The 102,682-nt window shown below is 40.7% G+C and carries 90 protein-coding genes, 5 tRNA genes, 1 pseudogene and 1 riboswitch; of the genes and pseudogenes, 32 read left to right on the forward strand and 64 right to left on the reverse strand.

Annotated elements, in window-relative coordinates:
• Positions 1-211: 211 nt before the first annotated feature.
• Together A7A69_RS09010 and A7A69_RS09015 are read left to right on the forward strand one after the other, a co-directional pair.
• Positions 212-1,414, forward strand: a complete 1,203-nt coding sequence (locus A7A69_RS09010; protein ID WP_151981203.1) for a hypothetical protein — start codon at positions 212-214, stop codon at positions 1,412-1,414.
• 133 nt (positions 1,415-1,547) lie between these two features.
• Positions 1,548-2,444, forward strand: coding sequence for a selenocysteine synthase (locus tag A7A69_RS09015; protein ID WP_152877137.1), 897 nt, complete (start codon positions 1,548-1,550; stop codon positions 2,442-2,444).
• Between the two features lie 109 nt (positions 2,445-2,553).
• Here A7A69_RS09015 and htpG read toward each other — a convergent pair whose 3' ends face one another.
• The 3 genes from htpG to A7A69_RS09030 form a co-directional block, all read right to left on the reverse strand.
• Positions 2,554-4,482 carry a molecular chaperone HtpG gene (gene htpG, locus A7A69_RS09020; protein ID WP_152877138.1) on the reverse strand — a complete coding sequence of 643 codons (1,929 nt, stop codon included), beginning with the start codon at positions 4,480-4,482 and terminating at the stop codon, positions 2,554-2,556.
• Positions 4,483-4,587: 105 nt separating this feature from the next.
• Positions 4,588-4,941, reverse strand: coding sequence for a lysozyme inhibitor LprI family protein (locus A7A69_RS09025; protein ID WP_152877140.1), 354 nt, complete (start codon positions 4,939-4,941; stop codon positions 4,588-4,590).
• A gap of 232 nt (positions 4,942-5,173) precedes the next feature.
• Positions 5,174-5,758: an OmpW/AlkL family protein gene (locus A7A69_RS09030; protein ID WP_151981199.1), complete on the reverse strand. Its 585-nt coding sequence runs from the start codon at positions 5,756-5,758 to the stop codon at positions 5,174-5,176.
• Between the two features lie 429 nt (positions 5,759-6,187).
• Here A7A69_RS09030 and A7A69_RS09035 point away from each other — a divergent pair, with 429 nt between their 5' ends.
• Positions 6,188-7,549 (forward strand): amino acid permease, encoded by a 1,362-nt coding sequence (locus A7A69_RS09035; protein WP_120371109.1) that lies wholly within the window; start codon positions 6,188-6,190, stop codon positions 7,547-7,549.
• 63 nt (positions 7,550-7,612) lie between these two features.
• On the opposite strand, the gene A7A69_RS09040 is transcribed toward A7A69_RS09035, so the two are convergent.
• Positions 7,613-8,491, reverse strand: a complete 879-nt coding sequence (locus A7A69_RS09040; RefSeq protein ID WP_152877142.1) for an alpha/beta fold hydrolase — start codon at positions 8,489-8,491, stop codon at positions 7,613-7,615.
• A gap of 121 nt (positions 8,492-8,612) precedes the next feature.
• On the opposite strand from A7A69_RS09040, the gene A7A69_RS09045 reads away from it, so the two are divergent.
• Entirely contained in the window at positions 8,613-9,092 is a 480-nt protein-coding gene (locus A7A69_RS09045) for a DUF4442 domain-containing protein (protein WP_120371111.1), read from the forward strand.
• A 138-nt stretch (positions 9,093-9,230) separates the two neighbouring features.
• Here A7A69_RS09045 and A7A69_RS09050 read toward each other — a convergent pair whose 3' ends face one another.
• From A7A69_RS09050 to A7A69_RS09190, 29 genes are all read right to left on the reverse strand, one after another.
• Positions 9,231-9,587 carry a DNA transfer protein p32 gene (locus tag A7A69_RS09050; protein WP_120371112.1) on the reverse strand — a complete coding sequence of 119 codons (357 nt, stop codon included), beginning with the start codon at positions 9,585-9,587 and terminating at the stop codon, positions 9,231-9,233.
• 177 nt (positions 9,588-9,764) lie between these two features.
• Complete coding sequence (gene rpoC / locus A7A69_RS09055; protein ID WP_120371113.1) at positions 9,765-13,958, reverse strand: DNA-directed RNA polymerase subunit beta'; 4,194 nt, start codon at positions 13,956-13,958, stop codon at positions 9,765-9,767.
• A 144-nt stretch (positions 13,959-14,102) separates the two neighbouring features.
• Positions 14,103-18,191 (reverse strand): DNA-directed RNA polymerase subunit beta, encoded by a 4,089-nt coding sequence (gene rpoB / locus A7A69_RS09060; protein ID WP_151981197.1) that lies wholly within the window; start codon positions 18,189-18,191, stop codon positions 14,103-14,105.
• A gap of 308 nt (positions 18,192-18,499) precedes the next feature.
• Complete coding sequence (rplL, locus tag A7A69_RS09065; RefSeq protein WP_004985065.1) at positions 18,500-18,871, reverse strand: 50S ribosomal protein L7/L12; 372 nt, start codon at positions 18,869-18,871, stop codon at positions 18,500-18,502.
• Positions 18,872-18,913: 42 nt separating this feature from the next.
• The gene (rplJ, locus tag A7A69_RS09070; RefSeq protein WP_120371115.1) at positions 18,914-19,420 is read right to left on the reverse strand and encodes a 50S ribosomal protein L10; all 507 of its coding nucleotides are present in this window, start codon (positions 19,418-19,420) and stop codon (positions 18,914-18,916) included.
• A 274-nt stretch (positions 19,421-19,694) separates the two neighbouring features.
• Positions 19,695-20,390: a 50S ribosomal protein L1 gene (gene rplA, locus A7A69_RS09075; RefSeq protein WP_120371116.1), complete on the reverse strand. Its 696-nt coding sequence runs from the start codon at positions 20,388-20,390 to the stop codon at positions 19,695-19,697.
• Positions 20,391-20,393: 3 nt separating this feature from the next.
• Positions 20,394-20,822: a 50S ribosomal protein L11 gene (gene rplK / locus A7A69_RS09080; RefSeq protein WP_004637639.1), complete on the reverse strand. Its 429-nt coding sequence runs from the start codon at positions 20,820-20,822 to the stop codon at positions 20,394-20,396.
• A 116-nt stretch (positions 20,823-20,938) separates the two neighbouring features.
• Complete coding sequence (nusG, locus tag A7A69_RS09085; protein WP_120371117.1) at positions 20,939-21,472, reverse strand: transcription termination/antitermination protein NusG; 534 nt, start codon at positions 21,470-21,472, stop codon at positions 20,939-20,941.
• A gap of 7 nt (positions 21,473-21,479) precedes the next feature.
• Positions 21,480-21,920 (reverse strand): preprotein translocase subunit SecE, encoded by a 441-nt coding sequence (secE, locus tag A7A69_RS09090; protein ID WP_120371118.1) that lies wholly within the window; start codon positions 21,918-21,920, stop codon positions 21,480-21,482.
• Positions 21,921-21,989: 69 nt separating this feature from the next.
• Positions 21,990-22,065: transfer RNA gene (locus A7A69_RS09095), tRNA-Trp, on the reverse strand.
• A gap of 57 nt (positions 22,066-22,122) precedes the next feature.
• The gene (tuf, locus tag A7A69_RS09100; RefSeq protein ID WP_152877144.1) at positions 22,123-23,313 is read right to left on the reverse strand and encodes an elongation factor Tu; all 1,191 of its coding nucleotides are present in this window, start codon (positions 23,311-23,313) and stop codon (positions 22,123-22,125) included.
• 171 nt (positions 23,314-23,484) lie between these two features.
• Positions 23,485-23,559, reverse strand: a tRNA-Thr gene (locus tag A7A69_RS09105).
• Between the two features lie 13 nt (positions 23,560-23,572).
• Positions 23,573-23,648, reverse strand: a tRNA-Gly gene (locus tag A7A69_RS09110).
• Between the two features lie 37 nt (positions 23,649-23,685).
• Positions 23,686-23,769: transfer RNA gene (locus A7A69_RS09115), tRNA-Tyr, on the reverse strand.
• A gap of 58 nt (positions 23,770-23,827) precedes the next feature.
• A tRNA-Thr gene (locus A7A69_RS09120) sits at positions 23,828-23,903 on the reverse strand.
• A 98-nt stretch (positions 23,904-24,001) separates the two neighbouring features.
• Positions 24,002-25,495: an anthranilate synthase component I gene (trpE, locus tag A7A69_RS09125; protein ID WP_152877146.1), complete on the reverse strand. Its 1,494-nt coding sequence runs from the start codon at positions 25,493-25,495 to the stop codon at positions 24,002-24,004.
• 125 nt (positions 25,496-25,620) lie between these two features.
• Positions 25,621-26,289: a phosphoglycolate phosphatase gene (locus A7A69_RS09130; RefSeq protein WP_151981848.1), complete on the reverse strand. Its 669-nt coding sequence runs from the start codon at positions 26,287-26,289 to the stop codon at positions 25,621-25,623.
• 76 nt (positions 26,290-26,365) lie between these two features.
• A complete protein-coding gene (locus tag A7A69_RS09135; protein ID WP_152877201.1) occupies positions 26,366-27,019 on the reverse strand; it encodes an FHA domain-containing protein in 654 nt (217 codons plus the stop codon).
• 70 nt (positions 27,020-27,089) lie between these two features.
• A complete protein-coding gene (gene gspD, locus A7A69_RS09140) occupies positions 27,090-29,351 on the reverse strand; it encodes a type II secretion system secretin GspD (protein WP_152877148.1) in 2,262 nt (753 codons plus the stop codon).
• Positions 29,352-29,393: 42 nt separating this feature from the next.
• Complete coding sequence (locus tag A7A69_RS09145; RefSeq protein ID WP_152877151.1) at positions 29,394-30,230, reverse strand: type II secretion system protein N; 837 nt, start codon at positions 30,228-30,230, stop codon at positions 29,394-29,396.
• Positions 30,230-30,973, reverse strand: a complete 744-nt coding sequence (gene gspN, locus A7A69_RS09150) for a type II secretion system protein N (protein ID WP_152877153.1) — start codon at positions 30,971-30,973, stop codon at positions 30,230-30,232. The genes A7A69_RS09145 and gspN overlap by 1 nt, the downstream gene beginning before the upstream one ends.
• Before the next feature lie 163 nt (positions 30,974-31,136).
• On the reverse strand, positions 31,137-31,463 hold the full coding sequence (locus tag A7A69_RS09155; RefSeq protein ID WP_120370647.1) for an H-NS histone family protein: 327 nt from the start codon (positions 31,461-31,463) through the stop codon (positions 31,137-31,139).
• A gap of 574 nt (positions 31,464-32,037) precedes the next feature.
• Positions 32,038-32,472: an acyl-CoA thioesterase gene (locus tag A7A69_RS09160; RefSeq protein WP_152877203.1), complete on the reverse strand. Its 435-nt coding sequence runs from the start codon at positions 32,470-32,472 to the stop codon at positions 32,038-32,040.
• Between the two features lie 8 nt (positions 32,473-32,480).
• Positions 32,481-33,668, reverse strand: coding sequence for a heme biosynthesis protein HemY (locus A7A69_RS09165; protein ID WP_152877155.1), 1,188 nt, complete (start codon positions 33,666-33,668; stop codon positions 32,481-32,483).
• Positions 33,669-33,677: 9 nt separating this feature from the next.
• Entirely contained in the window at positions 33,678-34,481 is an 804-nt protein-coding gene (locus A7A69_RS09170; RefSeq protein ID WP_241675242.1) for a hypothetical protein, read from the reverse strand.
• Between the two features lie 32 nt (positions 34,482-34,513).
• Positions 34,514-35,296, reverse strand: a complete 783-nt coding sequence (locus A7A69_RS09175) for a uroporphyrinogen-III synthase (protein WP_151981832.1) — start codon at positions 35,294-35,296, stop codon at positions 34,514-34,516.
• Between the two features lie 14 nt (positions 35,297-35,310).
• On the reverse strand, positions 35,311-36,228 hold the full coding sequence (hemC, locus tag A7A69_RS09180) for a hydroxymethylbilane synthase (RefSeq protein ID WP_152877159.1): 918 nt from the start codon (positions 36,226-36,228) through the stop codon (positions 35,311-35,313).
• Positions 36,229-36,335: 107 nt separating this feature from the next.
• Positions 36,336-37,076, reverse strand: a complete 741-nt coding sequence (locus tag A7A69_RS09185; protein WP_120370642.1) for a LytR/AlgR family response regulator transcription factor — start codon at positions 37,074-37,076, stop codon at positions 36,336-36,338.
• A 36-nt stretch (positions 37,077-37,112) separates the two neighbouring features.
• The gene (locus tag A7A69_RS09190; RefSeq protein ID WP_120370641.1) at positions 37,113-38,297 is read right to left on the reverse strand and encodes a sensor histidine kinase; all 1,185 of its coding nucleotides are present in this window, start codon (positions 38,295-38,297) and stop codon (positions 37,113-37,115) included.
• On the opposite strand from A7A69_RS09190, the gene argH reads away from it, so the two are divergent.
• A complete protein-coding gene (gene argH, locus A7A69_RS09195) occupies positions 38,288-39,721 on the forward strand; it encodes an argininosuccinate lyase (RefSeq protein ID WP_120370640.1) in 1,434 nt (477 codons plus the stop codon). The two genes, A7A69_RS09190 and argH, sit on opposite strands and share 10 nt — an antisense overlap.
• Positions 39,722-39,730: 9 nt before the next feature.
• Positions 39,731-40,006, forward strand: a complete 276-nt coding sequence (locus A7A69_RS09200; protein WP_120370639.1) for an oxidative damage protection protein — start codon at positions 39,731-39,733, stop codon at positions 40,004-40,006.
• Positions 40,007-40,693: 687 nt separating this feature from the next.
• Here the strand turns inward: A7A69_RS09200 and phoU are convergent.
• On the reverse strand, positions 40,694-41,416 hold the full coding sequence (phoU, locus tag A7A69_RS09205; protein WP_005001828.1) for a phosphate signaling complex protein PhoU: 723 nt from the start codon (positions 41,414-41,416) through the stop codon (positions 40,694-40,696).
• Between the two features lie 98 nt (positions 41,417-41,514).
• On the reverse strand, positions 41,515-42,885 hold the full coding sequence (abuO, locus tag A7A69_RS09210; protein ID WP_120370636.1) for a multidrug efflux outer membrane protein AbuO: 1,371 nt from the start codon (positions 42,883-42,885) through the stop codon (positions 41,515-41,517).
• A gap of 108 nt (positions 42,886-42,993) precedes the next feature.
• Positions 42,994-43,129, forward strand: a riboswitch (TPP riboswitch).
• 94 nt (positions 43,130-43,223) lie between these two features.
• On the opposite strand from abuO, the gene thiC reads away from it, so the two are divergent.
• The 5 genes from thiC to gluQRS all read left to right on the forward strand — a co-directional run bounded on the left by thiC (position 43,224) and on the right by gluQRS (position 48,339).
• A complete protein-coding gene (gene thiC / locus A7A69_RS09215; protein WP_151981818.1) occupies positions 43,224-45,140 on the forward strand; it encodes a phosphomethylpyrimidine synthase ThiC in 1,917 nt (638 codons plus the stop codon).
• Between the two features lie 76 nt (positions 45,141-45,216).
• Positions 45,217-45,843 carry an NUDIX domain-containing protein gene (locus A7A69_RS09220; RefSeq protein ID WP_151981816.1) on the forward strand — a complete coding sequence of 209 codons (627 nt, stop codon included), beginning with the start codon at positions 45,217-45,219 and terminating at the stop codon, positions 45,841-45,843.
• Positions 45,844-45,846: 3 nt separating this feature from the next.
• Complete coding sequence (gene cpdA, locus A7A69_RS09225; RefSeq protein WP_120370633.1) at positions 45,847-46,659, forward strand: 3',5'-cyclic-AMP phosphodiesterase; 813 nt, start codon at positions 45,847-45,849, stop codon at positions 46,657-46,659.
• Between the two features lie 211 nt (positions 46,660-46,870).
• Positions 46,871-47,404, forward strand: coding sequence for an RNA polymerase-binding protein DksA (gene dksA, locus A7A69_RS09230; protein ID WP_120370632.1), 534 nt, complete (start codon positions 46,871-46,873; stop codon positions 47,402-47,404).
• 2 nt (positions 47,405-47,406) lie between these two features.
• Positions 47,407-48,339 (forward strand): tRNA glutamyl-Q(34) synthetase GluQRS, encoded by a 933-nt coding sequence (gluQRS, locus tag A7A69_RS09235; RefSeq protein WP_152877161.1) that lies wholly within the window; start codon positions 47,407-47,409, stop codon positions 48,337-48,339.
• 54 nt (positions 48,340-48,393) lie between these two features.
• On the opposite strand, the gene ftsW is transcribed toward gluQRS, so the two are convergent.
• The 5 genes from ftsW to A7A69_RS09260 form a co-directional block, all read right to left on the reverse strand.
• Entirely contained in the window at positions 48,394-49,590 is a 1,197-nt protein-coding gene (gene ftsW, locus A7A69_RS09240; protein WP_120370630.1) for a putative lipid II flippase FtsW, read from the reverse strand.
• A 27-nt stretch (positions 49,591-49,617) separates the two neighbouring features.
• Complete coding sequence (gene murD / locus A7A69_RS09245) at positions 49,618-50,964, reverse strand: UDP-N-acetylmuramoyl-L-alanine--D-glutamate ligase (protein ID WP_152877163.1); 1,347 nt, start codon at positions 50,962-50,964, stop codon at positions 49,618-49,620.
• A gap of 176 nt (positions 50,965-51,140) precedes the next feature.
• Positions 51,141-51,392: a DUF6587 family protein gene (locus tag A7A69_RS09250; RefSeq protein ID WP_120370628.1), complete on the reverse strand. Its 252-nt coding sequence runs from the start codon at positions 51,390-51,392 to the stop codon at positions 51,141-51,143.
• A 32-nt stretch (positions 51,393-51,424) separates the two neighbouring features.
• Positions 51,425-53,281, reverse strand: coding sequence for a ferrous iron transporter B (gene feoB, locus A7A69_RS09255; RefSeq protein ID WP_152877165.1), 1,857 nt, complete (start codon positions 53,279-53,281; stop codon positions 51,425-51,427).
• Positions 53,278-53,544 carry a FeoA family protein gene (locus A7A69_RS09260; protein ID WP_120370626.1) on the reverse strand — a complete coding sequence of 89 codons (267 nt, stop codon included), beginning with the start codon at positions 53,542-53,544 and terminating at the stop codon, positions 53,278-53,280. Before A7A69_RS09260 ends, feoB begins: the two co-directional genes overlap by 4 nt.
• A gap of 148 nt (positions 53,545-53,692) precedes the next feature.
• Between A7A69_RS09260 and xerD the strand changes: the two genes are divergently transcribed.
• From xerD to thrC, 4 genes are all read left to right on the forward strand, one after another.
• Positions 53,693-54,613, forward strand: coding sequence for a site-specific tyrosine recombinase XerD (gene xerD / locus A7A69_RS09265; protein ID WP_120370625.1), 921 nt, complete (start codon positions 53,693-53,695; stop codon positions 54,611-54,613).
• A gap of 153 nt (positions 54,614-54,766) precedes the next feature.
• Entirely contained in the window at positions 54,767-55,582 is an 816-nt protein-coding gene (locus A7A69_RS09270; RefSeq protein WP_120370624.1) for a DsbC family protein, read from the forward strand.
• Positions 55,583-55,718: 136 nt separating this feature from the next.
• On the forward strand, positions 55,719-57,020 hold the full coding sequence (locus A7A69_RS09275; protein WP_187349207.1) for a homoserine dehydrogenase: 1,302 nt from the start codon (positions 55,719-55,721) through the stop codon (positions 57,018-57,020).
• Between the two features lie 109 nt (positions 57,021-57,129).
• Positions 57,130-58,269 (forward strand): threonine synthase, encoded by a 1,140-nt coding sequence (gene thrC, locus A7A69_RS09280; RefSeq protein WP_120370622.1) that lies wholly within the window; start codon positions 57,130-57,132, stop codon positions 58,267-58,269.
• Positions 58,270-58,362: 93 nt separating this feature from the next.
• Here thrC and pbpG read toward each other — a convergent pair whose 3' ends face one another.
• Positions 58,363-59,421, reverse strand: a complete 1,059-nt coding sequence (pbpG, locus tag A7A69_RS09285; RefSeq protein ID WP_187349208.1) for a D-alanyl-D-alanine endopeptidase PBP7/8 — start codon at positions 59,419-59,421, stop codon at positions 58,363-58,365.
• Positions 59,422-59,634: 213 nt separating this feature from the next.
• Here pbpG and gacA point away from each other — a divergent pair, with 213 nt between their 5' ends.
• Genes gacA through A7A69_RS09300 form a run of 3 tightly spaced genes read left to right on the forward strand, consistent with a single transcriptional unit; the run spans position 59,635 to position 63,316 of the window.
• Positions 59,635-60,270: a response regulator transcription factor GacA gene (gacA, locus tag A7A69_RS09290; RefSeq protein WP_004995355.1), complete on the forward strand. Its 636-nt coding sequence runs from the start codon at positions 59,635-59,637 to the stop codon at positions 60,268-60,270.
• A gap of 27 nt (positions 60,271-60,297) precedes the next feature.
• Positions 60,298-61,866 (forward strand): ATP-binding protein, encoded by a 1,569-nt coding sequence (locus tag A7A69_RS09295; protein WP_152877170.1) that lies wholly within the window; start codon positions 60,298-60,300, stop codon positions 61,864-61,866.
• A 19-nt stretch (positions 61,867-61,885) separates the two neighbouring features.
• The gene (locus tag A7A69_RS09300) at positions 61,886-63,316 is read left to right on the forward strand and encodes a sigma-54-dependent transcriptional regulator (protein WP_120370619.1); all 1,431 of its coding nucleotides are present in this window, start codon (positions 61,886-61,888) and stop codon (positions 63,314-63,316) included.
• A 19-nt stretch (positions 63,317-63,335) separates the two neighbouring features.
• Here A7A69_RS09300 and A7A69_RS09305 read toward each other — a convergent pair whose 3' ends face one another.
• The 4 genes from A7A69_RS09305 to lptF all read right to left on the reverse strand — a co-directional run bounded on the left by A7A69_RS09305 (position 63,336) and on the right by lptF (position 68,381).
• Entirely contained in the window at positions 63,336-64,514 is a 1,179-nt protein-coding gene (locus A7A69_RS09305) for a S41 family peptidase (RefSeq protein ID WP_152877172.1), read from the reverse strand.
• A gap of 11 nt (positions 64,515-64,525) precedes the next feature.
• Positions 64,526-66,076, reverse strand: coding sequence for a 2,3-bisphosphoglycerate-independent phosphoglycerate mutase (gene gpmI, locus A7A69_RS09310; RefSeq protein WP_152877174.1), 1,551 nt, complete (start codon positions 66,074-66,076; stop codon positions 64,526-64,528).
• 131 nt (positions 66,077-66,207) lie between these two features.
• Positions 66,208-67,278: an LPS export ABC transporter permease LptG gene (gene lptG / locus A7A69_RS09315; protein WP_152877176.1), complete on the reverse strand. Its 1,071-nt coding sequence runs from the start codon at positions 67,276-67,278 to the stop codon at positions 66,208-66,210.
• Complete coding sequence (gene lptF / locus A7A69_RS09320) at positions 67,278-68,381, reverse strand: LPS export ABC transporter permease LptF (RefSeq protein ID WP_151981852.1); 1,104 nt, start codon at positions 68,379-68,381, stop codon at positions 67,278-67,280. Before lptF ends, lptG begins: the two co-directional genes overlap by 1 nt.
• Before the next feature lie 159 nt (positions 68,382-68,540).
• Between lptF and A7A69_RS09325 the strand changes: the two genes are divergently transcribed.
• The 4 genes from A7A69_RS09325 to A7A69_RS09340 all read left to right on the forward strand — a co-directional run bounded on the left by A7A69_RS09325 (position 68,541) and on the right by A7A69_RS09340 (position 71,386).
• Positions 68,541-69,989, forward strand: a complete 1,449-nt coding sequence (locus tag A7A69_RS09325; RefSeq protein WP_120370615.1) for a leucyl aminopeptidase — start codon at positions 68,541-68,543, stop codon at positions 69,987-69,989.
• A complete protein-coding gene (locus A7A69_RS09330) occupies positions 69,982-70,389 on the forward strand; it encodes a DNA polymerase III subunit chi (protein WP_152877178.1) in 408 nt (135 codons plus the stop codon). Before A7A69_RS09325 ends, A7A69_RS09330 begins: the two co-directional genes overlap by 8 nt.
• A gap of 29 nt (positions 70,390-70,418) precedes the next feature.
• Positions 70,419-71,030, forward strand: coding sequence for a cell division protein BlhA (gene blhA / locus A7A69_RS09335; RefSeq protein WP_187349209.1), 612 nt, complete (start codon positions 70,419-70,421; stop codon positions 71,028-71,030).
• Between the two features lie 137 nt (positions 71,031-71,167).
• Positions 71,168-71,386, forward strand: coding sequence for a hypothetical protein (locus tag A7A69_RS09340; RefSeq protein WP_004995372.1), 219 nt, complete (start codon positions 71,168-71,170; stop codon positions 71,384-71,386).
• A 51-nt stretch (positions 71,387-71,437) separates the two neighbouring features.
• Here A7A69_RS09340 and A7A69_RS09345 read toward each other — a convergent pair whose 3' ends face one another.
• The 6 genes from A7A69_RS09345 to glnK all read right to left on the reverse strand — a co-directional run bounded on the left by A7A69_RS09345 (position 71,438) and on the right by glnK (position 76,907).
• A complete protein-coding gene (locus A7A69_RS09345) occupies positions 71,438-72,097 on the reverse strand; it encodes a riboflavin synthase (protein ID WP_120370612.1) in 660 nt (219 codons plus the stop codon).
• A 39-nt stretch (positions 72,098-72,136) separates the two neighbouring features.
• Entirely contained in the window at positions 72,137-73,429 is a 1,293-nt protein-coding gene (locus A7A69_RS09350) for a DNA adenine methylase (protein ID WP_120370611.1), read from the reverse strand.
• Positions 73,426-74,517 (reverse strand): bifunctional diaminohydroxyphosphoribosylaminopyrimidine deaminase/5-amino-6-(5-phosphoribosylamino)uracil reductase RibD, encoded by a 1,092-nt coding sequence (gene ribD / locus A7A69_RS09355; protein WP_187349211.1) that lies wholly within the window; start codon positions 74,515-74,517, stop codon positions 73,426-73,428. The genes A7A69_RS09350 and ribD overlap by 4 nt, the downstream gene beginning before the upstream one ends.
• A gap of 1 nt (position 74,518) precedes the next feature.
• Positions 74,519-74,986 (reverse strand): transcriptional regulator NrdR, encoded by a 468-nt coding sequence (gene nrdR, locus A7A69_RS09360; RefSeq protein ID WP_005001774.1) that lies wholly within the window; start codon positions 74,984-74,986, stop codon positions 74,519-74,521.
• Between the two features lie 117 nt (positions 74,987-75,103).
• The gene (locus tag A7A69_RS09365) at positions 75,104-76,507 is read right to left on the reverse strand and encodes an ammonium transporter (protein WP_152877182.1); all 1,404 of its coding nucleotides are present in this window, start codon (positions 76,505-76,507) and stop codon (positions 75,104-75,106) included.
• Between the two features lie 61 nt (positions 76,508-76,568).
• Positions 76,569-76,907: a P-II family nitrogen regulator gene (glnK, locus tag A7A69_RS09370; RefSeq protein WP_004656379.1), complete on the reverse strand. Its 339-nt coding sequence runs from the start codon at positions 76,905-76,907 to the stop codon at positions 76,569-76,571.
• Positions 76,908-77,183: 276 nt separating this feature from the next.
• On the opposite strand from glnK, the gene A7A69_RS09375 reads away from it, so the two are divergent.
• Both A7A69_RS09375 and A7A69_RS09380 read left to right on the forward strand, forming a co-directional pair.
• Positions 77,184-77,411: an accessory factor UbiK family protein gene (locus A7A69_RS09375; RefSeq protein WP_120370608.1), complete on the forward strand. Its 228-nt coding sequence runs from the start codon at positions 77,184-77,186 to the stop codon at positions 77,409-77,411.
• A gap of 68 nt (positions 77,412-77,479) precedes the next feature.
• Positions 77,480-78,964 (forward strand): annotated as a pseudogene (locus A7A69_RS09380) (YifB family Mg chelatase-like AAA ATPase).
• A gap of 48 nt (positions 78,965-79,012) precedes the next feature.
• Here the strand turns inward: A7A69_RS09380 and A7A69_RS09385 are convergent.
• Positions 79,013-79,825, reverse strand: coding sequence for a TorF family putative porin (locus tag A7A69_RS09385; RefSeq protein ID WP_187349210.1), 813 nt, complete (start codon positions 79,823-79,825; stop codon positions 79,013-79,015).
• Positions 79,826-80,475: 650 nt separating this feature from the next.
• Between A7A69_RS09385 and A7A69_RS09390 the strand changes: the two genes are divergently transcribed.
• A complete protein-coding gene (locus A7A69_RS09390) occupies positions 80,476-81,771 on the forward strand; it encodes an OprD family outer membrane porin (RefSeq protein WP_120370605.1) in 1,296 nt (431 codons plus the stop codon).
• Positions 81,772-81,848: 77 nt separating this feature from the next.
• Here A7A69_RS09390 and ppa read toward each other — a convergent pair whose 3' ends face one another.
• Both ppa and A7A69_RS09400 read right to left on the reverse strand, forming a co-directional pair.
• Complete coding sequence (gene ppa, locus A7A69_RS09395; protein ID WP_120370604.1) at positions 81,849-82,376, reverse strand: inorganic diphosphatase; 528 nt, start codon at positions 82,374-82,376, stop codon at positions 81,849-81,851.
• 156 nt (positions 82,377-82,532) lie between these two features.
• Positions 82,533-82,931: an MAPEG family protein gene (locus A7A69_RS09400; RefSeq protein WP_120370603.1), complete on the reverse strand. Its 399-nt coding sequence runs from the start codon at positions 82,929-82,931 to the stop codon at positions 82,533-82,535.
• 115 nt (positions 82,932-83,046) lie between these two features.
• Here A7A69_RS09400 and A7A69_RS09405 point away from each other — a divergent pair, with 115 nt between their 5' ends.
• The gene (locus A7A69_RS09405; RefSeq protein ID WP_152877184.1) at positions 83,047-83,433 is read left to right on the forward strand and encodes a hypothetical protein; all 387 of its coding nucleotides are present in this window, start codon (positions 83,047-83,049) and stop codon (positions 83,431-83,433) included.
• A 51-nt stretch (positions 83,434-83,484) separates the two neighbouring features.
• Here the strand turns inward: A7A69_RS09405 and A7A69_RS09410 are convergent, their stop codons facing one another.
• The 7 genes from A7A69_RS09410 to A7A69_RS09440 form a co-directional block, all read right to left on the reverse strand.
• Positions 83,485-85,164: a long-chain-fatty-acid--CoA ligase gene (locus A7A69_RS09410; RefSeq protein ID WP_120370601.1), complete on the reverse strand. Its 1,680-nt coding sequence runs from the start codon at positions 85,162-85,164 to the stop codon at positions 83,485-83,487.
• Between the two features lie 146 nt (positions 85,165-85,310).
• A complete protein-coding gene (gene parC / locus A7A69_RS09415; protein ID WP_152877186.1) occupies positions 85,311-87,530 on the reverse strand; it encodes a DNA topoisomerase IV subunit A in 2,220 nt (739 codons plus the stop codon).
• 154 nt (positions 87,531-87,684) lie between these two features.
• Complete coding sequence (gene niaP / locus A7A69_RS09420; protein WP_120370599.1) at positions 87,685-89,004, reverse strand: niacin transporter NiaP; 1,320 nt, start codon at positions 89,002-89,004, stop codon at positions 87,685-87,687.
• A gap of 171 nt (positions 89,005-89,175) precedes the next feature.
• Entirely contained in the window at positions 89,176-89,688 is a 513-nt protein-coding gene (locus tag A7A69_RS09425) for a GNAT family N-acetyltransferase (protein ID WP_151982240.1), read from the reverse strand.
• A 33-nt stretch (positions 89,689-89,721) separates the two neighbouring features.
• Positions 89,722-90,366, reverse strand: coding sequence for a trimeric intracellular cation channel family protein (locus A7A69_RS09430; protein WP_120370597.1), 645 nt, complete (start codon positions 90,364-90,366; stop codon positions 89,722-89,724).
• A gap of 49 nt (positions 90,367-90,415) precedes the next feature.
• Positions 90,416-90,886 (reverse strand): YchJ family protein, encoded by a 471-nt coding sequence (locus A7A69_RS09435; protein ID WP_152877188.1) that lies wholly within the window; start codon positions 90,884-90,886, stop codon positions 90,416-90,418.
• Between the two features lie 77 nt (positions 90,887-90,963).
• A complete protein-coding gene (locus A7A69_RS09440; RefSeq protein WP_120370595.1) occupies positions 90,964-92,559 on the reverse strand; it encodes a TerC family protein in 1,596 nt (531 codons plus the stop codon).
• A 324-nt stretch (positions 92,560-92,883) separates the two neighbouring features.
• On the opposite strand from A7A69_RS09440, the gene A7A69_RS09445 reads away from it, so the two are divergent.
• The 6 genes from A7A69_RS09445 to A7A69_RS09470 all read left to right on the forward strand — a co-directional run bounded on the left by A7A69_RS09445 (position 92,884) and on the right by A7A69_RS09470 (position 98,865).
• Positions 92,884-93,501 (forward strand): LOG family protein, encoded by a 618-nt coding sequence (locus tag A7A69_RS09445; protein WP_120370594.1) that lies wholly within the window; start codon positions 92,884-92,886, stop codon positions 93,499-93,501.
• Between the two features lie 176 nt (positions 93,502-93,677).
• On the forward strand, positions 93,678-95,069 hold the full coding sequence (mdtD, locus tag A7A69_RS09450; RefSeq protein WP_152877190.1) for a multidrug transporter subunit MdtD: 1,392 nt from the start codon (positions 93,678-93,680) through the stop codon (positions 95,067-95,069).
• 87 nt (positions 95,070-95,156) lie between these two features.
• Positions 95,157-95,903 carry a glycoside hydrolase family 25 protein gene (locus A7A69_RS09455; protein ID WP_421721585.1) on the forward strand — a complete coding sequence of 249 codons (747 nt, stop codon included), beginning with the start codon at positions 95,157-95,159 and terminating at the stop codon, positions 95,901-95,903.
• A 2-nt stretch (positions 95,904-95,905) separates the two neighbouring features.
• Positions 95,906-96,961, forward strand: coding sequence for a DNA polymerase IV (gene dinB, locus A7A69_RS09460; protein ID WP_187349212.1), 1,056 nt, complete (start codon positions 95,906-95,908; stop codon positions 96,959-96,961).
• A 221-nt stretch (positions 96,962-97,182) separates the two neighbouring features.
• Positions 97,183-98,511: a shikimate transporter gene (shiA, locus tag A7A69_RS09465; protein ID WP_152877195.1), complete on the forward strand. Its 1,329-nt coding sequence runs from the start codon at positions 97,183-97,185 to the stop codon at positions 98,509-98,511.
• Complete coding sequence (locus tag A7A69_RS09470; RefSeq protein WP_120370590.1) at positions 98,512-98,865, forward strand: RidA family protein; 354 nt, start codon at positions 98,512-98,514, stop codon at positions 98,863-98,865.
• Here A7A69_RS09470 and A7A69_RS09475 read toward each other — a convergent pair.
• The 3 genes from A7A69_RS09475 to A7A69_RS16950 form a co-directional block, all read right to left on the reverse strand.
• Positions 98,855-99,382, reverse strand: coding sequence for a DUF2726 domain-containing protein (locus tag A7A69_RS09475; RefSeq protein WP_152877197.1), 528 nt, complete (start codon positions 99,380-99,382; stop codon positions 98,855-98,857). The genes A7A69_RS09470 and A7A69_RS09475 overlap by 11 nt on opposite strands.
• Positions 99,383-99,770: 388 nt before the next feature.
• Positions 99,771-102,152, reverse strand: coding sequence for a YgiQ family radical SAM protein (locus A7A69_RS09480; protein WP_152877199.1), 2,382 nt, complete (start codon positions 102,150-102,152; stop codon positions 99,771-99,773).
• 216 nt (positions 102,153-102,368) lie between these two features.
• Positions 102,369-102,491, reverse strand: coding sequence for a hypothetical protein (locus A7A69_RS16950; protein ID WP_262382558.1), 123 nt, complete (start codon positions 102,489-102,491; stop codon positions 102,369-102,371).
• Between the last annotated feature and the right edge of the window lie 191 nt (positions 102,492-102,682).

A 102,682-nucleotide genomic window follows, 5' to 3' on the forward strand; every position in this document is an offset into this window, starting at 1 on the left:
GTTTTAATGGGGGCTAATACATACTGACCATTTATTTATTTTCTAAATCGCTTAGTCATAAAATATGAGCTTTATAAGTTTTCCACATCTATATACAAAATAATAACGTATATCCTTAAAATTACTTAATTTTGTTGCTAGGGCTTGATTTTATAACGTAAATCAACAAGAGTTATCACATAAATGAGATAATAATGAATGTATAGCCAATATGATGAAAATTAACCATTTTAATTTGGGTTCTCGCGTTTTATATTTCTTGCTGTGTCTAGGGGGAATAAGTTCGCTTTCAGCCAATACAGAAACCACCGATGACAGAGCAGAGAAACCTTCTGAAGACGCTGCACCTTTAGTGATACCTTCTGATCCCAATACACCGCGAACCTCTGTTGCTTACGCAGTCAAGTTACATCAATTGAATCACTCAGAAGATAAAAATTTACTGGACATCATTCCTTCATGGATTGATGCTACGCCCACAATTTTACCGCCAGAGTCAAATACACCAATTGTTCCACCCACGTCCGAGACTGCAAACAGAACTTGGTTTGATCGTAAACAACGAGATATCAGCAATTGGGCAGATCGAACATCAGGTAAAATTGATCATTGGTTTGGCGATGTAGATCCCAAAAAACCAGCAGATGCTACCTTAAGGATTATGTTGGATAATTATTGGGACAAATATAATGGCTATGAGATTAAACCACGTATCCGAGGAAAAATTAAACTTCCAACACTCGAAAGACGTTTTAGTGTGGTGTTTGGTGACGACTCATTAGATGATGAGTTTGATAACAATGTTGCCAATACCAATATAGATCCAAATGGTGAAAAAAAACGACTAGATTCGCGGCAAACTCGTGACAATAATGGTTCGTTGGCTTTACGCTGGTCAGATTTTTCTAAACGTTTACCCTTTGAAACTGATGCTGATCTGGGGATTCGTTCAGGGGACGATATTTATGTTCGCTTAAAAGCAAAACGCGCGTGGCCTTTACGCAATGATTTTTCATTTTACGCGGAACAAATTTATCGTTATGGGATTGATAGTAAAAATTATTTAAGAACAAATCTGGAACTGACCCACGCACGTCCAAATGAAGCTTTCCTTTCCAATCAATTCAGCCTGACTTATGCTGATGATCAAGACGATGATCTCTGGTGGGACAACCGTTTATTTAGGCAACATCAATTCTTTGCCAATAATCGTTTTAATTATGGCCTATATACAGGTGGATATTACAATAATAGCGACTTACGTTTAAATAGTTGGGGGCCGTTCATGTCATGGCGGCAGCAGCTTTGGCGTGAATGGTTTTATGTTCAAGGAGATCTAAATTATTTTAATGATCATCGTGAAGACCGCAGCCACTATGTGAGTACTTTTGTACGTTTAGAAGCTTTGTTTTAAAGATCAAGTGCTTTTCGCGCTTGTCATGTTTATAATGACAAGCGCTATACTAAGCCAAATCAAGACTTAAATAAAAATTAAGATTGATTTTATACTCTGCCCAGATTCATTATTTTTATTATTTTATTCTCCTATGAAGCGATGCCATATCGTTCATTTTCAACTTGCATTCATCTTAAGCATATGCAGTATTTATACTGTATCGGTATTAATTTACTCGACTTTAAAGCCACATTCCTCACCGTCTCATACAGTTGTTTATTCAAATCAACAAAAACGATCTCAATTAACATGTACAGAAGCACAGGAAAATCAGCAAGAAGAACCCATTTTGTCCAACGAGGCGCTAAGTCAGGAACTATTAAATGTTTTTGGCAATGATTCTTTATGGGCAAGGACTTTACAACAGCAACCCAAAACCATAAAAAAATTTGGGAAAACCCATAAAAGTAAAACCAAAAAAAATAAAGTAAGTAATCCTGATCCAATTAGTGCCAGTATTAGCACTATCACCAGTTTTCTTCCCTTTTCTAACGATATTAATCTGGGTTCAAATTCAGACAGTGATGTTTATGTACAGTTTTTAGCAAAGAAACAATGGGTGTTAAGACATGATATCAGCATTGATACTCAACAGTTGTTTCGCTATGGTTCCACCAGTAAAAATTATTCTGAAACAACTTTGAATCTGAATCAGAAATTACAGGACAATACCCTTTTTTCCAATCAATTCAGCCTGAACAAAAGTCAGGATGAAGAATACTATTGGGCAAATCGAACTTTTCAGCAATATCAATTTTTAAAAAATCATCGCTTAATTTATGGAATTTATAGCAGCGGTGTATATGATCAAGAAAAAAAAGACTGGGAATTACAGCTATGGGGACCTTATCTTTCATGGCGACGTCCATTATGGCGTAGCTGGATTTTTATCGATAATCAAATTTCTTATTATCATGACCTTACTACCACCAATAAAGAACTCCAGCATGTGTTCAGTACCACGCTACAGTTAGAAGCAAATTTTTAATGATCAATCTGTTTATAAAATAAGTAAATTTGTGGATAAGTCTGACTTTACCCACAATAATCCACAAACTATAAAAAACCCTGACCATGGTCAGGGTAATTCAGATGATTTATTTCAATAATAAATTATTTATACGTTTGACATACGCCGCTGGATCTTCAGGTAATCCACCTTCTGCAATTACAGCCTGATCAAAAATCACATTGGCCAGATCATCAAATTGTGCAGAACCTTCCAGCTTTTTCACCAGTGGATGTTCAGGGTTAATTTCAAGAATCGGTTTTATCTCAGGTACTTCCTGTCCTGCCTGTTTCAACATGCGAATCAGTTGAGGAGATAACTCGCCTTCTGATGTCACCAAACATGCAGGAGAGTCGACCAAACGCGTAGTCACACGAACTTCTTTGGTTTTATCTTTGAGTGATTCACCCAGTTTTTCGATCACAGGTTTGAATTGTTCCGCTGCTTGCTCAAGCGCTTTTTTCTCTTCTGCATCTTGTAAATCGCCTAGATCGACTGCACCTTTAGAAACATTCTGCAAAGGTGTACCATCAAACTCCTGTACGAAATTCATTGCCCATTCATCGACACGTTCAGACATGAGTAGAACCTCAATGCCTTTTTTCTTGAACAGTTCAAGTTGAGGTGAATTTTTTGCTGCATTCAGACTGTCTGCGGTCACGTAGTAAATCGCTTTTTGCCCGTCTTTCATGCGCGATTTGTAATCAGCCAATGACGTGCTGACATCATCACTATTCGATGTTGCATAACGTAAAAGTTTCAAAATACGTTCACGATTTCCAAAGTCCTCACCCAAACCTTCTTTGAGTACTGAACCAAACTCACTGTAGAAAGTTTTGAATTTTTCCTGATCTTTTTCATCTTCTGATTTTGATAAACCATCGAGAAGTGTTAATACACGACGTGCGTTACCTTCGCGAATCGTTTTAACATCACGGCTTTCCTGTAACAATTCACGGCTTACATTTAAGGGTAAATCCGCACTGTCCACTACACCTTGTACAAAACGTAAATAATTTGGAATCAGATTATCCGCATCATCCATAATAAAGACACGTTTCACATACAGTTTGATTCCTGCTTTTGATTCACGCGTGAAAAGATCATGCGGTGCTTTGGCAGGGATATAGAGAAGCTGCGTATATTCTGTACTACCTTCAACACGATTGTGTGCCCATGCCAGTGGCGCATCAAAATCATGACTCAGATTTTTATAGAACTCGATATATTGTTCTTCTGAAATCTCACTTTTATTACGTGTCCAAAGCGCGCTAGCGGAGTTAATCGTTTCCCATTCTTCAGTTTTTACCATTTTGCCATTGGGTGCTTTTTCTTCATCACCATCAGCAACTTGATCTTCTTGCCATACTTCTTTTTGCATTTGAATTGGCAAACTGATGTGATCTGAATATTTATTGATAATTTGCTTAACTTTATAGCTTTCTAAATATTCAAGTGCATCATCACGCAAATGTAAAATAATGTCTGTGCCACGAGAAGCTTTGTTGATTTGCTCAACTTCAAATTCACCTGTACCACCACTTACCCAACGCACGCCATCTTCTGATGATAATCCAGCACGACGCGATTCAACGGTAATTTTATCCGCAACAATAAATCCAGAATAAAAACCCACACCAAACTGACCAATTAACTGCGCATCTGATTTTTGATCGCCTGTTAACTTAGTCATAAAATCTTTAGTGCCTGATTTGGCGATTGTCCCCAAATTATCAATCGCTTCCTGCTGATTTAAACCAATACCATTATCTGAAATCGTAATCGTCTTGTTGTCTTTATCCAAACTCACACGCACATGCAAATCTGGATCATTTTCATAATATTCTGGATGATTAATACCTTCAAAACGCAGTTTGTCACAAGCATCGGAGGCATTTGAAATCAATTCTCGCAAAAAGATTTCTGGATTTGAATATAGTGAATGGGTCACTAAATGTAAAAGTTGGGCAACTTCTGCCTGAAAGCTATAATTCTGTGAAGTTTTTTGTTCGCTCATGACTCACTCCTAAAATACAATTCATCGTAGCGTATTCTTTGATGCTGTATGTATTGGAGTGAGTGATGGGTTTTTCAATAGCAAAACCTAAGATTTTTATCTCAATTAAAAAGGTCCTTGGGTTAAAATTCGATTTTGTACAATATCATCCAGATGTTTTTGGCGCTCACTATAACGTTGTGCAATACAATTCACATTGGCACGACAACTATCACGTTGTTTTAACCATTGATATTGGGCGCCTTTTTCAGCATCACGCCCCCCCATTGGTAAAGCATGAATGACAATATTATAAGTTGTGACCATTTTTACATCAGCATCATTTAAACTTCTATTCTGACAAATTGCTTTCTCAGTTGCTGTTTTCGCTTTTTCACAAGAAAAACTTGCAGCATGTGTGAGATTCAAACTACTAGCAATCAACAAACTTCCAAGTACAAAAAATTTTAAATCTTTCATAAAATTTTCCATTTTTTAATTTAAGTAATTATTTTTAACTTTAAAGCTTTTACTTACATGCAAAGTAATTTTTTGCCATTTTATGTACAGTATAGGTCACAAAAAAAAGCCTAACAGTTTTCTGTCAGGCTTATCATGCCGATGATCATATTATTATTGTTATCTCTATGATTATTATTAAGTGATGGATCATTTAAAATCTCTTTTACACAAAAGAGATTTTAAAGACTGCTTAGAATTTATAGCTATAACCTAGTGTATAAATAACAGGATCAATGTCTAAATCAAATGTACCCAAGTTATTAACTAAACGAACTTCTGGGCTTAATTCTGCATAACGAACATCGAAGTACACGCCCCAGTTTTTTGCATCAGCAGGTTGAAAAGTAAAACCGATCTGACCTGCAACACCATAATCACTCTTTACTTTTTCTGCTACGCCAGATTCATCCCATGGAATAAAAGCAGTTGCACCAATACCAATATAAGGGGTAAAACGAGTTGCATTTTTAAAATTATATTTTGCAGTGATCGTTGGTGGTAGATGCTTAACTCGTGCAACCTTATTACCATCTAATAAAACGTCATGATTGATCGGGGTTGCAAGTAACAATTCAGCAGAAAAAGGAGAATCACCGAAGAAATACTCGACAGATGGAGTAAATGCAAATTCATCATCTGCTTCTACTTTACCTAATGCAGTTTGAGTATCGCTTGTTGGGGCAATATAACTTGCTCCTACTTTAACTTGCCAATCACCTGCAAAAACAGAAGAAGACAAACCTAATAATGCAATTACCGCAGCTTGTTTCAACATTTTCATCACCTCTTAATATCTTATAAACATCATAATATTATATATATATTAAATGCAATACAGATTATAAACACAATCTTCATATTATTTTCAAGTGAATGATATTTATAATTATTTATTTTAAAACAAAGCATTTTAGTAGACTTTAAAATACTATTTTAAATCACAAATAAACCCGATTAAATTAATATGATTTAATACCCACTAAAATAATCTGATTTAAAAATAAATAATAAATTAAATTATAACTATAAAAATAATCTAGTTTAAAAATTATTTATTTTCCTTTTTTTCATTTAGTCCATTTGGATAAATTTTGAAGCATGTTCTTTGAGGATTTGGCTTCTTTCTCATCTCAGCTTTTTTATAAATAAAATGTGAAGATTGGGTGTAGCTCCGATACAATACGCACAAGAATTGGAGTAATCGATGTCACAGAATTCTTCTTTAAAGCGTGGACTGAATACACGCCATATCCGTTTTTTGGCTTTAGGTTCCGCAATTGGTACAGGGCTATTTTATGGTTCAGCCTCAGCGATTAAGCTGGCTGGGCCAGCCGTGCTAATGGCTTATGTGATTGCAGGTATTGCGATCTATATTGTGATGCGCGCTCTTGGTGAAATGGCCGTACATAATCCTGTTTCTGACTCATTTAGTCGTTATGCTTCAGATTATGTAAGCCCATTAGCGGGTTTCACAACGGGCTGGACTTATGTTTTTGAGATGGTGATTGTCGCCATTGCGGATGTCACTGCTTTTGGTATCTATATGGGTTTTTGGTTTCCAGATGTGCCACGTTGGACATGGATCCTATCCCTGATTTTCTTTTTGGGTGCGATCAACCTGATTCATGTAAAAATTTACGGTGAGCTTGAGTTCTGGTTATCGATTATTAAAGTCAGTGCTATTATTGCTATGATCTGTGGTGGCTTTGGTATCATGTTCTATGGCTTACACGTACCCAATACCAACTTTACCCCTGGTATTTCTAATTTATGGGAACATGGCGGTTTTATGCCGAATGGGATAATGGGCGTGATTGCCTGTTTCTCAGTCGTGGTCTTTGCATTTGGGGGAATTGAGATTATCGGGATTACTGCAGGTGAAACTGAGAATCCGAAAACTGCGATTCCACGCGCCATCAATGCTGTACCGATCCGAATTATCCTGTTTTACGTTTTGACTATTTTTGTCTTAATGTCAATTTTCCCATGGAATCAGATTGGTACTCAAGGTAGTCCTTTTGTTCAGATTTTTGAGAGTTTAGGCATTAAATCTGCGGCTGCTGTATTGAACGTCGTGGTGATTACCGCAGCCATTTCAGCAATTAACAGTGATGTATTTGGTGCAGGTCGTATGATGTACGGTATGGCACTCAAAGGACAAGCGCCAGAAGTTTTCCGTAAAACGTCTAAATATGGTGTGCCGTGGATGACTGTTGTGGTGATGGCAGGCGTATTGTTGATCGGCGTGGTTCTAAATTACCTGATTCCTGAAAATGTATTTGAAATTATTGCATCCATTGCGACTTTCGCAACTGTTTATGTCTGGTTGATGATTTTATTATCACATTTTGGTATGCGTAAAAAGTTATCTAGTGAAGAAATTAAGAAGCTTGATTTCCCAATGATTGGCTGGCCTGTTGCTCCAGCGCTTGCCACAGCATTTATGATCTTTGTTATCGCTGTGATTGGTTATTTTCCAGATACAAGACCCGCATTATATGTTGGCATCTTTTGGTTAATTCTATTAGCAGTGGCCTATAAAATCTGGGTCAAACCAAAAATCTGATCTATTTGATCTTTCCAAAAAAGCCACTTCCATTTCAATGTAAAGTGGCTTTTTTATGGTTGGTTAAGCAGCCTGCCGACTTAAAGCAAACTGACGTATATAATCAGCTACTTTTTGTGGCTCACTTAAAATTGCCCAATGATTCGCATCAACTTCGACATATTCAAACTCTTCAACCCATTTTGGCATTTCTTTTAAAATATAATCAGGGCTAACAAAGGCATCACGCATTAATACGACTGCCTGAACAGGGCATTGCGCATAACGCTGACGAGGTTTAGTCAGCGCTGCTATAAAATTTGCACGGTATAGATTAATACCATATTTACCATCACTTGAAATATGAGAATTCAGCGGTAAATTTTGTTTTCTTTCCAAACCATTTAAAATCTTTCCCCATTTTTGCGGGGTAAAAAAACTCCAGACAGTTGGTGCAATAAAGGGGATATGAAATGCAGCGATATACCACGATTTTGATAATTTTTTCAAAAAGTCAGCTGGATGGCTCTTAACTTCATCACGTAGCAACCAAGCAGCATGGTCCAAACAAGGACCTGAAATGGTGGTATAAGACAAAATCCGATCTTTAAACTTAGGCTCAGTGACAGATTCCCATGTCTGAATCGATCCCCAATCATGTGCAGCCAAATGAAATGGTCGCTCACCCAATATTTGATTCGCGACAGCTTCAAGATCCAAAGACAATTGTTGAAGGCGATAGTCCCGGACATGTTTAGGAATACTCGACTGTCCTGCTCCTCTTACATCATACGTCACAATATAAAAGTCATTGATTAATTCACTAATGATCGGTTCCCACACTTCTTGATTATCTGGATAACCATGAACCAAGACTAAAGCGGGATTGTTTTCATTGCCCCATGTTTTAGCACAAAGCGATTGCTGATCAGAGGTTTGGACAGTGTGAATTTGAGGGCGCATTGTCGTTTCCTTTTTGTTTTTGATTGACCATTTCTTTAGTCGGATTAGGCATTGCCATCAATGCCAGAATGATGTTAGTTATTTAGTATGAAGATAGCCTGTAGAAAAACAATTGACCCTTATGAATATTTTAAAGCAACTTCAGACCATACCAGCAGTATCAAAATTTATCATTAACCGCTACTCGCCCTATCGCGGTGCGGGCATTAGCATTGATAAAATTGATCTCAAAAATTATTACATTCGGGTCAAAATGCCACTTACCCGAAAGAATCAAAATATTGTTGGTACACATTTTGGCGGTAGTTTGTACTCGATGGTCGATCCATTTTATATGCTGATCCTGATGCATCATCTGGGCTCGAAATATATCGTGTGGGATAAATCTGCCAATATTAATTTTTTGTCACCTGGTCGCAGCACGGTGTACGCAGATATTCGCCTAGATGCTATGGAAGTTGAACATATTCGAGAACTCGCCGAAAATTATGCGCCTGTACATAGAAATTATACTGTTAATATTTTTGATGAATCAGGTCTAAGAATTGCCGAGATTCAAAAGACGCTCTATATTCGTCGTAAGAAACCAAAACCCTTTTAAAAACATGAAGAATGAACTATTTTTAACCGTATTGGCAGATCATTTATACCGATAAATGGTCTCCCTATTTTTACAGTTTGTCAGCTAAAAAAGACAGCGTAAAGCTGTCTTTTCATAATCATAACACGAGTAGAAAATCTATTTTTTCTCTTGGATCGCTGCACCAGCACCGCCACCAATTGCACCACCAATAGCAGCACCACCATCGCCACCAAAAATAGCTTTACCAACCACTGATCCAATACCAGCGCCAACTGCACTGCTGGTTGTAGAACTGCTATTACCGCCTTTGGCATTGGCACCAACACCACCACCCAACGCACCGCCCGCAGCAGCACCCACACCACCACCCACATGGTTACCCACTGCACCACCAACCGCACCACCTAAAGCAGCAGTACCAATTCGTTGATTAGATGGACTCATATCTTGACAACCCGCAAGTATCGCAGTCGACATCACCGCAATCGCCATTAAACTGATTGTTTTTTTCATGGTTAACTCCTCGTTTAATACTTATCAGAATAATCATTTTTTTGGGATTTTTTTATAAGATCATGTAACAAAAGCCCTCTCCCCTACAGTTATTTTGTAATCAGGACTTCGCTCATTCATTAAATTTTCGGTATAAAAAAAGACACCCGAAGGTGCCTCTTTCATGAATCAATCCACTTAAAACTGATCTGAATTCAAAGCCTGACTAAAGGCTTGATCCACTTCACTAAAATCATTGTGAAGTTCAAATTCAGCCGCTTCAGCTTCCTGACGACGACGTTCCAAATGATACGCTAAACCTGTACCTGCTGGAATCAGACGACCCACAACTACGTTTTCTTTCAAGCCACGTAAATCATCTTCTTTACCTGTCACAGCCGCTTCAGTTAACACACGTGTGGTTTCCTGGAACGATGCAGCAGAGATAAATGAGTCAGTAGAAAGCGACGCTTTGGTAATACCCATCAACTGACGCTCAAACTTCGCAGGGAACTTGTTCTGAGCCAAGACAGCTTGGTTCTCTTGAACAACACGAATGTAATCCACTTGCTCACCTTTGATGAAGCTTGTATCACCGCCATCAGTGATATCAACTTTACGTAACATTTGACGTACGATGACTTCAATGTGCTTATCGTTGATTTTTACACCTTGCAGACGATAGACGTCTTGAACTTCGTTCACGATGTAGTTGGTTAATGCAACTTCACCTTTCAAACGCAAGATATCATGTGGATTTTGTGGACCATCAGAAATGGTTTCACCACGGTTCACATGCTCGCCTTCAAATACGTTGATTTGACGCCATTTAGGAATCAATTCTTCATAGATCTCAGAACCATCATCTGGCGTAATCACCAAACGGTTTTTACCTTTGGTCTCTTTACCAAAGCTTACGATACCTGATACTTCTGCCAAGATCGCATGCTCTTTCGGTTTACGTGCTTCGAACAAGTCGGCTACACGCGGTAGACCACCGGTAATATCACGGGTACGTGAAGTTTCTTGTGGTACACGACCAATAACATCACCTACACCAATGGTTTCACCATCACGAACAGTCACGATCGTGTTTTGTGGCAAGAAGTAGAACTGTTCACCACCATCCGTTGTATCCAGCACAATTGCAGGACGCAAGTCTTTACCAGAAGCAGGACGAGCAGTTACAGGTAAGATTTCAACCGTCGTCATACCCGTTGCATCATCAGTTTTTGATGTTGCAGTTACGCCATCAGCAATTTGGCTGAAACGTGCTTTACCAGCGACTTCTGTTACAAGTGGATGCGTATGCGGATCCCATGTAGCTACAATACCACCAGCTTCAACAGATTCACCATCTTTCAATAAGATGCTTGCACCATAAGGCAGTTTATAACGTTCACGCTCACGACCAAGCTCATCGGCAATACCAATCTCACCAGAACGTGAAACAGAAACCAAGTGACCTTTCGCGTGTTGTACTGTTTTCACATTGTGGAAACGTACAGTACCTTTGTTACGAACTTGTACACTGTTCGCGGCAGAGGTTCGGCTTGCAGCACCACCGACGTGGAATGTACGCATGGTTAACTGTGTACCTGGCTCACCAATTGATTGAGCAGCCATAACACCCACAGATTCACCAGGATTTACCTGATGACCACGAGCCAAATCACGTCCATAACATTTCGCACAGACACCAAATGCTGATTCACATGCAATCACTGAACGTACTTTAACTTCATCGACACCTGCTTCTTCAAGTTGAGCAGCAATTTTCTCGTCAATTAAAGTACCACGAGGTAATACCACTTCATTATCTGATGCACGACGTACATCTTCAGCAGTTACACGACCCAATACGCGATCACGTAATGGCTCAATCACATCACCACCCTGAATGAATGGTGTCATGACCAAACCACCATTCGTACCACAGTCTGGCTCAGTAATGACCAAGTCTTGCGCAACGTCAACCAAACGACGAGTCAGATAACCTGAGTTCGCTGTTTTCAATGCAGTATCGGCCAAACCTTTACGCGCACCGTGTGTTGAAATAAAGTACTGGAGTACGGTCAGACCTTCACGGAAGTTCGCTTTAATTGGTGTTTCGATGATCGAACCATCTGGTTTTGCCATCAAACCACGCATACCTGCCAACTGACGAATCTGCGCTGCACTACCACGCGCACCAGAGTCAGACATCATATAGATGCTGTTAAACGATTTTTGTTTCTCGTCTTCACCCTGCTTGTTTTTCACATTTGTGAAAGACAAGTTATCCATCATCGCTTTCGCTACTTGGTCATTGGTACGCGCCCAAATATCGACCACTTTGTTATAACGTTCACCCGCTGTTACAAAGCCTTGTTCAAACTGTTGTTCGATTTCACGGACTTCAGTTTCTGCTTTATCAATAATCGTTTGCTTCTGTGGTGGAATAACCATGTCTTCCATACCAACAGATACACCTGAACGCGTCGCTTGACGGAAGCCCAGATACATTAATTGGTCAGCAAAAATAACGGTATCTTTTAGACCAAGCTTACGATAGCAAGTATTGATCAGTTTTGAGATGTTTTTCTTGGTCATCTCAAGGTTGATCATTTCAAAACTTAAACCTTCAGGTACGATTTCCCAAAGTAAGCAACGACCTGGTGTAGTATCGACAATGATGGTTTGCTTTTCACGTTGACCATCTTCATCAATCACAGTTTGGTGTACGCGTACTTTAACACGTGCATGGATTGCAACTTTACCCGTTGCTAAAGCACGGTTTACTTCATGCGTATCAGCAAAAGTCATGCCTTCGCCTTTGGCATTTACTGCATCACGCGTGATGTAATAAAGGCCCAAGACCACGTCCTGAGAAGGAACAATAATCGGTTCACCATTGGCTGGTGACAAGATATTGTTCGTCGACATCATTAGCGCACGTGCTTCAAGCTGTGCTTCTAAAGTCAATGGAACGTGTACCGCCATTTGGTCACCGTCAAAGTCGGCGTTAAATGCGGTACAAACCAATGGATGCAAACGAATCGCTTTACCTTCAATCAAAATCGGTTCAAAGGCTTGTAGACCCAAACGGTGAAGTGTCGGCGCACGGTTCAACATCACTGGATGTTGACGAATCACATTCGCAAGTACGTCCCATACTTCTGGAGTCTCACGCTCAACCATTTTCTTCGCAGCTTTAATGGTTGTTGCCTGACCAGATGCCTGTAATTTTGCAAAAATAAATGGCTTGAACAATTCAAGTGCCATCTTTTTCGGAAGACCACATTGGTGAAGACGTAAAGTAGGACCTACGGTAATTACCGAACGACCAGAATAGTCAACACGTTTACCCAACAAGTTCTGACGGAAACGACCTTGTTTACCTTTGATCATATCTGCCAAAGATTTCAATGGGCGTTTGTTTGAACCTGTAATCGCACGGCCACGACGACCATTATCAAGTAATGCATCAACAGATTCTTGCAACATACGTTTTTCGTTACGTACGATGATATCTGGTGCTGCAAGGTCAAGAAGACGCTTCAAACGGTTGTTACGGTTAATCACACGACGATAAAGATCGTTCAAGTCAGATGTCGCAAAACGACCACCTTCAAGTGGAACAAGCGGACGTAAGTCTGGTGGAAGTACTGGCAGTACATTCATCACCATCCATTCTGGCTTGTTGTTTGACTCTTTGAACGCTTCCATCAGTTTCAAACGCTTAGAGGCTTTTTTAAGTTTCGTCTCTGAGGTTGTCTGTGGAATTTCTTCACGAAGACGCGCAATTTCAGCTTCAAGATCGATGTCTTTCAACAAATCTTGAACGGCTTCCGCACCCATTTTAGCTGTGAATTCGTCACCGTGTTCTTCAAGCGCGTTATAATATTCTTCATCGCTGAGTAACTGGTATTTCTCAAATGGAGTCATACCAGGATCAGTTACAACATAAGATTCGAAATACAAAACACGTTCGATATCACGTAATGTCATATCAAGCAATAAACCAATACGGCTTGGTAATGATTTCAAAAACCAGATATGTGCAACAGGCGAAGCAAGCTCGATGTGACCCATACGTTCACGACGAACTTTCGCAGTCGTCACTTCAACGCCACATTTTTCACAAATGACGCCTTTGTACTTCATACGCTTGTACTTACCACACAAGCATTCGTAATCTTTTACTGGTCCAAAAATTTTGGCACAGAACAAACCATCACGTTCTGGTTTAAACGTACGATAGTTAATTGTCTCAGGCTTTTTGACCTCACCATGAGACCACGACTTAATCATTTCTGGTGACGCAAGACCAATACGGATACGGTCGAATTCAACGGGTGCATGACCGTCAGAATCCGTTTTCTTACGCATGATATCGAGCAAGTCTTTCAATTTATTTCTCCGTGTGTCAGAGAGCTAGGCTCATCTGACTGGGTCACAAATATTGTTTCTTTAACTGAAATTCTGGAATCTCCCCTAACCCATCTTTGAAAAGAGGGAACTTTCCCCCTTTAACAAAGGGGGATCGAGGGGGATTTAGTCACCATTTTTCAATTCAATGTTGATACCTAAAGAACGGATCTCTTTGGTCAATACGTTGAACGATTCAGGCATACCCGGATCCATATAATGGTTACCATCTACAATATTCTTATAGATGCGTGTACGACCTTCAACATCATCCGATTTCACAGTCAGCATTTCCTGAAGCGTATATGCTGCGCCATAAGCTTCAAGTGCCCAGACTTCCATCTCACCGAAACGCTGACCACCGAACTGCGCTTTACCACCAAGCGGCTGTTGCGTTACAAGAGAATAAGAACCAGTTGAACGCGCATGCATCTTGTCATCCACTAAGTGGTTAAGTTTCAGCATGTACATGTAGCCCACGGTTACAGGACGATCAAACTGCTCACCTGTACGTCCGTCAAACAAAATCTGTTGACCAGTACGTGGCAATTCAGCCAACTCAAGTAACTCTTTAATTTGACTTTCTTCAGCACCATCAAATACAGGAGTTGCTAGTGGTACACCTTTACGCAAGTTGCCAGCCAATACTAAGACTTCGTCATCAGTCAGACTGTTTAGATCTTCTTGCTCACCACCGACCTTGTTGTAAATCTTATCGAGGAAGACACGAAGCTCTGCAATCGTACGCTGTTGTTGCAACATCTTATCGATTTGCTCACCCAGACCTTTGGCTGCCAGGCCCAAATGTGTCTCTAGAATCTGACCCACGTTCATACGCGATGGTACACCTAACGGGTTCAAGACGATATCAACAGGCACACCATTAGCATCATGAGGCATATCTTCTACAGGTAAGATGTTAGATACAACACCTTTGTTCCCGTGACGACCAGCCATTTTATCGCCTGGTTGAATACGACGTTTTACCGCAAGATAAACCTTAACAACCTTCAATACACCTGTGGTCAGTTCATCACCAGTCGCTAATTTGCGTTTTTTCTCAGCAAATTTTTCATCAATTTCAGCACTTTTCTCTTTCAAAAATACTTGAATTTGACTCAAACGCTCAGCAATGCCTTCATCACTTGGTTGAATTTCAAGAAGATCGACCAACTCAAGACCTGAAAGTACGTCTTCAGTCAGTTTGTCTCCACGTTTGGTTGTACCACCACCGTTAGAATCCTGTCCCTTCAATAAGCGCACAATACGTTCACGTGCTGCCTCTTCAAAGATCTTGTATTCTTCTTTCAAGTCTTTACGGTATGAATCTAATTGTGCTTTTTCAATCGCAAGCGCACGATCGTCTTTTTCAAGCCCATCACGAGTAAAGACTTGTACATCAATTACAGTCCCTTTAGTACCAGACGGAACTCGTAAAGATGAATCTTTCACATCAGCCGCTTTTTCACCGAAGATCGCACGAAGTAATTTTTCTTCTGGAGTAAGTTGAGTTTCACCTTTAGGTGTTACTTTACCTACAAGAATATCACCTGCAGTAACTTCTGCACCGATATAAACAATACCAGATTCATCTAGCTTCGATAGTGCAGCTTCACCCACATTTGGAATATCGGCAGTAATTTCTTCTGCACCCAATTTAGTATCACGTGCAACACATGATAACTCTTGAATGTGAATTGAAGTTAAACGATCTTCCTGAAGAACTCGCTCCGATAACAAGATCGAATCTTCATAGTTATAACCATTCCACGTCATGAACGCGACGCGCATGTTTTGACCAAGTGCTAACTCACCGCCATCGGTAGATGGACCATCAGCCAATACATCACCACGACCTACTTTATCACCCAGATTGACAAGAACTTTCTGGTTAATACAAGTATTTTGGTTAGAACGGGTGTATTTGATCAGGTTATAAATATCTACGCCTGCTTCACCAGCAATCATTTCATTTTCATGAACACGAATGACAACACGGGATGCATCAACAAACTCAATCACACCACCACGTTTTGCAATTACACATACGCCTGAATCACGTGCAACTGTCGCTTCCATACCAGTACCAACAAGCGGTTTATCCGCAAGTAAGGTTGGAACAGCCTGACGTTGCATGTTCGAACCCATTAAGGCACGGTTAGCATCATCGTGTTCAAGGAATGGAATAAGTGATGCTGCTACAGAAACAACTTGCTGCGCAGAAACATCCATATGCGTCACTTTTTCAGGAGGCATACGTACAAATTCACCCTGATGACGAACTGAAACCATTTCTTCAACGAGGTTACCCTCTGCATCAACACCCGAGTCGGCCTGTGCAATAACAGTACCTACTTCTTCAATTGCAGAAAGATATTCAACGTCATCCGTTACACGGCCATCAACGACTTTACGATAAGGAGTTTCAAGGAAACCGAAATCGTTAGCTTTAGCATAGACAGACAGCGAGTTAATCAAACCAATGTTTGGACCTTCAGGCGTTTCAATTGGACAAACACGACCATAGTGAGTTTGATGTACGTCACGTACTTCGAACCCTGCACGTTCACGTGTCAAACCACCTGGCCCAAGTGCTGATACACGACGTTTGTGTGTAATTTCAGACAATGGGTTGTTTTGATCCATAAACTGTGACAACTGGCTTGAACCAAAGAACTCTTTGATTGCAGCAGCCACTGGTTTAGCATTGATCAAGTCTTGCGGTGATAAGTTATCTGTTTCTGCCTGACTTAAACGCTCTTTCACAGCACGTTCAACACGGACCAAACCAACACGGAATTGATTTTCAGTCATTTCACCTACTGAACGGACACGACGGTTACCCAAGTGGTCGATATCGTCGACTTCACCTTTACCGTTACGAATCTCGACCAATGTACGCAGTACATCAGTAATATCCTCATTTGCAAGGATACCTTCAACTTCACGTGATTTTTGATCTGTACCCACTTCGTAAGGACGACCCAAACGACGGTTGAACTTCATACGACCCACTGGCGACAAGTCATAACGCTCAGAAGAGAAGAACAAGTTATTAAACAAATTCTCGGCAGCTTCTTTGGTTGGTGGCTCGCCTGGACGCATTACTTTATAGATTTCAACCAGTGCTTCTTCACGACCTGATGTGGTATCAGCACGTAAAGTATCAGCAATGAAAGGACCATGATCGATATCGTTGGTATACAAGATATTGAACTGCTTTACGCCACCTTCAGCAAGCTTGACCATAACTTCATGGCTAAGCAAAGTATTCGCTGAGATTACATCGCCATCACGTAAAGTAATATCTTCAGCAGTGATCCGCTCGTATAAATATTCGTCTGGCACTGATAGTTTGGTTAAACCAGCAGCTTCCATTTGACGTACGTGGCGAGCATTAATACGCTTACCTTGCTCAACAATGATTTTGCCATCGTTATCGGCGATATCGAACTGTGCCATTTCACCACGCAGGCGTTCAGGCACTAAATCGATCTGGTAGCTACCCATATCCAGATACACAGGTACTTTTTCATAGAACAAATCAAGAATTTGTTCATTATTATAACCCAGTGCACGCAGAATCACGCTCGCCAATAATTTACGACGACGGTCAATACGAACATAAACTAAATCTTTGGCATCAAATTCAAAATCTAACCATGAACCACGGTAAGGAATAATACGTGCTGAATAAAGCACTTTACCACTTGAATGGGTTTTACCCTTATCATGATCAAAGAATACGCCTGGAGAACGATGTAACTGAGATACAATGACACGCTCGGTACCATTGATCACAAACGTACCGTTCTCAGTCATGAGTGGCATTTCACCCATGTAAACTTCTTGTTCACGAACGTCTTTAATTGACTTCGTTTCGCGATCTTTAATGATCAAACGAATTTTTACGCGCATTGGTGCCGCATAAGTTGAGCCGCGAAGAATACATTCACGTACATCAAACTCTGGTTTACCAAGGCTATACTCAACAAATTCTAAAGCAGCATTGCCAGAATAACTTTCTATAGGAAAAACTGAACGAAATGCGGCTTGGAGACCGATATCTTCGCGGTTTTTCGGTGATTTGCCATCTTGTAAAAACGTTCTATACGAGTCGACTTGAATCGAAAGCAAGTACGGAGCGTCCATGACGCTAGGCAATTTACCAAAATTCTTACGGATCCGTTTCTTTTCGGTATATGAGTATGCCATCTGGAGTCCTCGGAAAGTAAACCAGGCCCGCCTGCAGAACGAGCTTGGATGGAATTACGCAGGCCGATATGGCCACCACTTTTACAAATGCTGCAATTTTTAAGTGGTATTAAAACGCTTAACAATATTTTTAAACCAGAAAAATATTGGTAAGCGTTTGAATTTAGTTCATTTGTTCTTTAAATCGAACATTTTTATATCGAACAAACAAAAATCGAGCCGATTATTGTAACGCAAAAAGGCTGATGACCCAAGAGCCATCAGCCATTTTATGGGGCCGATTATCAAAAAATCGGCCCCTTAATACATTACTTAAGTGTAACTGTAGCACCAGCTTCTTCAAGTTTCTTCTTAAGTTCTTCGCCTTCTTCTTTAGAAACGCCTTCTTTAAGAACTTGTGGAGCGCCTTCAACAAGATCTTTTGCTTCTTTAAGACCAAGACCAGTCGCTTCACGAACTGCTTTAATTACAGCAACTTTGTTCGCGCCAAAAGAAGTCAATTCAACATTGAATTCAGTTTGCTCTTCAGCAGCAGCAGCACCAGCACCTGGAGCAGCAGCAACAGCTACAGCAGCAGCAGATACATTGAATTTCTCTTCAAAAGCAGAGATAAGTTCAACAAGTTCAAGAACAGTTTTTTCAGCAACTGCGTTTAGGATTTCTTCGTTAGTTAAAGCCATGAGAATAACTCCAAATGGATATTGAATAAGGTAAATGTGTGATTAAGCTGCTTCTGACTCGTTTTTCTCTTTGAGTGCTGTAAGTAAGCGACCCAATTTCGAAACAGGAGCTTGAAGAACAGAGGCAAGCATAGTAAGTGCTTTCTCTTGGTTCGGAAGATTTGCAATAACGCTAACTTCAGCACCTTGATAAACTTTGCCGTCAAATGCAGCAGCTTTTAATTCAAATGCTTTGTTCGTTTTCGCAAATTCTTCGAACAAGCGTGCAGCTGCACCCATGTCGTCTTCAGAAGTTGAAAAACCAAGAATTGTTGGGCCTACAAGGTTGTCATTCAAGATATCAAACTGAGTACCTTCAAATGAACGTTTAGCCAAAGTATTACGTACGATACGTGTAGTAACACCTAACTTACGCGCTTCAACACGAAGTTGAGTAAGTTTTTCGACAGTTAAACCTTGATAGTCAGCAACAACAGCAGAGAACGCTTTAGAAGCAACTTCGTTGACTTCTGCGACGATCTGTTTTTTGTCTTCGATAAGAAGAGCCATTGTAAAACCTCCTAAGGTGACTTATGCATCTAAACTAGACGCACTCCCAATTCGTAAACCTTTCGATTTACACGCGGAGGAGGAACAAATCACACCACCGCGTCTACTCAGGCAATTGATTAAGATCAAAGCCGAAACTTCGACCACCTGAGGTCTTTGACGCTGGCAAATTAATATTTACCAATTCAAAGTCCGCTTGGTGAAATATTTGAACTATCAAAGATTTTCCAAATATTTTTACTCACCAAGACCTTTAAAAATCTTTTAACTAAAATTAGTTAGAAACGTTGCTTACATCAACAGTCAAACCAGGGCCCATTGTTGAGCTCAACGTGATTTTTTTGATGTAAACACCTTTAGAAGTTGCTGGTTTTAACTTTTTCAAGTCAGCAACTAAAGTTTCAACGTTTTGACGGATAGCTTCAGCAGTAAAACCTACTTGACCAATCGCAGCATGGATAATACCTGCTTTGTCTACACGGTAACGTGCCTGACCAGCTTTCGCATTTTTAACTGCATTTGCCACATCAGGAGTAACCGTACCCACTTTAGGGTTTGGCATTAAGCCACGTGGACCAAGAATCGTACCTAATTTACCTACAACACGCATTGCATCTGGAGCAGCAATTACGACATCAAAGTCAAGGTTACCTTGTTGAATGCTTTCAGCAAGATCATCAAAACCAACGATGTCAGCACCTTCAGCCTTAGCAGCTTCAGCAGCAGCGCCCTGTGCGAACACAGCAACACGTACAGTTTTACCAGTACCTGCTGGAAGTGTAGTTGCACCACGAACTACTTGATCAGATTTACGTGGATCCACACCAAGATTCACTGCAACATCCAAAGATTCTTTGAACTTAGCAGCAGGAAGGTCGGTAAGAACTTGTACTGCTTCTTCCAAAGTATAAACTTTGTTGGTATCTACAGCAGCAGCGATGGCTTTTTGACGTTTAGTTAACTTTGCCATGTCTTATAGCTCCACTTCCAAGCCCATAGAACGTGCAGAACCAGCAATGGTACGAACACGTGCGTCTAAATCAGCACCAGTTAAATCTGGTTCTTTCGTAGTCGCAATTTCTTCTAACTGAGCACGAGTCAACTTACCAACTTTAGTTTTGTTTGGCACAGAAGAACCCTTTTGAATACCAGCAGCTTTCTTAAGAAGAATAGATGCAGGTGGAGTTTTCATGATAAATGTGAACGATTTATCGTTATACACAGTGATCACGACAGGAATTGGCAAACCTACTTCAAGTTTTTGTGTAGCAGCATTGAATTCTTTACAGAATGCCATGATGTTTACACCACGTTGACCTAGTGCAGGACCAATTGGTGGAGATGGATTTGCTTTACCAGCTGGAACTTGCAGCTTGATATAGCCGTCAATCTTCTTAGCCATTATAGATTACCTCTGGGTACAAACGCCGCTAAGCTCCCCAATGTTTACTTCACAACATACGAGATGCTGTAATAACAAATGCCCGATCAAATCGGGCGCTTTCCAACCAATTCAGTTTAAATCGTTTTTTCGACTTGACGAAACTCGAGTTCAACCTGAGTTGGACGGTTAAATACATTAATCGTCAACGTTAAACGTGACTTCTCGTACTGAACTTCCTCCACGACTCCTTTAAAGTCTGTGAACGGACCATCAGTAACTAATAATTCTTCACCTGGTTCAAACATCGTCTTAGGACGAGGCGCTTCACCTGTATTACGTACACGTGCAAGAATCGCATCAGCTTCTTTTTGGGAAATTGGGGCAGGTTTCTCTGCTGTTCCACCAATAAAGCCCAGAACTTTTGGACATTCTTTAACAATGTGCCAAGTTTCATCATTCATTTCCATTTCGACCAATACATAGCCAGGAAAGAATTTACGTTCTGATTTACGCTTCTTACCATCCTTCATTTCTACGACTTCTTCCGTAGGAACAAGAACTTCACCAAAGCTATCGGCAACAGCGCTACGTGCAATACGATCATTCAAAGAACGCATTACCTGTTTTTCATAACCAGAATAGGCATGAATAATGTACCAACGTTTCATAGCTCTTTTATCCGATAATTAACTTAATTAACCAACCCAGTCCGTAGTCGAAACACCACAATACGATTGCAGTAATCACAACTACCAACAAAACCTGCCAAGATGTGGTCACGGTTTCTTGTTTTGTTGGCCAAGTTACTCGACGCAGCTCAATACGCGCATCTTTAAGTAAACGAACAAAGCCTTTACCTTGATGGGTGGCGTATAATAAACCTAAAGCAACAACGACACAAGCGATAATTACACCAACACGCACCCAAATGCTTGTTGCAGGCGGCCAATAAGCTGGTAAATATTGATTTACCATAGCAGCACCCACCAACAATGCCAGTGCAAGAATCCACAAGACAATATCTAGCGGAGAACCAGAAGTGACAACTTCGGCAGAGTTATTTCTTTGAGGGATTGGCGCGTCGCTTAATGCGTCACGCGATTTATCATTCGACATTTTTTTACTCGTCGTTGAACTCGCGACTTATTATATGACACTTAAGTCAGCATCAAGCTTGTCATAACGTGGCAGGCCAGGAGGGACTCGAACCCCCAACATTCGGTTTTGGAGACCGACGCTCTACCAATTGAACTACTGACCTAGTACACACAAGCCGAGAGTCTAGACTCTCGGCTCAAAAATTGCAACCGCAAAGTGATTATGCAGTTACTTTCGCAACAACACCAGCACCTACAGTACGACCACCTTCACGAATCGCAAAACGTAGACCTGGGTCCATTGCGATCGGGTGGATCAATTCTACTGACATTTCTACGTTGTCACCTGGCATTACCATTTCTACGCCTTCTTTCAACTGGATTGCACCAGTGACGTCAGTTGTACGGAAATAGAACTGTGGACGGTAACCATTTAGGAATGGAGTATGACGACCACCTTCTTCTTTAGAAAGTACGTATACTTCTGCATCAAATTTAGTGTGTGGCTTGATCGCACCTGGTTTAGTCAATACTTGACCACGTTGTACGTCTTCACGCTTAGTACCACGTAACAACACACCACAGTTCTCGCCTGCACGACCTTCGTCAAGCAATTTACGGAACATTTCAACGCCAGTTACTGTTGTTACTTGAGTATCACGGATACCCACGATTTCAACTGATTCACCAACTTTAACGATACCTGATTCTACACGGCCTGTTACAACTGTACCACGACCAGAAATAGAGAATACATCTTCGATTGGCATCAAGAATGCTTTGTCGATTGCACGCTCTGGCTCTGGAATATAAGAGTCAAGTGCAGCAACTAGGTCAAGAACTGATTTCTCGCCATATTCGCCAGCATCGCCTTCCAACGCTTTAAGCGCAGAACCACGGATTACTGGAGTGTCATCACCTGGGAAGTCATAAGTAGATAGAAGTTCACGAACTTCCATTTCTACTAGCTCAAGAAGCTCTTCGTCGTCTACTAGGTCGCATTTGTTTAAGAATACGATGATGTAAGGTACACCAACCTGACGTGAAAGAAGGATGTGTTCACGAGTTTGTGGCATTGGACCGTCAGTCGCTGCACATACAAGGATCGCACCATCCATTTGAGCTGCACCAGTGATCATGTTTTTAACATAATCGGCGTGACCTGGACAGTCTACGTGTGCATAGTGACGGATTGGAGAATCGTATTCTACGTGTGATGTATTAATCGTAATACCACGTGCTTTTTCTTCTGGAGCCGAGTCGATTTGTGAGTAATCTTTCGCTTCACCACCGTAAGTTTTCGCACAGATTGTTGCGATTGCAGCAGTAAGAGTTGTTTTACCATGGTCAACGTGACCAATTGTGCCCACGTTTACGTGTGGTTTATTACGTTCAAACTTGGCTTTAGCCATGATGATCTTCCTCATTTACGTCGAAAGCAAGCTACAAGAGGCTACAAAAGGCACCGAAGCTACACAGCACATCGACATTAGTCTAAAAAAACAGACGCCCAATACTTTAAAAGCAGACTAATAAGCCTGCTTTTTAAATCTTTTGTGAATTTTCATTCACCAAACTGTATCTGGAGCTCTTATCGAGATTTGAACTCGAGACCTCTCCCTTACCAAGGGAGTGCTCTACCACTGAGCTATAAGAGCGATAATCCTTCGATGGAGCGGGAGACGAGGATCGAACTCGCGACATGCAGCTTGGAAGGCTGCCACTCTACCAACTGAGTTACTCCCGCACAGTGTTGGTACATTTACCACTTCAATCGAAGTTAATGGTGGTGAGAGAAGGATTCGAACCTTCGAAGCTTACGCGACAGAGTTACAGTCTGTTCCCTTTGACCGCTCGGGAATCTCACCAATATCACACTTAACTTTCAGTGCAAGTTCTTTACTTCAACAACAAACCACTTTAAGATGGTGCCGGCACACGGATTCGAACTGTGGACCTACTGATTACAAGTCAGTTGCTCTACCAACTGAGCTATGCCGGCGTTTCTTAGTGTTTCGTACGTTTCGTATCGGAACGGTGTGCAGTTTAGCAAAACTCAGAAACGATGCAAGCGGTTTTTTTAAAAAAACCGCTAAAAACTCACAAAATCAATCCGTTTGACGATAATTCAACCGCTTTGATCACTGCGCGAGCTTTTATTTGGGTTTCATTCCATTCTGACTCGGGATTTGAATCTGCAACAAGCCCCGCTCCTGCCTGTACATAGACCTTTTTATTACGAATAACGCAGGTACGGATTGCAATTGACATATCCATTTCACCATGCCAACCCAAATAACCTACTGCTCCACCAAAAATTCCACGCTTTACTGGCTCTACTTCGTCAATAATTTCCATCGCACGAATTTTTGGCGCCCCCGATAATGTGCCCGCAGGGAAGGTTGCTTTAAATACATCTAAAGCATCAATATCATCACGCACTTCACCCTGTACATTCGAAACAATATGCATCACATGTGAATAACGTTCGATCACCATACGGTCAGTCACTTGTACTTTGCCAATTTTAGAGACACGTCCAACATCATTACGACCTAAATCGATAAGCATTAAGTGTTCAGCAATTTCCTTTTCATCGTTCAGCAACTCCTGCTCTAAAGCAATATCTTCTTCTTTGGTTTTACCGCGAGGACGTGTGCCCGCCAATGGACGTACAGTCGCAATACCATCTTCAAGTCTAGATAAAATTTCTGGTGAAGATCCTACGATATGAAAAGGCTGATTATCGGTTAGCGTTTGTCCCTGAACTAAAAACAAATAAGGTGAAGGATTTAAATGACGTAGCGCACGATAAACCTGTAAAGCATCTCCATCAAAATCTGAAACCATCCGATGACCTGGCACAACTTGCATGACATCGCCAGCACGAATGTATTCCTTGACGGTTTCAATGGATTGCAGAAATTTAGCTTTACCTGTTAAAGATTCAAAATGAGGAGCAGTATGGGGCTTGGCTTGCAGGCTCACTGGTGTTGCCAACAATCTTTCTAAAGAATCTAGTTGATTTTGCGCGGATTGATAAGCTTCTTCATCTTGTGTATCGGCATGAACGATTAAGAAAAGTGTATCTTTTAAATTATCAAAAATAATAACGGTTTTAGATAACATCATCCAAATATCTGGCAAACCGACTGGATCTGCTTCAGGCACATTATTTAAACGTGGCTCGATATAACGTACCGCATCGTAACCAAAATATCCCACCAGACCGCCTGTAAATTGTGGTAATGCTGGAATCAAAGCATGTGGAGGAACTTTAAACTGGCTTTGATATTCACGAATATATTGAAAAGGATCGGCACAATTTTGAGTTTCGATCTGACCTTGTGCATTTTTTATCGTGAGCTGTCCCGCATTGCAGGAAAAAACTGTGGATTCACCTAAACCAATGATTGAGTAACGTGCCCAGTTTTCACCACCTTCTACTGATTCAAATAAATATGCCTGTGTATGATCTTTTAAACGCGCAAATACGGATAAAGGGGTTTCAGTATCTGCCAGACGTTGGCGATAAACAGGAATAGTGTTATAGCCCGCAGCTTTTAATTGTTCAAACTGTGCAAGTGTTGTCATGAATTTCTCTCAATGGTTTCTAGTTAAGCACGATAATGTTGATAAAAGACGCGATTATCGCCATCGAAAAACCTGACCCAAATTCATTCCACACTCCTTATTCACTTTCTAATAAAAACTTTCATTTAAACCAATAGTTGATCAAGACGATCGACCACTTGTTGTGGATCACTATCGTAAATATTCTCTCCATGATTATAGCCATAGCTGACTACAATACAATCGATACCTGCACGGCGAGCAGCTTCTATATCATTTTTTGAATCGCCAACCATTAATGTCTGTAACTGCGTGGTGTCAAAGACTTGCATACTATGCAGCAAAGGCAAAGGATCTGGTTTTCGAAGCGGGAGACTATCTCCACCAACTACAAGCGAAAAATAATGATCTACCTTAAGCTTTTGTAATAGTTCTTTTGCCAACAACTCTGGTTTATTGGTCACACAAGCCATATCAATATGACGATTTTTGCAGCTATCCAAAAATGATTGAACACCATCAAATAAACGGCTATGAACACACAATTCCCGTGCATAAATTTCTAAATATTTTTCTAATAATCGTTGATGTTTTTCTGAGTCAATTTGACCGAACAAAAACATTAAAACTGCATCACAGAGTTTGCCTGTACCCTGCCCGACCCATTGACGAACCTGAGTTTCAGTAACTGTTGGCCACCCCAAGCTTTGTAAGGTTAAGTTCATAGAACGATACATGTCCGAAGCGGTATCGACCAATGTTCCATCCAGATCAAATAAAATTAATTTTCGTTGTTCAATTTTTAATAATGACATTTATCTAGCCTACTCATGATTTTTACTCAAATAAGAAAGGCATGCCCATGCATGCCCTTTGATTGCATTCGATATTTTATTTAAAGAATAGCCACGCCAAAACTGCCAAAATAATAATGACGATTACAGTCATAAGACCAACAGATGCATTTTTCTGTTGTTCTTTTTCTTGCTCAACACGTGAAACAGGTTGCTCGAATGGTATTGGTTCTGGCTTAGCTTGAACCTTAACATCAACACCTACAGGAATAGGTGCAGGTTTTGGCACCTCGACAGATTTTGGCATACCCTCATGACCAAGCGATGTTTCAACTGCTCGTTCACTCAGGCTTGGCATACCCGCATCATTCATTTCCTGCGCTGGCGTTTTCAAAACCTGTTGAACTGGTTTTTCTGTTACAGGTTCGACTTCAATTTCTGGTAAATCAGAATTTTGTTCTGCTGGCGCCAAGACAGAAAACTTCAGTCCTGCAAACTGTACAATATCGCCTTCATGTAACTGCACTTCTTGCTCAATGCGCAAATCATTGACAAAAGTACCATTTGAAGAGTTTAGATCTTGTACCCAGAGCTGATCCGCTTTTAACACAAGTGCAGCATGTTTACGTGAAATCTCTGCGGCTTGTAAAACCAGACCTGCGTCCTGACCACGTCCAACTAGTAAATCGTGATCGACACTTATTTCCTGCCCCGTAAACTCACCCGTGATCGCCTGTAACTTCCAAGTCATAACTAAACTCTCTAATTTTTGATCTGGTAACATCATAACATGCTCAAAATATGATTTCGTGCCGATCCTGTTAAGATGCTGGTCGTACTGTTGTTGTTGTCACTGTATTTTTAGTTCGCTCAACTTCTTTTGCAGGTAAGGCAATAGATTGTCGCTGCACAGCAGGCTCAACTGCAACTGGCGTGGCAATAACCTGATTTTGCCCCGAAGATGGCACTTTTTGATAATTTGATGCTTGTGCTGTAATTGCAGCAGTTGCGGGTTGATAAATATTTTCAATATTCTCAGGTAGCTTGGCAAAATTGCCATCCTTATCCATCGACAACTGAAGGCTATAAAGCTGATTATAGCGTTGCTGTGAAATACGACGAACATCATTTGCATCACCCACAATGGTTGGATGAATAAATACCAACAAATTACGCTTTTCATTACTATGTGAATCTGAGCGGAATAAACGACCGACATAAGGAATACTGCTTAATCCTGGAATGCCTTGACGCGAAAGCATGGTATTGTCTGAGATCAAACCGCCTAATACGACAGTTTGACCATGTTCAGCCAAAACAGCCGTTTTTATCGCGCGTTTACTGGTCACCAAATCCTGTGCTTGCCCCTTATTATCCTGAACCGCAGAAACTTCTTGCTCTACTTCCAGACGCACTGTTCCATTATCACCAATGTGTGGTATTACTTTTAGGGTAATCCCCACATCTTTTCGCTCAACAGTCGTATAAGGGTTCACTGTGCCTGAAGAACCTGTAGAAACCGACCCTGTAACAAAAGGCACGTTCTGCCCGACGACAATATAAGCTTCTTCATTATCCATTGTCACGATAGATGGCGTTGATAATAGGTTAGACTTGGTATTGGTTTTGAGTGCCTGAATCAATGCACCATATGCTTTACGCGAATCGAAATTCCCTAGCCCAATGGTTGCACCATTACCTTTATTGGCACTTCCTGCAATAGCAGCCGCAGCCCCTGATGTACCACCGCTAGCATAACCCGCTGCAATAGAAGCCAAGCTTGCACCCACATTGCCAAAGCTAATTAGCCCAACACCACTACTTAAATCACCTAGCGCCCATTGAATACCTAATTGATCTGAATCATCGCCAGATACTTCAATAATGGCGGCTTCAATCAACACTTGTTCACGGCGGATATCGAGTTGTTGAATTGAGGCTTCAATTTCGCGCATCAACTGTGGCTCCGCTTTGACCACCAAAGCATTTTGCGAACTATCTGCAATAATGCTGACACCGTTATTGTTAAAACTGGTGATGGCATTTTGATTCTGATTAGAACTGGAACTATTATTTAAGTTAATCGATGGCGTTGAAATAGAACTACTTCCTGTACTGGAATTCTGATTCTGGTTGCCGACTAAATTATTAATATTATTACTTGAATTTGAACTCGAATTATTATGGCTACCATTATTTGAGGATGAAACTGATTGCCCCGTCACCAAGCCCTGTAAAATTTCTGCCAAATTTTTAGCACTGGCATATTTTAAACGAAAAACCTTTAGACCACCTAGACGATCTGCAGAAGGCACATCTAACGTTTCAATTAGGTTGCGAATGCGTTTACGGCTCCCAGTATCCCCTTTTACCAAAATTCGATTGGTTCGAGTATCCGCAATAATACGCACACGCGACCCATTTAAATCTTTGGATGAACCCGTCGAACTCATAGACTCAAGCAAACTGATGATTTCTTCTGCCTGACTGTTCTGCAAAGCGACCGCTTCGACATCATTTTGCCCTGTACCGTCCAGATTACGGATTATCGTTTCAAGTTGCGCAATATTTGCAGCACGATCAGAAACAATTAATGCATTGGTTCCTGGCACAGCAGCCAGATTGGCAAATTGTGGCATGAGCGGACGCAATGCTGGAATCAGATCATTTGGGTTGGTATTTTCCACCCAAATAACACGAGTCACCACTTGATCTCCGCGCGCATTATTGCGTAAGTCGTAAGGGACACCTGCATTTTTAACATTACTGTCTGGAACCAGTTTCACGGTATTACCAGAAGGAATGGCGACCACACCATTAACATTCAAAACCCCTAAAAATAAATCATATACTTCATTTTTATTTAAAGGCTTATTTGAAATGACCGTAACATTGCCACGGACGCGCGGATCTACCGCAAAGTTTTTACCTGTAATGTCAGCAACTTCATTAATAAATGCAGTTAAATCAGCATCGCGTAAGTTAATCTTCCATGTTTGTGCAAAGGCACTTGTACTAATAGCTGCCATGACTGGAGCGGCTGCCAGTAAAGCCCAAAGTGGACGATGATTCAATAAAGCCATAGCCTGCTCTTTTTCCTAACTCGTTATGATGATCAACATCACTTAAAAACTTTGTTGTATGGTCATCACCTGATCACCACGTTTTATTTCTATTTTGACCTGACCTTCGCGCTTCACCTGTTCTAACAGTTGTACGTCATTTTGTCCTTGACCAACTGTCTGTCCATTGACTGAAAGAATGCGATCCCCAGGTCTTAGACCTAAAGTATTGCGAAGTGCCGAAGGGGTACGATCGGTCACTTCATAACCTGATCCATTGGCAGCACTTACACCCATATTCTGTAAATATTGATCACGGTTTTGCTGCATCTGTTGAATCGCCTGCCCGATTACTGCATTGGAGCTTTGCGCAGCAGCAGGTGGAACAGCAGCAGTTGTAGAAGCAGATTGAGCGGGTGGCACAATAGGTTGATATAAGCCATTTTCAAGCCCCTTAAACCGAACTTCACGAACTGCGCCACTATTTTGACGCAATACCACATGATCCCAATACACTTCTGATAATTGGTAAGCACTATTATCTATGGTATCGCCAACACGATAGCGCTCTGCTTTATCATTGACTTTAATCACAGCAGACGAAAAACGATCTGGATAACCAATCATCACGCCTTGTAATTCAAAATTTTGAGTATCATTTGCCGCTGTTGCAGTCGGTTCGCTAAATAATGAAAAACTTGTGATATTCGGAATTTGCGCCTGCATAGATCCTAATTCAACACGATCAAACTGCATAGCTTGTGGTGGAGCAACCACCCACCAAAATAGTGAAGCCAATTTCCAGCACAACCACAAAATTAAAAAGATCAGCACTAGAGCCGACAATTGATCAGCTTTGTGCCAAGGTATATTTCGCATACGTTCAAACATTGTTTTCATTAAAATCCACCTGAGAACAATGGCTGACGAGTACTGATAACAAAAGTATCTAACCCTGCTTTACCTTCATAGGAAGGAACATTCAGTAATAAACGCTGAGTCAGTTGAACATCGAGCATCAGATTTTGATCAAAGGCCAGATTCGCCATTTTTTGACTACGTTGATCCCGAATATCAATTTGCAAACGCCCATCTTTATCTTGTAACTGTCCTTGTAATGACGGCATGCTCATACGCTCCTGTCGCTGACCAAAGGTATAAACCAACTCGCCACCGCCCCAATGCAATTGTCCTTCGCTCTGCGTAAATCCTTTATCTTTTTGATAGTTAAATTTTACATCATTAAGTTGGATGCTATTTGCAGGCCATTGCCAATTTACAATCGATTTCAATGTTTCAGGTGCAACTTGACCATTAAGTTGACGAATAATCACTTTTTGACCAAAGCTATAACCCAAAATTGCATTCAATTGGGTATTGCCACTATGAATTTCAACATTGGCTGCAGCCCGCAATAAAATCAAATCGAGTGGACGCGTATTCCAGTGCAAAGAACCTCGTAGATTTCCACGATGCCAATCGGCTTGTCCTTGCCAAATGTTGCCACTGACATTACTGAGGGTTTGATTATTTTTAGAAAATTTTGAAATTAACCAATTCGCAGGAATTTGTAAAACCACAAAGACTAAAAATGCAATGACAGCAAATATCCACCATGTCACTTGCTTCGATTTTTTTTTCATTTAGCCATTACCACTATGCAAACTGCCTTTCCCTGTTGAGATTTTTCTCTTTTAGACATTATGCATACTTTTTCAACATCGCCAATTCAACTCTATAAAAAAACCAAGCATTCTTGCTTGGTTTTTCTAACTTTAAGGTGATTGAGTGACAAAAAGATGAAAACTAGATCAAGAAATCTTCTAGTTTTGCACCTTTTTCTAACTCAGCCACTAACCAGCGTGGTTGTTTACCACGGCCAGTCCAAGTTTCTTCTGAGTTGTTTTTGTTGCGGTAGCGAGGCTCTACTGATTTACGCGTGGTTTTTTTACGTTTTTGCTCACCATATTCAAGTAACTCTTCAACCGTAAAACCAACCGCCTCAGCAACTGCCAAAATTTGATTATATGCATCTTCAATTGCTTGATCTTTTTTTGATGCAATTAAAGCTTCTGCTTCTTCTTGCAAACGCTTTAATTCATCAACCGAAAGATCGCTAATATCTGGTTTCATTAAAAACCTACTCCAATAAACAAAATATTATTCAGACAAAAATTTAAAATTAATTCTTTGAATTAAATTCAAACTAATACTATTTTAATTCAAGTCCCTTAATCAAGTATTAAAACCAAATTTTAAACAACAAGCTACAAATATAACCATTCCAATTACCACTTAGAGCTTTGCATTATATGAGTCATTTTAATTGAGAAATGATAAGTTTTATAATAAATCATTAATTACATTAATCAGTCAGATGAGTTGAGATTCGTTTTTATCTGGAGTAAAAAAATCAATTTTAGCCTAAAAATAGACATTTCTGTCTATTGACTCAAAAGCCTTATAACCGATAGGACATTAAAAAAATATTCAAAAAAATCAAACTACAACAGATATACTTTGCTTCATAATAAATAAAAAGAGCATCATCTATCAAATGATGCTCTTTAATAATTTGAATTCATATTCAAATCATAAAGTGGTAAAAAGTAGCGCTCACATAGTAACTTTTCAGCACAGATTAATATTTATTCAGACAGCTTTATCAGTAAAATAAGTTTAAAAGCATGCAGCGCATAACAACAGATTAAGTATGAAGCTCGTGACCTACTTGTTGCTCTAACTTGATGATTTTTTGTTTCACAAATTCTGGAATAGCTTGCTTGGTTAAGTGAACAGGATCAACTACAACCATGACAGCTTCACCTGTTGCCACAACTTTTTCCTGAACCGTACTCCATAATAGATAACTCATTCTAAAAGCACTATTACGCATTTCTTCGATTCTTGCACCTATTTTTAAAGTGTCTGGATAAAATACCGGACTTAAATATTTGCACTGATTTGATGCAACTACAGTATATATTTTCTCATCAAAAATATTTAGACAGTCTAAATAGCGAATTCTCGCACTTTCAATATATCGATAATATAAAACATTATTTACATGACCAAAGGCATCCATATCACCCCATGCTACAATTTGTTCATGAATCACAGGGTATTGTGCAAGCTCATTCATAATTTGACTCATATTTTAAATTTCAAAAAATTAGCATCGTTTTCAAAGACTAAGTTTAATTGCTGAATCTGACTTTCATTCAATTGTGACTTTACCCGCAAATAACTCATCAGCACATCATCTGGATACAATTGTAATAATCCATCTGCTTCTATTTTTCGCCCTGTTGCCATATAAACATGCCATTTTGCAAAAGTCAGTATCGGCATACTCAAATAATGCTGTTCAAATTTTTCTATTTTTTTCTCAATATCCTGATAATCAGGATTTTGTTTTAGTAGTTGTTGCTGAAACCATAAATAAAATACATCTCGGTCAAATTGTTCATCCAATAAATGTAAAGCCAACATTTCATGTTGTAAGCTCATTTCAGGCAAACGCGCCAATAATTTAAGCCATAATGCCTTACTGGTATAAGGTCGTGTTTTAATTTCTTGCTCTAAATCCTGATAACGCTGTTGAATAGCCTGTAAATCATCTAAAGAAGCCTGATCGAACTGTGTCAATAATTGTTGCAACCATAGATCACGGCTTTGTGGATCCAAATGTCCATATTTCATTGAACGTAAATAGACCCAAGGCTGTTGTAATGCCAACTGTCCCCAGAGTACCGTAATTCGCTGCTGATACGCGTGTTCAATTTGTTTGAGCCACGGCGACAATTGATGTTGTTGCAAAAACTCCAAATGCGTTAAGGCTTGTTCAGTTTCACCTTTAGCTAAAAAAAGCTCAATACGTTGTAATTCAGCCAGTTCAAATGCCATCGGAGAAGTCTGATTCAGTGCATTCAAGGACTGATCATATTGTTCTTTCTGAAATAACAGTTTTGCCTCGACAATTCCTTTCAATAAACCAGATTTATCAAATACCTGATTGACAAAACTTTGCTGATCTTTTGCCGCTTCCAGCAACCAAATCACGCCAAGTTGCTCATAAGGATGTAAATGAGAAAAATTAAAAACAGTTTCTAACTTACGCTGTTCGCGATGTAAATATCTTCGGACTGACATCCAGATTAATTGCACAAATAAAGTCAGTACTCCAATCAAAAGTAACAATATCCAGACATTGGTTTGTAACTGCCAGTCACGCCAATAGATATAAACATAACCTGCGCCATAGCCATAACTCAAGACACTGAGTAATGCTAACAAACACAAAGCCACCACGGCATAAGTCTGGAGTAATGCGCGCATAGATCCTCCTTATCCCAATAGTTCAAGTGTGATGAGTTTAGGCACAGGAAGTGTAGGCAGTTGTTTCAGTTTTTCCAGTCGCATTTTTAGATCTTGACTTGATTGATCTGGAAGTTGTGCTAGCTGTTGAATCGCCATGCTTAAAACGTGCTGATATTCGGTTAAATGCCCATCATTGATTGCCTGACGAGCCAACAATAAGCGCAATTGCACTTCTTTTAAAATAATACGTCGATTAATAAGTTCTGCGGGAGCACGATCAACACGCTGCAACTGAAACCAACCTTCCCAAAAGTAATGCTGTTTCTGTCTTTTCAGTTCGACGTGGGTATTTTCTTGCGCCTTTTGCAAATCTTTATCAATCAACTGAATCAGATCATCGAAGTTTTGCTGTTGCTGATTTTTAGAAATCACGAATTGCTGAATCACTTGTTTATCTTTATTAATACTTTCATGCAGACTGCGTTCCAACGCAGGCGCTAGAGTATAACCCGCTAAAGACTGATTCAATTGATTCAGTTTATCGACTGCATATATATATTGGTGTTGTTGCAACGCAAATTGCACAAGTTCTAATTGTTGTTTAATCACAACCACAGGATTCAATGCGGTATGAAGAGGTGCAGATAAGGTTTGCTCGCCCTGTGAAGCAGAGGCTGTATTGGAAGGATTGGATAATTGACGCTGCAAAGCCACCAAATGATCATTTAAATTGGCATTATTTTGCTCAATTTGAGTAATATTTTGTTGAAGAAGATCAAAACGCTGAGAAAGCTGATAGGAGTCATAACTTAACTTTGCGAGCCACAACAAAGCCAGGATCACTATAAACCCGATAAATTTCCTCATAAACGTCCTTCATTTCTTTTTAACTGTGCCAACACGGTATTCGGCTTTAAGTCATCTACACAGCAAATTGAATAATACGCATCTTGCTGGATTTTATATGTCATTAATATGTGAAATAAACGTTCACCCAATACCATATAACAACATTGATGACATAATAATGGCAAGGCTTTGAGTAATTTTAACCAATTGAGCCAACTTGCCTCACTACTGATCAAAACCCATACTTTCTCCTGCTCTGCCAAAATTTGGGCGCTGAGTATTGGTAAATTTTGAACCGCTTCCACAGGACAATGCCTGCTATATAACACAAAATTTAAAACCTCAACACCTTGTGCTTGCAAATGTTGCATCATAAATTGGCGTCCACCTTCACCCCGCCAAAATGCAATTCGATTTAAATCAGAACGATGTTCAAACAGCTCAAGCTGTAACATGCCCTCTGATGTTTCAACAGCAGGTACCTGAGCATTAAGTTGGTATTGCGCAAGATAATCAGCGGTACTTTTCCCCACCGCAATCCATTGAATATGCTCAAGCTGCTGAAGCTCTATTCCAGAACGGTGCAAATAACGCAAACCAATTTCTGCCGCAGTTGGACTGACCACCACAATCACTTGAGTCTGCGCAAGCTGCCGATAAAGTTTAACCAACTCATCTGAATAAGGGGATTCAACCAATTCCAGTAATGGATAGTCAATCACATCATAACCTTCAGATTTTAAACACTGATTTAACTTTTCAGCGCGAAGTTTAGGACGGGTATTCACAAATAACATGGCAATACAATCAATTAGTGCAATGCACTGAGTAACTCACCAGCGCCTTGTTGCAAAAGTTGCTGAGCCAGACGAACACCTAACTGCTCCGCATGTTCACTCCGATCAGATTGCTGCGCACAAAGTAAAGTTTGACCATCAACACTTCCGACACGGCCTTCAATCGAAATTTGATTACCCTCTAAAGTCGCGTAACCTGCGATTGGTACTTGGCAGCCCCCTTCTAAATACGCATTAAAGGCACGTTCTGCTTGAACACAATACCAAGTTTTCTCATGTAATAAAGGCTGAATCAGATCCAAAACAGTTTGATCGTCTGTACGACATTCTAGTCCTAAAGCACCCTGTCCTACCGCAGGTAAACTAATTTCAGCCGCAAGAGCATGGCGAATACGACTTTCTAATCCTAAACGTTTAAGTCCAGCACTTGCCAGAATAATCGCATCGTATTGACCATCATCCAGTTTTGACAAACGAGTCCCCACGTTGCCACGTAAATCGATAATGGTTAAATCGGGTCGTTGTTTTAAAATTTGACATTTACGACGTAAACTCGATGTACCTACTCGCGCACCTTGTGGTAAATCATCAAAACAGGCAAAGTGATTGGACACAAAAGCATCGAAAGGATCTTCGCGCTCACAAATCACAGGCAAGCACAAACCTTCAGGCAAATGCATCGGCACATCTTTCATTGAATGTACCGCCAAATCAGCACGACCATCCAGTAAAGCAGCTTCTAATTCTTTTACAAATAAACCCTTACCACCAATTTTTGCTAATGGTGTATCCAAGATTTTATCGCCCTGCGTCACAAATTTGACCAGTTCTACCTTTAAGTCAGGATAAAGTTCCTGTAATCGAGCACGAATATATTCTGCCTGCCAAAGTGCAAGCGGGCTTTGTCGAGTCGCAATTTTCAAGGTTTGCATAAATCTTGGATCAGTTAAAAACAAACTCTAAACTTAACTCGATCTCTTAAAATTGCAAGTAAAATCTAAGTTAAACAAATCTACAACCACTTAAAGTTGTGGTCTTTTTAGAGTTTTTGCATGCGTTCGCGTAATTGGGGTAAATGGCGACGACTGACGGAAAGACGCTCGCTCACCTCACGACAACGCACTTGATATTGACCTGAAGTGACCAATTCAAGACCTTCAAGATAATCAATTGAAACCAGTGCATTACGATGAATACGAATAAAGCGTTCGGAAAATTCCTGTTCGAGTTCTTTTAAAGTTTCATCAATCAGGACACTGCCATTTTTATGACGTACCGTGACATATTTTTGATCTGCCAGAAAATAATAAATATTTTCAATCGGAATCAGCTCTACACCACGATAGGTTTTGGCTGTAATTTGATGTCGTTGAATTTTCACGTCGTCCATATCTTCTTTTTGTTTTATCGTACTCAGCTGAGCTTGAGTTAATTTAGTTAAATGATCTAAAACTTGTTGTAAATCTTGTTGAGAAATGGGTTTCAGCAAATAGCCTTTGGCTTGGGATTTAAACGCTTCAAGCGCATGATCGTCATAAGCTGTACAAAAGACAATCGCAGGCATTGGATCAAAATGACTAATCTGCTCTGCACAAAATAAGCCATTCATACCTGGCATTTGAATATCTAGCAAAACCACATCTGGTTCGTATTGTTCAACCAGATCTAAAGCATCCTGACCATTGGTTACACTTGCAACGACTTGATGTCCCAATTGAGTAACCAAGCGTGACAATCGCTCAACTGCCAGAGGTTCATCATCGCAGATTAAGATCCTCATTTCCCCTCCTTGTCGTGTTAACTGGTTTGATTCGTTTTAATCGGTTAACCCTGACTTATTATTGTTTGCCTGATATTGGTAATTCACCACTGTGGTATATAACCCACGCGCGCTATAGGTTTGAAACTTGACCGTATTTCCATAATACGCTCGAAGACGCTGTTTCACATTGTCTATAGCAATACCATGTCCTTCTCTGGTTTTTATTGTATCGTGACTATAGGGATTGGTAATGACTATACTGACTTGATTTTGCAATATTTCAACCAATACACCAATTTGACATTCCCCACCAATATTCTCAACTCCATGAAAAATACTATTTTCGAGTAAAGGCTGCAAGGTCAACAACGGAATTTGTATCATTTTAAGTTGTTGAACAGTATACGGAATTTTCCACTCTACATGAAATCGATCACCTAATCGAATTTGTTCGATAAATAAATATTGTCGACAAAGTTCAATTTCATCATTCAGACTAACCAACTTAAGTTGCTGGAAACTGGCACGAAATAATTTGGACAAACTAATGAGCATGGTTTCGGCTTTATCTGGATCTATGCTAATTAAACTGACCACACTATTTAAGCTATTAAATAAAAAATGCGGATGGATACGCGCTTGCATCGCTTGTATTCGAGCATTAAGTTCACTGTATTGCTGCTTTAACCATTGATCACGCACATACATGTAACGTAAACAAAATGCTCCCAACAAAATGCCATAACTTAAATGCATCTCCACACCCGCAAATAAAAGGTCGTGATTAAAGTGATGCAAACTGAAATAACTGCCCCAATGTTGCAGCACGTTAGCAATACAAGTGGTTGAAACCACAATAATTTGCAGAAGAATAAAACCAATTACTAAAGCAGTAACTTGATTGATTCGATTAAAAAAAACTTGAAAACGATCCAGTATCGCTGAAAAAGACAGTACTACCCAATTAATAAAAAATACGTACTGCAGTAACCGTAAGCCTTGTAATGCTTGCCACGAACCCGCCTCAGTCAATGCTAGCACCATTGCCAGTACATTACTGGCGACCATCAACTCTAACAAATGTTGCCATTGACCAATTTTGCTAAAAAAATAGGAGTTGCTTGATGGCAGACTTGGTCGAGCTAAATCGTTTGGATTCTGGGCATCGGCAAGCCTTGAGGAATTTGTTATACTCTTTTTTATTTTTCGCTTTTTTTTATCGAGCCGACATGACCACATCTTCGAATCCCCCTCACTCATCTGCCCAGAACCAGACCTCTGGTATGTGGGGCGGTCGCTTTAGTGAAGCGACAGATGCTTTTGTTGCTGAATTTACCGCATCTGTACAATTTGACCAACGTTTTTATAAGCAGGATATTGCGGGTTCAATTGCACATGCCACTATGTTAGCAAAAGTGGGTGTACTCACCGATGCCGAACGTGATGATATTATTCAGGGCTTAACTTCAATCAAATCTGAAATTGAAGCAGGTCAGTTTGAGTGGCGTATCGACTTAGAAGATGTACACATGAATATTGAGTCGCGTCTGACTCAACGTATTGGGATTACAGGTAAAAAACTCCATACAGGTCGTAGTCGCAACGATCAAGTCGCAACAGATATTCGTTTATATCTGCGTGATGAAATTGACGATATTCTATCAATTTTGCAGCGCTTACAAAAAGGCCTACTCGGCTTGGCAGCAACAAACACTCAGACCATAATGCCAGGTTTCACCCATTTACAAACGGCGCAGCCTGTGACTTTTGGTCATCATTTGTTGGCATGGTTTGAAATGCTGATCCGTGATACTGAGCGCTTGCAGGATTGCCGTAAACGTGTCAATCGCATGCCACTAGGTTCTGCGGCATTGGCGGGAACCACTTACCCGATTGATCGTGCTTATACTGCTGAACTTTTAGGTTTCGAAGCTGTTGCTGAAAACTCACTTGATGCAGTTTCTGATCGTGATTTTGCGATTGAATTTAACGCTGCGGCAGCGTTAATTATGATGCACTTATCGCGTATGTCTGAAGAATTAATTTTATGGACTTCTGCTCAATTTAAATTTGTGAACATTCCAGATCGCTTCTGTACGGGCTCATCAATTATGCCGCAGAAAAAAAACCCAGATGTACCTGAATTGATTCGTGGTAAATCAGGTCGTGTTTTTGGTGACTTAATCAGTCTTTTGACCCTAATGAAAGGTCAACCATTGGCCTATAACAAAGATAATCAGGAAGATAAAGAACCTCTTTTTGATGCAATTGACACAGTCCGTGGTTCATTGATGGCTTTTGCAGACATGATTCCTGCACTGGTTCCAAATATCGAAATTATGCGTGAAGCTGCATTGCGTGGTTTTTCAACTGCCACTGATCTTGCAGATTATCTGGTAAAAAAAGGCGTGGCTTTCCGTGATGCCCATGAAATTGTGGGTAAAGCGGTGGCGTTAGGCGTACAGGAAGATAAAGACTTATCTGAACTGAGCCTTGAGCAACTTCAGCAATTCTCAGATTTAATTAGTGCCGATGTATTTGATAAAGCATTAACGCTAGAAGCATCTGTGAATGCACGTGACCATATTGGCGGAACTTCTCCAAAACAGGTGACTGCTGCGATTGCACGTGCCGAAAAACGTCTTGAACAACTTTACGCTTAAGGAAATCTCATGAGCCGCCAAGTATTTTGTATTAAATATCAAAAAGAAATGGAAGGTCTGGATTTTCCACCTTTTCCTGGAGCCAAAGGTCAGGAGTTGTTTGAGCATGTTTCCAAGCAAGCCTGGCAAGAATGGTTGCAACACCAAACCACCTTGATTAATGAAAAACGCTTAAATGTGTTTGAGCCAGAAGCCAAAAAGTTTCTAGAACAACAGCGTGAAAAGTTTTTCAACAATGATGAAAGCGTAGAAAAAGCCGAAGGTTGGAAGCCTGAAGAAAATTAAAGCATCGCTTTAATTTTCTGTAAGACAAGGACGAAGTCCGCGTAGGCAAGCATAGGGGAAGTAAACCCTTGCGCAAGACGAAGGGCTATGCCTGTAGGGAGAAAATTAAAGCATCGCTTTAATTTTCTGCAAGACAAGGATGAAGTCCGCGTAGGCAAGCATATGGGAAGTGAACCCTTGCGCAAGACAAAGAGCTATGCTCGTAGGGAGAAATATTAAAGCATTGCTTTAGTTTTTTTCAATGCAAGGATGAAGTCCAAGAAATGTATAAAGTAGTCCACGTGGACTACTTTATACATTTCTTACATAGCGACATATAACATTACATAGCCTCACAAGACTCTGCATGATTCTTTCAATTTTTCTTAATATACTTATTCCATAGCAAGGCAATAAGCATAACCCCAATGCAGCCTTACGATGTTTTCTTCCCAGATTTCTCCCCCCAAGAAATCTGGGATTTTTTTGTGTGCTTTTTCTTACACAGTCTATCTATTTTCATCCCTAGCGCCATTTGCATCATTTCACTATTCTAAATTATCGTTAGCAGGAAGCAGACGAATTATAAAAATATTTGCTGTGAAGCATCACCGATGAGGATGTCGGAAATTATCTTGGCACACGACTCAATAAAAAAGACCTTGAATTATTTCAAGGTCTTTTTTTAGGTAAAATCTTTAGAATATTTTATCCACGATGAACTTTTTCTTCAATTTCTTCAATTCGGGTATGACGTACATCCAGACCTTTCGCAATATAAATCACTTGTTCAGCAATATTACGGGCATGATCACCAATACGCTCTAATGAACGTAATACCCACATTACATTAATCACACGGGAAATATGACGCGGATCTTCGATCATATAAGTCATCAAAGTCCGTGTTGCAGACTGGTATTCACGATCAATATCTGCATCTGCAAGCAATACTTGTAACGCCTGCTCTGCATCCAAACGTGCAAAAGCATCCAGCGCATCATGAATCATCACCCGAACCTGATTACCAATATGACGTGTTTCCATATAACCACGCGGTGATCCACCCTCTTCACACAGATTTTGAGCAATTCGGGCAATTTTAGCAGCTTCATCCCCAATACGTTCTAAATCTGTATTGGCTTTACTCATGGCAATCACCATACGCAAATCAATCGCAGCAGGATGTCGGCGCGCTAAAATTAAAGTTAAACCCTCATCAATATCACGCTCATATTGATTCACGGTATTATCTTTAAACTGAACATCGAGTGCCATGTTGACATCGGTATCCAATAAGGCATGAATTGCATTGGCAACTTGCTGTTCTACCAAGCCACCCATGGTCATAAATTTAGTGTTTACATCTTGCAAATCTTCATTGAATTGGGAAGAAATATGATGACTTAACACAGGATTACTTGGACTCAAGGGAGCCTCCCATACGACAGGGTAAACGAACAAGGATAGATTGTGATTAAAACATATCCATCATGAAAGTTTTATGACAAAAACTCATTTCCAGCATTTTAATTTGGCTTATAAACCAGCCAACGATTTAGCTCCATCAAATCACTTTCATTTAACTGACCAACCGATGCCTTTAATTTTAATACATTCAAGATATAGTCATATTGAGCATTTAAATAATCCTGTCTGGCATTGAAGGCATTGCGCTGTGCTAACAGCACGTCCACCATTGTTTTTAAACCTTCATTATAACTAGCTCTAGACGAACGGGAGACCAAATCGGCCGATGTCATTGCTGCTTTTCGTGCTTGTAACTTGGCCTGATCGGTTTGTACCTGCATAAAAGATTGTTTGACCTCAACAGAGGCATTGCGTTTGGCTGAATCTAACTGAAATTGCGCTTTGTTCAGTTCCATCTGTGCTTTTCTAATAGAACTTCGAGTGCGTCCACCATTAAAGATATTCCAGTTCATCTCCACCCCAATCTGGTCAAACTTGCCATCATTGGAAATCAGGGTTTCAGGCGTTTGTTTGGTATAACCATAACTGGCAACCGCATCGATCTGTGGATAAATGGCCGCTTTTTCCACACGCCGAGCATCATCAGCATATTGTTGTTGTAACTGGGCTTGCTGGATGGATAAGTTTTGTGTCTGTGCCAAATTTAGCCATGCATCAAGCTGTTCTGGATAGGGTTTTTGAAATTGAAAATCATCTGGTAATACGGCGAGCTTTTCATTTTGATATTGACCAATAAATTGGCTAAGTTTTTCCTGCGCCACCATCAATTGAACCTGCCCACCAATCCGATTGGCTCGGGCATTCTGATATTGTGCATCGGCTTCACTCACATCACTTCGTGCTACCAAACCCTCTTTGAGTTTGGCATTCATCATATTGAGTTGTTCAAGTAGTGCTTTTTCTTCCTGTAGATAAGCAGCGGTTAACGACTGTTGGCGTAATACATCAAAATAAGCCTGTGCAACGTTCAATACATGTTCTTGTTTTTGTAATTTTAAGGTGATTTCACTTAATAAAACCGATGTTTTTACCTGCTTATAACCTTCCCAAGCATCAACACGAAATAGAGGTTGACGTGCATTTAAGGCAATTTGTTTTTGGGTTGAAGTGTTGCTAATGAGTGCATTGGAAAACTCTTCCGAACCCTCTATTCCTCCTAAATCGCCAAAATCACCACGTTTGGTGGTTTGGTGATTACGAGTGATATTTCCTGTGACCGTCACAGTTGGAAGTAAATTGCCTGTCGCTAGCCCCAGATTTAGTTTATCTGCTTCAAATTGATAAATATTCGCCTGCCATGCAGGATCATTTTTCTTGGCACGATCATAAGCTTCCACTAAATCAAGAGCAAAGCTCGAAATGGAAACACCACATAAACTGGTCATGAGCAGTATTTTTTTTATGGTCATGAAACTTGTATCAATCCTGAAAAGTTGCCCACTAAGACTAAGAAAAATGAATTAAAAATACAATCAGAAGGATGTGGGGAATTGTAGTAAATCCATGTTAATATTTAGCCACGCTTGACGGAGCGCGAGTAATCACTCGCTGAGATTGGGTAAATCTATTGTTTTTTCTAGAATAGATTTGATCCCAAGTACCGTTGAACCTGATCAGGTTAAAACCTGCGTAGGAATCAAGCCATCTAAAAAACGATGTTGTTCAATTTATCTATTATTCTATAAAGATAAGTGTATTTGGTTTTTTGGTTGCTTGATTCGTTAGTGTTTTTCATAAGGATCATGCCATGAACCAGTTAACGAATCTTTCCCCTGATGATGCTCCAGCACAATATGCTCAAGCTTCAGCACAACATGAACAAGATGCCAAAGATTTAACCCGCATTTTGCCTGCCTCTCGCAAAGTTTATATTCAAGGTTCACGTTCGGATATCCAAGTCCCTTTTCGTGAAATTTCTCTCACAGATACCCCAACAGGTTTAGGCGGTGAGCATAATCCACCTGTTATGGTGTATGACACTTCTGGCGTGTATACCGACCCTGATGTCCAGATCGATCTCAATCAAGGTTTGCCGCATGTACGTCAAACATGGATTGAAGAGCGTCAAGATACAGATGTGCTCTCAGGTTTGACTTCAACATTTGGTCAAGAACGATTAAAAGATATTCGTACCGCAGAAATTCGTTTTGCCCATATTCAAAACCCACGTCGTGCCAAAGCAGGTCAAAATGTCACGCAAATGCATTATGCCAAACAGGGCATTATTACCCCTGAAATGGAATATATCGCGATTCGTGAAAATCAGCGTCAACGTGAAGGTGTCGATATGCGCCAACATGCAGGACAAAACTTTGGGGCAAAAAATTTAACTGAAATTACACCAGAATTTGTGCGTCAGGAAATCGCTGAAGGCCGTGCCATTATTCCAGCCAATATTAACCACCCTGAATGTGAACCGATGATTATCGGTCGTAACTTTCTGGTGAAAATTAATGCCAATATTGGTAACTCTGCACTCGGTTCATCCATTGATGAAGAAGTCGCAAAAATGACATGGGCAACCCGCTGGGGCGCAGATACCATCATGGATTTATCGACAGGTAAAAATATTCATGAAACCCGTGAATGGATTATTCGTAATTCACCTGTACCGATTGGCACAGTTCCAATCTACCAAGCTTTGGAAAAAGTGAATGGTGTTGCAGAAGACCTCAATTGGGAAATTTTTAAAGACACTTTAATTGAACAAGCTGAACAGGGTGTGGATTATTTCACCATTCATGCAGGTGTGCTGTTACGCTATGTTCCAATGACCGCTAACCGTCTCACAGGGATTGTCTCCCGTGGTGGTTCTATTATGGCGCAATGGTGTCTGGCACATCACGAAGAAAATTTCCTTTACACCCACTTTGATGAAATTTGCGAAATCATGAAAGCTTATGACGTGTCATTTAGTCTGGGCGATGGGTTACGTCCGGGCTGTATTCAAGATGCCAACGACGAAGCTCAATTTTCAGAATTAAAAACACTAGGTGAATTGACTCATCGCGCATGGGAACATGATGTGCAGGTGATGATTGAAGGCCCAGGACATGTGCCAATGCATATGGTCAAGGAAAATATGGATTTACAGCTTGAAGTCTGTAAGGAAGCGCCATTTTATACGCTTGGGCCGTTAACCACCGACATCGCGCCGGGTTATGACCATATTACCTCTGCAATTGGTGCAGCCATGATTGGTTGGTATGGCACCGCGATGCTCTGTTATGTCACACCAAAAGAGCACTTGGGTTTACCGAATAAAAAGGACGTTAAAGACGGGATTATCACCTATAAGATCGCGGCTCATGCGGCGGATCTTGCCAAAGGTCATCCGGGTGCTCAGGCTCGTGATAATGCACTCTCTAAAGCACGTTTTGAGTTTCGTTGGGAAGATCAGTTTAATCTGGCGCTTGACCCAGATACAGCACGTAGCATGCACGATGAAACCATGCCAAAAGAGGCGCACAAATCAGCTCATTTCTGTTCAATGTGCGGTCCTAAATTCTGCTCTATGAAAATCACTCAAAATGTGCGCGATTATGCTCAAAATCTGAGCCATGCGGCATCTTCGACATCTGAAGATTTAGAAGTTGAATCAGGTCTCAAAGCGATGAAAACCGCTTATCATGAAAATGGTCAAAAACTATACCAAAAGGTTTAAAAGCCCAAAAAAGCTTTTGCCTTTAATTTGATCTCGGTTAGGATGAAATTATTATATTTCATCCTAATTTTGACACATGGATATAGTTGAACACGCTACTTTTTCTCACAATGATGTGAAGATTCATTCACGTGAATATGTGTTTCGTGGATTTGTGAAAATTGAAAAAATCAGCCTGCAACATCGTATGTTTAATCAGAACAATTATATTCAAGAAATTCAAAGAGAATTGATCCAGCGCAAGACAGCCGCAGGGGTTCTGCTTTATAATGATGCACAACAAAAATTTGCCTTGATTGAACAGTTTCGGGTAGGTGCAGTGGATGATCCAGATTCTCCATGGCAGCTTGAAATTATTGCGGGTGTTTTAGATGGTGAGGAATCACCTGAAACCTGCATTCGCCGTGAGAGTCTAGAAGAATCAGGCTGTCAGATCGATAAGCTTGAGCATTTATTTAGCTTTTATCCATCGGCTGGTGCATGTTCTGAAGTTTTTCATCTTTATGCCGCACAAACAGATTTGCCAGAACATGGTGGAGTACATGGAGTTGCAGATGAAGGAGAAAATATTCAATTGCATATTTTTGATTATACTCAGCTAGAGCCGCTTTTTAGGTATGGACGCTTAAAAAATGCGCCTGTGATCATGGCACTGCAATGGCTACATCAAAAAATTAAAATGACAAAAACCGCCGAGGGGTAATCCGTGAGTTTTCAGGTTGTGCCATCTTCAACTCAAGAATATGTCCTGATTCAAATCACGGACACACATTTGCTCGAACAACCTGAGCAGGAGTTTGTTGGCATGAATCCTGAGCAAAGCTTCCATCAGGTTATGGCTCATATCCAAAAACACTATCCCCATGTCGATGCGATTATTCATACTGGCGATTTAGCACAAGCACCCAAGCCAAAAACCTATCAGCGCTATCTACAATTTATGCAGCAATTCGGGATCCCGTTTTTCCATACACCGGGAAATCATGACGATGAAAAATACTTTCCCTTTCATGGAGAGCATCCCCAGCAACCTATCCTGATTGAATTAGGCAACTGGCGTATTATTTTACTCAATAGCGCAGTCAGCAATCGAGTCGATGGATTTATCTCGACACAACAACTTGAACAATTGACTAATTTACTTGAACAACATCAGGCTTATCCTACTATTTTAGCCTGTCATCATCATCCTTTTGAGATGCATTCCAAATGGATCGATCAACACAAACTTAAAAACAGCCAAGCCATTTTTGACCTACTGGAACGCTTTAAACAAGTGAAAGCGATTCTGTATGGACATGTTCATCAAAATTCTAGTAATTTCTGGCAGCATATTGAATGTCTATCTAGTCCATCGACCAGTGTACAATTTAAACCATGTAGTGACCAATTCGCGCTTGATGTGCTGACTCCTGGTTATCGTGTGCTCAAACTTAAAATAAATGGCGAGTTTGAAACTCAGGTGCAACGTTTAGAACAAATTAATTACAGCATAAACACTGAAATATCAGGCTACTAAGTTTCTATTTGATCAGTTTTATTTTAAGTTAAGCATTCTGTAGAAAATCTTTGCAACGAAAACCCGTCACAGATGACTATCATCTTGCAAAAAAAATCTATATGATGACGACCCCGATCGAAAATACGTCGACGGGATGGAATAAAAAACACTTGCATACCACCATATTTTTTGCGTATAGATAGTACGTGTATGATGAGGAATGCCCTATATGGCGAATGACAACCAAAACCAAGTCTTGGACGAAAACACCGATGTTTTAGACGGTGATAAAACCGCGGTAAAACGTGTTCGTAAAGCAAAACCAAAGGCTGCTGAAGGGGGCTCCACTGCAAGCTTATTTGGTATTGAGCCTTATCAACCAAAGAAAAATGAAGAATATATGTCGGATGGGCAACTTGAGCACTTCCGTAAAATTCTACAGGCATGGAAAGCTGAATTGATGTCTGAAGTAGACCGCACCCTCAACACCATGCAGGATGAGTCTACCGCATTACCAGATGTGAATGACCGTGCAACACAGGAAGAAGAGTTTGCTATTGAACTGCGTACTCGTGACCGTGAACGTAAATTGATTCGTAAGATCGAGCAATCGCTAGAAGATATCAAATCAGGTGATTACGGCTACTGTGAAACTTGTGGTATCGAAATCGGCTTACGTCGTCTTGAAGCACGTCCAACTGCGACTCAGTGTATTGATTGCAAAACATTAGCTGAAATCAAAGAGAAGCAAAATAACGGTTAATTATGACCGTGAATGATTCCTCAGCCGAACATCTTTCGGCTCTTGTTCAGCAGCGAAACCATGTTTCGCTGTCTCACTACTCAGGTCGCTTCGCACCGTCTCCTACTGGCCCGTTACATTTTGGCTCATTGATTACCGCAGTCGCGAGTTACTGTGATGCAAAATCACAACAGGGAACTTGGCTGGTACGTATCGAAGATACTGACATTCCTCGTATCTATCCAGACAGTGAAACACATATTCTAAACAGCATTGCTGCTTTTGGTTTTGAAGTAGATGGCGAGATTATTTTTCAACGTCAACGCCTTTCTATTTATGAAGCCCTCATTGAACAACTCAAACAACAACATCTCGTATATGCCTGTCAATGTACTCGAAAAATGCTGGGTTCAAATGCCATTTATCAAGGAACTTGCCGTGATCTTAATCTGAATTTTAAAGATCAGGCGATTCGGGTTAAGGTGAATGATGAACACATCTGTTTTGATGATCGATTGCAAGGTCAACATTGCAGCAATCTCAAATACGATTTAGGCGATTTTGTGCTGAAACGCCGTGACGGTATTATCAATTATCAACTGGCTGTGGTCGTGGATGATTTTTTGCAAGGTATTACCCATGTGGTTCGTGGTGCAGATTTACTTGATAATACAGAGCGTCAAATCTGGTTAGGTCAGCTACTCGGCTATCCACGTTTAAGTTATATGCATTTACCTTTAGCCATGAATGCCAATGGTCAAAAACTTTCCAAACAAAATCTGGCACAAGCCTTAGATTTAAAACAAGCACCTTTGTTATTAGCACAAGCAATTGATGCCTTGCACCAACCTTCAGTTGAACTCGATACACCCTCAAACATGCTTAAACAAGCGGTTGCTCAATGGAATATTGACCAAATTCCTCATCAAACAAATCTTAATGGCATCTTTTTGTAGCCCATAAAAAAACCCAGATTTTCATCTGGGTTGATCCATATTTCTCGTAAAATATTAGAAATTTGATTCTTCGCGATCTGGATTAATATCTTGTGTAGAGGAATCAATTTTAAGCACCAAACTAATCATGGCAGCACACATCATCAGCGACGTTCCTCCATAACTAATAAAAGGTAGCGTCAATCCTTTGGTCGGCATTAAGCCCATATTCATACCTGCATTGACCAGAATTTGAAGCAGAAAAATGATACTGATGCCGTATGCTAGATAACCTGCACGCAGAAAATTGTGTTTTAAAGCACGATGCCCAATTTTGATACAACAAGCCAACATCCCAAAAGATAAAATTAAGACCAGTGAAATTCCCACAAATCCAAATTCCTCTCCTAATACTGCGAGCATGAAATCAGTATGAGCTTCTGGCAAATAGGATAGCTTTTGTACACTATGTCCAAGACCTGTTCCAAACCACTCTCCTCGCCCAAAAGCCATCAGAGCATTGGAAAGCTGATAACCTGTGCCCAATGGATCTGCCCACGGATTGGTAAAAGATAAAGCACGCGCCATACGATAAGGCTCAAATACAATGAGGAAACCAATCCCCATCACTACAGCACCCAACATAATCGCAAACTGGGTAGGTGGTGCGCCTGCTAAAAAGAAGATCCCCACCATCATCAGGACAATAACCACTGTCGCACCCAGATCTGGCTCCGCGATAATCAAACCAACGGTAATCGCCATGATACCACTCAAGCGCACTAAGCCTTTCCAGTGGGTACGAACTTCTTTAGCGCGGCGTACCACATAGTCTGCGGTAAAAATTGCCATCATGACCTTCGCCACTTCTGTTGGCTGTAAGGTAAAACCTGCCAGTCGAATCCAACGTTTGGAACCATTGACCTCTGAACCGATCACCAATACCGCCAGTAGCAGCACAATCGTAATCAACCATAAAGGAAAGGTATTTCTAAACCAGAGATTCAGCGGAACTTTATAGACCAAATAAGCAATGACTGCTGCACTGGCAATCGAGATTGCGTGACGAACCACATAATGAAATGGATTCTCATGCATATATTCAGCATATGGCATAGAAGCTGAAGCCACCATAACCGAGCCAATACACAACAAACATACCACACAGAAAATCAGCAGATTTCTGGCGGTCATTTCCGCAGGAAACTTGGGAATCCAGCGATCATACCACTGGTTAATTTTTGTTATGGTTGTCTGAGCAAAGCCAGCCATCGCATATTCCTTATTTTCTTGTTCTGATTAAACCAGTGTATTTACACAGGCAACAAACTGATGCCCACGGTCTGGATAGCCTGTAAACATATCAAAACTCGCACATGCAGGGGATAATAATACAACATCATGTTCAGTTGTTTTAGCTTGAGCCAATTCGACCGCTTGCTTCAAACTTTGTGCCTGAATAAGCTCGGTACTGCCCTGTAAGGCAGTTTGCAATATTGGCGCATCTTCACCGATCAGAATCGCTGCTTTTACATATTTAGCAACCGAAGCTTTAAGTAAGCTGAAATCCTGACCTTTGCCCTGTCCACCTAAAATTACCACCACTTTTGCCTGTTGAGGTTCAATTGCGGTGCCTAAACCATCAATCGCTGCGAGCGTCGCACCGACATTTGTACCTTTAGAATCATTATAATAACGTACACCATGCACTGTTTTGACATATTCACAACGATGTTCTAAGCCTTTAAATTGTTTTAAAGTGTCAAGCATCGAATCTCGTGGCAAACCAATCGCCTCACCCAATGCCAAACATGCCAGTGCATTCGCCACATTGTGCGTACCCTGAATATACAGTTCGGAGCTTTTGATCAGACGTTCACGACCTCGCGCCAACCATAGCGCGCCATTATCTTCACGTAAGATGCCGTATTGATTAAGATCAGGCGCATTTAAACCAAAACTTTGCATTGGCGTTTGATCTGGAACTAAAGGTCGAGTCAGACTGTCATCACGGTTATAAACAACTTTTTTTACACCCTGAAAAATACGGTGCTTTGCTTTATGGTAACCGAACATATCAACATGGCGATCCAGATGATCTTCACTCATGTTCAACACAACTGCCACAGCCGCATTCAGGTTAGATGTCGTTTCAAGCTGGAAACTGGATAATTCGAGTACAATCAGCTCAGGTTGATCTTTAAGTAAATCAAGCGCAGGACGACCTAAATTTCCACCCACAGCCACTTTACGCCCTGCATCCTGCGCCATTTGCCCAATTAATGTTGTTACTGTACTTTTTGCATTTGAACCCGTAATTGCAACAATCGGCACATCTGTGGCACGGCGAAGCAATTGAATATCGCTAACAACTGGAATACCTTTCGCAATTGCCTGTTGAATTTGCGGAAGCTGTGGTGCAAGTCCTGGACTTAGAATAATTTCTTCTGCTTGTAGGAGCAATTCCATATCCAATTGACCAAAGCTAGTTTTGACTTCGGCAGGAATCTGATCATGACCGGGTGGCGTTTCACGTGAGTCAGTTACCGCGACACGATAACCCTGTTCATGCAGAAAATTGACCGCAGAAACGCCTGAAATTCCAAGCCCTGCCACGACTTTTAATCCACCCCGTTGTATTAGCATGTTTGCTCCGCATTTCGATGCCTGAATTGAATGCCAAAATGGTAGCATTTCTAAGTTTTGAATACTTTTTCAGTTTTCATGTTATTCATCGTTTTTTGTGTCAGCGCGTAAAAAAGCCATCAATCTGATGGCTTTTTAAACAATTTGTTTTGTTGGATATCTTATCTATAAAATGATTAATGCCATTTCACAGGTTTAACTTCATTACTCTTCATCATTGGCTTATCTTCAGTCGAGCAGCCACAACCACCTGCACAACCTACCGACATTTTAGGTTTAAGCCATTTTGCCGCTGATTGCCAACCTTGCCGCTCGCAAAAAGCTGACAACGCAGCAAAGGTTGCATTGGATGTTTTAGGAAATACCTTTTTAAATACAACTAACGCACTCCAAATGACCAACACCGCAATAATCAGATACTCAATCATTTCAGCCTCCGTTTAGCTTATGAATAAAAGCTTTAAACAAAAATACGTGATGCAACCTGATAAGTAATAAACGACATGAGATATGCCAGTCCAAACAAATAAGCAGTCATAATCGCCACATTTTTCCATGAACCCGTTTCACGGCGCACTGTTGCCAGAGTCGCTAAACAATGAGGTGCATAGATAAACCACACCAGTAAAGATAACCCTGTTGCCAGTGACCAACCTGTATCTGGTGCACTGATTAACTGAGTCAGACTTTGCGCGACCGCATCATCTCCTCCAGTCGCTGAAAGTGCATAAACAGTTCCCAGTGCCGCAACCACGACTTCACGGGCAGCCATAGCAGGAATTAAAGCAATACAAATTTGCCAACTAAATCCAATCGGTGCAAAAATCGGTTGAATTAAGTGACCTAACATCCCAGCAAAACTATAATCAATGGCAGGCAAAGTCGCGCCTTCAGGGGGTTGTGGAAAAGTACACAAGAACCATAGCAGTACAGATAACGCGAAGATAATACCGCCCACACGCTTCAAGAAAATCTTGGCACGATCCAACAAGCCAATACCCACACTTTTAAAGTTTGGAAATCGATAACTTGGTAATTCCATAAGTAAAGCATGTTGTGACTTATCTTTCTGTAAGAATTTCATCACAAAAGAAACGATCAACGCACTCAAAATTCCTGCCATATACAGACCAAATAACACCAGTCCTTGCAGATTAAAAATGCCCCATACCGTTTGACTTGGAATAAATGCACCAATCAACAAGGCATAAACTGGTAACCGCGCTGAACACGTCATCAGTGGTGCGACCATAATCGTAGTAAAACGATCACGCGGGTCACTGATACTACGCGTTGCCATAATGCCAGGAATAGCACAGGCAAAACTGGACAATAGCGGAATAAAAGCCCGACCACTTAAGCCGGCTTTAAACATCAGTTTATCGAGTAAAAAAGCCGCACGTGGTAAATAACCCGATTCTTCAAGTACCAAAATAAAAAAGAATAAAATCAAAATCTGCGGCAGAAATACTGCAACCGCACCTGCACCTGCAATAATTCCATCGACCACCAGACTATGCAGCAAAGGCTGAGTAATAAAACCACCAACCACTTCACCCAACCAACCAAAAAAGGCTTCAATGCCATCCATAAATGGTGCAGCCCAAGCAAATACCGCCTGAAATACTACAAACATCAAAATCGCAAGACTTAATAAGCCTAAAACGGGATGTAAAAAGATTTTATCCAGAAAATCAGAACGCTTATCTTCCTGATCAACATAATGCACGACATCATTCAGAATGGTTTCAATTTTCTGGTGATGGCTACCCTTAAGCCCACTTAATTCAGTATGCGGGACGCTAAATTTATTTTGATCGAGTGCAGTCTTGAGCGTTTCAACGCCTGCATTTCGCACAGCGACTGTTTCAACGACTGGAACCCCTAAACGCTCAGAGAGTTTTTGTGCGTTGACCTGAATCCCACGGCGACGCGCTTCATCTATCATGTTCAACACGACCAGCACTGGACGACCAAGCTCTAAAACTTCAAGCACCAACCCTAAATGCAGCTTCAGGTTCGTGGCATCAACCACACATAAAAAAGCATCTTGCTGTTCTTCACCCTCAATTTTACCCAAGCAAACATCGCGAGTAATGGCTTCATCAGGACTGGTCGCATTTAAACTATAGGTTCCAGGTAAATCGAGTACCCGTACCGATCTTTTAGACGGCAACTCAAAAAAACCAACTTTACGCTCTACAGTCACGCCAGCATAGTTCGCTACTTTTTGGCGAGTCCCTGTCAACTGGTTAAATAAAGAGGTCTTACCACAGTTCGGATTTCCAACAAGGGCTATACGAAGAGCTTCACTCATGCTGGAACTCCATCGTTCTGGCTAATTTCAATTTTTTCAGCTTCAATTTTACGCAATGCGAAACGAGTAAAACCCAATTGAACGAGAATTGGATCCCCTCCAAATACGCCTTTGGTGATTACTTCAACCTTCTCACCGGGAACAAAACCGAGGGTTTCCAAGCGACTTGCGACAAGGTCTTGCTGATCTGCATTGCCATCTACGGTACGATTGACCTTGGTGATGATGGCAGTTTGCTTAACTTTTAACTGTGATAAACGCACCGCATCTGATCCTGAACTCTTTTGTATAGTATAACGTCAAATGAGAATAATTAACAAATAAGGAAGAATTACTATTCTCATGATGATCTGCCTCTCGACAGGTTGAAAATTTTCACCTAAAGTACTGATCATTCAAGAGATAAACAAAATGACCATCACCAAGAAACCACGAATTCCAGCGGCCGTACACATCCCTGAACAATTTAGTTTTTTGCAGGGTTTTCGTGATTATTTGGTGGCTCAGAGTGTGAGTCCACATACTCGCAATGCTTATTTAAGCGATTTAATCCAATGCGGCAGCCTGTCTGCTGTTAATTTGACCAATTGGTCAAGTGATGACGTTTCAGATGTCATGATTGAACTGACCAAACTCGGCAAAAGTCCACGTTCTATTGCACGTTGTCTGTCTGCTTTGCGTCAGTTTTATAAATTTATGCGCGAACAAAAGCTAAGAACAGATAACCCCATGGCAAATCATAAAAGTCCAAAACTTGGTCGTGCATTGCCTAAAGATCTGTCTGAACAAGATGTCGAAGCGCTTATACAGGCTCCCAATACAGAGAATGCGTTGGGATTACGTGACCGTGCCATGCTAGAAGTTTTATATGCATGCGGCTTACGTGTTTCAGAACTCTTAAATCTGCGACTAGATTTAATTAATTTAAAACAGGGTTATTTGCGTATTACAGGCAAAGGCAATAAAGAGCGTCTAGTTCCAATGGGACAGTTCGCGACCGACTGGATCGAGCGTTATTTAGCACAATCACGCCCTCATTTATATAAAACCAGCACTGACTATTTGTTTCTCACCCAACATGGCGGCATTATGAGTCGACAAAATTTCTGGTACGCGATTAAGCGTTATGCCCTGCAAGCCAACATTCAAGCTGATTTATCTCCACATACTTTGCGCCATGCTTTTGCCACACATTTGCTGAATCATGGGGCAGACTTACGTGTAGTACAAATGCTGTTGGGACATAGTGATTTATCCACCACGCAAATTTATACCCACGTCGCTCAAGTTCGTATGCAACAGTTGCATGCCCAACATCATCCACGCGGCTAGATACAAACGACTAAAGACCAATCAAAATAATGTGACCAACTCTACAAAAATATCCATTATTTTTTACAGTTCATATTGAATAAAACACATAGCCCATTCTTTTTTTTGTTATTCTTAGCCCTTTCCACATAGAATTTTGATAAAGGGTTGTCTATGTTGTTTACCCGATCTCGTCTTTTTTTAGCATGTACTGTGGCAACAACTCTCGCCCTTACTGCTTGCTCTAAAGAAAACTCAGCACAAAAACAAGATACCTTAACAGCTAGTGCGCCTGCGACTGGAGAAGCATCAACGTTAACTGAACGTAATGCCCAACAGCGTTTGGCTACAACACTGCAACAACAGTTTCAAAAAGCCAATATTAATGCCAAAGTGCTTGATATCAAACCGACTGAAGTTCCAAATTTATATTGGGTTAATCTTGAAGGCATGAGTTCAGTATATGCCACCAGTGATGGTAAATATATTATTCAGGGTGAAGTCATTCGTTTGGGTGATAAAGAGTTGACCAATGTTGGTGATGCACTGCAATCTTCAGAAAATAAAAAGCGGTTCTCTGCGCTCAAAACTGAAGACTTGATTGTTTATCCAGCCAGCAACGGTAAAGCCAAACATGTGATTTATGTGTTTACCGATTCAAGCTGCCCATATTGCCACAAATTGCATGAACATTTAGCCGAGATTAATAGTAAAGGAATCGAGGTGCGTTATATTGCATGGCCACGTGGTGAACAATTTATGCCAACGATGGAAGCGATCTGGTGTAGTGAAGATCGTAAGTCTGCATTTGACCAATCTGTTCAAGGTTTACCTGTACAAGCAGCCCAATGTAAAAATCCTGTTCGTGAACAATACCAATTGGGTCTAAATATTGGAGTCAATGGAACGCCTGCTATTTACAACAGTGAAGGACAATATCTAGGGGGTTATCTGACTCCTGATGAGTTGATGAAACGACTGGAAAAATAAATATTCACAGTCATTACCATAATTTCTAAAAATTTGACGCAGGGCGAAGATAAAGCATACTTCGCCCTAGAGTCTGGCGCTTTTTTTAGCTATGATCTAGCCTTGTTTATTTTTTAATGCATGTATGGAGTGTGACGTGAAACCAGTTCGTCTGGCAATACTCGGTCTTGGAACCGTTGGTGGTGGAGCCCTTAAACTATTACAAGAAAACGCTGCTGAAATTAAACGTCGCACCGGCCGTGAAATTCAAATTACCCATGTTGGCACTCGCCGCCCCCGTCCAGATCTTGAATTAGAAGGTATCAAGCAAAGCGCAGACCTCATGGAGATCGTACGTCAGCCTGATGTTGATGTGGTAGTTGAAGTTATGGGCGGTCTCCATCCTGCCTATGAAGTAATTATGGAAGCCATTAAACATGGCAAACAAGTCGTTACTGCCAACAAAGCCTTGCTTGCAGAACATGGCAACGAACTCTTTAAGGCCGCCGAAGACAATGCCGTACAAATCGCTTATGAAGCGGCAGTTGCAGGTGGTATTCCAATTATTAAAGTCATTCGTGAAGGTTTGGCAGCAAACCGTATTGAATGGCTTGCAGGCATTATTAATGGTACAGGTAACTTTATCCTGACCGAAATGCGTGATAAAGGTCGTGCCTTTGCCGATGTTCTTAAAGAAGCTCAGGAACTCGGTTATGCCGAAGCCGATCCAACTTTTGATGTGGAAGGCATTGATGCAGCTCATAAACTCACGATTTTAGCTTCGTGTGCGTTTGGTATTCCTTTACAGTTTGACAAGGTCTACACCGAAGGCATTAGCAAGATTACTGCTCAGGATGTCAAATATGCAGAAGATCTTGGCTTTCGTATTAAACACCTCGGTATTGCACGCCGTGCTGAACATGGTATTGAACTTCGTGTTCACCCAACACTTATTCCAGAAGAACAATTGATTGCAAATGTCAATGGAGTCAAAAATGCGGTGCTTGTACAAGCTCATGCCGTTGGCCCAACATTATATTATGGTGCAGGCGCAGGTGCAGGCCCAACAGCTTCTGCTGTAGTTGCCGATATCGTGGATATTGTACGCGATATTTCTTACACTGAAGATGGTGCAGGAACGATTCCTCAATTGGCTTTTGAAGCTTTGACAGATTTACCTATCCTCAAACGCGAAGAGATGACCACTGGCTACTATCTACGTGTCGATGCCGAAGACCAGACAGGCGTACTTGCAGATATCACCACTATTCTCAGTCGTGCTGGCATCAGCATTGATGCAATCATGCAACAATCTCGCTTAAAAGACTTAATCCCGATCGTTATCTTAACTGACCCAGTGGTTGAATCAAAAATGGATGACGCGATTGCCAAAATTCAGGCTTTACCTGCAATTCATGGCGAAATCGTACGAATTCGTTTAGAATCGCTGGATAGTTAAACAGTTTAAATCTCCCCACTCCCCTCTTTAATAAAGAGGAGGAACTCCCCCCTTTGTAAAAGGGAGGTTGGGAGGGATTTTCTCTCTACCTCACATTTGGAACATCATCATGTCTAATGCCAATCGTTATACCGGTCTAGTTGATCGTTATCGTGACCGTTTGCCAGTTTCAGCAACGACACGTGCTATTTCTTTAGGAGAAGGGAATACCCCACTGATTAAACTAGAGAATATTCCACGTCTGATTGGCAAAAATGTTGAAATCTATGTGAAGTATGAAGGCTTAAACCCAACAGGTTCATTCAAAGACCGCGGCATGACCATGGCTGTGACTAAAGCAGTTGAAGAAGGCTCTAAAGCGATTATCTGTGCATCTACAGGTAACACTTCTGCTGCTGCTGCTGCTTATGCTGCACGTGCAGGCATTAAGGCTTTTGTTTTAATTCCAGAAGGCAAAATTGCGATGGGTAAAATGGCGCAAGCCATGATGTATGGTGCAATCACCATGCAAATCCGTGGTAACTTTGACGATGGTATGCGTCTGGTGAAAGAAGTGGCTGATCAGGCTCCTGTCACCATTGTAAACTCAATCAATCCTTACCGTTTACAAGGTCAAAAAACCATTGCTTATGAAATCGTAGAAGCATTGGGCCGTGCGCCAGATTATCACTGCTTACCAGTCGGTAATGCTGGAAACATTACTGCACACTGGATGGGTTATACCGAAGCAGTGGCGAATCAGCCTGCGGATCAGTTTGAACAAGTCATTTATGATGCCGCAACAGATCAATTCACAGGCCCTAAACCAGAAGGCTTACCAACTATGGTGGGTTATCAAGCATCTGGCGCTGCTCCTTTCTTACGTGGCGCACCTGTTGAACAACCTGAAACTGTAGCAACAGCCATTCGTATTGGTAATCCACAAAGCTGGAATCATGCCAAAGCAGTTGTTCGTGATTCTAAAGGTTGGTTTGATGAACTTCAGGATAGCGAAATTCTTGAAGCACAACGCTTACTGTCTATGTACGAAGGTGTGTTTGTAGAACCTGCCTCTGCTGCATCTATTGGTGGTGCGATTCGTGATATCAAAGCGGGTAAAATTGCAGAAGGTTCTGTGATTGTTTGTACAGTGACAGGCAACGGCTTAAAAGACCCTGATACTGCAATCAAGCAATGTGCAGATGCAGTCATGCTATCTATTGATGCAACTATGACTCAAGTCAAAGATTCTATTCTGTCAAATATGTAAGTTTAGACCTGAAATAAAAAACCAGTTGTTTCCAACTGGTTTTTTATTTCAATATTGATCGTAAATCTAAAAAAAATGCGATTTTAAATAATTTTAAAGACGTTTTGGCTGCTGAGATAACCAAGTCAATAAATTAGTTGCATCATTGGTACGTGCCTGTGAACTCGAAGCTCCCAATAATACCACTACTGCTGGTCGCGAATTCACTGTCGTATGCATCACAACACAACGCCCTGCTTCATTAATATAACCCGTTTTAGACAGATTGATATTCCAGCCACCATTGCGCACTAATGCATTAGTGTTGTTAGATTTAAGTACACGATATCCTAGATTAAAGTCATAGGTCGGTGTAGTTGAAAACTGACGAATCAAACCGTATTGAGATGCTGCACTCGCTAAAATTCCCAGATCACGTGCAGAAGCCACATTATGCGGATCCAATCCTGTAGACTCGACATAGTGAGTTGAAGTCATACCTAACTGACGCGCTTTAGCATTCATCGCAGCCACAAAAGCACTACGTCCACCTGGATAGGTTCGTGCAAGTGCTGCGGCCGCAGGGTTTTCAGACTTCATTAAAGCAAACAACAACACTTCAGCACGATTCATCGTATCGCCCGCACGTAGGGTTGAGCTAGAGTTTTTGCCACCCGCACCCGCAAAATCGATTTGCTGTAAGGTGATTTCTTCAGACATATCTAGACGTGCATCTGAAGTCACAACAGCCGTCATCAGTTTAGTCAAAGACGCTATAGGAAAGGCTGTATTCGTATTTTTACTGTAAAGTACTTCACCCGTCTGTGCATCCATCACTAACGCTGCACGAGCATTTACTGAAGGCTGAGAACCATAGCCACCCGTGTCACGAATCACGACTTTCGGTGTAGACGAAATTGAAGTATTTATGCTTGACGTTGGTGTAGCACTACTACGTACACTGGTACTAATACTAGTCGAACCTTGCGGGCTTGGTTCAAGCTCACCATCATCATTTAAAAGCTGGCTTGCTTGATCAGATGACCAATTTAATGCTGCAGATCCGCCACCCGTAGAAGGATTGACAATAATCTCAGCAAAGCTCGCCGAGCTTAGTGCAAATAAAACCGACATGCTCAAAACATGCATTAATGATTTTTTAGAATTTTTCACGATCAATTACTCAACTCAGGGTACACAGATTTGCTTCTTACCTACATTATGCCTTACATTTGGAGTAACGGCATGCAAATAATGACGGCAGCACTGTGTACAACTATTCTCTCAAACTTATGTGAATAGGATTGCTAATTTTGTCATTACATTGCAAGTAAATTTTGCTTTATGTAACAAAAAAACATCTTTTTTTAGTCCAAGGAGGCCAGCGTGATCACAGTATTAGTGGTTGATGATCATGAATTAGTACGCACAGGGATCTGTCGTATGCTAGAAGATCAAACTGGTGTTGAAGTGATTGGGCAGGCAGAATCAGGTGAAGAAGCGATTGCCATTGTACGTCAGCAACATCCACAGGTCGTACTTCTAGATGTCAATATGCCTGGTATTGGCGGTGTTGAAACCACACGGCGTTTATTACAAACCGCACCTGAGACAAAAGTTATTGCGGTGAGTGGTCTGGCAGAAGAACCTTATCCATCTTTGTTATTAAAAGCTGGGGCTAAAGGTTATATCACTAAAGGCGCTCCCATTACCGAAATGGTAAGAGCCATTAATAAAGTGATGCAAGGTGGAAAATATTTTAGTGCAGACATTGCGGAACAACTCGCCAGTTCTTACTTATCAGATACTCAGCAATCGCCTTTTGATGCACTATCTGAACGTGAAATGCAGGTTGCAATGATGGTGGTCAATTGCATCAGCGCACAGGAAATCGCTGATAAGCTTTTTGTGAGTGTGAAAACTGTGAATACTTACCGTTATCGTATTTTTGAAAAGCTAGATCTCGATAGTGATGTCAAACTCACCCATCTCGCCATTCGTTATGGGCTCATTAAACCTTAATATTATTATCAAGAGTTCAATAAGATAATGCAGGCGCAAACTTCTACGCCGCTCGCCTATACGATTTATCGTTTAGGTTTGTGGTACACCCTATATCGCCTGCTTATTATCACGGGTTTGATCATTATTTTTCAGCTCATTTCTGAGCAGCTCAGTGCAGATTATAATCAGCCCGTTTTATATTTTTATACATTGGTCGGATATTGTGGCATTAGTCTGATTCAGTTTTTGTTTTTTAAATTTTATCCGCAACACATTGATCGCCAGTTGATTTTATTATTTGTGATTGATGTGGTTGCATTAGGGCTTCTCACTTTTTCTTTAGGTGCTCCGAATTTAAATATTAGCTTGCTCTATGTAATTACAGTTTTTTCTGCCACGATTTTGCTACGCCGTAAAGTATCTTTGGTGATCACTTTACTTGCAGTCATTTCACTTATTTATCAACAATTTTTTTCAAGCTTTTTTGACTATAATAATTTAAATACCATAGGTAATAGTGCCCTACTCGCCTTTTTGTTTTTTGTCATGTATGGCATTGGTCAGGTTGCTGTAAAACATTTTAAAATTCTGGAAAATATTAGCTTTCGTCAATCACAAGCGCTTTATCAACTTCAAAATATTAATCGTTATATTTTAGAACAAATTGATGATGGTTATCTGGTTTTAGATGAAAATTATCATGTGGTTCTAAGTAACCCAGCAGCCTGTACGTTGTTGGGCATTCCGCCATTATTTGCTCATGAACAACTTCCTTTGGCCAAAACTCAGCCCGATTTATTTGAGTTACTACGATTTGCTCCTTTAGATGACGGCGAACAATTTATTTTTGAGTCGCAACTATCGACCTATAACGTTCATATTAAAGTGCAAAGATTAATCGTACCGCAACAAGCTTTGATTTTATTGCGACTACAAGATGTACAACAACTCAATCAACAGGTTCAACAACTCAAACTTGCTGCTTTAGGTCAACTTTCTGCCAGTATCGCGCATGAAATTCGTAATCCATTGGCAGCGATTGTACAAGCGAATGAACTGTATCGAGGGAGTGAACCCGAACAACAACATCTGCTGCAAAAAATGATCGGCAAACAATCACAACGAATTAATGACATTATTGAAGACACCTTGCGTATGGCGCGCAATGACAGCACTCACCCCATGCTCATTGAATTGGATAACTTTCTGCATCATTTAATCACCGAGGATTTAGCCGATGTTCAAAATAAAATTCATTTAGGTATAGCAGAAAATATTACGATCTACTTTGACCACAAGCAACTTACTCAAGTGTTAATTAATCTGATTCGCAATGCGCTACATCACAATGATCCAACTGTGAATCAAATTATTGTATCAGTGCACGCTGTTCGACCGTATGTGTTTATTGATGTGATAGATTTTGGCAATGGGGTGGAAAAACGTGATATATCGCAACTATTTAAGCCATTTTTTAGTACCGAAATCAAGGGAACTGGTTTAGGATTATATTTGTCCCATAGTCTGTGTGAAGCCAATCATGCCAAACTCAGTTATGTGGAACAAGAAAAAGGGGCATGCTTTAGAATTCAATGCTCAACAAAAGATAAATAATATTGGGTTTCATGGGGTTATGGTGAATAAACAACCGCTGGTTTTACTGGTTGATGATGAAGAAGATCTCTGCGCGTTAATGCAAATGACACTGGCACGTATGGGGATTGCAACGCATAGTGCTTATCGAATTGCACAAGCCAAAGAACTCTTGCAAAACAACAATTATGATGCCTGTCTAACAGATTTAAATCTGCCTGATGGCAACGGGCTTGATCTGGTAAATTATGTCACACAGCAGTGGAGTCATTTACCTATCGCAGTTTTAACCGCTTATGGCAATATGGATATTGCGATTGCTGCACTTAAAGCAGGCGCTTTTGATTTTGTGAGTAAGCCAGTCAATCAAATTCATTTAGAACAATTATTACAAAAAGCTTTTAATCGACCTCAAAAACAGATCACCAATGATGAAGATAGTCTCGAAAATAAACTCTTAATTGGACGTTCTGCACCGATTCAGCATTTGCGCACAACGCTTAAGAAAATTGCTCGCTCGCAAGCCCCTGTTTTTGTCACAGGGGAATCTGGGACAGGCAAGGAAGTCGTCGCCAATCTGGTACACCGCTTGAGTAATCGTAGCGAAGGCCCTTTTATCGCGATCAACTGTGGTGCTATTCCTAGTGAACTTCTGGAAAGTGAGTTATTCGGTCATAAAAAAGGAAGCTTTAGCGGTGCGACTCAAGACAAACAAGGGCTGATTTTATCTGCACATGGTGGCAGTTTATTTCTGGATGAAATCGCCGAATTGCCCTTGAATATGCAAGTTAAATTACTACGTGCGGTACAAGAAAAAAAGGTTCGTCCAATAGGTTCTGAACATGAAATTGATGTCGACTTTCGTGTTATTAGTGCCAGCCATCAGGATTTAGACTTCTTAGTACAACAGGGCAAATTCCGTCAGGATTTATTTTTCCGTATTCATGTGATGGATCTTGAATTACCGCCATTGCGTGAACGTGGACAAGACATTTTAATACTGGCTAATCACTTTATTCATAAAATCTGTTCAGAATGGGAAATACCTTCCAAGACGCTATCTGAACGTGCCCAAGCATTTCTATTAGAGCAATATTTTTCAGGGAATGTCCGCGAATTACGCAATATGATGGAACGCGCGATTACCTTGAGTGACGATCAGTCAATCGATTTGCCACACTTACAAACTGCCCCTTTTCGTTATAGCCAAGCAACCACCACCGCAAATAGTCCTTCCAGTTATCACTCTAGCACCGACACACTCAGTCCAATGCCTGCGACATTAACTGGCAGTAAGCTCCCCCATGAGGGCTTGGAACAATATCTGGAAAAAATTGAAAAAGAGATTCTACTGAATGCATTAAATCTTACACATTGGAATCGTACACTTGCAGCCAAAAAATTAGGGATGACCTTTCGATCTTTACGTTATCGCCTCAAAAAGTTTGGACTTGATACAGAAGAAATTTAAATCAGGTATAAGCGATAGATTATTTTTGTTTCAGCAGCAAATCTGCAACATTATCCAGATAGCTTTCATCGCGCATTTCATTAGGTAAAGGATACAACAAATCAGGTTGTATGCCTTTACCTTCAATCATGGAACCATTCGGTGTGTAATAGTGCGATACGGTCATTTGCAAAGCTGCACCATCTGGTAATGGAAATAATTTTTGTACCACACCTTTACCATAGCTTTTTTCACCCGCAACCCATGCACGTTTATGCTCTTTCATAGCAGCCGTAAAAACCTCAGCCGCAGATGCGGAACGATGATTAATCAAAATTCCTAATTTAACTTTTTGAAATTCACTACTTGGCAAAGCCTGAAATTGTTGATTACCTTCTGAACGACTTTTAGTCGAAACAATAATCCCCTGATTTAAAAATAAATCTGCTGTTTCAACTGCCGCAGAAAGCAACCCACCTGGATTATTACGTAAATCAATCAATACTGCTTTGAGTTTGGATACATCGTATTCTTCTAAAAATCGTTTAATTTCGTTTGCAGTATCTTGCTGAAAAACTTTAACTTTTAAAACCAAAACCTGATTATGTAACAGTATCGGCTGAATATCAGCTTCCATTTTCTTATTACGCACTAAGGTCTGCGGTGTACTCATCAATGATGTTTGCATTTGTACAGTGGAACCAATCGTACCGTATAAAAGTGCATGTACTTGTTCGTGGCTCAGGTTTTGAATGCTTTGATCATCAATTTTGAGAACATTCTGACCGTTTCTTAGACCTAATTTATAGGAATCTGAGCCTTCTTTTAAATCTCGAATCTGCCATTGCTTGGTATGTTGCTCAAATACGAGTGAAAAATCAACTGATGCCAAATCACCTTCGGTATATTGAACCAATTGCTTATAATCTTCAGGAGATAAATATCTTGAATAACGATCCAAGCCCCCCACAAGACCTTTTATCGCTTGCTGAAATAATGCATCATCAGGTTTGACATCGACATAGTTATCTTTGACGATGCCATAAATTTGAACAAATTGCTGAATGGAATCCACTGGAATTTCAACGAAATGCTGTTCAGTTTCTTCATCAAAATCCAGTCCACTTGCGGCCTCAATTGGCGCAGCAAATGTAGAATACCCACTGCAACACATTAAAATGCCTGCAAAGATTGCACCCAATTTCATGTGTTGCGTCATTCAGTCACCTTTTATTCGCTGGTCAAGGTCAATAAGTTGCGTCCCTGCATATCAGCAGGTACGGGAATATGCATCAAATGCAATAATGTAGGGGCTACATCTGCCAAAATTCCGCCTTCAGCGATGACTGCTTGAGTTGGCCCAACATAAATAAATGGAACCGCTTCGGTAGTATGCTGAGTATGCACCTGACCACTGTGATAATCCTGCATTTGCTCTACATTACCATGATCGGCTGTAATCAACATATGGCCGTTGTTTGCCATAACTGCTTCATATACACGACCAAGACAAGTATCTAACGCTTCAACAGCTTTTACAGCCGCATCGAATATGCCTGTATGTCCAACCATATCACCATTGGCATAATTCACGACCAATAAATCATATTCACCTGAATTAATTGCATTCACTAATTCATCTGTGACTTCGTAGGCGCTCATCTCAGGTTTTAAATCGTACGTCGCGACATTTGGAGATGGGATCAAAATGCGTTTTTCACCTGGATATTCATCTTCACGACCACCACTAAAGAAAAAGGTCACATGGGCATATTTTTCAGTTTCTGCGATACGCAACTGAGTTTTACCTAAATCAGATAAATATTCCCCAATTGAGTTTTTCAAATCTTCTGGCATATATGCTACTGGCGCATTAATACTGGCTTGATAGCGAGTTAGCATGACAAATTTAGATAATGCTGGAACAACCTTGCGTTCAAATCCTAAAAAATCTTTTTCTACAAAAGCACGAGTCAACTCACGCGCACGGTCTGCACGGAAGTTCATAAAGACCACGCTGTCTCCATCTTGAATACGGGCAAGCTCGCCAATACGCGTCGCTTTGACAAACTCGTCACTTTCACCTGCCGCATAGGCCTGTTCAAGACCTTCAACAGCACTATTCACTACACGAACCGCTTCGCCTTCAGTGAGTAAACGATACGCTTGCTCAACACGATCCCAACGATTGTCGCGATCCATTGCAAAATAACGTCCAATCATGGTTGCAATACGACCTTGATCTGGATATTGCGCAAAGACTTGATCTAACTTTTCTAAAGATGGCTGTGCGCTTTTTGGTGGTGTATCACGACCATCTAAAAAGGCATGTAAATAGACTTTAGCACCACGTTTTAGCGCCAGTTCACACATGGCAATGATGTGATCCTGATGCGAATGTACACCGCCTTCTGACAACAGCCCCATAATATGAACTGCACCATTTGCTGCTTTGGCTTTTTCAACAGCATCAACGAGCACTTCATGCTCAAAAAAAGCACCATCGCGTATTTCTTTGGTAATACGCGTAAAATCCTGATACAGAACACGACCTGCACCCAGATTCATATGACCGACTTCAGAGTTACCCATTTGACCATCAGGTAAGCCAACATCTTCGCCAGAACCAGAAATTAAACCATGCGGATGCTTTTGTTTCATCATCGTGAGATTAGGTGTCTTTGCTGCTAAGAAAGCATTATCTTCGACCGCTTCACGATGACCCACACCATCCATAATCACAAGAACGTGAGGGATTTTGCCAGCAGTTGCATCCGTCATGATTGATACTCTTTTTTTGTCTACAATTTCGTCGCACTATCTTACCGAATTTTAGTCCAAGACTCTATGCACAGATGATAACTTTACTCATTTAGCATGATTCGATTCAACAATCGATAAGTGTTTAAACATTACCGTGCGCGATATAATAAATAACTACCCGCGCCGAACATGAACAGGATCGGAATAAAAATAAACCATGCGGGTGACGGTGAATACACTAGGCTGGCATAGCCTAAAAAGTCCTGTAAATAAAAAATACTCAACCCAACAAACAGAGCAATCACTAAACGAAAACCCATCGATTGTTGGCGTAATGGGCCAAAAATAAAGGAACAGGCAATTAAGGTTAGGGCAATTAATGAAAACGGTGAACCCACTTTTTTCCAGAAAGCAAGCTGATAGGTTTTTGGCACCTGACTATATTCACTCATATATTTCATGAAGCCGACCAACTCACTTGGAGCCAGTTCCTCTGGATCAAGTGTGACCATATGTACAAATTTGGGTTGCAATGCTAAAGCCATATCTTTACGGGGAATATTCTGAAATGTCGCATCACCATTATCTAAAATATTGAGTTGCTGATTATCTTGTAAAGTCCATTCGCCATCTTTGATAAATTTTCCCTGCCGCGCATGTACAACAGAATCAAGTCGATAATCCTTGTCAAATGCAGCAACCTGCACACCATTTAGGTTGCCTTTGGAATTGGCGTAATCGATATAGTAAAAATTATTACCTTCTTTAGTCCAATAACCACGTACCTCACCTAAAGCAGCAACAGTACTTTGATTTTTAATTCCCTTTGCTTGTTCAGTGGTATATGGAATCACCCATTCACTGATACAAAAAGACAAAATCACCAATAAAAAGGCAGGTCGCATCACCCAACTGACAATTCGCCACAAGCTCACACCAGAGCCGCGCATCACGATCAGTTCACTGTTAGACGCCATTGAACCCAAACCAAGTACAGCACCAATTAAGGCTGCAATCGGGATGAGTTTAATGACATTATGCGGTGAATCCCACATCACATATAAAAAAGCATCCCACGCACCATAACCCTCTTTGAGTGAACCCAGTTCACCAATATAGGAAAATAGAACAAACAAGAATACCAATACCAATAAAGTTCCCAACATCATCAGTGTGGTCGTTTTGGTCACATATCTGGCTAATATTTTTTGGGCTAACATTATGATGATCTCACTTGTTTGATCTTACGTTTGATCTTCGGTGCAAGACTTTGCTTTCTGGAGAACAGCATGGCTGCCACAAAATAACTGACTAAAATGGCAGGATAAACCCAAATACCAAACTCACCACGACTAATACGAGTTTGTGCTGCAATAAGCAAAACGATCATACTGGCAAAAATCATCAATGCAGGAAATAATTTGAGATAACGCCCCTGTCGCGGCGTGACTTCTGACAATGCTACCGCAAGCGCCAATGCGACAAACATCGAAAATGGTGCGAAAATTCGCCACCCTAACTGACTGGCAATCACTGGATCGTTACGGTTTTCCCAAAGCTTTGAAATTTGTAAAGCTGAAACATCATTGGAGTCATACTTTGCTTCTTTGTTATTTTCAATACGAAAGCGCCAAGTCTGAAACTCAGCTTGTACATATTTGGCTGTTCCAGGATAAATCTCATAACGGCGACCTTGAGTAAGATCGACCACACTCGCAGTTTCATCTGCCATTTCCACACGAGTCGCTTCTTTGGCGACAACAAGCTGATCAGGTTTACCTGCTTTATCTGCTTTCACATACACAAAAATATCTTTAAGATTTTTTCGATCTTCTGACAAAGAACCCGCATAAATTGTGTATGGCCCAGATGAAATAAACTCTTTAGGCCGTACCAAATCGAATCCTGTACGTAAAGCTTGTGTTGATGACAGTTCATTAAACTGACGTAAACCCCATGGCGAGATCCAAACCATTAATATCATCTCGACAATGACAAAGACCAAAGTCATCGGCAACATCAAACGAGCAAGTTTATGTTTACTCACGCCACTACTATTAAGTACCGCCATTTCATGTTCGACATATAAACGACCAAATACCAGCATCAAGCCAATAAAAAAACTGAGTGGTAGCAATAAGATCAGAAATTCTGGCAAGCGGTAACCAATAATACTAAACAGAACGCTCACATCCAGACGTCCCTGTGCAGCGACTCCAAAATACTTGATTAGTCTTGCACCCAGTACAATCAGCGTCAAAATACTGACCACAACCAAACTGGTTGACACAACTTGCTTGACGAGATAACGCCGAATAATCAAAGTGAATTCTTCCAAAATGGACAAACGGAATACATCATAGTTTACCCGAATGTTAAAAATATAAAACCTATCATGCGCTTGCCAATTGAAACTGATGTCAGGAAAGTGTTTCAATGGTACGCATCAATGAACATATTTAAATAGGCATCCAGACCGCATATGAAATATACGATTAATTCCTCATTGCCACAAAATGCATCATCTGATTTTTTGGCGATTTTGGTCGATAACACCGACATTAAAAGCGTTGAAAAAACCTATCAAACCAATGAATTAAAAAAAATATTTGAACAGGCACATTATAAGGCAAGCTTTAATGAAAGCTTGCCTCTTATCGGAAATTTAGCGACAAATCCAAATGTCACTTTACTCGGTTTAGGCGATGCGGCTGAACTCAAAACAGCAAAAATAGCCAAACTGGCGCACAGCATCATTAAAGCCACACAAACCAAATTTAAACAAATTCATATCGATATTTCAGCACTTCCCGCAAAGTTCCACTATATTTTTGCACTCAGCCTGTCACAAGCTGCGTATGGTTTCGATGAATTTAAATCGAAAAAGAATGAGTTTGTTCTTGAAACAGTCAATCTGGTCAGCACAAATAGTAATTTAAATACGGAACAGCTACAACTAATTGAAGCTTTACAATCTGGTCAGGCATTGGCTCGAGATCTAGGAAACAGACCGGGTAATATTTGTTTTCCAGAATACCTAGCCGATCAAGCAAAAGCACTTGCAAATGAGTTTCCAGATCTACTCAAAGTCACGGTATTAGATGAACAGCAAATGGCCGATTTAGGCATGAATGCTTTTCTTGCTGTAAGCAAAGGTTCTGCACGTCCCGGACGTGTGATTACATTGGAATACAATGCCAAACTAGATCAAGCACCAGTGGTATTAGTGGGCAAAGGTGTAACATTTGATACTGGCGGGATTTCGATCAAACCTGCACAAACCATGGATGAAATGAAATTTGACATGTGTGGTGCTGCTTCTGTTTTGGGCACCATTCGTACCTTGTGTGAAGCACGTTTACCGATTCATGTGGTCGGTGCAATTGCTGCGGCAGAAAATATGCCATCTGCACAAGCAACTCGTCCAGGTGATATCGTCACCACCATGAGCGGACAAACTGTAGAAATCTTAAATACCGATGCCGAAGGTCGTTTGGTATTGTGTGATACTTTGACCTATATTCAGCGTTTTAATCCTGCACTGGTAATTGATATAGCAACTTTAACAGGCGCTTGTGTGGTCGCTTTAGGTAAAGTGTTAAGTGGTTTATTCTCACCTGATGATGAATTGGCGAATGAATTATTACAGGCAGGTGAACAGTCCTTTGACCGCGTTTGGCGTATGCCTGTGAGTGATGACTATCAGGAATTACTCGATTCACCATTTGCTGATATCGCCAATATTGGCGGCCCTTATGGTGGTGCAATTACCGCAGCCTGCTTCCTACAACGTTTTACCCGTGACTATCGTTGGGCACATCTAGATGTCGCTGGAACTGCTTGGCTATCTGGTCCAAACAAAGGCGCAACTGGTCGCCCTGTACCACTTTTAGTACAGTTTTTAGCAAATCGCGTTAAAGCGCATGGCTAATATCAGCTTTTATTTATTTGAAACCAGTCAGGAACGGCAAGTCGATAGTGCTTGCCGTTTATCTCGTAAATTGTTGAGAAAGCAAAGTAAAATTTGGTGGTATTGTCAAGATCAACAATTACAGCGCGAGCTTGATGATGCTTTGTGGTCATTTGACCCACAAAGTTTTATTGCACATGGTATAGATCAAGTCCATGCTTCTGTGTGTATCTCCGCTCAATTACCAGATCAATCTGACTGGTTTGTGTTTAATTTTAACAATCAGGCACTTGAACAAATTGAGCAGTTTAGTCACATTATTGAGATTATTGAAAATAATGAAGCTGCAAAACAACTTGGACGAGAAAAATTTAAATTTTATCGTCGCTTAGGGATCGAACCCCGCACCTTTAAACTGTAAAAGTCCATTAAAATGTAAGGAGATGGCGAGTGGCACTCAATGTCGGTCAGGATTTTAAAAAACGTTGGTTAAACGCGCCAGAAACGGTTCGTCAAACTTATCAGGATGATCTTGCCCGAATTTGTGATTTATTACTGCCACAAACGGTCATTGAAACATGGACAATACAAGACCAAAAATCACAACAGAGCTCTTTGGATAAAATTGATCAAGCTTATGCTGATTTAAAAGCAGAATTGATTGAACAAGCGCGTATTCGTAAACAGCAAGCACTTGAACAATCGCTTGCAGAAAAACGCGAACAACAAGCTCAATATGCAGCGTCACTACAAGCGGATGAAGCTCATAAGTTTCAACAACAAACTCATGAGTTAATGGCTTTACGCAGTCATATCCAACAAGAGATTGAAAGTCAGACTGCTCGTTATCATCAAAACCCAGAGCAGGTAGCAATAGATTATTCACATGCCCGCCACCAAATATCAGATGATCAAATTCAGTCTGAACTGGAAAGCTTACGTTTACGTCTGGAACTTGAGGCAGATAGTCTCATTGAACAGGCCGTAACGGTATTTAGAGCCAAACTGCATACAGCAGCACAAGAAGAAATCGAATACATTCTAAAAAACTCAAATTTTTAGAATGTATATTTTATTCAATTAGTTATTTTTTCCAGATTGTCATAAAACTGACATATCCTTGTCACATGATAGTCATATCGCGCTTGCGATGAACTTTAACATGCTGTTAAACATTTGACTCATCTCTGGAAACATTCATGAATATACTTAGCAATATCTCCGCACAGATTGCCCAGTTAACGACAGGCGAGACTTGGACTTTATCTGCTCAGGACTTATACATGAGTCGTGATGACTTCAGCTCTCTTTCGATTTTCCTGAAACAGGAATCGCAAAATGGTACTTTTTCCGTAGCGATACCAGAAACCCTTAAATCGTGGTTGGGTTCAACGTCATTGACCGTGACCAAACACTAATAAAAATGCCCAGTTTAAAGGCTGGGCATTTTTTAATATTTCAACAACGTTTTATTTTAAGAAACCATTTTCAGCTAAAAAAGACATACTAATATCAGAAGATTGCCCCTGCTCTGCCGCTTTATCTCCCAATAATAAACGTTCGATATAGCGAGCTAATACGTCAACTTCCAGATTCACTTTTGCTCCAGTTTTCCATGTTGAAATATTAGTGCGTTCAGCAGTATGGGGAATTAAATTCAGGCTTAAAATATTGCCCCGCAAATGGTTAATCGTCAGACTAATACCATCCACAGTGATTGAACCTTTTTCTGCCAGATATTTGGCAATTTCCGCAGGCGCAGTCACTTCATAATAAATCGAACGAGCATCTTCACGGACGACTGTAATCTCTCCAATTGCATCAACGTGACCACTGACAATATGTCCACCAAAACGTGTGGTTGGCAACATGGCTTTCTCAACATTGACAGGCTGACCGACTCGCCATTGTCCAAGTGTCGTCCGATTAAGGCTTTCACGTGATACATCTGCGGCATACCAATTGCTTCCCCATTCAATCACAGTCAGACAAATACCATTGGTCGCAATCGAATCTCCCAAATGTACATCGGACATATCCAGATCAGTTTGAATGCGTAAGCGTACATCACCACCTACATTTTGCAGGCTTTCAACTTTGCCTAAACTTTCAATAATGCCTGTAAACATGATGGTGCTCCCAATATTGATTTTGCATAAATGTATTGCTTACCAAAGTGCAAGCTGAGTACTTGGCCCAGACGTATCGACACCACCTAATTCTGCAAAGTGATACAGTTGTCCTAAAAGCTGACGCAGTGGCGGCCCTGATTTGGCATGCGTATCGGTAATCACGATAAACTCAAGTACCCGAGCACGTTCAGACTGACGTTGTTTACTGACTCGATAACGTGGCACATCTTGTGTTAATAAGGTCACTTTGCCGCGTTTCAAATTGGCAGTAAGTAAATCTTTAGGATCGATATTCCCATCAGTCGAATAGCTGGTCAAAATATAACGTGCGTTAATCGTCGCCAGTAATTTTTCATAAGCATCTTTGGCATGTCTGGATGAGTTATACGGACTCGGTCTTTCCTTACGCCACGCCCGATCAATTCCGCTCTTGTAGCCTTTAGTATCTGGCGATGGTAAATCGACCTGATCCCAAAGGGTCAAAGCATTCAAAACATGATAATTACTGCTATAAGCATGCTGATTATACGGCGGGTCCAGATAGGCAATATCAACCTCAAAGCCACTCATTTGATTGGCTAAATGTTGTGCATCGACACACCACATTTCCGCAGCAGGACGTTTAGCATCGCCAATCTCACAAAAACGACTTGGAGTCAGCCAAAGTAAAGATTCAATACGCTCCAAAGCCGTCTGGGTTTTACCGCCCCAGCCCTGATGAAAACTTTTGAAGACCCCACTGGTATTACTAACAAAACTGGCGGAATACAGCAACGGAGCTAACAATGCACTCATTTCCACATCGTTAATTGCGCCTTGCGCCTGCCATGTCGCAATTTGCTGACGAATCGCATCAATGCGCATGCCATTACGACGTTTAAAAAACAGCCTGTCACGTGTTGGATCATAAATATCATCATTACGTGGACACAGATTATGCGTCACCCAGCCTTTTACTTCAGGCAAGCGATTTAAGTAATCAATGGCTTTTTGATATCCCCCCAACTCTTTAAATGCAGGGGCATCGACACAAGCTAATATCGCATGGTTTAACGCATGGCTATAAGGCTCCCAATCATTTGCAATGACGCGATACCCATTTTGTCGTGCCAGACGAGAAACGACACCACTGCCTGCAAAAAAATCAGCAAAAATTGGTGGATTCTTCTTTTTACTGTTAAGCGTTCCCGTAATTTCCAGTGCTTCTAAAATCAGATGCAATAATCTGCGTTTGTTGCCCAGATAGGGTACCAACTGGTGAAATAGATATTCATCTGTGGTTCGTGCCGCATGACGGCGTTTGTGGTAAACCGAAGCCTCTGAATTCATAATGTCTCTTGAATCGGGATAAGTCTTAAGCGGATGTCCTGACCAATTTGAGTCACATCAAACAGCTTAAATCGAAGTTGCTCTGACATTTTGTGCAAATCAGCGCTAAACATGGCACGTGCCGATTGCCCCAGTAATGTGGGAGCAACATAGCTGATCATTTCATCGACCAGTTTTTCCTGTAAAAATGCAGTCGCTAGAGTCGTTCCTGCTTCGACCATCACATCATATAAATGATATTCCTTAGCCAAGGTAGCAAGAAGTTCGCGTAAGGATTGAACAGGCAATTGTATCACACCTAAGTCTGCAAGTTCCTGACGAAATGGCCCCATCACCATCAAGCTCTCAGGCGCATGTAGAATATGGGCAGTCAGTGGTAAGCGCCCCTGACGATCTAGCACCAAACGCTTAGGCTGAACAATTTCAGAAATGTCATCGACTGTGGCAAGTGCGCGTACATTGAGCTGGCAATCATCTGCAAGTACAGTTTGTATGCCTGTAATCACCACGGCTGAACGTGCCCGCCAATATTGTACATCCAGACGTGCATCAACGCCTGTAATCCATTTCGATTCGCCTGATGCCATTGCGGTTCGCCCATCTAAACTCGAAGCGACCTTAAGACGGACATAGGGCAAGCCACCTGCCATGACTTTTAAAAAACCACGATTTAGCTCTATAGCTTCCTGCTCAAGTACACCAACCTGTGTGGTAATCCCTGCATTGTTTAATATTTTTTGTCCCTTACCTGCAACCAATGGATTTGGGTCGAGTGTTGCAATTACCACACGGCTAACTTTCGCACGTACCAATGCTTCCGCACACGGTGGCGTTCGACCAAAATGTGCACAAGGCTCTAATGTCACATAAGCGGTTGCACCTTCTGCCTGATCGCCTGCTTCACGCAATGCAAATACTTCAGCATGTGAACCACCAACTGGTGCCGTTGAGCCGCGACCAATCATCTGATCATTTTTTACAATGACACAACCTACAGCAGGATTGGGACGTGTACGATAAACTGCCGTTTTCGCCTCGGCCAAAGCCTGCGTCATCCAATAATGATCTTGTTGATCTAAGTGACTTATTTTAGTCATGTTCGTGTTCACGCTGCTGCATTTGTTCAATTTGACGACGAAACGCTTCGACATCCTGAAAGTCCTGATAGACCGAAGCGAAACGAACATAAGCGACATGATCCAGTGCAAATAATGCCTGCATCACAACCTCACCAATCTTACGAGACTTAACGTCACGCTCACCCAAGCGTCTGATTTGTAATTGAATGTCACTCAAAACCGTTTCAATTTGCTCTTGAGTAACAGGGCGTTTTTGTAAGGCATGCATGAGTGAACGGCGTAATTTAGCCTCATCAAAAGGCTCATTTTTACCGTTTGATTTAATCACACGCGGCATCACCACTTCATAACTTTCAAAAGTCGTAAAGCGTTCACCACAATGGAGACATTCACGTCTGCGACGAATTTGACAGCCTTCAGCAGCAAGACGAGAATCGATGACTTTACTGTCTGCGGCGTTGCAGAAAGGACAATGCATAGCAGCTCAAAATGAATTCATTCTTAGGGCTAGTGTAGCAAAGATTGGACAAAGACTAAATCATCTCTCCATAAACAAAAAAACAGCCACTTTGGGCTGTTTTTAATTCAAATTCACTTATTCAATACGTTCGCCATGCTGACTCAAATCTAGTCCCATGCGTTCATCATCTTGCGATACACGGATACCTATAATCAAATCGATGACTTTAAGGATAATAAATGTCATCACACCACTATAAATGATTGTTGCAAGGACACCTTCAAGTTGTACCCATAATTGACCCGCAAAGGTAGGTGCAAGTGCAACATTAGCAGCTTTAATAATTTCATCGCTGTAGAATACGCCTGTTAAAATTGCACCGACGATACCACCTACAGCATGTAGACCAAATGCATCCAGTGCGTCATCTGCTTTCAACATACGTTTCAAGGCAGTAATTCCCCAGAAGCAAACCACACCGCCGATCAGCCCCATAATCAGAGCGCCACCAACACCGACAAAACCTGCCGCAGGTGTAATCACAACAAGACCTGCAACCGCACCAGAAGCACCGCCAAGTACAGAAGCTTTGCCACGAACCACACGTTCAACAATCAACCAAGAGAAAGCAGCAGCAGCAGCGGCAACCTGAGTCACTAAAATTGCCATACTTGCACGTGCGCCTGCACCTAATGCACTACCACCGTTAAAGCCAAACCAACCCACCCAGATCAAACTTGCGCCAATAACTGTAAGTGTCAAATTGTGCGGAGCCATTGACTCTTTGCCTAAGCCAATCCGTTTACCTAACATATAAGCGGTAACAAGACCTGCAACACCCGAGTTAATGTGAACAACTGTACCACCCGCGAAATCGAGTGCACCTGCTTTAAATAACCAACCATCGGTTGCCCATACCCAGTGAGTAATTGGGGTATATACCACCAAAACCCAAACTGCAATGAACAACATGAATGCTGAATATTTCATACGATCTGCGATTGAACCACTAATGATGGCAACTGTAATAATCGCAAAAGTCATCTGAAAAATAACGAACAATGTTTCTGGAATTGTTCCACTTAAGGCATCAAAAGCTACACCATTTAACATGGCTTTTGACAAGTCACCAAAATAGGCCCCTGTTCCAGAGAAAGCCAGTGAATAACCTGCAATCACCCAGATCAAGCTAACAAGAATGGCAGCTGAAAGACTAAACATCATGGTGCTTAACACGTTTTTCTTACGAACCATACCACCGTAAAACAATGCCAAGCCTGGAATAGTCATTAATAAGACCAATGCAGTCGACACCAGAATCCATGCTGTATCACCAGTATCAAGCTTTGGTGCTGGAGCTGCTTCAGCAGGAGCTGCTGGTTCAGTGGTCGCAACAGCCGCAGATGCAACAGGAGCTTCTGTCGTGGTCACAACAGTCATTGTTTCGGCTGCTGGTGTAGATGCGGCTTCTTCAGCCCACGCGGCCGTTCCGCCTAAAAGCGCACTGGATAAACCTAGTGCTAAAAGCATTTTTTTCATTTGTATCCCCCAACCTAAATTTTGTGAGTTATTCCATACTCAGCAAACTTTGTGCCAACACTTAAACAGCGTCTGGACCAGTTTCGCCTGTACGTATACGGATCACTTGTTCCAGATTAGTTACAAAGATTTTTCCGTCACCAATTTTGCCTGTGCTAGCAACACGAGTAATTGATTCGATGACCGCATCAACCATTTCATCACTAATTGCAATTTCAATTTTGACTTTTGGAAGAAAGTCAACGACATACTCTGCACCACGATACAGTTCTGTATGACCTTTTTGACGGCCAAAACCTTTCACTTCAGTGACAGTAATCCCCTGAACACCAATTTCAGAAAGTGCTTCACGCACATCGTCCAACTTAAATGGTTTTACAATAGCAGTTACGAGCTTCATGTTTGTTTTCCTTCGGCTTATTTCACCAGTAAGGTTTTATGTTCAATTTTCATGCCAATATTTCTTAGGTTGGGGAAAAAGAAATCGTCGGCTTGATAGTTGTCTTTATAACCTATTTGTGGCGCAAGATGTAGTATCCTCCTTTAATTTAAACATTTTTATGCCTTGTTTTCGCAATTTCACTATAAAAATCTATTGATTAATCGGAGAGCACTAGGGTCAATACAAAAGCAGTGGTAAACTGCATATGGATCATATTATTTACACGGATATCACATGATTGAAACATTATTACAGGCGATCCTAGAACAAGTCGACCAACCTAAAAAAGACCTTGAAAATAATTTAAGAGCTTTGCTCAATGAAGCTGTGGAAAAACTGGATTTAGTTTCCAAACAGGAAATTGATCGTCAGCGGATAGCGCTTCAAAATGCCAATCAACGTCTAAGTCAATTGCAGGAGCAAATGAATATTCTAGAAAGCATGATTCAGAACAAAAAATAAGCACCAATTTAGCGCATAAACAATTTAAAACGATTAAAAATAAAGCACCATAATGGAACATCATAAAAATGTCTTTTGCAAAAATTTTGACACGCGGGGTATTGGGATTACACGCCCCTTTAATTGAAGTTGAGGTTCATTTAAGTCAGGGACTTCCCTCTCTCACCATTGTAGGACTAGCTGAGGCAGCAGTCCGCGAAAGTAAAGATCGGGTACGTTCAGCAATAATTAACAGTGGCTTTCAATTTCCAACCAAACGCCTGACCATTAATCTGGCACCTGCTGACCTCCCTAAAGATGGATCACGCTTGGATTTAGCGATTGCTTTAGGTATTTTGATTGCTTCTGGATAGTTACCTGAAGATTGCACCAATGGTTTTGAATTTATTGGAGAATTAGCACTAGATGGGCATTTGAGATCTGTGACCAGTGCCTTAACTATTGCGATGGCTTGTCAACAAGCTGAACATCAACTTTTTATTCCTCAGAACAATATTAAGCAGGTTGAACAACTTTCTGTATTTAAGCTTTATACAGCCAACCACTTAAAACAGGTCTGCGAACATTTTCTAGGAATACAATCAATTGCCCCACATACCACACAAAACACCCATAATATTCAGCCTTATAAATATGATCTAATCGATGTAAAAGGACAATTGCGTCCACGTCGTGCGCTTGAAATTGCAGCCGCTGGCGGACATTCATTGTTGTTTAAAGGGCCGCCTGGTACAGGTAAAACATTATTAGCTTCACGCCTACCTAGTATTTTGCCGCCCCTGTCAACACAGGAAAATCTTGAGGTTGCGAGTATTTATTCAATTGCCAATAATCAACATCATTTTGGCTTACGCCCATTCAGAGCACCCCACCACACGGCTTCCGCAATCGCATTGGTCGGAGGTGGCTCTCATCCGAAACCGGGTGAGATTACGCTGGCACATTTAGGCGTTTTATTTTTAGATGAGCTACCTGAGTTCGATCGCAAAGTGCTTGAAGTTTTGCGTCAACCGCTTGAGTCCAAAGAAATTGTAATTTCACGTGCATCCAGACAAATCACTTTTCCTGCAAATTTTCAGCTCATTGCTGCGATGAACCCTTGTCCATGTGGATATGCATTTAATCAGGATAGCCGTTGCCAATGTTCACCTGATTCGATTAAACGTTATCAAAATCGAATTTCAGGGCCGTTGTTAGATCGAATTGATTTGCACATTGATGTTCCTCCATTACAGGTCAATGAATTACAAGACACGACACCTGTTGAGGACTCTATGACGGTTCGCAGTCGTGTGATTGCAGCTTATGATACTCAAATCAATCGGCAGCAAAAAGCCAATTTTGCTCTTTCGCCACAAGAGTTGGCTCAACATGCTGCATTGGATTCAACTGCACAAAAAATGATGGAAGTGGCGCAACAACGTATGAATTTATCGGCGCGTTCTTATCATCGTATTTTACGTGTGGCACGAACCATTGCCGATTTATCACAAAGCTCCAATATTCAAAGTGTACATTTATCAGAAGCGTTGTCTTATCGACAAACAATATGATGAATAAAAAAATGCCTCAAAATTGAGGCATTTTTAAATATAGAAAGCTTAAAAGGACTTAGACAGAGTCAATACTGCACCCAAATCATATGGTTTTTTACCTGCATCAGTCATACCTGATGTGCTAACGTCCGTACCAACACCCGCGAGTTCAGCCGTAACGCCTAAAATATTGTATTGTACCCCGAATTTGTAATCGATATAACTATCGTCTTCGCCTGGACCGCCTGCAACTATGCTTAAAGAATCTTTATTTTTGAGTTTGTTATAACCAACAGAAGCAATACCCGTAAAACCTGTATCTGCAATTGGTGCGCTATAACCTAAATTGAAATACCAGAAGTCATCAGTACGACCCCAATAATCAGGTGAATATGTGACCATCGTAGTAATGCTATCACCTTTAAATAATGAATCAGCAAAAATTAATTTTGCATAAAATTCAGTAAAATTCAGACCTGTTTTATCATTATAAGGATTGGTAAAGTTAGATTTTGCACCAATGTAACCATAGTAAGTTACACCCACATCATAACCAATACTGTAGTTTGGAGTTGCTTTGAAAGAGCTTGCATAACCTAAAGTTGCATCAGTTTCAGTAGAGTTGCCATCAATTCCAAAGTCAACACTTGAACCGAAAAGAGCAAGATAAGCGCCTGATTCATGGTTAATGGTAAATCCACCTTGAATTGCTGGATTGTTGGAACTTTGAGTTACACCACGGAAACGATAATCTGTAGTTGCTGCGACATTACCAGCAACAGAAAAACCTGCAATTGATGGTTTATCTTCAGCCATTGCACCTGTTGAACCTGCTGCTAATATTCCTAAAGCAACTGCTTTACATGCAAATTTTTTCATTCTGATCTCCCCCATAATCGGATTACTCCGACGGATATGTGTTTTAAATTGCATCGGTTTAGATTTAGCAAATGCTATGCCAACTTTTATGCATCTCATCTTTTTTATGTATTCTGGGTGAAAATCACAAATCATGCTTCACACTCTTTCACAATAAAATTTCATTGAATTCATATAGTAGATTAATATGACATTAATGTTTCAATCATGGCCGACACACCGATATAGATGAGTATGGAAAAAAAACGCGTAAAAACTCTATTCACTTGAAGCTAGTTGGCATCAATTTTATATAAAGACACAAGATATCCATTGCATCTGCTCATCATGACGAATCGAAGCAATAATTTAAAAAGTCACAAGTTGGTATGTAACAAAAAATATGGAATAGCTCTTTTTTGGGTCTTTTTAGAATGTTGTGCAATTAATGTGCATAATTTAAGTGCATAAATTTTTATTTAATTTAACTTAAAAATAAAACCAAAATAAGCAAAAAAACTTAACTAAAAACATGCTATTTCTAAATTGCATATATACATTAGTAAAATAATTTAATGAAAATGATATCTTTTCTATAGATTATCTATACAATTTGTTCATTTTCTGAGTCCTTCTTAGAAACCCATTTAGATTTATTTTTGAGGTATTCCATGCTAAAAGCACAAAAGCTTACTTTAGCAGTTTTGGTTAACGCTGCCCTTATTTCCTCAGCGTATGCAAGTGAACAAAGTGAAGCAAAAGGTTTTGTTGAAGGTGCTAGCGCATCAGTTCTTTTACGCAACGGTTTTATTCAACGCGATAAAAAAGATGGCGTTCATGATACTAATTCATGGCTTCAATCAGTCATGCTGAATCTTGAGTCTGGCTTTACACAAGGTCCTGTCGGTTTTGCAGCGGGTGTTGTGGGTGATTTTTCTTTTAAATTAGGCGATAACTATCATGCAGGTAACAGCATGATAGCGCTAAAAAATGATGGACAAAAAGATGCGAATGGTCGTGTAGATCCATACGACCAATGGACACGAGGTGGTGGTTATGTCAAAGCCCGTGCATCAAACACAACTTTAACTTATGGTACACAAATTCTAGATTTACCTGTCCTTGCCAGTATGACGACACGTAACGTACCTGAATACTTTGAAGGTACACTCATCACTAGCCACGAAATTAAAAACTTGGAAGTGGTTGCGGGTAAATTTACAAAAAACCAATTACCTGAACATATTGCTTCTGACCAGAATCACTTAGATCGTGCTTATGTCTGGGGTGCAAAATACCAATTTAATGATCAGTTAAAAGCTTCTTATTATGGCGCTGATCTTAAAGACAAACTTGAACGTCATTATGCCAATGTCAATTATAAGCAAACCCTTGCCAATAAAGATTCATTGACATATGACTTCAGTGGCTACCACACCAAGTTTGAACCAGGTACAACATATTCTGCGACTGGTCCAGCAGATGAAGACAAGAAAAATAATATCTGGGCGGTATCTGCAACGTATAACACTGGCCCACATACAGGTATGTTGGCTTACCAACAAAATACAGGCAATGTTGGCTATGACTATGGTCAAAATGGCGATGGTGGTCAAAGTATTTATCTGCCAAATTCATACCTGTCTGACTTTATTGGTAATCACGAAAAATCGGTACAGCTTCAATACACTTATGACTTTGGCGCTTTAGCTGTTCCAGGTCTATCATGGACAACAGCTTATGTTTATGGCTGGGATATCCGTGTTAATAACCTGACTGATGATGCCAAAGAACGCGAGTTCTTCAATCAGGTTTCTTATAAAGTCCAAACAGGTCCAGCCAAAGATTTAAATATCCGTGTGCGTAATTCAATTTATCGTGCTAGCGATGAATATCAAACCAATGCCTATATTGGTGATACTAACGAATGGCGTATCTTTGTTGATTTCCCGATTAAATTCTTCTAATCGGTTAAAACCAACCTGATACAAAAAAACCCTACATTAAAATGTAGGGTTTTTCATTTTATTACTCAGAATAAAACTTATTTTTTAGCAGCTTCAATAGCTTTAATAACTTCTGCTTTTGCAACATCAGCGCCTTCCCAACCACTGATTTTCACCCACTTCCCTGGCTCTAAATCTTTATAGTGAGCAAAGAAGTGTTCAACCTGATTAATCAAAAGTTGTGGAAGATCCGTATATTCTTTTACGTCTTTATAAAGTGGTGATAATTTTTCATGTGGAACAGCAATCAATTTTGCATCGATTCCGCCATCATCTTCCATATTCAATTTGCCTACAGGACGGCAACGAATCACAGAACCTGCTACAACAGGATAAGGCGTCACCACCAATACGTCTAATGGATCACCATCTTCTGACAATGTATTTGGCACATAACCGTAGTTCGCTGGATAAAACATCGCTGTACCCATAAAACGATCTACAAATAACGCATCTGAATCTTTATCAATTTCATATTTGATTGGCGCAGCATTTGCTGGAATTTCAATGATAACGTAAATATCATTTGGTGCATCTTTGCCCGCAGGGATATTGTTGTAGCTCATAGCAACACTCTTTTTAACGGTTAAATCAGAATTTAAATCGCGACGATTATAACGGTTTTCTGGATCAAACTGCGTCGTTTATACAATTTGGCAAAGGATTTTTTCAAGTTCCCGACCAATTTGAACTGCATATCTCACCAAAATGAATTTCGTTTTTTATAATAAACGGATAACCAAAATCAAAAGTGAAATTGGACAAAGCATAGATAACAACCAAATAATTGAGCGTAGAGTGGCCCAATTGATCAGATAACATATTCCGTAAAGAATGCGTAAAAACAAATAGGCTAAGCCAAAAGTCATGATAATACTTTGGGGTAATACCATATATTCAGCCATGAGTATGGCTGCAATAAATAACGGTAAACTTTCAAAACTATTTTGCTGTGCAGCATTGGCACGTGCAGCAACGCCTGTGCTTTGTGCTAGAAATTGGCGTGGGTTTTGATTGTCTTTGGGCTTAAACCCCGCGCTCAGCTTGGCAATAATGGTGAATACATAAGGCAACAGACATGCTGCCAAAATTAGATAAATAATGCCATTAATGCCCTGCATAATCTCGTTCTCAAGATGTATTTATTTAAATTGCCTTATCATAGCATGGTGTTTTGTATGGAAATTCGCTTAAATAGTATGTTTTTATAAATAAGACGATCAAGCGAGACCCTACATGAGCAATTCTGATCAAGATCAAATGTTCAGTATTTTGGACAAACAACGCCAAAACCAATTAAAGGTTGATCGCATTCTCAAGATTGTTCTGCCGCTGACTGCCTTTTTACTCAGTGTCATTTGCGCCAATCTCAACTGGCAGTCAACCTTAGGCACCTTTGTAATTTTGACAATTGCTTTTATTGCAGTGGGCATTAAGCGTCAAACTTTATGGCTGTGGTTATTGGTTTTGGTCGTGTATTGTGGATTAGATAATTATCTAAGCTTTGGACAATTTAACTTAATTGCGCTTCGCTTACAGCTTGGCGCGATGTTATTTTTTACGTTTATTATTGGAATTGGCCGACCTTATATTGATCGCTGGTTTATGAAGTCTGCATCATAATTTTGGAAATAAAAAACGCCTGAACATTCAGGCGTTTTCTCACATCAGGAATTATGCAGTTTTACGCAGATCTTTACGCAGGATTTTACCGACATTTGATTTTGGTAATTCATCCATAAACTCCACATAACGTGGGCGTTTATAACCTGTTAGATTTTCTTTGGCAAAACTCAAAATTTCTTCGGTCGTGAGTGAAGGATCTTTCTTCACTACAAACAGCTTAGGTACTTCACCTGATTTTTCATCAGGTACACCAATTGCTGCAACTTCAAGAACTTTTGGATGTTTTGCTACGACTTCTTCAATTTCACTTGGATAAACATTAAAGCCAGACACCAAAATCATATCTTTTTTACGGTCTACAATTTTGACATAACCACGGCTGTCCATTACACCAATATCACCCGTACGGAAGAAACCATCAGCAGTCATGACTTTAGCGGTTTCATCTGGACGATTCCAATAACCTTTCATGACTTGCGGGCCACGAATCGAAATTTCGCCTTGTTCCCCTAACGCAACTTCATTGCCATCATCATCTAAAATCGCAACTTCAGTTAATGGTAATGGGATACCAATCGTACCGCTGAACTCTTCTGATGCAGGTGGATTCGCTGTTGCAACAGGAGAAGTTTCAGACAAGCCATAACCTTCAATAATGTTAGTGCCTGTAATCTTTTTCCAAGCTTCAGCCGTTGACGGAAGTACCGCCATACCACCACCCATCGCCATTTTCAGTTTACTATGGTCAAGCTGTTTGAATTCTTCATTATGAACCAATGCATTGAACAAAGTATTTACAGCAGGGAAGAACGATGGCTGATATTTACGCAATTCCTTAATCACGCCAGGTAAGTCACGCGGGTTAGGAATAAGAACATTTGCCTGTCCTTTATACATGCCATACATGGCACAGACCATGAAAGCAAAAATATGATAAAGCGGTAGCGCACAAAAAATACGATCATTTTTATCGCCATCTTTCGCACCAAATTTACTTTGGAAAATGCCATCACATTGCAACAAATTCGCGACAAGATTACGATGCGTAAGTTCAGCGCCTTTAGATACGCCAGTTGTACCACCTGTATATTGGAGGACAGCGGTATCACTTAAAGTCAAGGATGGGCGTTTGTAGCTGTTTGGGCTAATTTTATTCAACGCAGTATTAAACTTAATGTGACCTGGAATATTCCAGTCAGGAATTTGTTTACGCACTTTGCGCAATACAAAATTGACCAGCGTTCCTTTTAATGTCCCTAGCATATCGCCAACCGAAGCGACAACTACATGTTTCACTGGCGTTTTACCAATGATGCTTTGATAAACACTGGCGAAGTTTTCAATAATTACCAAAACTTCTGTACCAGAATCATTCAACTGATGTTCAAGCTCACGTGCTGTATACAATGGATTGACATTGACAAGTACCAGACCCGCGCGGAATACACCTAAAGCAACCACAGGATATTGCAATACGTTTGGCATCATGACCGCTACACGCGAACCTTTTGCCAAACCCAAGCTTTGTAAATAGGCAGCAAATTTACGGCTTGCTTCTTCCAGCTCACTAAAGGTCATGACTTTATCCATAAAGATAAAAGCATCACGTGAACCAAATTTTTGAAAATTACGCTCAAAAACGTCATTTAATGAAGTATTTTCTGGGGGTAATTCTACTGTTTCTGGAATCCCTGTTCTGTGGTATTCAGCAAACCATATTTTTTCCATAACGCCATTATCTCCAATCAGTAATCCTTAAATCAAAACTGTTTATCAATGCGAGAGTCTTGTTTTAACTGGTCTGCTCTACACACTGCATTCATTTCCGCGAATATAAGCTATATATAGCCTATATATCGCAGCAGATGCCAGAACTATCTCTGAATCAACAGTCTATTTGCTTTTTGATATCCTCGTGGTAAGAGTTGTCCTTTCGTTGCTCGCTTACCTAGGTACTTGAGGAGATCATCACCTTTTAATTTTAATTGTTGCTGTCCCGCAACCACCTGAATTATTTCATTTAAATTCAAGGCTGTCATGGATAAAATTTGTTCTTTGCTATCAAGTTGTATCAACTTGTTACCCTTACCTTTATTGAGTATTGGTAACTCTGACATTTCAATAATCAATAAACGCCCTGCGGAACTCAGTATCGCAATATGTGTTGCATCCTGAATAGGCAGCAGCGGTAATGCCTCAGCCTTTTCAGGTACAGTCAAAAATGCTTTACCTGCTTTGGCATTTGTATCCAGTTGTTTAGCCTGACTTTTAAAGCCATAACCTGTGTTACTGGCAACAATCAGCTCTTGTTCATCATCACCAATATAAACTTGAATAAATGAAACACCCGTAGCTGGGGATAATTTCGAGCTTAAAGGCTCACCAGAACCTCTAGCAGATGGTAGGCTACTAATGGGTAACGCGTAGCTGCGTCCTGTCTCATCCAAGATGTAGGCACGTTGGTTGGATTTCCCTATCGCATGACTTAAGTATTGATCACCTGCCCGATAGTTGAGGTTATGCACATCGACCTCTGCGCCTTTAGCACAGCGAATCCAACCCGCTTCCGATAAAACCACAGTCACTGTTTCGGCAGGCATAAGATCCTGCTCTCGGATTTGCACCGCATCTTCACGCTGAACGATTGGAGAGCGACGGTCATCACCAAACTTTTTCGCATCTTCTTTGAGTTCATTAATAATTAGATTTTTAAGTGACTCTGGATTACCCAATTGTTCACGAATCACCGCTGCTCTAGCTTCCAGTTCGTCTTGTTCACGGCGAATTTCCATTTCTTCGAGTTTAGCCAAATGTCTTAGCTTTAATTCTAAAATGGCTTCTGCCTGTATTTCATCAATACCAAAATGTGCCATTAACTCTTGTTTAGGCTGATCTTCTTCACGGATGATGCGAATGACCGTATCAATATCCAGATAAGCAATTAGCAAACCTGCCAAGATGTGTAAGCGTTTTTCAATTTTATTCAGATGGTATTGTAAGCGGCGAGTGACCGTTGCTTTTCGGATATCAATCCATTCCAACAAAATACGTCGAATCGATTTGACTTGGGGGCGACCATCTGCCCCGATCATGTTTAGGTTCACACGATAACTCGATTCAAGATCCGTGGTCGCAAACAGGTGACTCATGACCGTTTCTGCATCAACGCGATTAGAACGTAAAACAATGACTAATCGAGTTGGATTGGTATGATCAGACTCATCACGAATATCACTTACCAATGGGAGCTTTTTTGCCTGCATTTGATCGGCAATCTGGGTAATGACTTTGGAACCAGACACTTGATAAGGCAAGTCAGTAATGACGATTTCACCTTTTTCAATGTGATAAATTGCACGGACACGATAACTACCACGACCTGTTGTCTGAATTTTGAGTAGTTCATCCCGTGGTGTAATAATCTCAGCTTTAGTCGGTAAATCTGGTGCTGGAATATATTCAGCCAGTTTTTCATCCGATGTTTCAGGGTTACGAATTAGAGCAATCGTGCCTTTGATGACCTCTCGTAAATTATGCGGTGGAATATCAGTTGCCATTCCAACTGCAATACCCGTCGTACCATTCAACAAAATATTAGGTACACGAGCAGGCAAATTGACAGGTTCTTTCATTGAACCATCAAAATTATCCTGCCAGTCACATGTTCCCTGACCCAGTTCACTGAGTAATAACTCACTAAAAGCGGAAAGCTTGGCTTCGGTGTAACGCATAGCTGCAAATGATTTTGGATCATCAGGAGAACCCCAGTTACCTTGACCTTCAATCAAAGGATAACGATAACTAAACGGCTGTGCCATAAGTACCATCGCCTCATAGCAAGCCGAGTCACCATGCGGATGATATTTCCCCAGAACGTCACCGACTGTACGTGCTGATTTTTTTGGTTTGCCACTATGCTTTAGACCAAGTTCGCTCATGGCATAGACAATACGTCGCTGCACAGGCTTTAAACCATCACTAATATGAGGCAAGGCACGATCCATAATTACGTACATAGCGTAATTCAGATAGGCTTGTTCAGTAAATTCAGCAACGGAGCGGTTTTCTGTCGCATGGTGCGCAAGGCTGGACATATTTGGGAATAATCCTGATCAATTTTTCTATTCGTGTTTATGCTAAGTGGCAGTGCATGAGGATACAAGCCCCTATGATCATGCACTGCGTCAAATCATGTCTTATGGATTAAAACTATCCATTTTATGCAGCATGTTCAACCTCTTTTTGTTGTTATAAGCCAATCGACTCCAGAGTTTTCCCCTGTGTTTCTTCACCGAGGATAAGGACCACTGCTGCCACAGCCAACAAAACCACAGTAAACATCATAAATACTTGATGAAAACCATTTTGTCCCACCATCATATGGGTCACAATCAATGGCGCTGCAATCCCCCCCATTCGTCCAATTGCAGATGCCCAACCTGAACCAAAAGCACGAATATTGGCAGGGTATTGTTCTGGAGTATATGTATAAAGTACACCCCACGCCCCAAGATTGAAAAACGACATCAAACAACCCCAGAACATGATCATATTGACACTCTGTGCCTGACCAAAGAAATACGCTGAAATCGCACAACCACCAATAAAACCAGCCAGTGTAATTTTACGTCCCAAACGCTCTACAAGCCATGCTGCCGCAATATAGCCTGGAAGTTGTGCCAGTATCATAAACAAGACATATTCAAATGACTGAACTATGCTATAGCCTTGTTTAACCAACAGACTAGGTAGCCACGTAAAAATTCCGTAGTAGGAATACACAATGCCAAACCAGATCAACCATAACATCAAGGTGCGTCGTGCAAACGGTGATGACCATAATTGGATAAAAGATACCTTGCGCTGCTGTGCAACAGGTTTTACTTCAATTTTTTCAACAACAGTGATGCCTGCTTGCTGTTCAAGTTTTTGAATAAGTTCATGAGCTTCATCAATACGCCCACGGTTGATCAGATATGGAATCGATTCGGGTACTTTTTTAATAATCACAAAGACATATAGTGCGGGTAAACCACCGAGCAAAAATGCCATGTGCCAGCCAAATTTTGGAATAATAAAGTATGAAACCAATGCGGCAACTAGCCAACCTAATCCCCAAAAACTCTCCAACAAGACAATAAAACGACCACGCACTTGTGCAGGCACATATTCACTGACCAGCGTCACAGCAACAGGCAATTGACCACCTAACCCAAGCCCCACCACAAAACGACAAATCAGCAACCATGTCAGATTTGGCGCAAATGCGCAGGCGGCGGTCGCAAGGCTATACAGCATCAGGGTGCAAGCAAAAATGGTTTTGCGTCCAAAGCGGTCGGCCAATCCACCAGAAAATACCGCGCCAATCGCCATACCAACAAAACCAATACTCACGATCCAGCCACTTTCTGCTGGTGTTAATGCCCAGTCTTTCACCAATGTCGTCATAATGAATGCAATAATTCCTGTATCCATTGCATCAAACATCCAACCCAAGCCCACCACACAGAGTAAGGTGTAGTGGAACTTGCCAATTGGTAAATTTTGCACGCGAGAAACTAAATCCATAGGCTGGCTCACTTATTGAATCATGTAGCACGATTTTCTTGTAATCATCTGATGATTTGAAGCGTGATTTTAAGAAAAGGCGACTAAATTATCACGATTTAATCAGAGTAGGCCTGACTAAAGCTACGCTTGAATTTTTAAGGAACGATCAGAGTCAGCGTTGCAATCGGTTTAGCTGCGATTTTCATGTTTAACTAAATGTAGCACAGTTAAATCTTTCGACAAGGGTTGCCCTACATTTGCATGAATGGGGTAATCATCTACTTGTGAAGTCACTTCATAACCGCGTCTTTGATAAAAAGCGAGAAGCTCTGAGCGGACTGAAAGCACCGACATCTTAAAACAAGACACTGAATATTTTTCGATTAAATAATGCTCTGCGGCTTGCAGTAATTGTTTCCCAATGCCTTGATTTTGAAAATTGGGATGGATAGTTAGCATACCAATATAACCTGCATCCTCATTTTTTTGTACATGCACACAGCCAACAAGTTGCTTTTGCTGCAATAATAAAAGGATAGCAGCATCGGAATTCATTAAATCCTGAAGCTGATCTGCATTGATACGATCCCCCTCTACAATCAAAGCTTCAGATGTCCAACCCTGATGATCTTTATTTCGATAGGAGAAATTAACCAATTCAACAACATCATTGATATGTTGTTCTGTTGCTTCAACCAACATATATGGAGCTTCCTTTCAAATATATTCGGTTTTTTAATGCCGATCTGTAGAAGAAGCGGAATCACTATCATCATCTTGATAAATAAATTTCGGCATTTCCAAACCAAAATATATTGCAATACAACGCAGGGAAAAACCGAAAACTAAAGTAAAAATCACGGTTAATTCGAGTGGCATACCAATTTCAAGACAAATCCAATAACAAATGACTGAAACGAACGAAATACTCGCATATAACTCACGGCGGAATACCAGTGGCACATCATTACACAAAATGTCTCGTATAATACCGCCCGACACCCCTGTTAATACACCTGCAACCGCTGAAACGACAAACCCATGCCCCATTTGCAATGCAATCTGGCAGCCAATAATCGTAAATCCAATTAAGCCTAGAGCATCTAGCAACAAAAAGATATTGCGTAAATGGCGCATCCATTTGGCGATTAAAATCGTGATGAACGCAGCAGCACAAGTTAACATTAAATATTCAGGATGCTTGACCCATGTAAGGGGATAATGCCCAAGCAATACATCACGTACTGAACCACCGCCAAGTGCCGTCACACAGGCAATCAACATCACCCCAAACCAATCCATACTGCGCCGACCAGCGGATAACGCACCTGTCATCGCTTCAGCCGTAATTGCAATAATATAAATAATGGTGAGTAACATTGCCCTTCATCCACGTCGGGGAAAAGATGGCAGATATTCTACGGCAAAGTTATAAAAATTGTGCACAACACTGCTTAAATTTTTTATCTGAACCACAAATACAAGGTTGTTTCATCGTCGGGTGCTGATCTGTGGTCGGATCAAGGAAATACCATTGGTCTTTATGTTGGACAAAATATGAAAGTTCATGATGAATCTGCTGTTGTGTCCCATCATGATAATGTGCCTTAAACTCAACTGATGCATGATTTTTATCTAGTTTTGGCTGATGCTGTATCACTTCCAGTTTGAGCCAGTGATTACTCTGGCTCCATTCAGCAATAGCGGTACGATCTAGTCCAGCCTGTTGCCCCAATGCTGTCGTTTCAATCAGATAATCTATGTGCTGCCGTGCAAAAGCACTATAGCGTGAGCGCATGAGCTGCTCAGCCGACTGTGCGCCTACTTGTTTTAAGTGCAAAGGCTCACAACAGTTTGCATAATCGCCTTGACCGCACGGACATTGAATAATTGAATTCATAAACATCTCAATAATGAAAACGTGATCATGAAAAATAGCCCTATCAAGGGCTATTTAAATCATAAATAACTTAATAATCAGTCATTTTTCTGTTGTTGCTTTTCATCAATAATCACATGGACTTTTTCAATTTTATGTCCATCCATCGTCACAACTTCAAAAATATAACCATCCGCACGTACCTTTTGACCATTTTCAGGTAAACGCCCCAAATGAAACAGGATATAGCCTGAAAGTGTTGAATATTCTTCGGTTTCATTGACCAGATCACGATTCAGTAATAATGATACATGACGAATATCGGTTGAGCCTTCTAGCATAAGTGAACCATCCTCCAGACTTTCAGCAACGGCTTCAAGTTCATCTTCATCTGGAAATTCACCTGCAATTGCTTCGAGTACATCGATTGGGGTCACAATACCTTCAATCGAACCGTATTCATTCAATACAATCGCCATTTGTAAGGGTGCTTGGCGCAATTGTTCCATCACCATCAACACCTGTGCGTTTTCATGCACAATCACAGGCTCACGGACATGATGACTAAAGTTAATTTCACCTGTTTCGATATATTCATTTAAGACTTTATGGGTAAGCGCAATTCCTTCAATATTATCCAGTTCACCTCTTGCCACAATCAAACGCGAATGGGTCATAGATAATAAACGCTGTTTTAAGGCTTCTGGTTCTTCTTCCAGATCAATCCATTCCAGCTCAGGACGCGGTGTCATCACAGATTTGGCAGGTCGCTCAGAAAGCCCTAATACTCCCTGCACCATCACACTATGATATACGCCATTTTCTTCGTCAAACATTTCATCGGCAAATGCTTGAGTCGCCAACACATCTTCATTTTCATTTTGCTGATTATCATTACTGCCAGCGCTATTTTTCCCACCCAGCATTTTTAAAACCGCAGAGGCTGTCCGATAACGTAAGTCAGTCGTGGTTACCGCTTTTTCCTGATTATGGCGCATAGCCTGATTCGCCATTTCGATCAATACGGCAAAACCAATGGCGGCGTATAAATAACCTTTTGGAATATGGAAACCAAAACCTTCCACTACTAGCGAGAAACCGATCATCATCAAAAATGCCAGACACAGAATGACAACGGTCGGGTGTTTATTAACAAATTCCATGAGTGGTTTGGAAGCCCACAGCATGATTCCGACTGCAATAATGACAGCTATCATCATCACCGACAGATGTTTGACCATCCCTACCGCAGTAATCACACTATCCAGTGAGAATACCGCATCCAACACTACAATCTGTACGATCACCATCCAGAACGTCGCATGTACTGGATTTTCTTCTTTCTGAAATTGTTTGCCTTCTAAACGCTCATGCAATTCCATCGTGCCTTTAAATAACAAGAACACGCCGCCGAACAACAGAATCAGGTCACGCCCAGAAAAAGGATGATCAAAAATATGAAATAGCGGACTGGTTAAGGTCACGACCCAAGCAATGGAAGCCAGTAAAACCAAACGCATTCCCAGTGCTAGAATCAAACCTAAAATACGCGCTGTATTACGTTGTTCAGGTGGAAGTTTTTCCGCAAGAATGGCAATAAAAACCAGATTATCGATACCCAGAACGATTTCTAAAATGACTAGCGTCGCAAGACCAACCCATGCAGAAGGATCAGACATCCATTCAAAAATCATAGACAGGTCTCCCACTGCAATTTGCTATTGTTCTTATTCAGAGGCAGCGCGATACTGTGCTCGCGAAAAATAAGGCTAAAATTTTGTTGTATAGACAAAGAAAAAACGAAGTGACGACAACCACTACCCATGGGCATAAATTTGTTGTTAAACAGGATTTCAGTATAGGCAAGATTTTTTAAAAATTCATCTTTTTTTAAATCAGTACTAGATGTTCGTCACCAAGCCCATACAAAGTTTATGCGAGGTACGCATAAAGTTGTCATATTTCTTGCTTAATGTAGTGAAGTAGAAATGAACGTGATAAGGTAAAACGAAAACGAGATGAATAGCGTAGTAGAAATGACAGCTGATATGAATGTGACTGTAAAAACAACTCAATCTTTAATTGCTTTATATTGTGGATCACGCAGCGGAAACAAACCGATTTATCGAGAAAAAGCCATTGAACTGGCTCAGGGAATTGCTGAACAGGGCTTTGGTATTGTTTATGGCGGTGCCAGCATAGGTCTAATGGGACAAGTCGCCGATACAGTACTAGAGCATCATGGTGAAGTCGTTGGTGTCATTCCAGAATTTATGCTGGATTACGAAGTGGCACATTCGAAACTTACTGAATTACATATTGTGCAGACCATGCACGAACGTAAATCTATGATGGCCGATCGCGCCAGTGCCTTCGTTGCCTTACCTGGTGGTTTAGGCACTTTTGAAGAAATTCTGGAAATTGCGACTTGGGGGCAATTGAACCAGCACCAAAAACCCATGATTTTGTACAACGTTAATGGTTTTTATGATGCTTTAATCGCACAACTTGATCATGCAGTTCAGGAAGGTTTTTTACCACCTCAACATCGAGCCAAGCTGATTGTATGTCATTGCATTGAAGAAATTTATACCACCATTAAAAATTTAAGCCAACCTAGCCATTTCGTGGTTTAACTGTTTAACAACTTATTTTGACCTTCACTTAAAAGGTAGATTTTTAAATCTACCTTTTTACTGGCTAACAATAAAAGCGTGTCAGAATCTTTACATGGATGCCTGATTAACACCGCCTTTTAGCTAAAATTTATGCTACTTTTATTCAAAGCTCTATTATCTGTTTTCCCACCTCTATGAATGCCGCGCCAACGCACCAAAAGTTACAGCCTGAGTTTCGATTATTGGTTTTTTTAGTTTCCATCGGCTTCTTTATGCAAGCACTGGATACTACTATCGTCAATACCGCAATTCCATCTATGGCGCATCATTTAAATGAAAACCCATTGCGTATGCATGGTGTAGTGATTGCATACGTTTTAACGGTAGCAGCTTGCATTCCTTTAAGTGGCTGGCTAGCAGATCGTTTTGGCGTTCGGAATACTTATTTTGCCGCAATCATTATTTTTACTGCGGCTTCTTTAGGTTGTGGACTTTCTCAAAGCCTGAATCAATTGATTTTGTTTCGAGTCATTCAAGGTGTGGGTGGAGCATTATTACTACCTGTAGGTCGCTTAGCGATGCTTAAACTGATTCCCCGTACCCAGTTTTTAGCAGCGATGAGCCTGATGAGCCTTGCAGGTTTGGTTGGCCCTCTTATTGGTCCAACACTGGGTGGTTGGCTAGTCGAAGTCGCCACATGGCATTGGGTATTCCTGATTAACATTCCAATGGGAATATTAGGCATATTAGTTACTTTTAAGGCCATGCCTAACGCCACTGAACCTACTGTCAAATCTTTTGATCTGATTGGGTTCGTGTTGCTTGTTGTAGCTATGGTGGGTTTATCTTTAGGTATTGAGCATCTGGCGAGCCGCGAGTATTCCAAATGGTTTAGCATTGGTTTACTTTGTGCAGGGTTCATTGCAACTTTAATTTATGCCTATCATGCACATACGCATCAAAATGCACTATTCCGTAGTGATTTATTTAAAAATAAAATCTATTCAATTGGTGTATTAGGCAATTTTTTTGCACGTTTTGGTGGCAATGCAGTTCCTTTCATTTTACCCTTAATGTTACAAGTTGCTTTTGGATTTGAACCTTTTTATACAGGGTTAATGATGATTCCTTTGGTACTTGGATCTTTATTTTCCAAACCCATCATACGACCGCTCATTCAACGATTTGGTTATCGTACGGTATTATTAACCAACACCATATTAGTCGGTGCAGGAATTGCCAGTTTCGCACTGATGACAGCCGACACCCCTGTCTGGTTACGTGCGATACATTTCTTCATTTTTGGCACACTGAATTCCTTACAATTTGTATCCATGAATACTTTAACGCTTAAAGATTTATCTCAACATGATGCCAGTAGTGGCAATAGCTTTTTATCCATGATCATGATGCTATCGATGAGTATAGGCGTAGCATTGGCAGGGACTTTAATTAACTTTTTCACACAGTATTTTGGCACACAAAATCTCATTACTGCATTTCACGCTTCCCTGATTTGTCTGGGCTGTATCAATATTATTACAGCAATTATTTTTTCACGGATTCCTCGCAATACTCCAATTTAAATACGTTGCATTTTCATCATAGTATGTCTTTTCAGTTCAAGTTATGATGTAAATTCAGCCACCAATACGATTGCTATGCCAAAAATCATGTCCAGCCAATCTACAGCCTATATTTCTTATTTTGGTGGAGGACTCGCCGCAATCGTCATGGCAGGATTGCTTTATTTTGGTGTGTTTTATCATCGTCAGGCTTCGGCGCAGGATTATCCTGTACAGGGTTTTGATGTTTCACATCATCAGGGAGACGTGCAATGGTCAAAGATTTCACCTGAAAAATTCCAGTTTGTATATTTAAAGGCAACTGAAGGCGGTGACTTTAAAGATTCAAAGTTTCAGGAAAATTGGCTCAAAGCGCGTGAACGTGGTTTTCATGTTGGGGCATATCATTTTTATCGTTTATGTCGTGAGGGTCAAATTCAGGCACAAAATTTTATTGAAACTGTACCCAAAAAGCTCGATGCGCTTCCTCCTGTGATAGATCTGGAATACGATAGTCAATGTATCAATACCTACACCAAAGAGCAGCTACTTGAAGAAATCAAGGTGATGCATGATATGTTAAAACGTCATTATGCCAAACAGCCGATTTTTTATGTCTCTAAAAGTTTCTATCACATTGTATTAATTGGGAGTTTTAAAGATACCCCGCTTTGGATTCGAGATTATGAGGAAAAGCCCCAATTGAAAGATCAGCGCGACTGGATGTTCTGGCAACATACCAATCAGGGGAAAATGCAAGGCGTGGCCAAACCTGTGGATTTAAATGTGTTCTCAGGTTCACAGCGGCAATGGCAGCGTTTTATTGAGCAAAATAGTCAAACTACTCAACCATGACCATTCGTAAGATCATTCATATCGATATGGATGCGTTCTACGCCTCAGTTGAGTTACGTGAACGCCCTGAACTCAAAGATTTACCTGTTGTCATTTCCTCTCATCATCCACGTGCTGTGATTGCAGCAGCCTCTTATCCTGCGCGTAAGTTTGGTTTGCGTTCTGCAATGTCGATGGGCCAAGCTCGTAAGCTTTGTCCAGATGTGGTGGTTATAGAACCTAATTTTGAAAAATATCGTGCTGTTTCCGCACAAATTCATCACATTTTTCAACAATACACTTCGATGATTGAACCATTATCACTGGATGAAGCTTATCTTGATGTCACTGAAAATTTTAAAAACTTGCCTAGCGCTACAGATGTCGCCATTCAAATTCGTCAGGATATTTTCAAAGTCACAGGACTTACGGCTTCAGCAGGAGTCGCCCCAAATAAGTTTTTAGCCAAAATTGCCTCTGACTGGAATAAACCCGATGGTTTATGTGTGATTAAACCAAGTCAAGTGCAGGCTTTCATCCAAAACTTACCCTTAAAAAAAATTCCTGGTGTTGGTCGAGTAACACAGGAAAAACTACAACAGCTTCAACTTGAAACCTTGGGTGAATTACAACAAATTGATGAAAACGTACTCATCCACCATTTTGGCAAATATGGAAAACAACTGTTTCTTTATGCACAAGGAATTGATCATCGGACCGTACAAGCCGAACGGGAACGTCAACAAATATCTAAAGAAACGACTTTTGATGGCGATTTATATTTAAATGAATGTCTGGCTTATTGGCCGCCATTGGCTGAAAAAGTCTGGAATAATTTACAGTATAAGCAACTGACTGCCCGCGGTGTAACCATTAAACTTAAACTCAAAAATTTTCAGATTTATCAGCACAGTAAAAGTTTCAAACGCCCCATTCAGTCTTTGGCTGAGCTTTTGGATGTTTTACAGGTTCTGCTTTATGAAATGCATTTACCGACGGAATTTCAATATCGTCTGATTGGTATAGGTGTGTATCAACTTGCCCCTCAAGCTGATGAAAATCAATTATCGCTTTGGTAATCTGCGGTTTTTTTATTCAAATGCGCAAAAAATCAACCTTTATATATTTCACTTCTGTTTTATTTTAGAGTAATCTAGCCTCGCAAATGCATTTACCCATGTATCTGCCGTTATGCTAAAACTTTACCTTTATTTTTAGCATGCTGTCCTGTAGTGAGCGTGACGAAAAAATCCGAATATTACAGGGCAACTGGTTTCTTAAAACATGGGATCTCTCTTGCATGCCCGCATCTTATTCTCCTCCCTCGCAAGCGCAACGCGCTCGCAAAGCCGCATTTAGTAGTTTCATTGGCGCTGTCGTCGATTGGTACGATTTTCTTCTCTACGGTATTGTTGCTGCACTGGTTTTTAATCATCAGTTTTTCCCCAATGTTAGTCCTGCTATTGGAACATTGGCTGCTTTCGCTACATTTGGCATCGGTTTTTTGTTTCGCCCCTTAGGCGGTATCGTCTTTGGTCATTTTGGTGACCGTTTAGGCCGCAAAAAAATGCTGTTCCTCACCGTGTTTTTGATGGGTACAGCGACTGTTCTGATTGGTTTACTACCAAATTTTTCAAATATTGGCTGGCTCGCTCCTGTCTTGTTGGTTTTACTTCGTGCGATCCAAGGTTTTGCTGTCGGTGGCGAATGGGGCGGTGCAGCGCTTATGGCCGTTGAAAGTGCACCTACAGGACGCAAAGCCTTATATAGCAGCGGTGTTCAAATCGGTTACGGTGTTGGGCTCATGTTGGCAACAGGAAGTGTTTCGCTAGTCATCTATTTATTTGGTCAGGATGCTTTTGCTGATTGGGCATGGCGTCTTCCATTTCTAGCCAGCATAATTCTGGTTCTATTTGCGTTATGGGTACGGGGTGGACAAGAAGAGTCACAAGAATTTATGGAAAATGTAGTCAAAGCGAAACAACAGCCTGCGAAAATTCCATTGTTTGAAGCAGTACGACAAAATCCCAAAGGCTTTTTTTATATTATTGCCTTACGCTTGGCTGAACTGCTCACCATGTATCTGGTTACGACCTTTGCCTTAAACTATTCCACTAAAAATTTGGGTATGTCCTCTAGTTTATTTTTAAATATTGGGCTGATGGTCGGTGCGATTAGCTGTTTCACTATTCCCTTTTTTGCTTATATTTCTGACCGCTTTGGTCGTCGACGGATGTGCGTGATGGGTGGCTTGGTTGGCGCTGCTTGTGCATTTCCTTTTTTCTTTGCCTTGGAAAGTGGCTCAACACTCTGGATTGTTTTATTTGCGATTTTATTGGCTAACCTGTCTCACGATATGGTCGTCAGTGTACATCAACCTATTTTTACAGAATTATTTGGTACAGCCTATCGCTATAGCGGTGCAGGTGTGGGCTATCAAGTAGCGAGTATTGTTGGCGGAGGATTTACGCCTTTTATTGCCGCAGCGCTCGTGACACTGGCTAATGGACAATGGCACTATGTTGCCATTTATTTAACGATTGGATGTCTACTTACCGCTTTAGTTGCAGCAAGAATGAAAGCGCACGTACAATCAGAAGCATCTTCTGAATATGTACAGGAAAAATAAATGAGCGTTCAGCGTTTACATATCACCAAGCGATTTTCTGAAATCGCAATTTCTGGCAATTTGGTGCATCTTGCAGGCCAACTTGCAGAAGACTTAAGCTTAGACATTCAAGGTCAAACCCAGCAGACATTAGACCTCATTGATCGATTTCTGGCAGATGCAGGGACAGATAAAAGTCATATTCTCTCCGTTATGATCTTTCTCAAAGATATTGAGAATGATTATGCAGGCATGAATGAAGTCTGGGATGCATGGTGTTCAGACATACAGGCACTTCCGCGCACCTGTGTCGAGGCAAAAATGTATCGTCCAGATGTATTGGTTGAAATGACTGTTGTTGCCGTTAAACCTTAAGGTTACTGACTGTATCGAGCTTAAATACTCGATTTTGTGCTGAAAAAGTGATCTGAGAAGGTTGGGAATTTACTGAAATCAGATCACTTTCAAACTGTTCTCTTAAATCCTTTAGTTCAGGCACAACATCGTATCGAGTCACACGATAACCTGCCAACTCCAATAATCGATCCTGATAGTAATCAGGATGAACTCGCCGAGCATGACTCAAATCAGCAAAAGCAATAATCGCACAGACTTGATAATTTTGATCTAAAATCACAAAATCGGCGACCATACACTGATATTTGCTTCTTGTTCTTAGAAATTTGGTGGTCAGTAAGGCATCGAATGAAACCCGTGCCAGTACCGTAGACTCTGGAAATATTTGTTTCAAACGTGAAAAAAATAATTGCTCATGACTACTCATGACAGCACGACGCTTTAACGCGCTGTCGGAGAGCTGTTCACGTTTTAAACCTTTATAGGCCATAAGTGAAATCAGCAATAATATGCCAATTGCTAAAAAGTAATACATCTGAATCAATCCTTTAATATTTTTTATATTTCGGTTTCAAAACCGATTTGTTCTACTTTGCCCGCTTATTTTTCATTTTGCAGACTTCCATTTAATCTAACTTAAAAGTTTATATTCTTTTAATCAAGTTAGACCAAAGCCTAGAACACCATTCCATGGTTCTTGCATCATAATAAATTATACTGAATATGCAAGTTCTTCTGTCTGATTAATTCATATTATTTGAATAAGTTATCCTATCGCTTGATTTTAAACTCATCTCGCTTTGACCTGTTTAAAATACTAAAAATTTAAAATATAGCATCCGTAATTTTTTGTACACTCATGCACTTTTTATGACAAAATGTAAAAAAGCACCTCAATATAGAAGTGCTTTTTTGAGTTTAAGCTAAGCTTTAGTTCTATTTTTAGATCTCGTTTTAGGTTTTGTAGCATCAAAAGGTCGTTTTTGCCCTGTTTCACGTGGTGGCAGACCTGTATGCTGTGTCAAAATTTGACCTTTCTGTGGACGTTTTTGCTGCTGTTGACTACCTTGACTATTTCGCTTAACTGAATCGCCAGCACTGCTCGAATTTTTCTTACGTGCAGATTGATATTCACCATCGGCAGCTTTAGGCTGATAAGTTGGAATCAAATGCTGTTTAGAATTGCCAATTAAATCGGCACGTCCCATTTCTTTTAAAGCCTCACGCAGTAAAGGCCAGTTGTTTGGATCATGATAACGTAAAAAAGCTTTATGCAAACGACGACGTTTCTCGCCTTTAACAATATCAACATTTTCAGTATAACGCGCTACTTTTGCCAGAGGATTTTTGCCGGAATAATACATGGTTGTAGCTGTTGCCATTGGTGATGGATAAAAGGTCTGCACCTGATCGGCACGGAAACCATTTTTCTTCAACCAAACTGCCAAATTCATCATATCGTAATCGGTCGTACCAGGATGCGCAGCAATAAAGTAAGGGATCAGATATTGCTCTTTACCCACTTCTTTGCTGAACCGTTCAAACATTTGTTTAAAACGATCATATGTTCCAATACCAGGCTTCATCATTTTTGACAATGGACCTTGCTCGGTATGTTCAGGTGCAATTTTTAAATAGCCGCCCACATGATGCTGTACTAATTCTTTCACGTATTCTGGATTTAGTACCGCCAAGTCATAACGCAGACCAGAACCAATCAAAATCTTCTTTACGCCTTTAATCTGACGTGCTTTACGGTAAAGCTGTACCAACGGTGCGTGGTCAGTATGCAAATTTTGACAAACACCTGGATACACACAGGAAGGTTTACGACAATTCTTTTCAATTTCAGGATCTTTACAAGCCAAACGGTACATATTGGCAGTAGGTCCACCCAAATCAGAAATAATTCCTGTAAATTGTGGTGCAGTATCACGAATTTTTTCAATTTCACGCAAAATCGATTCTTCAGAACGGTTTTGAATGATCCGTCCTTCATGCTCGGTAATCGAACAGAACGTACAACCACCAAAGCAGCCCCGCATGATATTGACCGAAAATTTGATCATATCAAAGGCAGGAAACCGTGCTTCACCATAAGCAGGATGTGGCAATCGCGCATAAGGCAGATCAAACACATAATCCATTTCTTCTGTAGTTAACGGAATTGGCGGTGGATTAATCCAGACATCACGTTCACCATGACGTTGTACCAAAGCCCTAGCATTTCCTGGATTGGTTTCAAGATGAAGAATACGATTGGCATGTGCATAAAGAATTTGATCATTTGCCACTTCTTCAAATGACGGCAAACGAATTACCGCCAATTCACGCGGTGGTAATTTATGTTTAATCGCTTTTGATGGTGCAAGTTTAAGTTGCACAATCTGGGTATTTTCATCAAGCTGATCACCTTCTCTTACAATTGGATTGGTGACGATTTCTTTTTGAAAATTTTGATATTGAGCTAAAGAATTTCCCTTTTCTTTTTCAACTTCACAGCCATCAATATCCTCAGTCATCACATAAGGATTGATAATTGGATCTACTCGACCAATACTATCGACATCATTACTGGCTATTTCTACAAATTTCGCTTTCGATGCTTTATTATGCTTATTAATAATAAATGCAGTACCACGTACATCGGTAATCTCGTGAACCTTTTCACCTTTGGCTAACCGATGCATCACGTCGATAATGGCACGTTCACCATTACCATACATCAATAAGTCTGCTTTCGAATCCATCAAAATTGAACGACGTACTTTGTCTGACCAATAATCATAATGTGCGATACGACGTAAACTACCTTCAATACCACCTAATAAAACTGGAACATCAGGAAAAGCTTCTCGACAACGCTGGCAATACACAGTTGCCGCCCGATCGGGACGTTTATTCGCTTCATTATTTGGAGAATAAGCATCATCCGAACGGATTTTACGATCCGCAGTATAACGGTTGATCATCGAATCCATATTGCCAGCGGTTACGCCCCAAGCAATAGTGGGCTTACCCAAGACACGAAAGCTCTCGACATTGGTCCAGTCTGGCTGTGCAATAATTCCAACACGGAAACCCTGTGCTTCCAATACACGACCAATCACGCCAGAGACAAAAGACGGATGATCAATATATGCATCACCACACACCAAAATAAAGTCGCAAGCATCCCAGCCAAGCTGATCCATTTCTTCGCGCGACATCGGCAAAAATGGTGCAGGTTCAAAACACGACGCCCAATATTTGTCGTAATCAAACAACGCTTTTGGCGCGGTCTGCATAGTGTAGGCAGTAGACATAGCTTGCGATTCTCGGCTTGCTGAATAAGGAGGGTGACATCAAAGATGAAAGCTGATCATTTTAACATGAATTTCATTCACTTTTTAGAATTATAAAAATTGAATAAACAATGAGATAACAATTATTTTGATTATTTTTTAAACTAAAAATTAAATGAGCTTAAATTAATGATCAGCAATACCCGTTATTTAGAATCATAGGATTAATTAGACCATTCACACATATTCTGCACGAGAAATCAGATATCGTTTGACCAAACTTTGAATACGATGTTGAGGATCAAAACGGTTGAATTCAATGAATCCAAAATGATGAATAGAACTTAATAAAATGATCATGATTTATTCATAGTTTTATCACTCAGAATTTTATGCCAATTTGTATAGGGTCATTCTCAGTCAATTTTATAAATTCCGAGCAAAAAAAAGCACCCTAACCTGTTTAAAGATTAGGGTGCTTTAGATTTAAAAGCTGGCGATGACTTACTCTCACATGGCCAAGGCCACACTACCATCAGCGCGAAGAGGTT

Origin of the sequence: Acinetobacter guerrae, from assembly GCF_009372255.1 — a bacterium.
Lineage (GTDB): Bacteria > Pseudomonadota > Gammaproteobacteria > Pseudomonadales > Moraxellaceae > Acinetobacter > Acinetobacter guerrae.

Coding starts and splice junctions, on each gene's coding strand:
- A7A69_RS09010 (WP_151981203.1), top strand. CDS start 212: ATGATGAAAATTAACCATTTTAATTTGGGTTCTCGCGTTTTATATTTC.
- A7A69_RS09015 (WP_152877137.1), top strand. CDS start 1,548: ATGAAGCGATGCCATATCGTTCATTTTCAACTTGCATTCATCTTAAGC.
- htpG (WP_152877138.1), bottom strand. CDS start 4,482: ATGAGCGAACAAAAAACTTCACAGAATTATAGCTTTCAGGCAGAAGTT.
- A7A69_RS09025 (WP_152877140.1), bottom strand. CDS start 4,941: ATGAAAGATTTAAAATTTTTTGTACTTGGAAGTTTGTTGATTGCTAGT.
- A7A69_RS09030 (WP_151981199.1), bottom strand. CDS start 5,758: ATGTTGAAACAAGCTGCGGTAATTGCATTATTAGGTTTGTCTTCTTCT.
- A7A69_RS09035 (WP_120371109.1), top strand. CDS start 6,188: ATGTCACAGAATTCTTCTTTAAAGCGTGGACTGAATACACGCCATATC.
- A7A69_RS09040 (WP_152877142.1), bottom strand. CDS start 8,491: ATGCGCCCTCAAATTCACACTGTCCAAACCTCTGATCAGCAATCGCTT.
- A7A69_RS09045 (WP_120371111.1), top strand. CDS start 8,613: ATGAATATTTTAAAGCAACTTCAGACCATACCAGCAGTATCAAAATTT.
- A7A69_RS09050 (WP_120371112.1), bottom strand. CDS start 9,587: ATGAAAAAAACAATCAGTTTAATGGCGATTGCGGTGATGTCGACTGCG.
- rpoB (WP_151981197.1), bottom strand. CDS start 18,191: ATGGCATACTCATATACCGAAAAGAAACGGATCCGTAAGAATTTTGGT.
- rplL (WP_004985065.1), bottom strand. CDS start 18,871: ATGGCTTTAACTAACGAAGAAATCCTAAACGCAGTTGCTGAAAAAACT.
- rplJ (WP_120371115.1), bottom strand. CDS start 19,420: ATGGCTCTTCTTATCGAAGACAAAAAACAGATCGTCGCAGAAGTCAAC.
- rplA (WP_120371116.1), bottom strand. CDS start 20,390: ATGGCAAAGTTAACTAAACGTCAAAAAGCCATCGCTGCTGCTGTAGAT.
- rplK (WP_004637639.1), bottom strand. CDS start 20,822: ATGGCTAAGAAGATTGACGGCTATATCAAGCTGCAAGTTCCAGCTGGT.
- nusG (WP_120371117.1), bottom strand. CDS start 21,472: ATGAAACGTTGGTACATTATTCATGCCTATTCTGGTTATGAAAAACAG.
- secE (WP_120371118.1), bottom strand. CDS start 21,920: ATGTCGAATGATAAATCGCGTGACGCATTAAGCGACGCGCCAATCCCT.
- tuf (WP_152877144.1), bottom strand. CDS start 23,313: ATGGCTAAAGCCAAGTTTGAACGTAATAAACCACACGTAAACGTGGGC.
- trpE (WP_152877146.1), bottom strand. CDS start 25,495: ATGACAACACTTGCACAGTTTGAACAATTAAAAGCTGCGGGCTATAAC.
- A7A69_RS09130 (WP_151981848.1), bottom strand. CDS start 26,289: ATGTCATTATTAAAAATTGAACAACGAAAATTAATTTTATTTGATCTG.
- A7A69_RS09135 (WP_152877201.1), bottom strand. CDS start 27,019: ATGACTTGGAAGTTACAGGCGATCACGGGTGAGTTTACGGGGCAGGAA.
- gspD (WP_152877148.1), bottom strand. CDS start 29,351: ATGGCTTTATTGAATCATCGTCCACTTTGGGCTTTACTGGCAGCCGCT.
- A7A69_RS09145 (WP_152877151.1), bottom strand. CDS start 30,230: ATGAAAACAATGTTTGAACGTATGCGAAATATACCTTGGCACAAAGCT.
- gspN (WP_152877153.1), bottom strand. CDS start 30,973: ATGAAAAAAAAATCGAAGCAAGTGACATGGTGGATATTTGCTGTCATT.
- A7A69_RS09155 (WP_120370647.1), bottom strand. CDS start 31,463: ATGAAACCAGATATTAGCGATCTTTCGGTTGATGAATTAAAGCGTTTG.
- A7A69_RS09160 (WP_152877203.1), bottom strand. CDS start 32,472: ATGAATGAGCTTGCACAATACCCTGTGATTCATGAACAAATTGTAGCA.
- A7A69_RS09165 (WP_152877155.1), bottom strand. CDS start 33,668: ATGCGCGCATTACTCCAGACTTATGCCGTGGTGGCTTTGTGTTTGTTA.
- A7A69_RS09175 (WP_151981832.1), bottom strand. CDS start 35,296: ATGTTATTTGTGAATACCCGTCCTAAACTTCGCGCTGAAAAGTTAAAT.
- hemC (WP_152877159.1), bottom strand. CDS start 36,228: ATGCAAACCTTGAAAATTGCGACTCGACAAAGCCCGCTTGCACTTTGG.
- A7A69_RS09185 (WP_120370642.1), bottom strand. CDS start 37,076: ATGAGGATCTTAATCTGCGATGATGAACCTCTGGCAGTTGAGCGATTG.
- argH (WP_120370640.1), top strand. CDS start 38,288: ATGACCACATCTTCGAATCCCCCTCACTCATCTGCCCAGAACCAGACC.
- A7A69_RS09190 (WP_120370641.1), bottom strand. CDS start 38,297: ATGTGGTCATGTCGGCTCGATAAAAAAAAGCGAAAAATAAAAAAGAGT.
- A7A69_RS09200 (WP_120370639.1), top strand. CDS start 39,731: ATGAGCCGCCAAGTATTTTGTATTAAATATCAAAAAGAAATGGAAGGT.
- abuO (WP_120370636.1), bottom strand. CDS start 42,885: ATGACCATAAAAAAAATACTGCTCATGACCAGTTTATGTGGTGTTTCC.
- thiC (WP_151981818.1), top strand. CDS start 43,224: ATGAACCAGTTAACGAATCTTTCCCCTGATGATGCTCCAGCACAATAT.
- A7A69_RS09220 (WP_151981816.1), top strand. CDS start 45,217: ATGGATATAGTTGAACACGCTACTTTTTCTCACAATGATGTGAAGATT.
- dksA (WP_120370632.1), top strand. CDS start 46,871: ATGGCGAATGACAACCAAAACCAAGTCTTGGACGAAAACACCGATGTT.
- gluQRS (WP_152877161.1), top strand. CDS start 47,407: ATGACCGTGAATGATTCCTCAGCCGAACATCTTTCGGCTCTTGTTCAG.
- ftsW (WP_120370630.1), bottom strand. CDS start 49,590: ATGGCTGGCTTTGCTCAGACAACCATAACAAAAATTAACCAGTGGTAT.
- murD (WP_152877163.1), bottom strand. CDS start 50,964: ATGCTAATACAACGGGGTGGATTAAAAGTCGTGGCAGGGCTTGGAATT.
- A7A69_RS09250 (WP_120370628.1), bottom strand. CDS start 51,392: ATGATTGAGTATCTGATTATTGCGGTGTTGGTCATTTGGAGTGCGTTA.
- feoB (WP_152877165.1), bottom strand. CDS start 53,281: ATGAGTGAAGCTCTTCGTATAGCCCTTGTTGGAAATCCGAACTGTGGT.
- xerD (WP_120370625.1), top strand. CDS start 53,693: ATGACCATCACCAAGAAACCACGAATTCCAGCGGCCGTACACATCCCT.
- A7A69_RS09270 (WP_120370624.1), top strand. CDS start 54,767: ATGTTGTTTACCCGATCTCGTCTTTTTTTAGCATGTACTGTGGCAACA.
- thrC (WP_120370622.1), top strand. CDS start 57,130: ATGTCTAATGCCAATCGTTATACCGGTCTAGTTGATCGTTATCGTGAC.
- A7A69_RS09295 (WP_152877170.1), top strand. CDS start 60,298: ATGCAGGCGCAAACTTCTACGCCGCTCGCCTATACGATTTATCGTTTA.
- A7A69_RS09300 (WP_120370619.1), top strand. CDS start 61,886: ATGGTGAATAAACAACCGCTGGTTTTACTGGTTGATGATGAAGAAGAT.
- A7A69_RS09305 (WP_152877172.1), bottom strand. CDS start 64,514: ATGACGCAACACATGAAATTGGGTGCAATCTTTGCAGGCATTTTAATG.
- gpmI (WP_152877174.1), bottom strand. CDS start 66,076: ATGACGGATGCAACTGCTGGCAAAATCCCTCACGTTCTTGTGATTATG.
- lptG (WP_152877176.1), bottom strand. CDS start 67,278: ATGTTAGCCCAAAAAATATTAGCCAGATATGTGACCAAAACGACCACA.
- A7A69_RS09325 (WP_120370615.1), top strand. CDS start 68,541: ATGAAATATACGATTAATTCCTCATTGCCACAAAATGCATCATCTGAT.
- A7A69_RS09330 (WP_152877178.1), top strand. CDS start 69,982: ATGGCTAATATCAGCTTTTATTTATTTGAAACCAGTCAGGAACGGCAA.
- A7A69_RS09340 (WP_004995372.1), top strand. CDS start 71,168: ATGAATATACTTAGCAATATCTCCGCACAGATTGCCCAGTTAACGACA.
- A7A69_RS09345 (WP_120370612.1), bottom strand. CDS start 72,097: ATGTTTACAGGCATTATTGAAAGTTTAGGCAAAGTTGAAAGCCTGCAA.
- A7A69_RS09350 (WP_120370611.1), bottom strand. CDS start 73,429: ATGAATTCAGAGGCTTCGGTTTACCACAAACGCCGTCATGCGGCACGA.
- nrdR (WP_005001774.1), bottom strand. CDS start 74,986: ATGCATTGTCCTTTCTGCAACGCCGCAGACAGTAAAGTCATCGATTCT.
- A7A69_RS09365 (WP_152877182.1), bottom strand. CDS start 76,507: ATGAAAAAAATGCTTTTAGCACTAGGTTTATCCAGTGCGCTTTTAGGC.
- glnK (WP_004656379.1), bottom strand. CDS start 76,907: ATGAAGCTCGTAACTGCTATTGTAAAACCATTTAAGTTGGACGATGTG.
- A7A69_RS09375 (WP_120370608.1), top strand. CDS start 77,184: ATGATTGAAACATTATTACAGGCGATCCTAGAACAAGTCGACCAACCT.
- A7A69_RS09385 (WP_187349210.1), bottom strand. CDS start 79,825: ATGAAAAAATTTGCATGTAAAGCAGTTGCTTTAGGAATATTAGCAGCA.
- A7A69_RS09390 (WP_120370605.1), top strand. CDS start 80,476: ATGCTAAAAGCACAAAAGCTTACTTTAGCAGTTTTGGTTAACGCTGCC.
- ppa (WP_120370604.1), bottom strand. CDS start 82,376: ATGAGCTACAACAATATCCCTGCGGGCAAAGATGCACCAAATGATATT.
- A7A69_RS09400 (WP_120370603.1), bottom strand. CDS start 82,931: ATGCAGGGCATTAATGGCATTATTTATCTAATTTTGGCAGCATGTCTG.
- A7A69_RS09405 (WP_152877184.1), top strand. CDS start 83,047: ATGAGCAATTCTGATCAAGATCAAATGTTCAGTATTTTGGACAAACAA.
- A7A69_RS09410 (WP_120370601.1), bottom strand. CDS start 85,164: ATGGAAAAAATATGGTTTGCTGAATACCACAGAACAGGGATTCCAGAA.
- parC (WP_152877186.1), bottom strand. CDS start 87,530: ATGTCCAGCCTTGCGCACCATGCGACAGAAAACCGCTCCGTTGCTGAA.
- niaP (WP_120370599.1), bottom strand. CDS start 89,004: ATGGATTTAGTTTCTCGCGTGCAAAATTTACCAATTGGCAAGTTCCAC.
- A7A69_RS09425 (WP_151982240.1), bottom strand. CDS start 89,688: ATGTTGGTTGAAGCAACAGAACAACATATCAATGATGTTGTTGAATTG.
- A7A69_RS09430 (WP_120370597.1), bottom strand. CDS start 90,366: ATGTTACTCACCATTATTTATATTATTGCAATTACGGCTGAAGCGATG.
- A7A69_RS09435 (WP_152877188.1), bottom strand. CDS start 90,886: ATGAATTCAATTATTCAATGTCCGTGCGGTCAAGGCGATTATGCAAAC.
- A7A69_RS09440 (WP_120370595.1), bottom strand. CDS start 92,559: ATGATTTTTGAATGGATGTCTGATCCTTCTGCATGGGTTGGTCTTGCG.
- A7A69_RS09445 (WP_120370594.1), top strand. CDS start 92,884: ATGAATAGCGTAGTAGAAATGACAGCTGATATGAATGTGACTGTAAAA.
- mdtD (WP_152877190.1), top strand. CDS start 93,678: ATGAATGCCGCGCCAACGCACCAAAAGTTACAGCCTGAGTTTCGATTA.
- A7A69_RS09455 (WP_421721585.1), top strand. CDS start 95,157: ATGTCCAGCCAATCTACAGCCTATATTTCTTATTTTGGTGGAGGACTC.
- shiA (WP_152877195.1), top strand. CDS start 97,183: ATGCCCGCATCTTATTCTCCTCCCTCGCAAGCGCAACGCGCTCGCAAA.
- A7A69_RS09470 (WP_120370590.1), top strand. CDS start 98,512: ATGAGCGTTCAGCGTTTACATATCACCAAGCGATTTTCTGAAATCGCA.
- A7A69_RS09475 (WP_152877197.1), bottom strand. CDS start 99,382: ATGTATTACTTTTTAGCAATTGGCATATTATTGCTGATTTCACTTATG.
- A7A69_RS09480 (WP_152877199.1), bottom strand. CDS start 102,152: ATGTCTACTGCCTACACTATGCAGACCGCGCCAAAAGCGTTGTTTGAT.
- A7A69_RS16950 (WP_262382558.1), bottom strand. CDS start 102,491: ATGATCATTTTATTAAGTTCTATTCATCATTTTGGATTCATTGAATTC.